107 protein-coding genes and 1 tRNA gene (1 of these 108 running past the window's edge) are annotated in these 110564 nt (G+C 63.8%); 58 read left to right on the top strand and 50 right to left on the bottom strand.

Annotated features, from left to right (window positions below):
• The 3 genes in view from LRP30_RS21080 to LRP30_RS21070 are tightly spaced (at most 31 nt apart) and all read right to left on the bottom strand, a layout consistent with a single transcriptional unit that may run on beyond the window.
• Positions 1–48: the start of a hypothetical protein gene (locus tag LRP30_RS21080; RefSeq protein WP_249761555.1), read on the bottom strand. Its footprint begins 867 nt before the window's first position; only the first 48 of its 915 coding nucleotides appear in the window; its start codon is at positions 46–48; its stop codon lies off the left edge, out of view.
• 31 nt (positions 49–79) lie between these two features.
• Complete coding sequence (locus tag LRP30_RS21075; protein WP_249761554.1) at positions 80–643, bottom strand: hypothetical protein; 564 nt, start codon at positions 641–643, stop codon at positions 80–82.
• A gap of 6 nt (positions 644–649) precedes the next feature.
• Complete coding sequence (locus tag LRP30_RS21070; RefSeq protein WP_249761553.1) at positions 650–940, bottom strand: hypothetical protein; 291 nt, start codon at positions 938–940, stop codon at positions 650–652.
• 96 nt (positions 941–1036) lie between these two features.
• Between LRP30_RS21070 and LRP30_RS21065 the strand changes: the two genes are divergently transcribed.
• On the top strand, positions 1037–1333 hold the full coding sequence (locus LRP30_RS21065) for a hypothetical protein (protein WP_249761552.1): 297 nt from the start codon (positions 1037–1039) through the stop codon (positions 1331–1333).
• Between the two features lie 384 nt (positions 1334–1717).
• Here the strand turns inward: LRP30_RS21065 and LRP30_RS21060 are convergent, their stop codons facing one another.
• Positions 1718–3124: a site-specific integrase gene (locus LRP30_RS21060; protein WP_249761551.1), complete on the bottom strand. Its 1407-nt coding sequence runs from the start codon at positions 3122–3124 to the stop codon at positions 1718–1720.
• 1482 nt (positions 3125–4606) lie between these two features.
• Between LRP30_RS21060 and ilvD the strand changes: the two genes are divergently transcribed.
• Together ilvD and LRP30_RS21050 are read left to right on the top strand one after the other, a co-directional pair.
• Complete coding sequence (gene ilvD / locus LRP30_RS21055; RefSeq protein ID WP_128933595.1) at positions 4607–6328, top strand: dihydroxy-acid dehydratase; 1722 nt, start codon at positions 4607–4609, stop codon at positions 6326–6328.
• Positions 6315–7139 carry a tetratricopeptide repeat protein gene (locus tag LRP30_RS21050; protein ID WP_091885564.1) on the top strand — a complete coding sequence of 275 codons (825 nt, stop codon included), beginning with the start codon at positions 6315–6317 and terminating at the stop codon, positions 7137–7139. Before ilvD ends, LRP30_RS21050 begins: the two co-directional genes overlap by 14 nt.
• Before the next feature lie 52 nt (positions 7140–7191).
• On the opposite strand, the gene xth is transcribed toward LRP30_RS21050, so the two are convergent.
• Complete coding sequence (xth, locus tag LRP30_RS21045) at positions 7192–7989, bottom strand: exodeoxyribonuclease III (RefSeq protein ID WP_249761550.1); 798 nt, start codon at positions 7987–7989, stop codon at positions 7192–7194.
• Between the two features lie 153 nt (positions 7990–8142).
• On the opposite strand from xth, the gene LRP30_RS21040 reads away from it, so the two are divergent.
• Positions 8143–10452, top strand: a complete 2310-nt coding sequence (locus LRP30_RS21040) for an ATP-binding protein (protein ID WP_249761549.1) — start codon at positions 8143–8145, stop codon at positions 10450–10452.
• A 4-nt stretch (positions 10453–10456) separates the two neighbouring features.
• On the opposite strand, the gene erpA is transcribed toward LRP30_RS21040, so the two are convergent.
• Positions 10457–10786 (bottom strand): iron-sulfur cluster insertion protein ErpA, encoded by a 330-nt coding sequence (gene erpA / locus LRP30_RS21035; protein WP_249761548.1) that lies wholly within the window; start codon positions 10784–10786, stop codon positions 10457–10459.
• Positions 10787–10909: 123 nt separating this feature from the next.
• On the opposite strand from erpA, the gene LRP30_RS21030 reads away from it, so the two are divergent.
• The 12 genes from LRP30_RS21030 to surE all read left to right on the top strand — a co-directional run bounded on the left by LRP30_RS21030 (position 10910) and on the right by surE (position 22966).
• Positions 10910–12118 (top strand): deoxyguanosinetriphosphate triphosphohydrolase, encoded by a 1209-nt coding sequence (locus LRP30_RS21030; RefSeq protein ID WP_249761547.1) that lies wholly within the window; start codon positions 10910–10912, stop codon positions 12116–12118.
• 9 nt (positions 12119–12127) lie between these two features.
• Entirely contained in the window at positions 12128–13918 is a 1791-nt protein-coding gene (argS, locus tag LRP30_RS21025; protein ID WP_249761546.1) for an arginine--tRNA ligase, read from the top strand.
• A 141-nt stretch (positions 13919–14059) separates the two neighbouring features.
• On the top strand, positions 14060–15628 hold the full coding sequence (locus tag LRP30_RS21020; protein ID WP_249761545.1) for an SPOR domain-containing protein: 1569 nt from the start codon (positions 14060–14062) through the stop codon (positions 15626–15628).
• A 46-nt stretch (positions 15629–15674) separates the two neighbouring features.
• Positions 15675–16703, top strand: a complete 1029-nt coding sequence (gene nagZ / locus LRP30_RS21015) for a beta-N-acetylhexosaminidase (protein ID WP_249761544.1) — start codon at positions 15675–15677, stop codon at positions 16701–16703.
• Positions 16700–17539 carry a ScpA family protein gene (locus LRP30_RS21010; RefSeq protein ID WP_128933604.1) on the top strand — a complete coding sequence of 280 codons (840 nt, stop codon included), beginning with the start codon at positions 16700–16702 and terminating at the stop codon, positions 17537–17539. Before nagZ ends, LRP30_RS21010 begins: the two co-directional genes overlap by 4 nt.
• 21 nt (positions 17540–17560) lie before the next feature.
• Positions 17561–18313 (top strand): SMC-Scp complex subunit ScpB, encoded by a 753-nt coding sequence (gene scpB, locus LRP30_RS21005; protein ID WP_249761543.1) that lies wholly within the window; start codon positions 17561–17563, stop codon positions 18311–18313.
• A 165-nt stretch (positions 18314–18478) separates the two neighbouring features.
• Complete coding sequence (locus LRP30_RS21000) at positions 18479–18715, top strand: twin-arginine translocase TatA/TatE family subunit (RefSeq protein ID WP_091885538.1); 237 nt, start codon at positions 18479–18481, stop codon at positions 18713–18715.
• 85 nt (positions 18716–18800) lie between these two features.
• Complete coding sequence (gene tatB, locus LRP30_RS20995; RefSeq protein ID WP_249761542.1) at positions 18801–19337, top strand: Sec-independent protein translocase protein TatB; 537 nt, start codon at positions 18801–18803, stop codon at positions 19335–19337.
• Positions 19334–20143, top strand: coding sequence for a twin-arginine translocase subunit TatC (gene tatC / locus LRP30_RS20990; RefSeq protein WP_091885532.1), 810 nt, complete (start codon positions 19334–19336; stop codon positions 20141–20143). The genes tatB and tatC overlap by 4 nt, the downstream gene beginning before the upstream one ends.
• Positions 20144–20335: 192 nt before the next feature.
• Positions 20336–21667, top strand: coding sequence for a serine--tRNA ligase (serS, locus tag LRP30_RS20985; protein ID WP_249761541.1), 1332 nt, complete (start codon positions 20336–20338; stop codon positions 21665–21667).
• A 59-nt stretch (positions 21668–21726) separates the two neighbouring features.
• Complete coding sequence (locus LRP30_RS20980; protein WP_091885518.1) at positions 21727–22089, top strand: hypothetical protein; 363 nt, start codon at positions 21727–21729, stop codon at positions 22087–22089.
• A gap of 109 nt (positions 22090–22198) precedes the next feature.
• Positions 22199–22966 (top strand): 5'/3'-nucleotidase SurE, encoded by a 768-nt coding sequence (gene surE / locus LRP30_RS20975; protein ID WP_128933608.1) that lies wholly within the window; start codon positions 22199–22201, stop codon positions 22964–22966.
• A 98-nt stretch (positions 22967–23064) separates the two neighbouring features.
• Here the strand turns inward: surE and LRP30_RS20970 are convergent, their stop codons facing one another.
• Positions 23065–23436, bottom strand: coding sequence for a response regulator (locus LRP30_RS20970; protein WP_091886060.1), 372 nt, complete (start codon positions 23434–23436; stop codon positions 23065–23067).
• Between the two features lie 41 nt (positions 23437–23477).
• On the opposite strand from LRP30_RS20970, the gene LRP30_RS20965 reads away from it, so the two are divergent.
• From LRP30_RS20965 to LRP30_RS20955, 3 genes are all read left to right on the top strand, one after another.
• Positions 23478–23666, top strand: coding sequence for a hypothetical protein (locus LRP30_RS20965; protein ID WP_128933609.1), 189 nt, complete (start codon positions 23478–23480; stop codon positions 23664–23666).
• Positions 23663–24313 carry a protein-L-isoaspartate(D-aspartate) O-methyltransferase gene (locus LRP30_RS20960; protein WP_249761540.1) on the top strand — a complete coding sequence of 217 codons (651 nt, stop codon included), beginning with the start codon at positions 23663–23665 and terminating at the stop codon, positions 24311–24313. The genes LRP30_RS20965 and LRP30_RS20960 overlap by 4 nt, the downstream gene beginning before the upstream one ends.
• A 109-nt stretch (positions 24314–24422) precedes the next feature.
• Positions 24423–25808, top strand: a complete 1386-nt coding sequence (locus LRP30_RS20955) for a LysM peptidoglycan-binding domain-containing M23 family metallopeptidase (protein ID WP_128945860.1) — start codon at positions 24423–24425, stop codon at positions 25806–25808.
• A gap of 165 nt (positions 25809–25973) precedes the next feature.
• Here LRP30_RS20955 and LRP30_RS20950 read toward each other — a convergent pair whose 3' ends face one another.
• Entirely contained in the window at positions 25974–26957 is a 984-nt protein-coding gene (locus tag LRP30_RS20950; protein WP_249761539.1) for an ATP-binding protein, read from the bottom strand.
• Between the two features lie 182 nt (positions 26958–27139).
• On the opposite strand from LRP30_RS20950, the gene yajC reads away from it, so the two are divergent.
• The 6 genes from yajC to LRP30_RS20920 all read left to right on the top strand — a co-directional run bounded on the left by yajC (position 27140) and on the right by LRP30_RS20920 (position 32795).
• The gene (gene yajC / locus LRP30_RS20945; protein WP_128933613.1) at positions 27140–27505 is read left to right on the top strand and encodes a preprotein translocase subunit YajC; all 366 of its coding nucleotides are present in this window, start codon (positions 27140–27142) and stop codon (positions 27503–27505) included.
• A 61-nt stretch (positions 27506–27566) separates the two neighbouring features.
• Positions 27567–29171 (top strand): protein translocase subunit SecD, encoded by a 1605-nt coding sequence (gene secD / locus LRP30_RS20940; protein WP_091885500.1) that lies wholly within the window; start codon positions 27567–27569, stop codon positions 29169–29171.
• 10 nt (positions 29172–29181) lie between these two features.
• Positions 29182–30201, top strand: a complete 1020-nt coding sequence (secF, locus tag LRP30_RS20935; protein WP_128933614.1) for a protein translocase subunit SecF — start codon at positions 29182–29184, stop codon at positions 30199–30201.
• Between the two features lie 60 nt (positions 30202–30261).
• Positions 30262–30645: an Mth938-like domain-containing protein gene (locus tag LRP30_RS20930; protein ID WP_128945858.1), complete on the top strand. Its 384-nt coding sequence runs from the start codon at positions 30262–30264 to the stop codon at positions 30643–30645.
• The gene (locus LRP30_RS20925; protein ID WP_249761538.1) at positions 30642–31505 is read left to right on the top strand and encodes a phytoene/squalene synthase family protein; all 864 of its coding nucleotides are present in this window, start codon (positions 30642–30644) and stop codon (positions 31503–31505) included. The genes LRP30_RS20930 and LRP30_RS20925 overlap by 4 nt, the downstream gene beginning before the upstream one ends.
• A 45-nt stretch (positions 31506–31550) precedes the next feature.
• Complete coding sequence (locus tag LRP30_RS20920; RefSeq protein WP_249761537.1) at positions 31551–32795, top strand: threonine ammonia-lyase; 1245 nt, start codon at positions 31551–31553, stop codon at positions 32793–32795.
• Between the two features lie 7 nt (positions 32796–32802).
• Here LRP30_RS20920 and LRP30_RS20915 read toward each other — a convergent pair whose 3' ends face one another.
• Entirely contained in the window at positions 32803–33981 is a 1179-nt protein-coding gene (locus LRP30_RS20915) for an aminotransferase class V-fold PLP-dependent enzyme (protein ID WP_249761536.1), read from the bottom strand.
• A 149-nt stretch (positions 33982–34130) separates the two neighbouring features.
• Here LRP30_RS20915 and LRP30_RS20910 point away from each other — a divergent pair, with 149 nt between their 5' ends.
• Positions 34131–34604 (top strand): VOC family protein, encoded by a 474-nt coding sequence (locus tag LRP30_RS20910; protein ID WP_249761535.1) that lies wholly within the window; start codon positions 34131–34133, stop codon positions 34602–34604.
• Positions 34605–34616: 12 nt separating this feature from the next.
• Here LRP30_RS20910 and LRP30_RS20905 read toward each other — a convergent pair whose 3' ends face one another.
• The 6 genes from LRP30_RS20905 to LRP30_RS20880 all read right to left on the bottom strand — a co-directional run bounded on the left by LRP30_RS20905 (position 34617) and on the right by LRP30_RS20880 (position 40328).
• Positions 34617–35165, bottom strand: a complete 549-nt coding sequence (locus tag LRP30_RS20905) for a CAP domain-containing protein (protein ID WP_249761803.1) — start codon at positions 35163–35165, stop codon at positions 34617–34619.
• A gap of 90 nt (positions 35166–35255) precedes the next feature.
• A complete protein-coding gene (locus tag LRP30_RS20900) occupies positions 35256–36350 on the bottom strand; it encodes a serine/threonine protein kinase (protein ID WP_164934910.1) in 1095 nt (364 codons plus the stop codon).
• Between the two features lie 7 nt (positions 36351–36357).
• Positions 36358–37785, bottom strand: a complete 1428-nt coding sequence (gene trmFO / locus LRP30_RS20895) for a methylenetetrahydrofolate--tRNA-(uracil(54)-C(5))-methyltransferase (FADH(2)-oxidizing) TrmFO (protein WP_249761534.1) — start codon at positions 37783–37785, stop codon at positions 36358–36360.
• Between the two features lie 126 nt (positions 37786–37911).
• Complete coding sequence (locus LRP30_RS20890; protein WP_007590701.1) at positions 37912–38064, bottom strand: DUF1127 domain-containing protein; 153 nt, start codon at positions 38062–38064, stop codon at positions 37912–37914.
• A gap of 404 nt (positions 38065–38468) precedes the next feature.
• The gene (locus LRP30_RS20885) at positions 38469–39293 is read right to left on the bottom strand and encodes a lytic murein transglycosylase (protein ID WP_091885472.1); all 825 of its coding nucleotides are present in this window, start codon (positions 39291–39293) and stop codon (positions 38469–38471) included.
• A gap of 126 nt (positions 39294–39419) precedes the next feature.
• On the bottom strand, positions 39420–40328 hold the full coding sequence (locus LRP30_RS20880) for a DUF2189 domain-containing protein (protein WP_249761533.1): 909 nt from the start codon (positions 40326–40328) through the stop codon (positions 39420–39422).
• Between the two features lie 323 nt (positions 40329–40651).
• On the opposite strand from LRP30_RS20880, the gene LRP30_RS20875 reads away from it, so the two are divergent.
• Entirely contained in the window at positions 40652–41038 is a 387-nt protein-coding gene (locus tag LRP30_RS20875; RefSeq protein WP_164934912.1) for a DUF3597 domain-containing protein, read from the top strand.
• Positions 41039–41091: 53 nt separating this feature from the next.
• Here LRP30_RS20875 and LRP30_RS20870 read toward each other — a convergent pair whose 3' ends face one another.
• Complete coding sequence (locus LRP30_RS20870) at positions 41092–41367, bottom strand: GNAT family N-acetyltransferase (RefSeq protein WP_249761532.1); 276 nt, start codon at positions 41365–41367, stop codon at positions 41092–41094.
• A gap of 318 nt (positions 41368–41685) precedes the next feature.
• Here LRP30_RS20870 and LRP30_RS20865 point away from each other — a divergent pair, with 318 nt between their 5' ends.
• Positions 41686–42081: an SPW repeat protein gene (locus tag LRP30_RS20865; protein ID WP_249761531.1), complete on the top strand. Its 396-nt coding sequence runs from the start codon at positions 41686–41688 to the stop codon at positions 42079–42081.
• Between the two features lie 109 nt (positions 42082–42190).
• Here the strand turns inward: LRP30_RS20865 and LRP30_RS20860 are convergent, their stop codons facing one another.
• Positions 42191–42550 carry a hypothetical protein gene (locus LRP30_RS20860; protein WP_249761530.1) on the bottom strand — a complete coding sequence of 120 codons (360 nt, stop codon included), beginning with the start codon at positions 42548–42550 and terminating at the stop codon, positions 42191–42193.
• A gap of 182 nt (positions 42551–42732) precedes the next feature.
• On the opposite strand from LRP30_RS20860, the gene LRP30_RS20855 reads away from it, so the two are divergent.
• The 6 genes from LRP30_RS20855 (at position 42733) to LRP30_RS20830 (ending at position 49253) form a co-directional block, all read left to right on the top strand.
• On the top strand, positions 42733–43137 hold the full coding sequence (locus LRP30_RS20855; protein ID WP_249761529.1) for a hypothetical protein: 405 nt from the start codon (positions 42733–42735) through the stop codon (positions 43135–43137).
• A gap of 105 nt (positions 43138–43242) precedes the next feature.
• Complete coding sequence (locus LRP30_RS20850) at positions 43243–44850, top strand: acyl-CoA synthetase (RefSeq protein WP_249761528.1); 1608 nt, start codon at positions 43243–43245, stop codon at positions 44848–44850.
• Positions 44851–44859: 9 nt separating this feature from the next.
• On the top strand, positions 44860–45720 hold the full coding sequence (locus LRP30_RS20845; protein WP_249761527.1) for a DUF296 domain-containing protein: 861 nt from the start codon (positions 44860–44862) through the stop codon (positions 45718–45720).
• A gap of 117 nt (positions 45721–45837) precedes the next feature.
• Positions 45838–46635: an AAA family ATPase gene (locus LRP30_RS20840; protein ID WP_249761526.1), complete on the top strand. Its 798-nt coding sequence runs from the start codon at positions 45838–45840 to the stop codon at positions 46633–46635.
• 1083 nt (positions 46636–47718) lie between these two features.
• On the top strand, positions 47719–48282 hold the full coding sequence (locus LRP30_RS20835; protein WP_249761525.1) for an SRPBCC family protein: 564 nt from the start codon (positions 47719–47721) through the stop codon (positions 48280–48282).
• A gap of 2 nt (positions 48283–48284) precedes the next feature.
• Positions 48285–49253: a YncE family protein gene (locus tag LRP30_RS20830; protein WP_249761524.1), complete on the top strand. Its 969-nt coding sequence runs from the start codon at positions 48285–48287 to the stop codon at positions 49251–49253.
• Between the two features lie 74 nt (positions 49254–49327).
• Here LRP30_RS20830 and LRP30_RS20825 read toward each other — a convergent pair whose 3' ends face one another.
• The 4 genes from LRP30_RS20825 to LRP30_RS20810 all read right to left on the bottom strand — a co-directional run bounded on the left by LRP30_RS20825 (position 49328) and on the right by LRP30_RS20810 (position 56241).
• A complete protein-coding gene (locus LRP30_RS20825) occupies positions 49328–49960 on the bottom strand; it encodes an HAD family hydrolase (RefSeq protein WP_249761802.1) in 633 nt (210 codons plus the stop codon).
• 1343 nt (positions 49961–51303) lie between these two features.
• Positions 51304–54279, bottom strand: a complete 2976-nt coding sequence (gene uvrA / locus LRP30_RS20820; protein ID WP_249761523.1) for an excinuclease ABC subunit UvrA — start codon at positions 54277–54279, stop codon at positions 51304–51306.
• 286 nt (positions 54280–54565) lie between these two features.
• Positions 54566–55237: an outer membrane protein gene (locus LRP30_RS20815; protein ID WP_091897853.1), complete on the bottom strand. Its 672-nt coding sequence runs from the start codon at positions 55235–55237 to the stop codon at positions 54566–54568.
• A gap of 233 nt (positions 55238–55470) precedes the next feature.
• Positions 55471–56241, bottom strand: a complete 771-nt coding sequence (locus LRP30_RS20810; protein ID WP_128947068.1) for an outer membrane beta-barrel protein — start codon at positions 56239–56241, stop codon at positions 55471–55473.
• A gap of 449 nt (positions 56242–56690) precedes the next feature.
• On the opposite strand from LRP30_RS20810, the gene LRP30_RS20805 reads away from it, so the two are divergent.
• Both LRP30_RS20805 and gyrA read left to right on the top strand, forming a co-directional pair.
• Positions 56691–57185: a single-stranded DNA-binding protein gene (locus tag LRP30_RS20805; protein ID WP_249761522.1), complete on the top strand. Its 495-nt coding sequence runs from the start codon at positions 56691–56693 to the stop codon at positions 57183–57185.
• Positions 57186–57544: 359 nt separating this feature from the next.
• Positions 57545–60289 carry a DNA gyrase subunit A gene (gene gyrA, locus LRP30_RS20800; protein ID WP_249761521.1) on the top strand — a complete coding sequence of 915 codons (2745 nt, stop codon included), beginning with the start codon at positions 57545–57547 and terminating at the stop codon, positions 60287–60289.
• Positions 60290–60370: 81 nt separating this feature from the next.
• On the opposite strand, the gene LRP30_RS20795 is transcribed toward gyrA, so the two are convergent.
• From LRP30_RS20795 to LRP30_RS20770, 6 genes are all read right to left on the bottom strand, one after another.
• Positions 60371–61306, bottom strand: a complete 936-nt coding sequence (locus tag LRP30_RS20795; RefSeq protein ID WP_164939743.1) for an alpha/beta hydrolase — start codon at positions 61304–61306, stop codon at positions 60371–60373.
• A 31-nt stretch (positions 61307–61337) separates the two neighbouring features.
• Positions 61338–62072 (bottom strand): ABC transporter ATP-binding protein, encoded by a 735-nt coding sequence (locus LRP30_RS20790; protein WP_128941131.1) that lies wholly within the window; start codon positions 62070–62072, stop codon positions 61338–61340.
• Positions 62069–63202: an ABC transporter permease gene (locus tag LRP30_RS20785; RefSeq protein WP_128933642.1), complete on the bottom strand. Its 1134-nt coding sequence runs from the start codon at positions 63200–63202 to the stop codon at positions 62069–62071. Before LRP30_RS20785 ends, LRP30_RS20790 begins: the two co-directional genes overlap by 4 nt.
• 10 nt (positions 63203–63212) lie before the next feature.
• The gene (locus LRP30_RS20780) at positions 63213–64436 is read right to left on the bottom strand and encodes an acyltransferase family protein (RefSeq protein ID WP_249761520.1); all 1224 of its coding nucleotides are present in this window, start codon (positions 64434–64436) and stop codon (positions 63213–63215) included.
• Between the two features lie 214 nt (positions 64437–64650).
• Entirely contained in the window at positions 64651–66504 is a 1854-nt protein-coding gene (locus LRP30_RS20775; RefSeq protein ID WP_249761801.1) for a KUP/HAK/KT family potassium transporter, read from the bottom strand.
• A 198-nt stretch (positions 66505–66702) separates the two neighbouring features.
• Entirely contained in the window at positions 66703–66960 is a 258-nt protein-coding gene (locus LRP30_RS20770; protein WP_128933644.1) for a hypothetical protein, read from the bottom strand.
• A 247-nt stretch (positions 66961–67207) separates the two neighbouring features.
• Here LRP30_RS20770 and coaD point away from each other — a divergent pair, with 247 nt between their 5' ends.
• The 5 genes from coaD (at position 67208) to queA (ending at position 70380) form a co-directional block, all read left to right on the top strand.
• Entirely contained in the window at positions 67208–67702 is a 495-nt protein-coding gene (coaD, locus tag LRP30_RS20765) for a pantetheine-phosphate adenylyltransferase (protein WP_091897761.1), read from the top strand.
• Between the two features lie 38 nt (positions 67703–67740).
• The gene (locus LRP30_RS20760) at positions 67741–68304 is read left to right on the top strand and encodes a peptidylprolyl isomerase (RefSeq protein WP_249761519.1); all 564 of its coding nucleotides are present in this window, start codon (positions 67741–67743) and stop codon (positions 68302–68304) included.
• Positions 68305–68313: 9 nt separating this feature from the next.
• Complete coding sequence (locus LRP30_RS20755; RefSeq protein WP_249761518.1) at positions 68314–68724, top strand: hypothetical protein; 411 nt, start codon at positions 68314–68316, stop codon at positions 68722–68724.
• Positions 68721–69185 (top strand): peptidylprolyl isomerase, encoded by a 465-nt coding sequence (locus tag LRP30_RS20750; RefSeq protein ID WP_008563933.1) that lies wholly within the window; start codon positions 68721–68723, stop codon positions 69183–69185. Before LRP30_RS20755 ends, LRP30_RS20750 begins: the two co-directional genes overlap by 4 nt.
• A gap of 121 nt (positions 69186–69306) precedes the next feature.
• Positions 69307–70380 carry a tRNA preQ1(34) S-adenosylmethionine ribosyltransferase-isomerase QueA gene (gene queA, locus LRP30_RS20745; RefSeq protein WP_249761517.1) on the top strand — a complete coding sequence of 358 codons (1074 nt, stop codon included), beginning with the start codon at positions 69307–69309 and terminating at the stop codon, positions 70378–70380.
• A gap of 103 nt (positions 70381–70483) precedes the next feature.
• Here the strand turns inward: queA and LRP30_RS20740 are convergent, their stop codons facing one another.
• The 4 genes from LRP30_RS20740 to LRP30_RS20725 form a co-directional block, all read right to left on the bottom strand.
• Positions 70484–71521 carry an aspartate-semialdehyde dehydrogenase gene (locus LRP30_RS20740; protein ID WP_128947060.1) on the bottom strand — a complete coding sequence of 346 codons (1038 nt, stop codon included), beginning with the start codon at positions 71519–71521 and terminating at the stop codon, positions 70484–70486.
• Between the two features lie 229 nt (positions 71522–71750).
• The gene (locus LRP30_RS20735) at positions 71751–72353 is read right to left on the bottom strand and encodes a PepSY domain-containing protein (RefSeq protein WP_249761516.1); all 603 of its coding nucleotides are present in this window, start codon (positions 72351–72353) and stop codon (positions 71751–71753) included.
• Between the two features lie 252 nt (positions 72354–72605).
• Entirely contained in the window at positions 72606–73349 is a 744-nt protein-coding gene (locus tag LRP30_RS20730; RefSeq protein WP_249761800.1) for a TetR/AcrR family transcriptional regulator, read from the bottom strand.
• Positions 73350–73484: 135 nt separating this feature from the next.
• The gene (locus tag LRP30_RS20725; protein WP_249761515.1) at positions 73485–74663 is read right to left on the bottom strand and encodes a patatin-like phospholipase family protein; all 1179 of its coding nucleotides are present in this window, start codon (positions 74661–74663) and stop codon (positions 73485–73487) included.
• 216 nt (positions 74664–74879) lie between these two features.
• On the opposite strand from LRP30_RS20725, the gene tgt reads away from it, so the two are divergent.
• Positions 74880–76025: a tRNA guanosine(34) transglycosylase Tgt gene (gene tgt, locus LRP30_RS20720; protein WP_128941139.1), complete on the top strand. Its 1146-nt coding sequence runs from the start codon at positions 74880–74882 to the stop codon at positions 76023–76025.
• A gap of 3 nt (positions 76026–76028) precedes the next feature.
• On the opposite strand, the gene LRP30_RS20715 is transcribed toward tgt, so the two are convergent.
• Positions 76029–76247, bottom strand: coding sequence for a hypothetical protein (locus tag LRP30_RS20715; RefSeq protein ID WP_128933652.1), 219 nt, complete (start codon positions 76245–76247; stop codon positions 76029–76031).
• 219 nt (positions 76248–76466) lie between these two features.
• On the opposite strand from LRP30_RS20715, the gene cysK reads away from it, so the two are divergent.
• Positions 76467–77444, top strand: coding sequence for a cysteine synthase A (gene cysK, locus LRP30_RS20710; protein ID WP_091897794.1), 978 nt, complete (start codon positions 76467–76469; stop codon positions 77442–77444).
• A gap of 3 nt (positions 77445–77447) precedes the next feature.
• Positions 77448–77690 carry a BrnA antitoxin family protein gene (locus LRP30_RS20705; RefSeq protein ID WP_249761514.1) on the top strand — a complete coding sequence of 81 codons (243 nt, stop codon included), beginning with the start codon at positions 77448–77450 and terminating at the stop codon, positions 77688–77690.
• A gap of 208 nt (positions 77691–77898) precedes the next feature.
• Here the strand turns inward: LRP30_RS20705 and LRP30_RS20700 are convergent, their stop codons facing one another.
• Both LRP30_RS20700 and LRP30_RS20695 read right to left on the bottom strand, forming a co-directional pair.
• Complete coding sequence (locus LRP30_RS20700; RefSeq protein ID WP_249761513.1) at positions 77899–79329, bottom strand: caspase family protein; 1431 nt, start codon at positions 79327–79329, stop codon at positions 77899–77901.
• Positions 79330–79531: 202 nt separating this feature from the next.
• Entirely contained in the window at positions 79532–80407 is an 876-nt protein-coding gene (locus tag LRP30_RS20695) for a DMT family transporter (protein ID WP_249761512.1), read from the bottom strand.
• Between the two features lie 149 nt (positions 80408–80556).
• On the opposite strand from LRP30_RS20695, the gene LRP30_RS20690 reads away from it, so the two are divergent.
• Positions 80557–80955 carry a RidA family protein gene (locus LRP30_RS20690; RefSeq protein ID WP_128933656.1) on the top strand — a complete coding sequence of 133 codons (399 nt, stop codon included), beginning with the start codon at positions 80557–80559 and terminating at the stop codon, positions 80953–80955.
• Positions 80956–81004: 49 nt separating this feature from the next.
• Here LRP30_RS20690 and LRP30_RS20685 read toward each other — a convergent pair whose 3' ends face one another.
• The 3 genes from LRP30_RS20685 to LRP30_RS20675 form a co-directional block, all read right to left on the bottom strand.
• Positions 81005–81550: a hypothetical protein gene (locus LRP30_RS20685; protein WP_249761511.1), complete on the bottom strand. Its 546-nt coding sequence runs from the start codon at positions 81548–81550 to the stop codon at positions 81005–81007.
• Positions 81495–81845 (bottom strand): hypothetical protein, encoded by a 351-nt coding sequence (locus LRP30_RS20680; RefSeq protein WP_091897812.1) that lies wholly within the window; start codon positions 81843–81845, stop codon positions 81495–81497. The genes LRP30_RS20685 and LRP30_RS20680 overlap by 56 nt, the downstream gene beginning before the upstream one ends.
• A gap of 172 nt (positions 81846–82017) precedes the next feature.
• The gene (locus LRP30_RS20675) at positions 82018–82605 is read right to left on the bottom strand and encodes a formyltransferase family protein (protein WP_249761510.1); all 588 of its coding nucleotides are present in this window, start codon (positions 82603–82605) and stop codon (positions 82018–82020) included.
• A gap of 250 nt (positions 82606–82855) precedes the next feature.
• Between LRP30_RS20675 and LRP30_RS20670 the strand changes: the two genes are divergently transcribed.
• A complete protein-coding gene (locus LRP30_RS20670) occupies positions 82856–83089 on the top strand; it encodes a hypothetical protein (protein WP_249761509.1) in 234 nt (77 codons plus the stop codon).
• Positions 83090–83094: 5 nt separating this feature from the next.
• On the opposite strand, the gene LRP30_RS20665 is transcribed toward LRP30_RS20670, so the two are convergent.
• Complete coding sequence (locus LRP30_RS20665; protein WP_027575377.1) at positions 83095–83397, bottom strand: hypothetical protein; 303 nt, start codon at positions 83395–83397, stop codon at positions 83095–83097.
• A gap of 189 nt (positions 83398–83586) precedes the next feature.
• Here LRP30_RS20665 and LRP30_RS20660 point away from each other — a divergent pair, with 189 nt between their 5' ends.
• Entirely contained in the window at positions 83587–83799 is a 213-nt protein-coding gene (locus tag LRP30_RS20660; RefSeq protein WP_128933661.1) for a hypothetical protein, read from the top strand.
• Positions 83800–83884: 85 nt separating this feature from the next.
• Here the strand turns inward: LRP30_RS20660 and LRP30_RS20655 are convergent, their stop codons facing one another.
• Both LRP30_RS20655 and LRP30_RS20650 read right to left on the bottom strand, forming a co-directional pair.
• On the bottom strand, positions 83885–84112 hold the full coding sequence (locus tag LRP30_RS20655; protein ID WP_128933662.1) for a hypothetical protein: 228 nt from the start codon (positions 84110–84112) through the stop codon (positions 83885–83887).
• An 82-nt stretch (positions 84113–84194) separates the two neighbouring features.
• Positions 84195–84419, bottom strand: coding sequence for a hypothetical protein (locus LRP30_RS20650; protein ID WP_128933663.1), 225 nt, complete (start codon positions 84417–84419; stop codon positions 84195–84197).
• A 150-nt stretch (positions 84420–84569) separates the two neighbouring features.
• On the opposite strand from LRP30_RS20650, the gene LRP30_RS20645 reads away from it, so the two are divergent.
• Both LRP30_RS20645 and LRP30_RS20640 read left to right on the top strand, forming a co-directional pair.
• Positions 84570–85649: an AI-2E family transporter gene (locus LRP30_RS20645; protein WP_249761508.1), complete on the top strand. Its 1080-nt coding sequence runs from the start codon at positions 84570–84572 to the stop codon at positions 85647–85649.
• Between the two features lie 146 nt (positions 85650–85795).
• Complete coding sequence (locus LRP30_RS20640) at positions 85796–86185, top strand: NUDIX hydrolase (RefSeq protein ID WP_128941148.1); 390 nt, start codon at positions 85796–85798, stop codon at positions 86183–86185.
• Between the two features lies 1 nt (position 86186).
• Here LRP30_RS20640 and LRP30_RS20635 read toward each other — a convergent pair whose 3' ends face one another.
• Entirely contained in the window at positions 86187–86432 is a 246-nt protein-coding gene (locus LRP30_RS20635; RefSeq protein ID WP_346016225.1) for a hypothetical protein, read from the bottom strand.
• Between the two features lie 772 nt (positions 86433–87204).
• Here LRP30_RS20635 and LRP30_RS20630 point away from each other — a divergent pair.
• The 3 genes from LRP30_RS20630 (at position 87205) to LRP30_RS20620 (ending at position 93190) form a co-directional block, all read left to right on the top strand.
• A complete protein-coding gene (locus LRP30_RS20630; RefSeq protein ID WP_249761507.1) occupies positions 87205–90312 on the top strand; it encodes a DEAD/DEAH box helicase in 3108 nt (1035 codons plus the stop codon).
• A gap of 1371 nt (positions 90313–91683) precedes the next feature.
• Positions 91684–92352, top strand: coding sequence for a hypothetical protein (locus LRP30_RS20625; protein WP_164939745.1), 669 nt, complete (start codon positions 91684–91686; stop codon positions 92350–92352).
• 598 nt (positions 92353–92950) lie between these two features.
• Positions 92951–93190: a hypothetical protein gene (locus LRP30_RS20620; protein WP_249761506.1), complete on the top strand. Its 240-nt coding sequence runs from the start codon at positions 92951–92953 to the stop codon at positions 93188–93190.
• Positions 93191–93375: 185 nt separating this feature from the next.
• Here the strand turns inward: LRP30_RS20620 and LRP30_RS20615 are convergent, their stop codons facing one another.
• On the bottom strand, positions 93376–93534 hold the full coding sequence (locus LRP30_RS20615; protein WP_164934919.1) for a hypothetical protein: 159 nt from the start codon (positions 93532–93534) through the stop codon (positions 93376–93378).
• A gap of 1116 nt (positions 93535–94650) precedes the next feature.
• Between LRP30_RS20615 and LRP30_RS20610 the strand changes: the two genes are divergently transcribed.
• Entirely contained in the window at positions 94651–94926 is a 276-nt protein-coding gene (locus LRP30_RS20610) for a hypothetical protein (RefSeq protein ID WP_128933669.1), read from the top strand.
• Between the two features lie 157 nt (positions 94927–95083).
• Here the strand turns inward: LRP30_RS20610 and LRP30_RS20605 are convergent, their stop codons facing one another.
• From LRP30_RS20605 to LRP30_RS20590, 4 genes are all read right to left on the bottom strand, one after another.
• Positions 95084–96214, bottom strand: a complete 1131-nt coding sequence (locus LRP30_RS20605) for an acyltransferase (RefSeq protein ID WP_249761505.1) — start codon at positions 96212–96214, stop codon at positions 95084–95086.
• A gap of 1373 nt (positions 96215–97587) precedes the next feature.
• A tRNA-Lys gene (locus LRP30_RS20600) sits at positions 97588–97663 on the bottom strand.
• A gap of 313 nt (positions 97664–97976) precedes the next feature.
• The gene (locus LRP30_RS20595; protein WP_249761504.1) at positions 97977–100637 is read right to left on the bottom strand and encodes a glycosyltransferase; all 2661 of its coding nucleotides are present in this window, start codon (positions 100635–100637) and stop codon (positions 97977–97979) included.
• 215 nt (positions 100638–100852) lie between these two features.
• Entirely contained in the window at positions 100853–101440 is a 588-nt protein-coding gene (locus tag LRP30_RS20590) for a beta-1-3, beta-1-6-glucan biosynthesis protein (protein WP_128937403.1), read from the bottom strand.
• A gap of 329 nt (positions 101441–101769) precedes the next feature.
• Here LRP30_RS20590 and LRP30_RS20585 point away from each other — a divergent pair, with 329 nt between their 5' ends.
• On the top strand, positions 101770–103329 hold the full coding sequence (locus LRP30_RS20585) for a beta-(1-6) glucans synthase (RefSeq protein ID WP_164934921.1): 1560 nt from the start codon (positions 101770–101772) through the stop codon (positions 103327–103329).
• Here LRP30_RS20585 and LRP30_RS20580 read toward each other — a convergent pair.
• Positions 103289–103669 carry a hypothetical protein gene (locus LRP30_RS20580; RefSeq protein WP_091894442.1) on the bottom strand — a complete coding sequence of 127 codons (381 nt, stop codon included), beginning with the start codon at positions 103667–103669 and terminating at the stop codon, positions 103289–103291. The two genes, LRP30_RS20585 and LRP30_RS20580, sit on opposite strands and share 41 nt — an antisense overlap.
• Positions 103670–103823: 154 nt before the next feature.
• On the opposite strand from LRP30_RS20580, the gene LRP30_RS20575 reads away from it, so the two are divergent.
• A complete protein-coding gene (locus LRP30_RS20575; protein WP_249761503.1) occupies positions 103824–103970 on the top strand; it encodes a hypothetical protein in 147 nt (48 codons plus the stop codon).
• A 127-nt stretch (positions 103971–104097) separates the two neighbouring features.
• On the opposite strand, the gene LRP30_RS20570 is transcribed toward LRP30_RS20575, so the two are convergent.
• The gene (locus tag LRP30_RS20570; RefSeq protein WP_091894444.1) at positions 104098–104355 is read right to left on the bottom strand and encodes a hypothetical protein; all 258 of its coding nucleotides are present in this window, start codon (positions 104353–104355) and stop codon (positions 104098–104100) included.
• 180 nt (positions 104356–104535) lie between these two features.
• On the bottom strand, positions 104536–105897 hold the full coding sequence (locus LRP30_RS20565; protein ID WP_249761502.1) for a hypothetical protein: 1362 nt from the start codon (positions 105895–105897) through the stop codon (positions 104536–104538).
• A gap of 172 nt (positions 105898–106069) precedes the next feature.
• On the opposite strand from LRP30_RS20565, the gene glmU reads away from it, so the two are divergent.
• Entirely contained in the window at positions 106070–107437 is a 1368-nt protein-coding gene (gene glmU, locus LRP30_RS20560) for a bifunctional UDP-N-acetylglucosamine diphosphorylase/glucosamine-1-phosphate N-acetyltransferase GlmU (RefSeq protein ID WP_128941159.1), read from the top strand.
• Positions 107438–107443: 6 nt separating this feature from the next.
• Here glmU and LRP30_RS20555 read toward each other — a convergent pair whose 3' ends face one another.
• Positions 107444–107659 carry a hypothetical protein gene (locus LRP30_RS20555; RefSeq protein WP_249761501.1) on the bottom strand — a complete coding sequence of 72 codons (216 nt, stop codon included), beginning with the start codon at positions 107657–107659 and terminating at the stop codon, positions 107444–107446.
• Between the two features lie 218 nt (positions 107660–107877).
• On the opposite strand from LRP30_RS20555, the gene glmS reads away from it, so the two are divergent.
• Positions 107878–109704, top strand: a complete 1827-nt coding sequence (gene glmS, locus LRP30_RS20550) for a glutamine--fructose-6-phosphate transaminase (isomerizing) (protein ID WP_128941161.1) — start codon at positions 107878–107880, stop codon at positions 109702–109704.
• 84 nt (positions 109705–109788) lie between these two features.
• Positions 109789–110562, top strand: a complete 774-nt coding sequence (locus tag LRP30_RS20545; protein WP_249761500.1) for a DUF502 domain-containing protein — start codon at positions 109789–109791, stop codon at positions 110560–110562.
• The last annotated feature ends 2 nt before the right edge of the window (positions 110563–110564 follow it).

Genomic DNA, 110564 nt, shown 5'->3' with positions numbered 1-110564 from the left:
ATCGAGTAACACATACCAAAGACGAAGCGGGTTGAGCTTGTTGTTCATGGTGCCGCTGGATTTCTAGTTTCCTGACAATTCAGCGGTCGCCTCGCTGAATGATGTGTAGTCTCTCAGATACTGGCCCAAGAAAAGAGCAAGCGATCTGAACTAGGGTGCGCAGCGCTAAAATTGTCACTGGGTCCTGCTCAGTTTGGACCAGCAAGATGGTTTCAGATTCGGTGATCGGTTGCGATGGGATCGAAAATAATTCCTCCTCAGTCTTGGCGACGAGGAGATGAAAGTCATAAGAGGAGCGGAGAATAGAAACCGTATGGGAATGGATGATCCGGCTAAGAACTTGATAGAGCGAAAGTGTCTCGCCGGAGTCCACGAAGTAAGGCGGTTGTGGTGGCACTATGAGCTTGCAGGTAGGAACCCTCAATTGTCGTATTTCCTGCACAGCCTTGGCAGACTCGGCGAAGTTCCGAAGAGACGCGGAGAAGGTGAGCAAATCGCGCTTGGCCAACAAGTCTGCAACGCTGTCCACGTCGTCCTGAACATCTCCAGCGTCGCCTAGGTCACGCCTCTTGCTGGAGCGAAATCCATGCAGTCGAACGATATGCTCGATTGCTTGGTCGTACAGGAAGATAACGTCATCCATTTTCTTTCAATCTTTCGGCTTTTCGTACAGATCGATATCGTTGATCGCGTCTTGGATCAGATCGCGAAGCGCGATCAGCGTGTCCCGAGCGCGGAGTGCCGAGCGGCCAGCCATGTAGGGGCCTGCTGGCGGCAGGTCTTCTGCTGGCGACGCCGTGATGCTGTTGCCAGTCTGCCCCGTGCTGATTTCAGCGATGCGGCCACCGTTGATGCTGAAATACGCGGCGATATCGTGCTGCCGATCTCCGCGAAGCAGCATGCCTTTAACAATCGCGATCTCACCTTCGTTCAGTGCCATGCGTATGTCCTTCTGACGAATCGGGAAACACGAAGATGCCACAATGCAGGGTAGTGTGGAGCCGGAGGATTACGGAGGCGGCTGTGGATAAGGCGGATGAAGTGCCGACCGGCGGCCCGGATCATCGCAATGAGCTGGGGGGACTTCCAGCCGCAAGCGTCGGGCCTAACGCTCCAACTCTGTCAACAGCCGGTCGCGATCATGAAGGTGCAGCCGCTGTGTCGCGCGTATGGTGGCAAGGAGCTTCAGAGCATCAGCCGTATCGTGGCCATCGCGGTCGGGCTCCGCGATCAGAGCTTCTTGCTTCGACAGGTGCTTCTCACCAAGATCGACGTGTCGCTCGGCCATCACGAGATGCTGTTGCAGCATCGCGCGGTCCATCTGCCCGTATAGAACGCCGCCGGAACGGCCGGTTGATCTACCTCACAGCGAAAGCAAATCAGGCCCGGCAGTCGCAACCCTACGACCACCGGGCCTGAGCGCCAGCCAATAACATTACGGTATGAAACACTGTCAGTGTCGCTGACACTGCGGGCGCGGGTCTGTCCGCTTCCCGACTTTTGGCCTATCCGGGAAAATACGGGGCTTCCCGCGAGGCCATCACTCTTCGAAAAATTCCTTGGAAACAGCACCTTCCCGAGATCGCGACACAACGGTGGACACAAGCCCGCTTATGCATTGATTTTATTGCTCTATTTTCGCCTTTACACTCCCTGCGCAGTGAAATGCCGAGACGCCAGCGCGATATGCGCTGGGCTGACTGGTCCGGGTCGGCCGTCAGGCTGGAAGCTGAGATTGGGCCTGTTCGATGGCTTGCGTAGGAACATTCTCGATGATGCGCCGCAGCTCGGCCGCAACACCATCCAACACCGCGCGCTTCTCCTTCATGCGTTTGCTGTGATTGTAGACCTTGCCAGTGACTGTCGGCACGATCTGCTCGCCCTTCTTGCTTGCTGCGTGATCAAGGCACTTCGCGATCCAAGCGTCGTCAAAGCCGAGATCGCCCGCCAGGGTTGCCGCCGTCCGCCGCAGGTCGTGCGGCGTGAATGGCTTGAGGCCGATCAACTCGCACAGGCCGGCGGTCTTGGTCTTGTCCTTGTTCTTCTCGTACTTGGTCCCGCGCAGCGCGTCGGCCATCGCCTTGCGGTGGATCGGCTGGCCCTTGTACATCGGGCTCTCGAACACAAACTGCTGATCCTCGGAGGTCAGCGCCTCCTTGATGATCTCGATCGCCAGATCTGACAGCGGCTGCTGGATCACCCGCCGCTTCTTGACCCGCTTGAGGGGGACGTCGAAGCGGGGATGCGCGCCGTCGAGGTCGAACAACTCATCCCGGCGCGCGCCGAGCAGTTCGCGTGAGCGCAGCATCGTGACCAACTCGAACTTGAGAGCCAGCCGCGTCCGGCGGTCATAGGGGAGGTCGTCGCGGTCCAGGCCATGCCAGAAGGTCCTGATCTCGTCCTCGGAGAGGACGCGGGTGCGGGGATGCTCCGGGTCCAGCTTGGGCAGATTGACGCAAGGGCTGGCAGTCACGTAGTCGCGGCCCGCCTCCGCCGCCCAGTTGAACAGGCCGGAGGCGGCCTTGCGCATATGGCGCGCGTTGCTGACCGAGGGCTTGCCGAACTTGCCTGCGACGATGTCGTTCGAGAGCGTTGCGATGTCGTGCTTGGTGACCTCCATGGCCAGTTTCTTGCCGAGGCAGGGGCGGATGAAGCGGTTGAGGTGGCTTGCCGTGTTCTCCCAGCTTTCCAGCCGAGGCCGCATCTCGCCATCCGGCTTCTTGACCGGCGTCTTCATCCAGGTGATTCGCTCGTCGATGATCTCGCCGACGGTCTTGCCGCGCTTCGCTTTTGTGGCCTGCTGGTCGCGGAAGGTCTCGGTGAGCGTCTCGCCGCCCATGGCCTTGAGGCCGTAGACCTTGCTGCGGGCGTCCTCGACCGTGAAGGTCTCGGGGTTGTAAACGCCGAGCCAGCCGGTGCGCTGCTTGCCAGTCTGCCGGTCGGTGAACTTAAAGGAGAAGGTCGCGACGCCCGCCGTGGTGATGCTGACGTAGAGGCCCGGGCATTTGCGGTCGTAAAACTTGGTCCGCTTGGCGACCCGTTTCTCACACAGCCGGTCGGTCAGGATGACGCTGCTGTTGCGGCCCCGCTTGCCGGCGAGGGAGGGGATAATGGTATCATTCATGTGGTTTCGGCTCCTGAGGCTTGGGACCAAAGGGCTCGGCTTTGGGGCTTTCAGTTTGTCGTGCGGACGCTGAAAGGCTTAGGGCCGGGCCCTTATTTTGGTGAAGCCCGCTGAAACAGCCCGCATCAGCGTAGTCGAAAAGTGCTTGTTTTAAAGGATTTTGTTAGTTTCGGCGTGTTTCACCGAATGCCAAAATATAGACGTGTGGTCCTGGCCGTCGTTGCTACGGTCAAGCCTTGGCGGATGCGGCATTGGCGTCAACCGGCGCGGGTGCCGTGACTTCTACGAGGGCGAGGGAGGCCAGAAGGAATTCGGCTCCCAGGAGAGCGCGGCATAAGCCGTCAAACCACTGCGCAGGGAAGGCCGTGTGTTGGGCTTCACCTGTATGCTGCTGTGCGGTCTTCTCTGCGTGTGCTTTTCGCGCAGCGGACCGCGGGTGCCGCCGGCACCCGGCCTTCCCTGCGCCCTCTTGGATAAGAGGGTGGAGTGACGAAGCAAAGCTCGGGCGAAACGCGCCGCGAGAATGAGAAGGCGTGTCTGCGACGCAGATGCGAATTGGAGAGCGACGCCATTGCCCCTTGCTCCGTCATTGCGAGGAGCCCTTGCGACGAAGCAATCCAGAGTCTTGCCGCGGAAAGACTCTGGATTGCTTCGCTGCGCTCGCAATGACGAGATTGGGGCGAGCGCTAACCACACACTCGCTGTCATCGCCCGGCTCGACCGGGCGATCCAGTACTCCGAGACACTTGTGATTGAACCGAGAGGCCGCGGCGTACTGGATTCCCCGCCTTCGCGGGGAATGACAGTGGCAGTTGGAGGACGACAGCAGTGCCCCTTGCTCCGTCATTGCGAGGAGCCCTTGCGACGAAGCAATCCAGAGTCTTTCCGCGGACTGATTCTGGATTGCTTCGCTGCGCTCGCAATGACGATGTGGAGGCGGCGTGCGCCACACTGCGCTCTCGTGCCCCGGACGCAGCGCAGCGTCACCCTGGCGATGCGAAGCATCATCCAGCGACGATGCGCTGCAGAGCCGGGGCCCATGTCGCTGCGTCGTACCGTGTGGCCCTGGATCCCGGCTCTGCGCCGCAACCGCTGCGCGTCCGGGACATGAGAGGGGCTCGGTGGTGCAGCAGGGCGGCGCCGACTCAGCCGAGCTGCCTCATCGTCAAACGGGGAGCGCTGCCCGTGCTGTGAAATCGGAAGTTGTGGACCATCATCCCTGCGGGGGTATCTTGGTAGGACAATCCGTGTCTTCCACGCCACGATTGTTGTGTTCAAGCAACAGTGATTGGTGTTTTAACCCCCATCACCGGCCGTTCGCATCAGCGCCGCTTTTTGGCCACACCCGAACATGAATAAAATCACTCTAATGATTTAAGGGCAGCGGCAGTCTTCGACGGCGACGGGAAATCCCAAGGTCGATTCAAATCTTGGCTCTGATTTTTCGGGTCTGAAAGGGTTGACCGGGGAAACTGGTTTGCGATGAGCGCGAAGATTGACAAGCAGAGGCTGCCGAGCCGTCACGTGACGGAAGGCCCTGCGCGCGCGCCGCATCGGTCCTACTTCTACGCCATGGGTCTGACCACCGAGCAGATCCACCAGCCGTTCGTCGGCGTCGCCTCGTGCTGGAATGAGGCCGCCCCCTGCAACATCGCCCTGATGCGCCAGGCGCAGGCGGTGAAGAAAGGTGTGGCGTCGGCCGGCGGGACCCCCCGCGAATTCTGCACCATCACCGTCACCGACGGCATCGCCATGGGCCATGACGGCATGCGCTCCTCGCTGCCGTCGCGCGAATGCATCGCCGACTCGGTCGAGCTGACGGTCCGCGGTCACGCCTACGACGCCCTGGTCGGCCTGGCCGGCTGCGACAAGTCGCTGCCGGGCATGATGATGGCGATGGTCCGTCTCAACGTGCCGTCGATTTTCATTTACGGCGGCTCGATCCTGCCCGGCAATTTCCGCGGGCAACAGGTCACCGTGCAGGACATGTTCGAGGCGGTCGGCAAGCATTCGGTCGGCGCCATGTCGGACGAGGATCTCGACGAGATCGAGCGCGTGGCCTGCCCCTCGGCGGGCGCCTGCGGCGCGCAGTTCACCGCCAACACCATGGCGACCGTCTCCGAGGCGATCGGCCTTGCGCTGCCTTACTCGGCCGGTGCCCCCGCACCTTATGAAATCCGCGACGCCTTCTGCATGACCGCGGGCGAGAAGGTGATGGACCTGATCGCCTCCAACATCCGGCCGCGCGACATCGTCACCCGCAAGGCGTTGGAGAATGCCGCTGCCGTGGTCGCCGCATCCGGCGGCTCGACCAATGCTGCACTGCACCTGCCGGCGATCGCGCACGAGGCGGGCATTAAGTTTGACTTATTCGACGTCGCCGAAATCTTCAAAAAGACACCATATATCGCTGATTTGAAGCCGGGCGGCCGTTATGTCGCCAAAGACATGTTTGAAGTAGGTGGCATACCGCTTCTGATGAAGACGCTGCTCGACAACGGCTTCCTGCACGGTGATTGCATTACCGTCACGGGCCGCACGATCGCCGAAAACCTCAAGAGCGTGAAGTGGAATCCGCACCAAGACGTGGTGCACCCGGCAGACAAACCCATCACCGTCACGGGCGGTGTGGTCGGTCTGAAGGGCAATTTGGCGCCAGAAGGTGCGATCGTGAAAGTCGCGGGAATGTCCAACCTCAGGTTTACCGGTCCGGCCAGGTGCTTTGACCGTGAGGAGGACGCTTTCGAGGCGGTTCAGAAGCGCACCTACCGCGAAGGCGAAGTCATCGTGATCCGCTACGAGGGGCCGAAGGGCGGCCCGGGCATGCGGGAGATGCTCCAGACCACCGCGGCGCTGACCGGCCAGGGCATGGGCGGCAAGATCGCGCTCATCACCGACGGCCGCTTCTCCGGCGCCACCCGCGGCTTCTGCATCGGCCATGTCGGGCCCGAGGCCGCCATTGGCGGCCCGATCGGGCTGCTCGAGGACGGCGACATCATCGAGATCGACGCCGTCGCCGGTACCCTTAACGTGAAATTGAGCGACCAGGAGCTCGCCCAGCGCAAGACCAAATGGGCGGCTCGCGCGACTAACCACACGTCGGGTGCGCTCTGGAAGTATGCTCAGCAGGTTGGACCAGCGCTCGGGGGGGCGGTGACCCATCCGGGCGGCGCGCACGAGAAACAGTGCTATGCGGACATCTAGGCGTGCGATAGTTGCGTTTATGTTGGGGGCTGCTGCGCTGGCCGCGCCGGCGCTCGCCTTTGACGGCGCGCCGGTCAACAAGGATGCGACCATCCCGGTCGTGACCACCTTGCCAGGGGCTGCGAATACGGTTCGCACCAGAGTTCCGCCGGCGGTCGCATCCCAGGAAACCTCGCTCAGCGCCCTGCAATATGCCGCCGAGGGCGGTCACCCCATCGCGCAGTGGAAGCTCGGCCGCATGTACGCCAATGGCGACGGCGTCGCCCAGGACGATCTGCGCGCCTTCGAATATTTCAGCCGCATCGCCAACGCGCATGCCGAGGACAGCCCCTCGGCGCCGCAAGCGCAGATCGTGGCCAACGCCTTCGTCGCGCTCGGCCGCTACTATCTCAGCGGCATCCCGAACTCGAAGATCAAGTCGGATCCGGAGCGGGCGCGGGAGATGTTCTCCTATGCCGCGTCCTATTTCGGCAACGCGGACGCGCAGTACGATCTGGCCCGCCTGTACCTGAAGACGCCGGACGCCTCGCGCGAGGATTTCCGTTATGGCGCGCGCTGGCTCGGCCTCGCCGCTCAGAAGGGCCAGCATCAGGCCCAGGCGCTGCTCGGCCAGATGCTGTTCAACGGCGACCGCCTGCCGCGACAGGCCGCGCGCGGCCTGATGTGGCTGACGCTGGCCCGGGACAGCGCCGGGGCCGAGGAGACCTGGATCAAGGAAAGCTACAACCGCGCCTTCGCCAAGGCCTCCGACGACGACCGCGCCATGTGCCTGCAAATGCTGGAGCAGTGGGTGCAGGGCCGCCGGGAATAGCTCGGTCCCGTAGGGTGGGCAAAGCACAGCGTGCCCACCACCTGATCGGCGCTTACGCCGCCTCGAGATCGAGATCCGCCCACACCGGTACATGGTCCGACGGCTTCTCCCAGCCGCGCACATAGCTGTCGATACCGACATTGGCGAGCCGGTCACTGGCCTGCGGCGACAGCAGCAAATGGTCGATGCGCAGGCCCTGGTTCTTCTGCCAGGCTCCGGCCTGATAGTCCCAGAAGGTATAGAGCCCTCCCTCATCCGTGACCGCCCGCAAGGCGTCGGTCAGGCCGATCCCGAGCAGGGACTGAAAGCTCTCCCGCGTCTCGGCCTTGAACAGGGCGTCCTCGGTCCAGGCGGCGGGATTGTGCACGTCGCGCCCATGCGGGATGACGTTGAAATCGCCGGCGAGGATCAGCGGGACCTCCTCCTTGAGGCGCTCCTTCGAATACTCAAGAAGCCGCGACATCCATTTGAGCTTGTAGGGATATTTGTCGGTGCCGACCGGATTGCCGTTGGGTAGATAGAGGCAGGCAATGCGCAACACCCCCTGCTTGAGCGTCACCACGCCTTCGAGGAAGCGAGCATGCACATCCTCGTCGTCGCCGGCGAGGCCCGACTTGGTCTCGTCGAACCGGAGCTTGGAGAGCAGGGCGACGCCGTTGAACGTCTTCTGTCCGTGCGTGACCACGTTGTAGCCGAGCGCCTCGATCTCCAGCCGCGGGAAGGATTCGTCGACGCACTTGATCTCCTGAAGGCAGACGATGTCCGGCTGGCACTCCTTCAGCCAGGTCAGTAGCAGGTCGATGCGCTGCCTGACCGAGTTCACGTTCCAGGTGGCTACTCTGATGGGCATTGGAGGGCTCCAGGCGGGAGCTACCGTTAGAACAAAATGCAAACGCGCCCGTCAAGGCGGCCGCAGAATCTCCCACAAAATTAACCCGGCTTAAGCGCGCGTCGGGTCATTGATGCCCAAAAGGTTCCTCTGACGGGATGGCCGGACAAATCCATGAAGCGAACTGAGCCGCGCGATGGCGTGATGGGCGCGTTCCTGTACTGGCTCGGCGGCTTCGAGATCGAGGACGGCCTGACCGCCGATCTCAGCGAGCGGGCGCTGCGGCGCATCCGCGCCAAGCAGATCGACGCGGTGACGCGGCTGATCCCGGTGACGATGGCCGTGACCATGCTCAACGTCGCCATCGTGCTGATCCTGTTCTGGGGCAGGGGCTGGAACGATTTCCTCGCGATCTGGGGCATGGCGTTCGCCGCTACCGCCTTGCTCGCGGTGCGTTCGTGGCGGCGGTCGCATCGAAATCCGCTGCAGGAGGCCTCAAGCCGCGCCGCGCGGCAGGTGCTGCGACAGGCGTTCTTCCTCGCCGCGATCTGGGGCATGCTGCCGCTGGCGCTGTTCAGCCGCATCGGACCAACCAGCCAGCTCATCCTGGCCTGCCTGATGGTCGGCATGATGTCGGGCGGAGCGTTCACGCTGTCGACCTTCCCTCGTGCCGGCCTCGTCTATCTCGCCACCATGACGATCGCCTGCGTCGGCGCGCTGCTCTTGTGCGGCACCGGGCCGTATCTGGTGACAGCGGTATTCCTGCTGCTGTTCGCATTCTTCATGGCGCGCAACATCGTCTCCCAGGGCAACCTGTTCCTCGGCAATCTCAAGGCCCAGCTCGAGCTCGAGCGTCAGACTGAAATCATCTCGCTGCTGCTGAAGGACTTTCAGGAGAACGCCAGCGACTGGCTGTGGCAGACCGACGCCGAGGGGCATCTGGTCGACGTGCCCCAGCGCTTCGCCGACGTCGCGCAGCTGCCGCTTCCGCTGCTGAAGGGATCGCACTTCGCCGACGTGCTCAACATGCTCTGCCCCGAGGACAAGAGCGCGGCCTACAACATCGTCGGCCTGATGGAGCAGGCCGAGCCGCTGCATGAGATGAATATCAAGGTCGTCGCCGGCGGGGAGGCGCGGCTGTGGTCGCTGACGGCGAAGCCGGCCTACGATCGCGACGGCCAGTTCCTCGGCTATCGCGGCTTCGGCCGCGACGTGACCGAGCGCTGGCGCGCGGAAAAGGCTGAGGCCGAGAGCCGCGCCAAGTCCGACTTCCTCGCGGTGATGAGCCACGAGATCCGCACGCCCATGAACGGCGTGCTCGGGCTCGCCAGCATGCTGCTGGAGACAAAACTCGATCCGGAGCAGCGCGAGGCCGTCACCACCATCCAGGAGTCCGGAGACAATCTCCAGCGCATCCTCAACGACATTCTCGACCTGTCCAAGCTCGAGGCCGGCCGCTTCCAGTTCGAGGTGATCGACTTCGCCCCGCAGGCGCTGGTCGAGACGGTTGCGACCGTGGTGCGCGCGAGTGGCAAGGGAAAGGGGCTATCCGTCAAGGTCGAGCTCGATCCGATCCTGCCGCCGACGCTGCGCGGCGACGTCGCGCGCATCCGCCAGGTGTTGCTCAACCTCGCGTCCAATGCGGTGAAGTTCACCGACGAAGGCGAGGTGACGATATCAGTCATCTGCCGGGCGCGCCGCGACCTGCTCGCGACCGTCGAATGGACCGTGACCGACAGCGGCATCGGCATCGCCCCGGAAAAGCTCGGGCTGCTGTTCAGCGACTTTGCCCAAGCCGATGCCTCGATCAGCCGCCGCTTCGGCGGCACTGGCCTCGGGCTTGCGATCAGCAGGCGCATCATCGAGCAGATGGGCGGCACCATCGGCGTCACCTCGACGCCGGGCGAGGGCTCGACCTTCCGCTTCACGCTGGTGCTGCCCTGGAGCCAGGCCCAAGTCTCCGATGCGACGGCTGAGCGCGATGAGGCAGAGGAGCTGAAGGCCCGCATCGCCGGCCTCGATCGGCCGCTGAGGGTGCTGGTCGCCGAGGACGACGCAGTCAACCGCATGGTCGTGAGCAAGATGCTCGGTGGATTCGATGTCGAGCTGCGCGTCGTCGCCGACGGCGTCGACGCCGTCGCGGCAGCCTCTGAAGGCGACTACGATGTCGTGCTGATGGACGTGCGCATGCCCGACATGGACGGGCTTGCCGCGACCCGCGCGATCCGCGCGCAAGGCGGCCGCTTCGAGGCCTTGCCGATCGTCGCGCTCACCGCCAACGCGTTCCCCGAAGACGTCAAGATCTGCCGCGAGGCGGGCATGTCGGATTTCCTCGCCAAGCCGCTGCGCAAGCCTATGCTCGTCGCGGCCTTGCTACGAGCACTGGACGGCCAGGTCATGTCGGAGGACGCGCCGCTTCAGCCAGAGCTGATGCCGGTCGAGGTGGAGTGGACGGACGAGGAAAGGCAGATCACCGGCGCGTAAGCGCTCAGACCGAGAAGCTGGTCCCGCAGCCGCACGAGGCGGTGGCGTTGGGATTGTTGACGCGGAACGAGGCGCCGATCAGATCGTCGACGAAATCGACCTGCGAGCCCGCAAGGAAGGGCTGCGAGGCAGAATCGACCAGCACCACCGCATTGTCCCGCTCGATCACGAGATCGTCGTCGCTGCGGGCACGGTCGATGTCGAACTTGTACTGGAAGCCGGAGCAGCCGCCGCCCTCGACCGAGATGCGCAGCATCGCGCCAAAACCTTCGCCCTTGAGGATCTCCCCAATCCGGCGTGCGGCCCGGTCGCTGATGGTCACGGCAGTCGTCATCACTCGTCTCCGATAGTCCCGCGGTCATACCAAATTCATTTGCCCAATTCATTTGGTATCCCGCGTCCGACATAGTTAAGTGCCACCATACGCAGAATCAAATGGATAGGGACTAAATTCGCCGTGTCCGTCGGAATGGCTGCCCCCCGCGCGCCCTATGCCTGCGACCCCGATCGCAGCCGTGGCCGGCTAGTCGCCGAGCCGCCGAGCCGGACCCGCAGCCCGTTCCGGCGGGATTGCGACCGGGTGATCCATTCGACCGCGTTCCGCCGCCTGAAGTACAAGACCCAGGTGTTCGTGTTCCACGAGGGCGACCATTACCGCACCCGCCTGACCCATTCGCTGGAGGTGGCGCAGATCGCCCGGGCGCTGGCCCGGCAGCTCGGGCTGGACGAAGACCTCACCGAGACCCTGGCACTCGCCCACGATCTCGGGCATCCACCGTTCGGGCATGCCGGCGAGCGGGCCTTGGACGCCTGCCTGAAGGAATTCGGCGGCTTCGACCACAATGCCCAGACGCTCCGCGTCGTGACTTCGCTCGAGCACCGCTATCCCGAGTTCGACGGACTCAACCTGACCTGGGAATCGCTGGAGGGCATCGTCAAGCATAACGGCCCGCTGACCGACCGCAGCGGCGCCCCGATCGGGCGCTACCGCGAGCACGGCGTTCCCGTGGGGATTGCCGACTACGTGAAGACCTATGACCTCGAATTGTGGAGCTTTGCCTCGCTGGAAGCGCAGGTCGCCGCGATCGCCGACGACATCGCCTATGACGCCCACGACATCGATGATGGCCTGCGCGCCGGCCTGTTCCACCTCGACGATCTCAAGGTGATGCCGCTGACCGCGGAGATCATCGCCGAGACCGCGGCGCATTATCCCGATCTGGAAGACGTCCGGCGCGGCGCCGAGCTGGTGCGCGAGCTGATCTCGCACCTGATCGGGGCGGTGTTTGCGGAGACGCAGAAGAACCTCGCCGCGGTCAAGCCGCAATCCGCCCAGGACGTCCGCCAGCAGAGCCGGGCGCTGATCGCGTTTCCGGTCGAGGTCGCGGAGGAAGAAGCTGCCATCAAGCGCTTCCTGTACCAGCATATGTACCGCCACGAGCGGGTGATGCGGGTGATGGGGGAGGCGGAGCAGATCCTGTTCGACCTGTTCGCAAAATACCTGAAATCCCCTGCCGAGCTGCCGCCGGAATGGCTGCTGGGGTCGGAGTCCGACAATGAGGGCGACCGGGCTCGCCGGATCGGCAATTTCATTGCCGGAATGACCGACCGTTTCGCCCTGACCGAGCACCAGCGGCTTTTTGACTCGACCCCGGATTTGCGTTAGGCGGCGGCCATGCCCGAAACATCCTCATCCCTGCACCTGTTCGCCGACGTGCTCGCGCGTGTGCACGCCGCCTGCCGTACGCTGGCCGTGGACGCCAACTGGCCTGAGGGCATCGATTTCTCGCGTGTGGTGGTTGAGCCGCCGCGCGATGCCTCCCATGGCGACATGGCGACCAACGCCGCCATGGTGCTTGCGAAAGAGGCAAAGGCAAAGCCCCGCGATCTCGCCGAGCAGATCGCCGAGCGGCTGCGCACGGATGTGCTGATCGCCAAGGTCGATGTCGCCGGCCCCGGCTTCATCAACCTGACGCTGAAGCCGGCGGCCTGGGCGGAGGCGCTGCGCACGGTGCTGCGCGAGGGCGCCGATTACGGTCGCGTCCGCGGCGGCTCCAAGGTCAATGTCGAATACGTCTCGGCCAATCCGACCGGGCCGATGCATGTCGGTCACTGTCGCGGCGCCGTGTTCGGCGACGCGTTGGCAAGCCTACTTCAGTTCGCGGGCCACGACGTCACGCGCGAATACTACATCAACGATGCCGGCGCCCAGGTCGACGTGCTCGCGCGCTCCGCCTTCCTCAGGTATCGCGAGGCGCTCGGCGAGGACATCGGCGCGATTCCGGAAGGACTCTATCCCGGTGACTACCTCAAGCCCGTCGGCGCGGCGCTGGCCAAGGAGCATGGCGACAAGCTCCGCGGGGTGAGCGAGGCCGAGTGGCTGCCGACGGTGCGCGCCAAAGCGATCGCGATGATGATGGACGAGATCAAGGACGATCTCGCCGCCCTCAACATTCGCCACGACGTGTTCTTCTCCGAGCGCTCGCTGATCGAGAACGGCAACAACAAGGTTGCCGAGACCATCGATTTCCTACAGGCCAAAGGCGACATCTACGAGGGTCGCCTGCCGCCGCCAAAGGGCGCGCCGGTCGAGGATTGGGAAGACCGCGAGCAGCTGCTGTTCAAGGCGACCGCTTACGGCGACGACGTTGATCGACCGCTGATCAAGTCGGACAATTCTTACACCTACTTCGCCTCCGACATCGCCTACCACAAGAACAAGTACGACCGTGGTTTTGCGGAGATGATCGACGTCTGGGGCGCCGACCATGGCGGCTACATCAAGCGCATGCAGGCGGCGGTAAAGGCGACGACATCAGGTAAGGGCGCTCTCGACGTCAAGATCGTCCAGCTCGTGAAGTTGCTGCGCAATGGCGAGCCGGTGAAAATGTCGAAGCGGAGCGGGGACTTCGTCACCTTGCGTGAGGTGGTGGATGAGGTCGGCCAGGACGCCGTCCGCTTCATGATGCTCTATCGCAAGAACGATGCGGTGCTCGATTTCGACCTCGCCAAGGTCGTGGAGCAGTCGCGCGACAACCCGGTGTTCTACGTCCAGTATGGTCACGCCCGCGGTCACTCGATCTTCCGCAACGCGCGGGCCGAGGTATTCCCGGAACTGCCCCGGGATACCGCCGAGCGGATCGCCTGGCTGATTGAGTCGGCCATGGAACGGCTGTCAGACCCGGTCGAACTCGATCTTCTCAAGCGCCTCGCAATTTATCCGCGGGTGATGGAAGCTGCCGCCGCGGCGCACGAGCCGCACCGAATTGCCTTTTATCTCTATGATTTAGCCAGCGAATTTCATGCGCTTTGGACGAAAGGGCGCGATTTGCCCTATTTACGCTTCATTATCAATAATGATGCAGATCTTACAAAAGCGCGACTGGCCATGGTCCAGGGCGTCGTCTCTGTCCTGGCATCGGGCCTCGCCATCCTCGGCGTCCATGCCCCGGACGAGATGCGGTAGTTTGGGGCGAACTACCTAATGGGAATTCGGGGGGTAACCGGCAGAAGCCGGATCGCTTAGACTTGGTTGAAAGCCTTGTGGGTCGAAAGCCGTGCCTTGGTCGAGGGGCGCGCGGCTTTCCCGAAGGGACGCATCATCACGATGGCCGAACGATATCAGGACAGACCGTTTCCCTCCGATGACTATGGTCGCGGTAGCGATCAGCATGGGAAGGCGGAAAATGATCCCTTGGCCGAGCTCGCCCGTCTGATCGGACAGACCGATCCGTTCGCAGCGCAGTCGCGGCCGACTGTGCGCCCGAAAGCGGCGCCTGCCCAGAGCTATCGGGAAGATGACTATCGCCAGGACGATGATCAGCAGGATTATGCCGAGCAGCCTCCGCCGCCGCCTGGGCCGCCCTCATGGATGCGGCGCGCCAACGTGCAGCCGCAGCCGGCGCCCGCGCCAGAGCCTGACTATCCCGTCTCCGTAAACCCGGTTCATCCGTTGCATCGCTATTCGGCCCAGCCGACTGCGCCTGCCCCAGAGCCGGATTTTCATCAGCCGCAGACGCATCAGGATCACGCTTATCAAGCTCAAGCGTATCAGGATCAGGCCTATCAGCAGCACGGACAGGCTTATCAGGAGCAGGCCTATCAGGAGCCGTACGCGCAGCCCGATCCGTCGCGCTACGATGATGCGCTCTATGGCCGGCTCGAGGCAGGCGAGCAGGACTATCAGCGCGATCCGGCCTATCCCGACGATCCCTACGCGTACCAGAACGACTATCCCGAGGCCGAACTTGACGAGCCGAAGAAGCGGCGCGGCGGCATGATGACGGTCGCGGCGATCCTGGCGCTTGCCGTGGTCGGGACTGGCGCTGCCTTTGCCTACAAGACCTATGTGGGCTCGCCCCGCAGCGGCGAGCCGCCGATCATCAAGGCCGACAACTCGCCGACCAAGATCGTGCCGGCGCCGACGGACTCCTCGGCTAAGGTACCGGATCGCATGGTGAGCGGTGACGGCACCGAGAAGATCGTGCCGCGCGAGGAGGCGCCTGTCGACGTCAACGCCAGGGCGGGTGGACCCCGCGTGGTGTTCCCACCGCTGAACCAGAATGCGAACCCGCCGTCGGTGGCGAGTGTGTCGCCGTCGATGGTGCCGCCGCCGAGCGCAGGGCCGACTCCGAGCAACGGCACACTGCCGAACAATTCGCCGCGTTCGATCAGGACGGTGGCCGTGAAGGGCGATCAGACCGATAGCGCCACACCGCAATCCGCCGCTGCGAAGCCGGCAGCTGCGCCAAAGCCTGTTGTCGCGCCGCCTGCACCAATCGCGTCGCGCAATCCGCCGACCTCGGCCAATGCCAGCGCCAACCAGCCTATGTCGCTCGCGCCGCAATCGGGACCGACGGCCGAGCCTCCGCAGCGGATGGCTGCGACCAATCCGACGCAACTCGCCCCCACCAGCAGCGGCGGCTACATCGTGCAGGTCTCCTCGCAGCAGAGCGAGGACAGCGCCGCCGCATCCTATCGGGTGCTTCAGAGCAAGTATGGCAGCGTGCTCGGATCGCGCTCGCCGGTGATCAAGCGCGTCGACCTCACCGACAAGGGCAAGGGCATCGTCTACCGCGCCTTCGCCGGTCCCTATGGTTCGGCAGAGGAGGCGACGCAGGCATGCAACAGCCTCAAGTCCGCAGGTCTGTCTGCCTGCTTCGTCCAGAGGAATTAACGGCCGTTTCCTTGACCCCCTCGCGGGGCAGGGTTAATCGGCCGTTATGAGCACGCGGGCCTTCATTACCGGCGTATCCGGAACGGAACTGACCGCCGCCGAGCGGGAGTTTATCCGTGCCGAACGCCCATGGGGCTTCATCCTGTTCAAGCGCAATGTCGCGACACCGGCGCAAGTTGCTGCATTGGTTGCGGAATTGCGGACGGTTGCGAATGCTGCCGAGGCACCGGTCCTGATTGATCAAGAGGGTGGGCGGGTGCAGCGGCTGGGGCCGCCGCACTGGCCGGTCTATCCGCCGGGGGCCGTATTCGCGACTTTGTACGACACTGATTCGGTGCTCGGGCTCACTGCGGCGCGCCTGAGTGCCCGCCTGATCGCGGCCGATCTCGCCGATCTCGGCATTACCGTGGATTGCCTGCCGCTCGCTGACGTGCCGGTGCCGGGTGCCGATGCCGTCATCGGCAACCGGGCCTACGGCACGGAGCCGGGCAAGGTCGCGGCGATTGCCTGTGCGATCACCGAAGGCCTGGAGCAGGGCGGCGTGTTGCCGGTCCTCAAGCACATTCCTGGTCATGGCCGGGCCACCGCCGACACCCATTTCAAGCTGCCGACGGTCGATACGCCCCGGGACGAGCTGGAGCGGACCGATTTCGCCGCGTTCAAGCCGCTTTCGAACCTGCCGATGGCCATGACTGCACATGTTGTGTTTAGCGCGGTCGACCCCGCCCATCCGGCGACGACATCTGCGACAATGATTGCTGACGTGATTCGCGGCGCAATCGGGTTCCAGGGTTTGTTAATGAGTGATGACGTGTCGATGAAGGCGCTGTCGGGGAATATCGCCGAGCGGACCCGCGCTATCTTTGCGGCCGGTTGCGACGTGGCCCTGCATTGCAACGGCAACATCGAGGAGATGCGCGACGTCGCCGCTCAGACACCCGAACTGTCTGGCAGGGCACTGGAGCGGGCGAAAGCCGCGCTCGCCGCACGCAAGCCGCCGCAGCCGTTCGACCGGGCGGCCACACGCGCGGAACTAGACGCATTGATCGCACGGGCAAACACGGCATCGGCATGACCGCAGAAATCCTATCGTTCGAAACCGGGCGGCCCGCAGAGCTCGCCGAGGGCGAGCCGGCGTTGGTCGTGGACGTCGAGGGCTATGAGGGCCCGCTCGACCTGTTGCTCGCGCTGGCACGGCAGCAGAAGGTCGACCTTGCCAAGATTTCGATCCTGGCGCTGGCGGACCAGTATCTCCACTTCATCGAAGCTGCGCGGAAGATCCGGCTGGAGCTCGCTGCTGATTATCTCGTGATGGCGGCCTGGCTCGCCTTCCTGAAGTCGCGCCTGCTGCTGCCGGAGCCGCCGAGTGCGGAAGGCCCGAGCGCCGAGCAGATGGCGACTGCGCTCGCCAACCGGCTGCGCCGGCTGGAGGCCATTCGTGAAGCCGCCAATCGGCTGATGAACAGGCCGCAATTGCAGCGCGACATCTTCCCGCGCGGCGAGCCCGAGCAGATCGCCGAGATCAAGCATCCGAAATACACGGCGACGCTGTACGACCTGCTCACCGCCTATGCTGCTCAGCGCCAGTCGCGCGTGCTGGCGAGCGTGCATCTGGCCAAGCGCACGGTGTGGTCGCTCGCCGAGGCGCGCGCCACGCTGGAGCGGCTGGTCGGCAGCATCAGTGAACAGGACGACTGGGGCGTTCTCGACGACTTCCTGATCCGGCACGTCGCCGATCCGACGCAGCGCGCGACGGTGTTCGCCTCTAGCTTTGCCGCCGCGCTCGAACTGGTGCGCGAAGGCCAGCTCGAGCTGAACCAGAAAGAGGCGTTTGCGCCCATCTATTTCCGGAAGGGGCGTCCTAAACCGGTTCCGGACGCAGCTCCTGCGCCCGATGCGCCGGTCGGTTAAGTGCAAGAAGGAGAATCTGCCATGGCAAGCCTGGCTGAAGTGCGGGTAGAAGAGGCCGAGCCGATGGACAACGAATCCCAGGCACGTCCCGAGGAATTGCGGCTGCTGGAAGCGCTGCTGTTCGCTTCGAGTGAACCGCTGGATACCGCGACGCTGGCCAAGCGGATGCCGGATGGCGTCGACGTCAAGGCGGCGCTCGAGCAGCTGCAGGCCGATTATGCCTCGCGCGGCGTGAACCTCGTGCGCGTCGCCAACAAATGGACCTTCCGCACCGCCGGCGATCTCGCCTGGCTGATGACGCGGGAGAGTACCGAGACCCGCCGCCTGTCGCGTGCCGCGATCGAGGTGCTGGCGATCATCGCCTATCACCAGCCGGTGACGCGCGCCGAGATCGAGGAGATCCGCGGCGTCGTCACCTCGAAGGGCACACTGGACGTGCTGCTGGAGACCGGCTGGATCAAGCCGCGCGGACGCCGCAAGACGCCCGGGCGCCCATTGACCTTCGGAACCACCGAGGACTTCCTGTCGCAGTTCACCCTGGAACAGCTCGGCGACCTGCCGGGCCTCGAAGAGCTGAAGGGCACGGGCCTGTTGGATTCGCGCCTGCCGACCGGATTCACCGTGCCGACGCCGTCAGATGACCCGGCGCTGCGTGAAGACGAGGATCCGTTGGAACCGGGCGAAGACCTCGATCTGTCGCTGGCGCCCGCAGTCGAGCCCGAGGCGCCGGAAGGCGGCAATGAGGGTGGCAGCGAAGGCGGCACTGAAGAGTGACGCCGGTCCGTTCACGGGCCCCTGCGACCAGTTAACACTAGCAAGATTGCGTAGTGCCAACAGCGAATTGGCGCTGCCTTGGTCCTTGTTTTTGAGACCCGCCAAGCCTAGGTTTCGGTAAAGATCGGCCGGGTCCCCGGCCATGCGCGTTTGGAGGGTTGCAGGATGGGTTCACTCAGCATTTGGCACTGGATCTTGGTGATCGCAGTGGTCCTGCTGCTGTTCGGCCGCGGCAAGATTTCGGATCTGATGGGCGACGTGGCGCAGGGCATCAAGGCGTTCAAGAAGGGCATGCAGGACGACGACAAGCCCGCTGAAAAGCCCGAGCCGAACAAGTCCATCGAGCACAACAACGCCGCGCCGACCGCGGCACGGTCCGACGTCGGCAGCAAGGCCGTCTGAGCCAGAGAGCATGCGAGACGCGGGTAGCCCCGATCCTGTGCGCGAGGGATTGGGCCGGTTGCGGCTGGCGTGAACGGAAGACCTCATGTTCGACATCGGCTGGAGTGAACTGGTCCTCATCGGGGTCGTGGCCCTCATCGCCATCGGCCCGAAGGAGCTGCCGGGCGTGCTGCGCATGGTCGGGCAGTGGATGGGCAAGGCCCGCAAGATGGCCGCCGAATTCCAGGGCCAGTTCCAGGAAGCGATGCGCGAGGCCGAGATGGCCGACCTCAAGAAGAGCTTTGACGAGGTCAAGGAAGCCGCGACCGGCTTCAATCCGCTGACCTCGCTTCAGAAGGACGTGAGCGACGCGCTCCGCGTCGATGCGCTCGACAAGCCGGCCGAGACGCCAGCCATCAGCGCCGTCGAACCGCCGGCGACTTCAAGCGAAGCACCGGCGACTTCAAATGAAGCGCCGGTAACGCCAACGACGCCGGAAGCGCCGACCCCCGCGACCTTCATGGAAGCCGAGGCGCATGCGGCAGCGAACGAGCCGCTCGCGATCACACGTGAGGTCGAGCAGGCCCACGTCACGCAAGACACCGCGCCATCCGAAGCGATCAAGGACGTCAAAGCGTCATGACCGACGCCGATATCGAGGCCAGCAAAGCCCCCTTGATGGACCATTTGATCGAGCTGCGGTCGCGGCTGATCAAGGCGCTGCTCGGCTTTGGCGTCGCCTTCATCTTCTGCTTCTTTTTCGCCAAGCAGATCTACAACGTGCTGGTCTGGCCGTTCGTGTGGGTCGCGGGTCCTGAGAATTCCAAGTTCATCTACACGGCGCTGCTGGAATATTTCATCACCCAGCTGAAGCTCGCGCTGTTCGGCGCCGGCTTCATCTCGTTCCCGATCGTCGCGACGCAAATCTACAAGTTCGTGGCGCCCGGTCTCTACAAGCACGAGAAGCAGGCCTTCCTGCCGTACCTGGTCGCGACCCCGTTCTTCTTCGTGCTGGGCGCGGCGCTGGTTTATTTCGTCGTGCTGCCGATGCTGGTCCGCTTCTCGCTCGGCATGCAGCAGGCTGGCAGCGACGAGACCGCGCAGATCCAGCTATTGCCCAAGGTCGGCGAATATCTGTCGCTGATGATGTCGCTGATCTTCGCCTTCGGCATCGCCTTCCAGCTTCCGGTGATCCTGACGCTGCTCGGGCGGATCGGCATCATCACATCGAAGATGCTGCGCGAGAAGCGCCGCTATTTCATCGTCATCGCCTTCGTCATCGCGGCCGTGCTGACGCCACCTGACGTGCTTAGCCAGTGCTCCCTGGCGATTCCCTTGCTGGCGCTCTACGAGGGTTCGATCATCGCGGTGGCGATGGTGGAGAAGAAGGCGGCGGCCTCGCAGGCCACCGGTACCGACGTGTCGACGCCGGCCAAGCCTGCGGAGTAGAGGGCGGGCCAAATCCTCAGTGTCATTCCCCGCGAAGGCGGGGAATCCAGTACGCTGGGGCCTATCAGGGACGTCTCTGGAATACTGGATCATCCGCCTTCGCGGATGATGACAGCCGTGCTAGGAGACGCGCTAATGTAAACGGGCAACGTTCGATGTTGCATGTTTACGCGCTGCTCCAGGACCACAGCCATGCACGACATCAAATCGATCCGCGACAATCCGCAAGCCTTCGACGCCGGCCTCGCGCGGCGCGGCCTGAAGCCGATGTCGGCCTCGCTGCTCGCGATCGACGAGAAGCGGCGTGCGGCGATTCTGGCCTCCGAGCAGGCGCAGGCGCGGCGCAATGCGGCATCGAAAGAAATCGGCGATGCCAAGAAGGCCAAGGACGAGGCACGCGCCGCCAAGCTGATGGCCGAGGTCGCCGAATTGAAGACCACGATGCCGCAGCTCGAAGCTGCCGCGAAGGCCGCCGACGAGGAGTTGACGAAAGAGCTGTCCGCGATCCCAAACATTCCGTTCGACGAAGTGCCCGACGGCGTCGACGAGCACGGTAATGTGCAGCACCACGTGTTCGGCAACAAGCGCAACTACAGCTTTGCGCCGAAGTTGCATGACGATCTCGGCACCGCGCTCGGCTACATGGATTTCGAGGCGGCGGCAAAGCTCTCCGGTGCTCGCTTTGTCGTGCTGAAGAAGGGGCTGGCGCGGCTCGAGCGCGCCATCGGTCAGTTCATGCTCGACCTGCACACCACCGAGCACGGCTACACCGAAATCAATCCGCCGCTGCTCGTACGCAACGAGGTGATGTTCGGTACGGGGCAGTTGCCGAAATTCGAGGACGACCAGTTCTGGGCGATCAAGGGCGAGCTGCTGGCTGCGCCCGACCATGAGCGGCTGAAGACCGAGCGCCTCGGTCTGATCCCGACCGCAGAAGTGTCGCTCACCAACCTCGCACGCGAATCCATTCTCGACGAGAAGCAATTGCCGATGCGCCTTACCGCGCTGACGCCGTGCTTCCGCGCCGAGGCCGGCGCCGCGGGCCGCGACACCCGCGGCATGATCCGTCAGCACCAGTTCACCAAGGTCGAGCTGGTCTCGATCACGACGCCAGAAGCGAGCAAGGACGAGCTGGAGCGGATGCTGTCCTGCGCCGAGCAGGTGCTTCAGAAGCTCGACCTGCACTACCGCGTGATGACGCTCTGCGCAGGGGATATGGGTTTCTCGTCGCAAAAAACCTACGACATCGAGGTGTGGATGCCCGGACAGGGTGACGGCGGCATGTTCCGCGAGATCTCGAGCTGCTCGGTCTGCGGCGACTTTCAGGCGCGGCGCATGGATGCGCGCTCGCGCGGGCCGGACGGCAAGCCGCGCTTCGTGCACACGCTGAACGGCTCCGGCACCGCGGTCGGCCGCGCGCTCATCGCGGTGATGGAGACCTACCAGCAGGAGGACGGCTCGATCGCGGTCCCCAGCGTGCTCCAGCCCTATATGGGCGGGCTGAAGGTGATCGCGCGCGAGTAGGGTTGCGAAGATCGGGCGGCAGGCTATCCTGCCGGCCCCTCAACGCGAACCTACCATTCATGGCCTTGCACCGCGACATCTTCTGGGTCGGCCGACAATGGGCGGTGACGGGTGCCGGCATCCAGGCCGTCGATCAGCGCCTGCGCGGCGTGCTCGACATCGAGATTGCGCGGCTCTGGGACGATGATCTCGTGCGGAGCCGGCGGGCAAAGCCCGGAGTCAATGCAGCGGATTTCGACAAGGCGCTGACGGTCGCGCGCGAACGCTTCCCGCAGGCGCCGGTGTCCGACCCGTTCGTCGCGCAGCTGGAGGCCCTCGGCGTGATCGAAAATCCCGTCGAGAGTCCGGTCGTGCCGGCGATGCAACTGCATGCCGAGGGTCGGCTGGCGCGCTTCCTGCCGCAATGGCGCATCCGCCGGTAGTAGGATCCAGGCCGGGAACCTGGCCGCCGCGACCCAATCGGCCGGTTTGCCTGATTGGGCAGAGCCGGATAAGACGGCTCAGACCCGCTTTCTGGAATCGACCTTTCGCATGCGTATTCTCTGCACCAATGACGACGGCATCCACGCCCCCGGCCTCAAGGTCGTGGAGGAGATCGCGCGCGCCTTGTCCGACGACGTCTGGGTGGTGGCGCCGGAGCTCGACCAGTCCGGCGTGTCGCATTCGCTGTCGCTGAACGATCCGTTGCGCCTGCGCGAGGTCGGCCCGCGGCACTTCGCCGTGCGCGGCACGCCGACCGACTGCGTCATCATGGGCGCGCGCCACATCCTCGGGCCCAAGCTGCCTGATGTCGTGCTGTCCGGCGTCAACAAGGGGCGCAACGTCGCCGAGGACGTGGTCTATTCCGGCACCATCGCTGGCGCGCTGGAAGGCACCATCCTGGGGCTGCCGTCGTTCGCGCTGTCGCAGGAGTTCAGCGTCGAGACCCGCGAGCGGCCGCCGTGGGACACCGCGCGCAAGTTTGGGCCTGACATCCTGCGCAAGGTGATCGCCGCCGGCGTCCCGAAAGACACGGTGATCAACATCAACTTCCCGTCGTGTGCGCCGGAGGATGTGCTCGGCATCCGCGTCACGCGCCAAGGCAAGCGCAATCTCGGCTTCCTCAGGATCGACGAGCGCAGGGACGGCCGCGGCAATCCCTATTTCTGGATCGGGTTCGAGCGCACGGCGATGATGGACACGCCCACCGACGGCACCGATCTCGCGGCGCTTCGCGAGCGCTATGTCTCGGTGACGCCGCTCAGGCTCGACCGCACCAATGAAGCGTTTTCAGAAGAATTGAGCGCGACGCTGAAGTAGCGCCTAGAGCATTATCGGTTCTGATTGAATCAGAACCGAAGCCTTGTTTTGACGCGTTTTCTTCACGCGAACCGGTATCCACTTCGCTCGAAAACGCTCTAGCCGCTGCGAAGCGCGGCTTCGATGGTCTTGCCGAGTGCGTCGAGCTGGAACGGCTTCTGGAGCGCCGGCCGATCGCGGTACTGTTCGGGCAGGCCGGAGGAGCCGTAGCCGGTGGCGAAGATGAAGGGGCAGCCTTTCGCCCTGATGACATCGGCCACCGGCGAGATGACCTTGCCGTTGACGTTGACGTCGAGAATGGCGATGTCGAACTCGGTCGCCTGGGCGAGCCGCATGGCCTCGGTGATGTCGCCGGCCTCGGCAGCGACCTTGTAGCCGAGCTCTTCGAGCATGTCCGCAACCATCATTCTGATCATCACCTCGTCTTCGACGAGGAATACAGAGCGGCCGGAAAGCCCCGTCGCGGTCATGGTCGAGTCCTTGCCCATTCCCAAAAACGTTCGCAGATAACATGAATCGACGCAATGCGCGTTTTGACGAACGGCTGCCTGAAAATGGCGATCACGACTGGCCCGTTGCACGCCAATCTGTGCTCAAATATCCAGCCGAATGGTATCATGGGTTCCCGACCAAGGAACAAGATTCTCGCGCCCGGGTTGGCGACTTAACGGGCCTGACAACACAGCATTGGCAGCAATGACCTCCCATCAATCCCCGCCCGAAAAGATGATGTTTCAGCTCACGCTGAGGCGCCGGGGCATTAGCGATCAGGCCGTGCTGCGGACGATGGAGGAGGTGCCGCGCGAGCTGTTCGTCGACGACGCCAACCGCGACGGCGCCTATCGCGACAGTGCGCTGCCGATCGCCTGCGGGCAGACCATCAGCCAGCCCTTCGTCGTCGCCTACATGACCGAGCAGCTCCAGCTCCAGAAGCGGCACCGCGTGCTCGAGATCGGCACCGGCTCCGGTTATCAGGCCGCCGTGCTGTCGCGGCTCGCAGGGCAGGTGCTCACGGTCGAGCGCTACCGCAAGCTCGCGGACACCGCACGCGCCAGGCTCGAAGAGCTCGGCTGCCACAATGTCGAGGTGATGCTGGGCGATGGCCTCAATCTGCCGGCCAATATCGGCCCGTTCGACCGCATCATCGTTACTGCCGCGATGGAGCAGATTCCAGAGAACCTGATCGAACGGCTCGAGATAGGGGGCATCCTGATCGCACCGGTCGGCCCGCATCAGGGCGTGCAGACGCTCACCCGCCTCAACCGCACCGAGGCGGGAATCGAGCGCAAGGAACTCGTCGACGTCCGCTTCGTGCCGGCGCTGCCTGGGGTGGCGCGGGAGCTGTAGAATTCCGGATCGGCTGTGCCGCCAACATCTTATTGGGAGGGTTAAGCCGTTATTTACTCGGCGCGTGTTTACTTAAAACACCAGTTCTGTTGCGTACGAGTGAGTAACCATGTCCGCTGTCGCCGAGTTGCTTTACTCGCGCCGCGTGCCGCAAGTCGCGGTGCTGGCGCTGATCTCCTTCAGTTTTGCGGGGTGCAGCGCCGACATGTCGTCGCGACTGTCCCAGTCGAATTTCTCCAATCCCTTCGCCTCGGAATCCACCGGTTCGGTGCAGCAGGCGCCACCGCCGCAGCGTGAGCTGCCGCAATATGCGCGGCCGCAGACGCAGCCTGGTTCCTATCAGTCCCAGCCCCTGCCTCCGCCCGCGGTGTCCACCCCGCAATCCTATCCCGTTGCCTCTGGCGGCGGAGTGTCCGGTGGTGGGCGCGGCGTCGGCTCCTACGCGCCCCCGGCGCAGCCGCACCTCGAGACCACGGCGACCGTACCGCCGCGCTCGGTTGCTGCAGCCCAGCCAGCCGGCGGCACCAAGATCATCGTCGGCACCAGCGACACGCTCGACGTGCTCGCCAAGCGCTATCATGTCACGCCGCAGGCGATCCTAGCCGCCAACGGCTACAAGGGCCCGCGCACGCTCTCGCCCGGCCAGCAGCTCATCATCCCGCATCCTGCCACGGCCGCTGCGCCCGCGCCGGCGATGGCTCCCGTCGCGGCTGTGCCTGCGGCGAAGCCGGTTGCAGCCGTCGCTGCGCCGCCGAGCACGCACTTCGTCAACCGTGGCGACACGCTCGCCAGCATCGCGCGCAAGAACCACATCTCGGCGGCCGAGCTGGCCCGTGCCAATGGCCTCGCCCCCTCAGCCAAGCTCAAGCTCGGCACTAAGCTGACCGTGCCCGGTGCCAAGACCGCCGCCGTCGCGGTGCCGGTTGCTCCGGCTCCGGTCGCGGCTGCTCCGGTTGTGGGAACGCTCCAGCCCGTGGCGGCCGCTCCGGCGCCTGCTACCAAGATGGCCGCTGCTGCCGCGCCGGTGCAGAGCGCGCGTCTGGCCCAAGCCACGGCCAATGTCGAAGAGAAGCCCGCCGAGACGCCGGCGAAGGCCGCGGAGGCCACTGGCGCGCTGCCGACCTTCCGCTGGCCGGTGCGCGGCAAGGTGGTCACGAGCTACGGCGCCAAGACCAACGGCAAGTCCAATGACGGCATCAATCTCGCGGTGCCCGAGGGGACGCCGGTCAAGGCGGCTGAAGACGGCGTCGTCGCCTATTCCGGCAACGAGCTGAAAGGTTACGGCAATCTGGTCCTGGTTCGGCACTCCAACGGCTACGTCACCGCATATGCCCATGCGAGTGAGCTGTTGGTGAAGCGCGGCGATACTATCAAGCGCGGTCAGGTCATTGCCAAGTCGGGTCAATCCGGGGAAGTGGCGTCGCCGCAGCTCCACTTCGAGATCCGTAAGGGATCGAGCCCGGTTGACCCGCTTCAATTCCTGAACGGAGCGTGAGGCGGACGCTTCAGCCGGGTTCACACCGCGCGCTCACTGTCATCGTCCGCGAAGGCGGACGATCCAGTATTCCAGAGACAGCAATTGTTCAGCCGATAGGCCGCGGCGTACTGGATTCCCCGCCTGCGCGGGGAATGACAGGTGTAGGTGAGGCGAAACTGCCCGCTACATCATCGTCAGCTTCACACCCAGCCGTCCCGCCAGCTCCTGCACGAACTGCCAGGCGACGCGGCCTGAGCGGGAGCCGCGCGTGGTCGACCATTCCAGCGCCTCGCGCTCCAGCGCCTCGTCGTCGATCTTGATGCCGAAATGGCTGCAATAGCCGCGCACCATGGCGAGATACTCATCCTGGCTGCAGCGGTGGAAGCCGAGCCAGAGGCCGAAGCGATCCGACAGTGAGACCTTCTCCTCGACCGCTTCGCCGGGATTGATCGCGGTCGAACGCTCGTTCTCGATCATCTCGCGCGCGAGCAGATGGCGGCGGTTGGAGGTGGCGTAGAGGATGACGTTCTCGGGCCGGCCTTCGATGCCGCCTTCGAGCACGGCCTTGAGCGACTTGTAGGACGCATCATTGCCGTCGAAGGAGAGATCGTCGCAGAACACGATGAAGCGGAAGGAGGAGGCGCGCAAACACTCCATCAGCGCGGGCAGGCTTTCGATGTCCTCGCGATGGATCTCGATCAGCTTCAGCTTGTCGGTCGGGTTGCGCTTCGCGTTGAGGCTGGCATGCGCCGCCTTCACCAGCGATGACTTGCCCATGCCACGCGCGCCCCAGAGCAGGGCGTTGTTGGCCGGCAGGCCATTGGCGAAGCGCTCGGTGTTCTCCATCAGGATGTCGCGCATCCGGTCGACGCCCTTCAGTAGGAATAGCTCGACGCGGCTGACCCGCGGCACTGCCGCAAGGCGGCCGTCCGGGTGCCAGACGAACGCGTCCGCCCGTTCGAACGACTCGGGTTCGAGGGTCGGGTTGCCCTGGGCCGAGAGGTGCGCTGCAATGGTCTCCAGCGCGCGGACGATGCGCTCTTGGGAGGGATCGACCGGGGCTGCCTTAGCGGCGCCCTTGGGACGTTTTGCCGCGACGCCGGCGGGCTTCTTGGCAGGGGTATTGGGGCCTTTGCCGGCCGGGCTTTTGCTGGGTTTTTTGGGCATGTCCGAAGTTCCTGAGAACGCAGCCTTATCGGGCCTGAGGACGCGCCGCAAGGTGGGCCAAAAGGGCGGTCTGGCAGCGTTGCAATTGGGGCAATGGCCGCTATAGTCCGCGCGAATTTGACCGAACCGGTCGCCTTTGAGGGCCTGACCGGCTTTCCCCCGTTGTCACGAGGATCGTCCGAATGCTGATTACCCCTGCGTATGCCCAGGCCGCGGGCGCCGGCGACACCAACAGCATGTTGATGTCGCTGCTGCCGTTCGCCCTGATCTTTGTGATCATGTACTTCCTGATTCTGCGTCCGCAGCAGAAGAAGGTCCGCGATCATGCCGACCTCGTGAAGAACATCCGCCGCGGCGACACGGTGGTGACTTCGGGCGGCCTCGTCGGCAAGGTCACCAAGGTCGTCGACGACGACCAGATCGAGTTCGAGATATCCGACGGTGTGCGCGTGCGGCAGATGCGCCAGATGATCTCAGGCGTGCGCGCCAAGGGCGAACCGGCCAAAGAATCCAAGGAAAGCGCCAAGGACGACACCGCGGCGAAGTGAGTGCTTCCCCGCGAGTCACTATAAGTCTCCTGCAAGTCTCCTGATCTGACAGGTCTAGTCGATGTTGTATTTCACGCGGTGGAGGGCGCTGGGGATTATCCTGACGGCGCTGATCGTGTGCCTCTGCGCGGTCCCCAACTTCTTCCCCGAGGCGCAGGTCAAGACCTGGCCGGCCTGGGCGCAGCGCCGGCTCGTGCTCGGCCTCGACCTGCAGGGCGGATCCTACCTGCTGCTTGAGGTCGATTCCGCCTATGTCAGGAAGGAGAGGCTCGACCAGATCCGCGACGACGTTCGCCGGACGCTGCGCGATGCCAAGATCGGTTTCACCGGTGGCGTTACCGTGCGCAACGACGCGGTCGAAGTTCGCATCAGCAAGGAATCCGATGCGCAGGCCGCACTCGCCAAGCTGCGCGAGCTGTCGCAGCCGCTGGGCGGCCTCATGGGATCTGGCGGTCAGCGCGACCTTGAAGTCACCGATGCCGGTGGCGGTGTGATCCGCCTGAGCATCCCGCAGGCCGCGATGCTCGACCGCATGCGCAAGACCATCGAGCAGTCGATCCAGATCGTCGAACGCCGCGTCAACGAGCTCGGCACCGTCGAGCCCGTGATTCAGCGCCAGGGCAACGACCGCATCCTGGTGCAGGTCCCCGGCCTCCAGGACCCGACGCGCCTGAAGGAACTCCTGGGCAAGACCGCGAAGATGGAATTCCGCATGGTCGATACCTCCGTGCCGCCGGATCAGGCTCAGCAGGGCAGGTTGCCGCCGGAATCCGAACTCTTGATGAGCGCCTCGCCGCCGCCGACACCTTACGTGGTCAAGAAGCAGGTGCTGGTTGCCGGCGGCGATCTGACCGATGCCCAGGCGAGCTTCGACCAGCGCACGGGTGAGCCGGTCGTCAGCTTCAAGTTCAATACGTCGGGCGCGCGCAAATTCTCGCAGGCGACGCAAGAGAATGTGGGACTGCCGTTCGCGATCGTGCTCGACAACAAGGTGATCTCGGCGCCCGTCATCCGCGAGCCGATCACCGGCGGCCAAGGCCAGATCTCTGGGAATTTCACCGTGCAATCGGCCAACGATCTCGCGATCCTCCTGCGCGCCGGCGCGCTGCCGGCGCCGCTCACGGTGGTCGAGGAACGCACCGTCGGTCCGGGTCTCGGCCAGGATTCGATCGAGAAGGGCGAGCTTGCGGCCTATGTCGGCTCGATCCTCGTCATCGTGTTCATGCTCGCGACCTACCGGCTGTTCGGCGTGTTCGCGAACGTCGCGGTGGCGATCAACGTCGCGATGATCTTCGGCCTGTTGTCGCTGCTCAACGCCACGCTGACGCTGCCCGGCATCGCCGGCATCGTGCTCACCGTTGGCATCGCGGTCGATTCCAACGTGCTGATCTACGAGCGCATCCGCGAGGAGCTGCGCGGCGGCCGCAACGCGATCTCGGCGATCGACGCCGGCTTCAAGCGGGCGCTGGCGACGATCCTCGATTCCAACATCACCACCTTCATTGCTGCCGCTGTGCTGTTCTACATCGGCACCGGCCCGGTGCGCGGCTTTGCCGTGACGCTCGGCATCGGCATCATCACCACGGTGTTCACCGCCTTCACCCTGACGCGGCTGATCGTCGCCGGGTGGGTGCGGTGGAAGCGGCCGCAGAGCGTGCCGATCTAGGAGCCTGATCGTGACTCACACCGTTCTCATCGGGCTCGGCGTCCTCATCGCCATTCTCACCGTGGTCGCGGCCCTCGGCCTCTTGCCGTCGCTGCGTATCGTCCCGGACAATACGCATTTCGACTTCACGCGCTTTCGCCGCATCAGCTTCCCGATCTCGGCGGCGCTGTCGATCGTCGCGATCACGCTGTTCTTCACCCACGGGCTGAATTTCGGCATCGACTTCCGCGGCGGCACCTTGCTCGAGGTGCAGGCCAAGTCCGGCACCGCCGACATCGCGGCGATGCGCACGACGCTGGATTCCCTGCGACTCGGCGAAGTCCAGCTCCAGCAGTTCGGTGGTCCCGCTGACGTCCTGATCCGCGTTGCGGAGCAGCCCGGCGGCGACGCCGCGCAGCAGGAGGCCGTGCAGAAGGTCCGCGCAGCGCTTGGCGATTCCGTCGAATATCGCCGTGTCGAGGTGGTCGGCCCGCGCGTCTCCGGTGAGCTCTTGGCCTACGGCATGCTCGGCCTGATGCTCGCGATCGTGGCGATCCTGATCTATCTCTGGTTCCGCTTCGAATGGCAGTTCGCGCTCGGCGCCATGATCGCCAACGTGCACGACATCGTGCTCACGATCGGCTTCATGTCGATCAGCCAGGTCGATTTCGACCTGACCAGCATCGCCGCGCTGCTGACCATTCTCGGCTATTCGCTCAACGACACCGTCGTCATTTACGACCGTATCCGCGAAATGCTGCGGCGCTACAAGAAGATGCCGATGCCGCAGCTGCTCAACGAGTCCATCAACTCGACGCTGTCGCGCTCCATCATCACCCACGTCACGGTGACGCTGGCACTGCTCGCGCTGCTGCTGTTCGGCGGACACGCCATCCACAGCTTCACCGCAGTGATGATGTTCGGCGTGGTGCTGGTCGGCACCTACACCTCGATCTTCATCGCGGCGCCGATCCTGATCTATCTCGGCGTCGGCGAGCATCGCGAAGATGCGCCGGATACGGCTACGCCGGCGAAGAAAAACAAGGCATGATCCGAACCGCATACCCCCGCATGCGTTTGCGGGGGTAGTAAGCTCATTCGGACCTGGCTCATGGCTGGCGACCCCAACGCACCCCATTTCCCGCGCTCGGCGCCGATCGAAGCCTATGGCAAGGGCGGCTTCGCCTTCGCTGGCATGTCGCATCGAGGATCGTTGCTGTGCCTGCCCGACGCGATCTGGGCCTGGGACGTGACGGACCCCACCAAGATCGACCGCTACTCGCTCGATCGCGTGTTCACGGCCGCCAACAGCATCGACACGCTTCTGGTCGGCACTGGAACCGGGATTTGGCTTCCGCCGCCGGAACTGCGCCAGGCCTTGAAGGCGGTGAGAGTAGTGCTGGACACGATGCAGACCGGCCCCGCCGTGCGCACCTACAACATCATGATCGGCGAGCGACGCCGCGTCGCGGCCGCGCTGATCGCGGTGCCATGAGCAGCACCGCGCCGCCACCCGATTCGGCTACCTTCTGCGCCGATCTCGTGCGCAGCCACGACTTTCCGCGTTACGTCACGACGCTGTTCGTACCCGCCGCAGAGCGCCGCGCGCTGCTGGCGCTCTATGCCTTCAATGCAGAGATCGTGCGCATCCGCGACCAGGTGAGCCAGCCCTTGCCCGGCGAGATTCGCCTGCAATGGTGGACCGACATGCTGTCAGGCCATGTCCATGGCAGCGCCGAGGGCAATCCGGTGGCGGCGGAGCTGCTCCGCGCGATCCGCGATTACGACCTGCCGGTCGAGCCGCTGCCGCTGCTCGCCGACGAGCACCAGTTCGATCTCTACAACGATCCGATGCCGACCATGGCGGCACTGGAAGGCTATCTGGCGGCCACCTCATCGGCGTTGTTTGCCCTTGCAGCCCGGATCATGGCGCCGCCGTCGGAGGCGGCCGAGCATCTCGCCCGTCATGCTGGGCTTGCCCAGGGAATCGTCCAGGTCATTGCCAACCTGCCGCGTGATGCGGCGCACCGGCAATTGTTCCTGCCGCAGCAAGTGCTGGCGAGCCACAACTGCAATACGGAGGATGTGTTCGCCGGCAAGGAGACGCCGAGCCTGCGCGCCGTACTGGACCAGCTCGCGGGCGAAGCGCGGCAGCATCTGACCACGGCCTCCTCGCTGCTTCCGCAGGTACCGCCATCCGTGCGGCCTGCGTTTCTGCTGCTGAGCCAGACCCGGGCCGATCTGAAGCGCCTGTCGAAACCTGGCCGCAATCCGTTCGCGCCGCAGCCGGCCTCGCGGCTGCGCACGCTGTGGATGCTGTGGCGGGCTTCACGCTCCAGAGAATTTACCAAATAGGGGTCGGCTTATCGCCTGAGGCGGCCAAATGCTCTATGCTGGCCTATGGCCGACTTGTCCCAAAGCGCGACCTCCGATCTCGGCGACTTCCCGGTCGCACCAAGCGACATCCATGCGGCCGCCGAGACCATCCGGGGTGCCGTCGTCGAAACGCCTTGTAGCTACAGCCGGACGCTGAGCAGCATCTGCGGTTGCGACATCTGGCTGAAATTCGAGAACCTCCAGTTCACCTCCTCGTTCAAGGAGCGCGGCGCCCTCAATAGGCTGACCGCGCTGACGCCGGAGGAGCGTGCGCGCGGCGTCATCGCGATGTCGGCGGGTAACCACGCACAGGGCGTCGCCTATCACGCGAGAAGGCTCAACATTCCCGCCACCATCGTCATGCCGGTCGGCACGCCCATGGTGAAGATCGAGAACACCAGGCATCACGGCGCGGAGGTGGTGGTTACGGGCGCGACGCTGGAGGAGGCGGCCGCGTTCGCGCAGAGCCACGGTGAGGCTCGCGGCATGATCTTCGTCCATCCCTATGACGATCCGCTGGTGATCGCCGGGCAGGGTACCGTCGGACTGGAGATGCTGAAGGCGGTGCCGGAGCTCGATACGTTGGTCGTCCCGATCGGCGGCGGCGGGCTGATCAGCGGCATCGCCATTGCCGCCAAGTCGATCAAACCGTCGCTACGGATGCTCGGCGTCGAGGCCTGGCTCTATCCCTCGATGTACAATGCCATCCATGACGGGAATCTGCCGGCGCGCGGTGACACGCTCGCCGAAGGCATCGCGGTCAAATCGCCCGGCAAGATCACCACCGAAATCGTCCGCCGCCTCGTCGATGACATCGCGCTCGTGAACGAAGCCGAGCTCGAGCGTGCGGTTGCGACCCTGATCTCGATCGAGAAGACGGTGGTCGAGGGCGCCGGTGCCGCCGGCCTTGCCGCGCTGATGTCCGATCCATCTCGCTTCGCCGGCCAGAAAGTGGGCCTGGTGCTGAGCGGCGGCAACATCGATACGAGACTGATCGCCTCGGTCCTGACCCGCGAGCTGGCACGCGAGGGGCGACTGACCCAACTCTCGCTCGATATTCCTGACCGCCCCGGGCAATTGGCCGCGGTCGCGGCGCTTTTGGCCGAAGCCGGCGCCAACATCATCGAGGTCTCGCACCAGCGGACCTTCTCCGACCTGCCGGCCAAGGCGACGCTGCTGCAACTGGTCATCGAGACCCGCGACAGCGCCCATCTCGACGAGGTGATGGCAAGGCTCAGTGCATCCGGGTTGACGGCGCGCTGCACGTGAGCGCGTCCTATCGCGGTGTTAAACCCGCGAGGTGACCGATCAGCCGATCGATCTCGGCTTCCGTATTGTAGTAGTGCGGCGAGGCGCGCACGACTGGCGGTAGCGCGCGAAGTTCTGCATCGATGCGGGTGCTCGACGGATCCGAAGCGCCGATGGTGATGCCCGCCGCAGCGGCACTGCTGACAATGGCGTTCGCGTCATATCCGTCCACCGTGAAGCTGACAATCGCGCCCGGCGCGCGGCCGAGGTCGCGTATTTGGATTCCGCGAATGGAGGCGAGGCCGCTGCGAAGGCGGTCCGCAAGCAAGCGGCAGCGCTGCTCAATAGGACCAAGGCCGATCGCGAGGGCATAATCGACGGCAGCCCCCAATCCAAGCCGGGCGGCGTAGTTGTTCTCCCAAGTCTCGAAACGGCGCGCATCATCGCGGAGCTGATACTCATCGCGCGAGACCCAGGGCGCGGCGAAATGGTCGATCATCGGCGGCTCGAGCCGCTGCAGCATCGCTCGGCGGACGTAGAGAAAGCCGGTACCGCGCGGCCCGCGCAGGAATTTGCGCCCCGTGGCGGACAGCATGTCACAGCCGATGGTTTCGACATCGACCACCATCTGGCCGACCGCCTGGCAGGCATCGAGCAAATAGGGAATGCCGTGCGCTCGCGCGATCCTGCCGATCGCCGCCGCGGGATTGACCAGCCCGCCATTGGTCGGAACCCAGGTGATGGCGATGAGCTTCACGCGGTCATCGATCATGCGTTCGAGCGCAGCGACATCGAGTTCGCCCGTCGAGTCGCTCGGCACGACGTCGATGATCGCGCCTGTACGCTTGGCCACCTGAAGAAACGCGACATAGTTGGCGGCGTACTCTGCCTCGGCGGTCAGGATGCGATCGCCCTGGGCAAACGGAAGCGAATAAAACGCCATCTGCCAGGCAACCGTCGCGTTCTCCATGAGGGCAATCTCGTCGGGCGCGGCATTCAGTAGCCGCGCCACCGAACCGTAGACCGTGTCGAGCCGGACGGACTCGCGATCAGCGGCGGCATAACCTCCGATCTCGCTTTCGAAGTCGATGTGTCGCTTCATCGCTGTGGCAACGGGCGTTGGCATGAGGGCAGCACCCGCATTGTGGAGATACGCAAGCCGGGAGGCGGCAGGTGTGTCGGTGCGTATCCGGTCGATGTCGATCAAGTGTGAGCCTCTGCGTTAGGGTTCCCTGAGTTTGACACACTGACGCACGCGAGCAAGATCGGACAATGGATGCCGCGGCTGGAGCATGCCGATCCGGATGCTATGATGATAGAGAGCGTGATTTGGTGGTGATTTTGAAAGGACCCGCGATGGCGAAGAACACGATTTGCCTCTGGTACGACAAGGACGCCGAGGCGGCGGCCCGCTTCTACGCCGAGACGTTCCCCGATAGCTTCGTAAGTGCCGTTCACCGCGCGCCCAGCGATTACCCGTCCGGCAAGGCCGGCGATGTGCTGACGGTCGAATTCACCGTGGCTGGCGTTGCTTGTCTCGGACTTAACGGCGGGCCCATGTTCAAACACAACGAGGCCTTCTCGTTTCAGATCGCTACCGACGATCAGGGGGAGACAGACCGTTATTGGAACGCCATCGTCGGCAATGGCGGGCAGGAAAGCGCCTGCGGTTGGTGCAAGGACAGATGGGGCGTTTCCTGGCAGATTACGCCGCGCGTATTGATCGAGGCGCTGGCGGCCGGCGGCCCTGAAGCCAAGCGCGCCTTCGACGCGATGATGGGCATGACCAAGATCGACGTGGCCGCAATCGAGGCGGCGCGGCGCGGCTGAAATTGTCAGGCCTCAGATGCAGAGGCTGAGCAGCTTGATGTGGCAGCCGCTGGATTTGGGCTTGCTCGTGGGCACGGCCTCGCGCTTCACGGCAACCAGCGGCTCCTTGTCCATCTTTCTCTTGCCCTTCGGCTCATAGTCGCCGGCGATCACCATCGCCCAATAGGTGCGCTTGCCGCTGGCATTCTTGGCGCTCGCGATGCCGACGCGGGAGGCGTTGTGCAGCAACAGGTTCTTGCGGTGTCCGGAGGAGTCGATCCACTGTCCCAGGGTCTTCTCGAAATTGTCGTAGCCGTAGGCGATGTTCTCGGCGGCACGGCCCGCGCCGGCTGGCGCCACACGGCGGGTGAACGGGCCGAGTGCGTCGTGGCTGAGATCGTCCTTGGCCGCCATCGCGCGGGCCTGGTCCATGGCGATGCGGTCAAGGGTTGAATCGCGGACGACACGGACTTCGCCGTGCTTGAGGCGGAAGCTCGAGATCAGCTCGGCGGGGGACTCGGCCATTGCGGGTGTGATGGCCAAAAGCAAGCCGGCGATCAGGCCGCCAACCACACGATGCATCATCGTCCCCCGAATGCCCATAACCCGCCAAGCCCGAATGATCCGACGCTTCTCTATCGCCAATGTGGACGCTTCAAGGCGCGTCAGGCCCTAGCTCGTTGGCAGATCCGCCTCGAAATTGAAGCGATCGCGCAGGTTCTTGCGCTGCTCGAGGATGTCCTTGAGGAAGGCGCGATCCTGATCGTTCTTCATCATCGGCTCGATCAGGTCGAGCTGGTTCATGGCGACCAGTTGCAGGATCTCGGTGCGCGGTTTGCCGCTAGTGTCGCGGGGCAGGGCGTGGACGACCTGGATGTGCTCCGGCGGCTTCGGACCCTTGGCGGCCGCAAGCTCGTTGCGCAGCTCGCCTTCGAGCACGGCCCGGTCCGCTTCGACGAAGGCATAGAGACCGACGCCGGAGCGGCGGTCGGCAAAGGCGACGATGGCGGTGTCGCGCACGGCCGGGTTCTTGCGGATCAGTGCCGCCAGCACCGGCGCGTCGTTGACGAGCCGGCGGCCGCCACCCTCGCGGTCAGTGAAGTTGAACAGGCCGCGGGTGATGGCGCGATAGACCTTCTTGCCGGTGACAAGCCACAGGCTCGCGGCAAACGATTTTTTCGCGAGGATTTTCCGCTCGCGCGGCGTCAGTGCGTCCGGCGCATAGGAGCGCTTGTGCTTGAGCAGATGCCGGAGGTCTTCATAGGCGAGGATGCGGTAGAGCCGGCCGCGCCGCGCAAAGCAGGCGGCGAGCTGGAAGTCGGTAACGTAGGCGCGGCCGTCGCGGCCGACCAGCCAGTTCTGCTCCTTGGCGAGATCGTTGTGGCAGATGCCGGCGCGGCGAAGCCGCCGCAGCGCGGCCTTGGCCGAGCGGAAATAAGCGAGGTCGCCGTGCGGCTTGGCCAGATGCAGCGCGACGCCATCAACGAAGCCGCGCACGAGCGCGCGGCGTCCAGCCCACAGCAGCTTCGGACCGACGTTGAGGCCTTTGGCGAGCGCCAGCGCGCGTTTCTCGCGGGCGAACAGGTGGCGTGCCAGCAGGAACGACCACCACGGCACCTCGTCGAGCCGGCGCAGCACCGCGTCGACCTCGCCGTTCTCGCTGCGGAAGCGGCCGCGCTCGACGGTTGAGAACACGTCGCGCTTGAGCAGCACGCCCTCGGTCCAGCGCGCCGAGAGTGCCGCGGCGTCGTCTTGGGGGAGGCTCATCGAAAACTCACGCCGCGGCGGCAATGCGCAGGTGATCGGCGATCCAGCGATCGAGATCGGCGAGCGCGCGTGCGCTCGTCGCCTGCTTCTTGGCCACCGTCTTCTCGTTGCCGCGCAGCCGCGTGCCGTCGGGCTTCTTGGTCGGCACGGTCGCGAGCGGCGGGAATAGGCCGAAATTGATGTTCATCGGCTGGAACGAGCGCGAGCCGGGCTCGATGGTTTCGATATGGCCGCCGGTGATGTGGCCGAGCAGCGATCCCAGCGCCGTCGTGCCCGGCGGACCCGCGAGCGTCTCGCCGCGCGCATCGGCGGCCGCATAGAGGCCGGCGATCAGGCCGACGCTGGCGGATTCCACATAGCCTTCGCAGCCCGTCATCTGGCCGGCAAAGCGCAGCCGCGGCTGCGCGCGCAGGCGCAACTGGCCATCGAGCAGTTTTGGCGAATTGAGGAAGGTGTTGCGATGCAGGCCGCCGAGGCGGGCGAACTCGGCCTTCTCCAATCCCGGAATGGTGCGGAAGATGCGCTGCTGCTCGCCGTATTTCAGCTTCGTCTGGAAGCCGACGATGTTGTAGAGCGTGCCGAGCTTGTTGTCCTGGCGCAGCTGCACGATCGCGTAAGGCTTTGTGGTCGGATCGTTCGGATTGGTGAGGCCGACCGGCTTCATCGGACCGTGGCGCAGCGTCTCGAGGCCGCGTTCCGCCATGACCTCGATCGGCAGGCAACCGTCGAAATAGGGCGTGTTGGTCTCCCACGCCTTGAACTCGGTCTTCTCGCCGGCGATCAGTGCCGCGACGAACCCATCATACTGCTCCTTCGTCATCGGGCAGTTGATGTAGTCGGCGCCGTTGCCGCCAGGACCGACCTTGTCGTAGCGCGACTGGAACCAGGCCACTGACATGTCGATAGACTCGCGATGCACGATCGGCGCGATCGCATCGAAGAAGGCGAGCGCATTCTCGTCCGTCAGCTCGCGGATGGCATCAGCCAGTGGCGCAGAGGTGAGGGGGCCGGTCGCAACGATGACGTTGCTCCAGTCGGCCGGCGGCAGGCCGGCGACCTCGCCGCGGGCGATCTCGATCAGGGGATGGTCGTTCAGCGCCTTGGTGACGGCCGCGGAGAAGCCGTCGCGGTCGACGGCCAGGGCGCCGCCGGCGGGTACCTGGTTGGCATCGGCGGCGCGCATGATTAGCGAGTCGAGCCGGCGCATCTCCGCATGCAGCAGGCCGACGGCGTTGTTGGCGGCGTCGTCCGAGCGAAACGAGTTGGAGCAGACGAGCTCGGCGAGCCCGTCGGTGCGGTGCGCCTCGGTCATGCGGGTCGGCCGCATTTCGTGCAGCACCACGGCCACGCCGGATTTGGCCACCTGCCAAGCGGCTTCGGAACCGGCAAGGCCGGCGCCGATCACGTGCACGATGTTGGATTGGGATCCTGTCATGGGGCGGACAGGTAGCGCTTTTCAGCGTCCAGTGGAATCGCCGAGATCGAGTTTTCTGCCACCAGATACGACAACGCCCGCACGAGGCGGGCGCTATCGGTTCGTCCGGTGAAGGGCTGAACGATATCAGCCCTGATACTGGCCGGCGGCAACGCGCGGGATGTCCGAGCGATCGAGGCCGATATCGGCCAGTTCGCGATCGCTGAGCTGGGACAGCTCGGCAACATTGCGCTGATAATCCCGGAAAGCCTGGATCATGCGGATGAGCGAGAGCAGCATTGGTAGTCTCCTGTAGTTCGATTCAGCCCTTGCCCGGGCCTCATCGTTGAAATGAATATAGGTGAGAGTGGTGCAGTGCGAAAGTTCCGATGTTGCGATGCAGCTAGGCGATGAACGCATAGCACTGGTAACGAGCGATTAACCCGACGGCATTCCCGCTCAAGCCGCGGGCAAGACAAGCAATTTGGTGCCATAAATTCCCGTGAATTCACGGGGTTATTGCGGATCATGCAGTTTAATACATGATGGAGTTCCTCGTACCTGCAAGGAGTCCATCCAGCGTCTGGGCCCGAGTTAGATATGCACGAATCGCATGCACGGCTTGGCATAAAAATGAATATTAATTCATAAATAAGATCTGCCGATTCGCTTCGGAAATTGGCTGAACGACAAAACGAGGGGTCTTAGGGCGCGCGGGCGAGCTGGGTGGCGAAATAGGCGACGGTCTTGGAATAGACCTCGCTCTTGTTCCACTGCTGGAGCACCGCGAAGTTCGGACCGCCCGGCTGCCAATCCTTGCCGCGCTGCCAGCCATAGCCGGCGAGATAATTGGCAGTGGAGGCCAGCACATCCGGCGCGTTGTGCAGGAGATCGCGCTTGCCGTTGCCGTCGAAATCGACCGCGTATTTCATCCAGGATGACGGCATGAACTGGGTTTGGCCAAGCTCGCCGGCCCAGGCGCCCTTCATGTCGGCGGGTGCGAGATCGCCGCGCTGGACGATGCGCAATGCGTCCATCAGCTCGCCGCGAAACTGCTCGGCGCGCCGACAGTCATAGGCCAGTGTCGCCAGTGAACGGATGGTGGCGAACTTGCCGGTGTTGACGCCGAAATCGGTCTCGAGCCCCCAGATCGCGACCAGCACCTCGCCGGGGACGCCATAGGCCTGCTCGATGCGCGACAGCACCGAGCCATATTGCTTCATCATGTTGGAGCCGCGCTGCAGGCGCGGCGGCACCATGCGGCCGGAAAACTCCTCGAAGGTCTGGGTGAAGACCTTTTGCGACCGGTCGCGGTTGAGCACGCCCTGATCGAGCGTCACACCGGCGAGCCCCGATGCAATGGCCTGTTGCGAGATGCCCTTGGCCGCAGCGTCGGTTTTGAAATCCGCAAGCCAGGCGTCGAAATTGCCCGAGCCGCAGGCAACAGCGGCGAGCGCTGGCTGGACTGACAGGATGGACGCGGAGAGGGCGAGGGCTGCAAGAGCGAGACGAGAAATCGTCGTGGTCATCAGATGAAATGGATTCCGTGAAGTGATCTGACCGGCGAGCATAATCTCGGTTGTAACCGCGGCCAAAGCAAGGCTGTGACAGCGCGACCCTGCCCGAGCCGGGCAGGATCGCATGTCACGATATCGTCAGGCGTCCGTGTTGTTCCTCCAGGGGAAGAGGTTGGCGGGGAAGTCGGCGGCCGGCTTGCGCGGACGATGCGGCGGAGGCGGCACTGGACGTGCACCTGGATCGGACACGATCACCTTGCGGTAGAGGTGCCAGGTGGCATGGCCGAGCAGGGGGATCACCACGGCGAGGCCGAGGAACGCCGGGATCGTGCCGAGCGCCAGCAGCACCGCCACGATCAGGCCCCAGGCCGCCATCGGCGCCGGGTTCTTTGCGACGACGCGCAGCGAGGTGACCATCGCCTCGAACGCACCGGCATGGCGGTCCAGCATCAAGGGGAACGACACGGCACTGATGCAGAGCGCGGCGAGCGCGAACAGGAAGCCGGTGCCGCAGCCGACCACGATAAGCCACCAGCCCTGCTGCGTCGTCAGCACGCGTGTGATGAAATCTGAGATACCGGTCACGCCCTCGTAGCCGAACGCCGCAACATAGATCGCCTGTGCGGTCGCGACCCAGGTCACGAACAGAGCGAGCAGCAGCGTGCCTAGGCCGAGCATCGCACCGAAGGAGGGCGAGCGGAGCACCTCCATGGCGTCCCAGGCGGTGGCCTCTTCATGGCGTTCGCGCCGGCTGGAAAGCTCGTAGAGACCGAGCGCGGCGAAGGGCCCGATCAACGCGAAGCCGGCGGCCAGCGGAAACAGCAGCGGCAGCACCGAATAGCCCATCAGCACGCGGGCGAGCACGAGGCCGAGCACCGGATAGATCACGCAGAGGATGATGGCGTGGCTCGGAACGGCCTTGAAGTCCTCCCAGCCGCGCTTCAGCGCGTCGTGGAGGTCGGACAGTTGGATGGTTCGGATCACCGGTCCGGCCGCTTCCGCGGTCCGGGCCATGCTGGGGACATTGCCCTGGTAGAGTGTGGCCATGGTCGGTTGCTCCCTTGCCATGCGGTCGATCTCGCGCCGGCAACGGCGCAAGTGGTCGCCTTCGCGATTCCGACCAGACGCGAATTCCGGATGGCATCGCGAGCTGAACCGCAAGCGTACTCCCAATTCCGAGTCCTGTCCCTCACGCCTGGGGCGAATTTCGATGACGCAGTGCAAACCTCGCCGATGTCATTCGGTCGTCATTTCGCCGCAGATAAGCTCATGCTGCGTGCTGCTTCGCAGAACTTCGCGGGCGTAACGCACGAACATCGTCTATAGTGCCACTCAAGGCCCTTCCAACGGATCCTTTTCGGGGAGCAGACATGAGCATTTTCGGGAAAATCATGAGCGCGATCTTCGGCAGCCATCCGGCTGCCGTCGCGCCTGGCGGCAGCGCGCCCGCAGGGGCCGCGCCGGGCACATCGGCGCCGGCTGCCGCGCCCATGGCAGCCGTCGACGTCGCGGCGATCGTCGATAAGGCGGTGGCTGCGCACAAGGGCGAGAAGCTGGAATGGCGCACCTCCATCGTCGATCTCATGAAGGCGCTCGACATCGATTCCAGCCTTGCTGCGCGCAAGGATCTCGCCAAGGAACTGGGCTACACCGGCGATATGAACGACTCGGCGAGCATGAACGTCTGGCTGCACAAGCAGGTGATGTCCAAGCTTGCCGCCAATGGCGGCAAGCTGCCGCCTGAGATCAAGCACTGACCGATCGCTCGGTCGTAGCGCAAGGGCCCGCGATCTCGCGGGCCCTTTTGCGTTCAGGCGAGGAGATCCGCATCTTCCGGATGCCTGTCGAGATAGTCGACGACGAAGCCGCAGCCCGCGATCACCTTCTTGCCGTCGCGGCGGATCAAGTCCAGCGCGCCCTTGACCAGTTCGGACCCAATACCGCGGCCGCGCAGGGCGCGCGGGGTTTCGGTATGGGTGATGATCACGGCCGACGGCGTCAGCCGGTAATTGGCGAGGGCGATGCCGCCGCCGACATCGAGCTCGAAGCGGCTCCTGTCCTTGTTGTCGCGTACCGAAGCCGCCATGCGGGATCCTTCCGAAGTGCAGATTGCGTCCTGATCTAGGAGGCTGAGCCTGCCCTTGCCAAGGTGAGACCAAGGGAGATTGCCGCAGGAGAGATATCCGCAAACGCGCGTCCCTGCGGCCGCAGTGCAGTATGGAGGTCTCGCTCTGCGAGCATGACGCCGCGACCGCAAATAATCCCCGATATTGCCCTTGCAAGGTCCGCGACGGTTCCCACGTCCTTGAGAGGACATACGCCCGAATGCGGCCGGCAGGGTCGCTAGACATTCGGAGTGTCATGATTGCCAGCCGCAGACGTATGCCTCTTGTAGGAGGGTACGATGTCGGATTTTGGTTTCTTGGGTACTCATCGAACATGGGAAGACTGGTGCGGGATGCTGCTCGGCGCGCTGATCGTGGCTTCGCCGTGGTTTCCCATCCAGGATCAGACGGTCACCGGACACGAAACGATGATCCTGAATGCCGTCGCGGTCGGTCTGGTCGTGTTTGGCATCAGCCAGCTCGAATATGTTGCCTTGCAGCGCTGGCAAGAGGTGACGACGATCCTGGTCGGACTGTGGCTCATCGCCTCGCCTTACGTGATCGGCTATTCCGGTGAAGGCTTTCTCCGCATCTACCACACGAGCCTCGGTGCGGTGGTGGTGCTGCTCGGCGTACTGCAGTTGTGGCAGGACTGGGATCTGAATGACCAGGACATGCTCAGGCACGGACAATAGGCCGTAGATATCGGCAGGCCCGCCGGCCGCGGGTGGCGGGCCTGTGTCCTTAGCGCGTGACGAGGTCTGAGTAGCCCTGGCGCCGCTCGATCCGCGACGGCGGTTCGGTTCAATCGGTGGCGTTGGCGAGCCTGGAATCTTCGGGCTGCGGCTGCGGGCGGAGGCAACCCTGACAGATGACCAGGGAGCGATTGACCCTGGCGTCCTGCTCGGCGTCGGTGCCGTCCTGCGCCTGCCACCATTCCTTCGAAGAGATCTGAAGTTCGCCGTGCGATCGGTTGTGCTCGGATCGGGCTGCGGTGCGCGCAGGTCCGGACGCTGCGTGCGACCGGTTGGGATCTTCGCCGGCGCCGTCCCAGGCATAGCGCGCGGGCTTGAAGGCGGGATCTGAGGCCAGATGCGCTTGCGGGGCCACGGCACATCCGGCAAGCGCCAGCGTAAGCAGGAGGACGGCGGGCGCTTTGACCATGATGTGACACTCTGAACGCAAGAACTGAGCGAGGTTGCGCCGGTCATGTTTAAAATTCCCTGAACGATTGCGTCCGCGCCAGCGACAGAGGCGTACGCGCTATCTGATCCTCCTGCTCGCTCTCTTCGCTTCCGCCGCGAGCGCCGAAGGCGCAAGACCCTTCAATCCGTCCGACTATCGGCGTGCAGAAGGCGCTGCGCTACACCAATGAGGAATGCGACAGCCAGGACGGTGGCACCGTGACCTTCGCGCCGGACACTGTGCGCAAGATCGACCTGACCGGCGACGGCCGTGACGACTACATCGTCGATTTCAGCGGCACCAAATGCGGCGAGCGCGAGACCATCTATTGCGGAACCGGCGGCTGCACCATGAACATCCTGGTGGCGTTGCCGGGTGGGGATGTGCGTCTCGTCTTCGACGGTCGTGCCCGCAGCTACGGGATCAAGCCGAAATCGACCAGGCACGGCGCTTCGCGCGTCATCCGCTTCGATCTGCATGGCAGCTATTGCGGCGGCTTTGGTGCGCAGACCTGCGTCAAGGAGAGGGCCATCACGAAGAAGCCGTTTGCCTTCAGGGAGCCGTAGGGCAGGTACGCGGCCGGCGGCCTTGCGGGGGCGCGTTCGGTCGCGATAAATGGACTGCAATGAGCGGGTGGCTCGCGTGCCGTCCGCCGTCGAAGAGGAAGCCCGATGCAGCCCCTGCGCATGTCCCGCCGCGTCATGAATCTCGCCTACATGCTCACCCAGAATACGCGGCGGCATGGATCGCGAGCTGGCTTTGTCTGGGGTGACAAGTCCTGGACCTGGCGCGAGATCGATGCGCAGGTCTCGGCGCTGGCGGCCGCGCTCGCCGCACGCGGCATCGCGAAGGGCGACCGCATCCTCGTCCATTCCAAGAACGGCGACGAGATGTTCTTTTCGATGTTCGCCGCGTTCCGGCTCGGTGCGGTCTGGGTCCCCACCAATTTCCGCCTGATGCCGGATGAGGTCAGCTATCTCGCGCAGGCCTCCGGTGCCAAGGCGTTTCTGTGCCACATCGATTTTCCCGAGCACGCTGCGGCGGTGAAGGGCGGCGCACTGGAATTCACCTGGAGCATCGAAGGCAAGGCCGCGTTCGGCGAGCGCTCGGTGGCTGACGCGGTCGCCTCGCAAACCGGTGCTGCCGTGGAGAACGTCGCGGTCGAGCACGATGATCCCTGCTGGTTCTTCTTCACCTCTGGCACCACCGGCCGCTCCAAGGCCGCCGTGCTGACCCACGGCCAGATGGGATTCGTCGTCACCAATCATCTCGCCGATCTGACGCCCGGCACGACGGAGCAGGATGCCTCGCTGGTGGTGGCGCCGTTGTCGCACGGTGCCGGCGTGCATCAGCTGATGCAAACCGCGCGCGGTGCGCGCACCGTGCTGCTGCCGACCGAAAAGTTCGACATCAACGAAGCGTTCCGCCTGATCGAGGCGCATCGCGTCAGCAATCTCTTCACGGTGCCGACCATTTTGAAGATGATGGTCGAGCATCCCGCCGCCGACAAATACGATCATTCCTCGCTGCGCCACGTCATCTATGCCGGCGCGCCGATGTATCGCGAGGACCAGAAGGCGGCGCTGAAGAAGCTCGGCAAGGTGATCGTGCAGTATTTTGGCCTTGGCGAGGTCACCGGCAACATCACCGTGCTGCCGGCCGCGCTGCACGATCCCGAGGACGGCCCGCATGCGAAGATCGGCACGTGCGGCTTCGAGCGCACCGGCATGCAGGTCTCGATTCAGGACGACGACGGCCGCGAGCTTGCCGCCAACCAGAGCGGCGAGATCTGCGTGATCGGGCCCGCGGTGTTCGCCGGCTACTACGACAACCCTGAAGCCAATGCGAAGGCGTTTCGCAACGGCTGGTTCCGCACCGGTGATCTCGGTCACATGGACGAGGAGGGTTTTGTCTACATCACGGGACGGGCTTCCGACATGTACATCTCCGGCGGCTCCAACATCTATCCGCGCGAGATCGAGGAGAAGATCTTGACGCATCCGGCCGTCGGCGAGGTTGCCGTGCTCGGCGTGCCCGATGCGACCTGGGGTGAGGTCGGCGTTGCCGTCTGCGTCGCGCGCGAGGGCGCGACGCCGGTGAGTGAAGCGGAGATGGCGGCGTTCCTCGCGCCGAAGGTGCCGCGCTACAAGATGCCGAAGCGCTTCTTCTTCTGGGAGGCGCTGCCGAAATCCGGCTACGGCAAGATTCCAAAGCGCATGGTGCGTGATGAGCTCGAGGCGCGAGGCCTGCTCGATCTCGACAAGACGAAGGCAGGCTGAGCGGGCGTCATGCGCAGCATCAAGCAGCCGGGCGCACCTGGCGCAGAACGCATCCAATGGGTGGAGGCGAGGGGACGCGCCTTCGCGTTCACGCTTGAAGCCGGCCTGCCGCTGCTGGAAGCCGCGCGCCGCGGTTTTGCCGCGGAGGGTTTTGCCGGCGGCGTGCTCAATTTTGGTGCTGGCGCGCTGGGGCCGTTCGCCTATGTGATGCCGGCGCTGTCGAAGACTGGCGAGAACGCTGCGTTCTACAGCGATACGTTCCAGCCAAAGGGCGTGACGCGCACGAAGCTCGGCAGCATGACGCTGGGCATGCGTGACGGCGCGCCGTTCTTTCATTGCCACGGGCTGTGGACCGAGGCCGATGGCCGCGCCAGCGGCGGCCACATGCTGCCGGACGAGACTGTTGTCGCCGAGCCGTTTGCCGTCGAAGCGTTCGGTCTCGATGGTGCGATGTTCACGGCCGAGCCTGATCCGGAGACCAATTTCAAGCTGTTCGGACCGGTGGCGGCGGCGAGCACCGGTGCGCAGGCGACGAGCCGAGCGTTTGCGATGCGGCTGCGGCCGAACCAGGATTTTGCCGGTTGCCTCGAAGCATTCTGTCGCGCGCACGGCATTGCCCGGGCCAAGCTCCACGGCGGCGTCGGCTCGACCATCGGCGCGCGCTTCACCCATGGCGGCGCGACCGAACCGTTCGCCACTGAGCTGGCAATAACGTCCGGCGTGATCGAGGCCGGTTCGTCCGGCGCGCTCGAAGCCGCACTCGACGTCGCCCTGATCGACTACACCGGCGGCCTCGCCGAGGGCCGCCTGGTGCGCGGCGACAATCCCGTGCTGATGACCATGGAGCTGGTGCTGGTGCCCATGGGCTAATCCTTGGGCTAAGGGACGACCGAAGCTTGCGACCTTCCGCAGATGCCACTTCCATGCAGTTTGCGTTCCTGATATGTTCCTTCGAAGGTTTCGGCGGGGACGGAGCGGGGCGGGGGCATGAGCCGGACACGACGTCGACAGACCACACTGCGCGCGCCCTATCTCAGGCGTGTCTGGCTCGATCGCTCGCGGGTCGAGGACTGGGAGGCTTATCCGTTCTGCCTTCCCGTCTTCAGGGATGAGTTCGATCACAGCTTCGAGTCCGCGGTCACGATCATCGTCGGCGAGAACGGAACCGGGAAGTCGACCATTCTCGAAGGCATCGCGGGGATGGCCGGCTTTGCCAGCACCGGCGGCCGCAAGGGCTTTCAGGAGATCGACGGCGGCGGCATCGAAATCACTGGCGAAGAGCTGTCGTCTGCCTTGCGGGCCGCGTGGGTCCCGAAGGTGACCGACGGCTGGTTCTTCCGGGCGGAGACATTCTTTTCGGTTGCGCGCTATCTCGACCGCTCGGCCGTGAGCGCCGCGCAAGCCATGGAGGGCGTGTTTGGTGCAAGCGTTCAGGAGGCGCCAGACTATCTCTCCTTTTCCCATGGCGAGGGCTTTCTGGTCTTCTTCGAGGAGCGCTGCCAGAAGCAGGGCATCTACATCTTCGACGAGCCGGAATCGGCGCTGTCGCCGGCGCGCCAGATGGACTTCCTCAAGCTCCTGCATCGCATGGATCTCTCCGGCAATTGCCAGGTGATCATGGCGACCCACGCGCCTCTGCTGATGGCCTATCCCAATGCGCAGCTGCTGCGGCTGCGAAAATATGGCCTGGAGCCTGTTACGGTGGAGCAGACCGATCATTATCGGGTGATGCGCGAATTCTGCGACGATCCGCGCGGATTCGTGGAGGCGACGCTGGGGGAGTGATTGAGGGATGCGGCAGACGCCGTTCTCTCCGTCGTCATTGCGAGGAGCGCTTGCGACGAAGCAATCCAGAGTCTCTCCACGGTGGCAGTCTGGATTGCTTCGCGGAGCCTGTCATCGGGCCGCGCTTCGCGCGGAGCCGTTGGCTCGCAATGACGGCGTGGAAGGCAACAGCGCACCTACTCTCGTGTCCCGGACAAGCTGCAACGCGTGAGCGTTGCGGCGCGGAGCCGGGCCCCAGGAGGCCGCGCGGTGCGCTGCTGCATGGGCCCCGGCTCTGCAGCGCATCGCCAAGGGGGGCGCTGCGCTGCGTCCGGGGCACGAGAGACGAATCCATTTCGCATTCCTATCCAGATCTCACACACGGTTTCCCGTTCTCGCGGCACATCTGCCCGAGCTTTGCTTCGATCATCGCCCTCGAAGATGCCGAGGGCGCAGGGAAGGCCGGGCGCCGGCTGGCACCCGCGGTCCGCTGTGCGCAAATACGCTGGAAACAAATGCACAGCGGCATACAGGGCAGCCTGGACATCCTGGCCTTCCCTGCGCAGTGGTTTTACGGCTTATGTCGTGATCTCCCCGGGGAGCGATGCACTATTGCCCCCGTCGCCTTGCGGATGACTGATGTTGCGGGCCCGGTCGGGCCGCATGCATCACCGCAACACTTGGCGCACAGACCCCGGGCGCCAGGACCACACGATTTTGCCGTACGCAGGCTGCACCCGTCGTGTGCGCGCGGCGTTTGCTCACGGAGTGACCCGCCCTGCAAACCGACCCGCGCGCGGCACTGCCCGCGTCCACCACATCCCATCCCGCGTTCGTGACGATCGCGATCCGCCCCTCGGCCCGGGTTGGGGTGACCGAAACATGCGATAATTCCGAATTCGAGTAAAGCGAATTGTTTTGATCTGGACACATTGACCCTGGCCTCGTGTGTTTTGCCCGTCGGGCAACGCAAGGGATGGTGTGGATACGGGCACCGACCCTTGCCACAGCCGCGCCACGAACAGGTCTCCCCATGGTCCAAATATGCGTTACGATGACTTCAGCGCGCCTCAAGTCGCGCAGATTGATGAATGAGGAAACGGTATGAGGATGACGATGGGAACGGCGATCGCCGGGGTGGCGGCGCTGGCGGTGGTGGGGACGGCTCTGACGGCGGCTTTTGAGCCGGTCTGGGCCCATGGGCCGACCCGGCAGAAGGTGCGGGAATCGATCGAGATCAGCGCGCCACCGGCCAAGGTCTGGGCCGCGATCGGCAATTTCCAGGACATGAGCTGGCTCCCGCCCGTCACCAAGACCGAGGGCCAGAAGGCCAACGAGATCGGCGCGACGCGGACGCTGACCCTGACGGGCGGCCCGACGATCGAGGAGGAGCTCTACAAATACGAGCCCGAGATGCTGAGCTATTCGTACCGGATCACCAAGGTCGATGTGAAGGTGCTGCCGGTGACCAATTACTCCTCGACCTTGACGGTGTCGCCCGCGCCTGATGGCAAGGCGAAGCTCGAATGGGCCGGCGCGTTCTATCGTGGTTATCCCAACAACGATCCGCCACCGGAGCTGAGCGACGAGGCCGCGGTGAAGGCGGTGAGCGGGCTGTACAAGGCCGGGCTCGAGGCGCTCAAGAAGAAGATCGAGAGCGGTAGCTGATCGTGCGAGCGCTGGTCCTGGCGGCCTTGGCCGCCAGCCTTTGCGGTGCCAGTCTCGGTATGGCGGGGCCTGGCAGCGCGTACGCCGAAGAGGCGTTCGTCACCAACCAGCTCAGCGACGATCTGATGGTCGTGGACCTCGCCATTGCGCGCAGCGTTGCGACCATCCCGATCGGCGGCAAGCCGGCGGGCGTCGCCGTCAGCGCGGACGGGCGCTTTGCCTATGTGACGAGCCCGGACGCCAAGGCGGTGACGGTGGTGGACGCGGCCGCGCGGCAGGTTGCGGGGCGGATCGAGGTCGGCGGCGGGCCGCTCGGCATTGCCGTCGCGCCCGATGGCCGCACCGTCTATGTCGCCGACTGGTATGCCGCCGCGGTGCGGGCGATCGATACGGCCTCGCGCAGCGTCACGGCCAGCATCGCGGTCGGCGCTTCGCCATCGGGCCTTTCGGTGACGCCGGACGGCAAGCTGCTGCTCTCGGCCGACCGCGACGACGACAGCGTCTCGGTGGTGGACACCGCGACGCGTCAGCGCAAAGCAATGATCAAGGTCGGCACCCGTCCGTTCGGCGTCACCATCGATGCCGACGGCAAGCGCGCCTACACCGCCAATGTCGGCTCCGACGATGTCTCCGTGATCGATATCGCCGAAGGCCGCGAGATCGGCCGCGTGCCGGTCGGGATGCGGCCCTATGCGGTGGCGTTGACGCAGGGGCGCGGCTTCGTCACCGATCAGTATGGCGGCACCGTCAGCGTGTTCGATCTGGCGACGCTGAAGCCAATCAAGCGCATCAATGTCGGCGACTATCCCGAAGGCATCGCGGCGACCGCCGACGGCAAGCGCGTCATCGTCGCATGTTGGGAGAGCAACACGCTTAGCATCATCGATGCGGCCGAGCTGAAGGTGATCGGCGAGATCAAGACCGGCGACGGTCCGCGCGCGTTCGGGGCCTTCTTGCGCAGGACGGAGTAGGGCGATCGTAGCCCGCATGGAGCGAAGCGGAATGCGGGGACGCTTTCCCGGATTACGCTGACGCTCCATCCGGGCTACGGCACCGGTGAAAACGTCGACGCAATCTCATCCATCCGCTCGAACACATGATCCGGCCCCAGCGCCCGCAGTGCCGCCGGCGCGGCGTAGCCCCAGCACACCGCACCGCAGGCAATCCCGACAGCCCGCGCCGCCTCGATGTCGCGGACCTCGTCGCCGATCGAGATGACTTTGTCCGGCTCCACGCCCGCGCGCCGGATGACGCGACGAAATCTCGCGGGCTTGCCGAACAGCGATGCCGCGCAGTCGAAATGCGAAAACAGTGCTGCAGTCTCGCCAAGCTTCTCGCGCGCATTGGCTTCGCTGTCGGAGGTCACCAGCGCCAGCTGCACGCCGTTCTCGGCCAGCGTCCGCAGCATCGTCTCGACGCCCGCAAACAGCGAAATCTCCGCAGCAGCCTCCGCCTTCAGCCGCCGCGCATGCCGCGCGATCGCCGGCAGCTTCCACAAGGGCACCTCGAGCCGGCTGAGGATCTCGCGGCTCGAGGCATGCCGCAGCCCCTCGATGTCCTCGTCCGCGACGCGGCGAAAGCCGAAGCGGTCGGCGACATCGTTGATGGTGCGCAGGAACCAGGGGAAGCTGTCGGCGAGGGTGCCGTCGAGGTCGAAGATGGCGAGGGAGTAGGGCACAACAGAGGAAGAAGTGTTACCAACCGAGATCGTGAAGTGGCTCTGGGGCCGAGACACCCTCTATCGAAAGAAAGCGCTTTTTTGCATCGTCGAGATTTCCGATTACGTCCGCGCCAAAGATGTCCGTGTATAGGTTCAGCTGGACATTTTTCATCGTGCGCTCAAGGTCGGACAACAGGCGTACGTAATTCCTGATCTATGGCGGATGCCCTGACGTGCCGCTCGTGCCTGAACATCGGGAGTTCCTTTGATCTCACAGTCGATCGCTTTGCAGATTAATGGAACTAAGCTGTGATCGCGAAGTGCCGTTTCGACTCTCTCCTTGAGAAGGGGCCGCGGAATCTGGTCGAAGAAGCTCTCGATGTCAGTCTTGAGACACCATTCATAAACAGATCTGAGTTCTACGGCCTTTGCGATCGCGTCCGAAGTACCCAGCCCCCTTATGAAGCCGAACGATGACGAATTGCGGATCGGAATCTTTCGGGACGACGCGAGATACTCGACGATTGTTCTCTGGACCAACCTATCTCTGACCGTGGGGATGCAGATCACCCGCTCTTTGTTGGAGCCGGGCTTATCGATAAATACGGGCCTGAGCCCCGAGAATCCGTAGCTTCCCCCGTGGAGGCGTTTGACGACTTCGTCGAGATTGGAATCTAGGTTGGCTGCAAATTGCTTAGCGGACTCACTATCGATACCGGCTGCTCCCGCGCGTTTGCTCGAATCGCGAGACTCGTTCCAAACATGGCGAAGCCGAACCTTCGAAAGAATCCTGAGTGGCCTGCTCGGTCTGGCACTACCCACAGGCTTAGGTTCGAGCATGGGTGCAGCCTAAGCCTGATGGAAGTGGCGACACGATTGCGTCGATGACGCACCTGTTGTGTCGGCGACGTTAGCAGCCGGCACGCTTGCGCGCGTCGATCGCAACGTCAGGTTCATTCCCGCAGTAAGAGACAGACTTGCATCCGGCTCGAAAGCGGCCTGCCCAACGTAAGTCCAAAACACGCACAGCGCGAGAAGAACAGATCGTGAACAAGTGGTGTTGTGATACCGTTCCCCGACCCGAGCGGCGCCGTTACAAATGCGCTTAGCCCGCTTCGACTTCTGCACCCCAGGCATGGGCACCTCCGTTTGCTCCTGGCGACACGATTGCGTCGATGACGCACCTGTTGTGTCGGCGACGTTAGCAGCCGGCACGCTTGCGCGCGTCGATCGCAACGTTCCAAGAACAGACGTTTGTGAGGGACGTCCCCGAGAGAGAAACAATAACCCAACGAAGCGAACATATGTCGAACTGTCGCCGAGCGCCAGTGTTTACGCCGCAAAATCCACAGCAGTTAGCCTTACTCCGCCGCCTCGCTCGTGCTCCTTCGCTTCGGCTTGCGCGCCTTCTTCAGCACCGGTTCCAGGAATTTGCCCGTATAGCTCCGCGGCGCTTTCGCAATGTCTTCCGGTGGGCCCCAGGCGACGATCTCGCCGCCGCCGTCGCCGCCTTCGGGGCCGAGGTCGATGACCCAGTCGGCGGTCTTGATGACTTCGAGGTTGTGCTCGATGACGACGACGGTGTTGCCCTGCGCGACTAGTTCGTGCAGCACCTCCAGCAGCTTCTTGACGTCGTGGAAGTGCAGGCCGGTGGTCGGCTCGTCCAGGATGTAGAGCGTGCGGCCGGTGGCGCGCTTGGACAGCTCCTTGGCCAGCTTGACGCGCTGGGCTTCGCCGCCCGAGAGGGTCGTCGCCTGCTGGCCGACATGGATGTAGTCGAGGCCGACGCGGTGCAGGGTCTGGAACGTCTCGCGCACGCGCGGCACCGCCTTGAAGAACTCGGCGGCCTCCTCGACGGTCATGTCGAGCACGTCGGCGATGCTCTTGCCCTTGAACAGCACCTCCAGCGTCTCGCGGTTGTAGCGCTTGCCCTTGCAGACGTCGCAGGTGACGTAGACGTCGGGCAGAAAGTGCATCTCGATCTTGATGACGCCGTCGCCCTGGCAGGCCTCGCAGCGTCCGCCCTTGACGTTGAAGGAGAAGCGGCCGGGCTCGTAGCCGCGCGCCTTGGCTTCGGGCAAGCCCGCAAACCATTCGCGGATCGGCGTGAAGGCGCCGGTATAGGTCGCAGGATTCGAGCGCGGGGTGCGGCCGATCGGCGACTGGTCGATGTCGATGATCTTGTCGATGTGCTCAAGGCCCTCGATGCGGTCGTGCGGCGCGGCGCCCTCGCTGGCATTGTTCAGCTTGCGGGCGATGGCGCGGTAGAGCGTGTCGATCAGCAGCGTCGACTTGCCGCCGCCGGAGACGCCGGTGACGCAGGTGAACAGGCCGAGCGGAATCTCCGCCGTGACGTTCTTGAGGTTATTGCCGCGCGCGTTCACCACCTTGATGGTGCGGCGGTGGTTCGGCGGACGCCGCTCCGGCACCTCGACCTCGAGCTCGCCGGTGAGATACTTGCCGGTGAGCGATTTCGGATTGCGCATGATGTCGGCGGGCGTGCCTTCGGCGACGATGTTGCCGCCATGCATGCCGGCGCCGGGACCGATGTCGAGCACGTAGTCGGCGAGGCGAATGGCGTCCTCGTCGTGCTCGACCACGACCACGGTGTTGCCGAGGTCGCGCAGCCGCTTCAGCGTATCGAGCAGGCGGGCGTTGTCGCGCTGATGCAGGCCGATCGAGGGCTCGTCGAGCACATAGAGCACGCCCGTGAGCCCTGAGCCGATCTGCGAGGCCAGGCGGATGCGCTGGCTCTCGCCGCCGGATAGCGTGCCGGAGGAGCGCGACAGCGTGAGATAGTTGAGGCCGACGTCGAGCAGGAAGGTGAGGCGCTCGCGAATCTCTTTCAGGATGCGGCCGGCGATCTCGTTCTGCTGCTTGTTCAGCGCCTCGGGCACGCCCGCGAACCACTCGCCGGCCTTCTTCACCGACAGCTCCGAGATCTCGCCGATATGCTTGCCGCCGACCTTGACGCAAAGCGCCTCGGGCTTCAGGCGGAAGCCATTACAGCCCTCGCAGGGCACGTCATGGAAGTACTTCGCCAGCTCCTCGCGGGCCCACTCGCTTTCGGTCTCGCGATAGCGGCGGTTGATGTTGGTGATGACACCCTCGAACGGCTTCTTGGTGTCGTAGGAGCGCACGCCGTCCTCATAGGAGAACTTGATCTCGTCGTCACCGGACCCGTAGAGGATCGCGTTTTGCGTCTTCTTCGGCAGATCTTTCCACTTGGTGTCGAGTGTGAACTTGTAGTGCTTGCCGAGCGCGGTCAGCGTCTGCACGTAATAGGGCGATGACGATTTGGCCCAGGGCGCGATCGCGCCCTTGCGCAGCGTCAGATCCTTCTCGGGGATGACGAGATCCTCATCGACATGCTGCTCGACGCCGAGACCGCCGCAGGCGGGGCAGGCGCCATAGGGATTGTTGAAGGAGAACAGGCGCGGCTCGATCTCGGGGATGGTGAAGCCGGAGACCGGGCAGGCGAACTTTTCCGAGAACAGGATGCGCTCGGGTCCGCTCTTGTCGTGGATTTTTGCGGTCTTCTTCTTTTCCTCGGCGGGCGCAGCCGCGGGTGCGTCGGCGAACTCGACGACGGCGAGGCCTTCGGCGAGCTTCAGCGCGGTCTCAAAACTCTCGGCGAGGCGCTGGCCGATGTCGGGGCGCACCACGATGCGGTCGACCACGACGTCGATGTCGTGCGGGAATTTCTTGTCGAGGCTTGGGGCTTCCGCCAGCTCGTAGAAGCTGCCGTCGATCTTGACGCGCTGAAAGCCCTTCTTGAGCCATTCGGCGAGCTCTTTGCGGTACTCGCCCTTGCGGCCGCGCACGACCGGAGCGAGCAGATAGAGGCGGGTGCCTTCCGGCAGCGCCAGCACGCGGTCGACCATCTGCGAGACGGTCTGGCTCTCGATCGGCAGGCCCGTGGCCGGTGAATAGGGCACGCCGACGCGGGCCCAGAGCAGGCGCATATAGTCGTAGATCTCGGTAACGGTGCCGACGGTGGAGCGCGGGTTCTTCGAGGTCGTCTTCTGCTCGATCGAGATGGCCGGCGATAGCCCGTCGATCTGGTCGACGTCAGGCTTTTGCATCATCTCCAGGAATTGCCGCGCATAGGCCGACAGCGATTCGACGTAGCGGCGCTGGCCCTCGGCATAGATGGTGTCGAAGGCGAGGGAGGATTTGCCGGAGCCTGACAGGCCCGTGAACACCACCAGCTTGTCGCGGGGAATCTCGACGTCGATGTTCTTGAGGTTGTGCTCGCGCGCGCCACGGATCGTAATTGCGCGCAGGCTTGAGCCCGCGTTCTGTAGTTGGCGCTTGGCCTTGATCACTTCGTCCATCCCGGTGGTCCTCAAGGAATCCAAAGACGCGCGATCGCGCCAATGCAAAAGGCGCGCTTCGCCCGGAACCGGGACCGGCGCCGCTGGGTATGGCAGCGAACGTAGGAAGAACGGGCGCGGATTTCCAGTGGCACGTGCGAATCGTCAACGGATTGTTGGTGCGCTGGCGGCATCTGGCAGCAGGAGCGGCGGAACTGCGGGGAACGGCTCCTACAAACAAAAAGGCCGGCGCGAGGCCGGCCTTTCGTGACGATGTGACGTCGGTCGCGAAGATCAGTACTTCAGATCAGTACTTGGCGACGACCGGGCCGCCGAAGTGATAGTTCACGCCAACCTGCACGGTGTGGAAGTTGATCGTGCCGGACGCCAGCGGAGTGCCGAGGTTGGAGAAGTAGTTCTCGCTGCCGAGGCTGCGATAGAGGTACTCGCCCTTGACCGACCACTGCGGAGCGAAGAACGCTTCGACGCCCGCACCGACGGTCCAGCCGGAGTGCCACTTGCTGTCGGAGACGCTCACGCCCAGCGCGCTGAGGGTGATCTTGTTGTCGATCCAGGCGTAACCACCGGTCCCGTAGAACAGGAAGTTATTGACGGCCCAACCGATACGGCCACGCACGGTGCCCAGCGCATCGGTCTTGGAAGCCACGGTGATGCCAAGCGCGGTCGCCGAAGCGTTGACGTCAGCCCAGGCGCCATCCGCCTCGATGCCGAACACGACGTTGCCGGTCTGCCAGTTGTAGCCGGCGGTGCCGCCGACGAAGCCGCCCTGCATCTTCGGGTCGGTCGAAGTAGCTTCCCAAGCGCCGCCGCCGACGACACCGAGATAGAAGCCGGTCCAGTTGTAAACAGCAACCGGAGCGATCGGCGCCTTGGTGTAGGGGCGGGCTGCGAGATCAGCGGCCGAAGCCGGAGCAGCGAGAGCGAACAAACAGGCCGAAGCCAACAAAACCTTCTTCATCTTCAATCTAATCCCAGTCCCAGTTTCTGTTGTTGCCTTCCATGCCGGAAGGGCAGCGGACTCAACGGCCCAACTAATGCCGTGCTTACACCACTAAAGCCGCAAGTTGTGTCTCCGAAAAGCCACAACAGCCCCCAAAACGTGGCAAGTGCCGACCTATTGTTCCGGAGAGCACGCAAGCAAAAGGCCGGCGCGAGGCCGGCCTTCAATCTCTCAGTGATATCAGGTAGATATCAGTATTTTGCGATGAGCGGACCGCCCCAACGGTAGTTCACGCGGATCAAGCCGATATCGACATCCTGGCTGATGCGCTCGGAGCGTGTGACGACACCGAGCGGGGCAGTGACAAAATTGCCGGACCCGGTGAAGTTGATCGTGCGGTTGCCGAGGAAGATGTGATCGTACTCGAAGCCGACCGACCAGTTCGGCGCGAATCCGAACTCGATGCCCGCGCCCACCGTGCCGCCCCAACGGGTCTCGTTGGCCCGGTCGAACTCGAGGCCTGTCGCCAAATCGTAGGTCCGATAGCGATCACCGACAACGGCGCCGCCGCCCTTCACGTAGAGCAGCACGTTGTTCCAGGCGTAGCCGACCTGGCCGGTGATCAAACCGAACGAGTCGATCTTCGAGCGGTTGCGAAGGGCGAACAGTGCGCTGACATTGTCGCCAGAAAAGTCGGCCCAGTTGCCCTGGCCCTCGACGCCGAACACCCAATTGGCCGACTGCCAGCGATAGCCAACTTGGCCACCGACCGTGCCGCCCGTCGCGTTGTGGCAGCCTTCGCCGACCAGAGTGCCGGTCACAGGCGTCACGAAGTCCCAGCACTTGTGGCTGGTGCCGCCGCCGCCGTTGATACCGATGTAGAAGCCGCTCCAGTCGTAGATGGCGGCGACCATCGGCGGCGGAGCTTTGGTGTAGGGACGCGCAGCGAGATCTGCCGCACTTGCAGGAGCCGACAGGCCCAACGCGATTGCACCGATTGCACCAAACAGAAGCTTATTCATTGCAGTCTCCCCAGTTTCGTCCGCTTCTCGAACTCCCCGAAGCGGTTGATCAGGCGCGACGCCCATATGAACTAAGTCCGACTCAACCGTAGCCTAGGGAGTGGGCAAAGTCCGTCTCCGAAATGCCACACTCGCAAACCGATTGAACCAAGTGCAACTTGATGAATGTTAAGTAGTTTTTACCGTTTCTCGGGAACCCAAAAAGTTCCATCGGGAGGCTGCCTTTTTCATCGCCAATCGTGACCGGACTCGGCCCGATGTCCGCCCGATTGCCACAAAGAACAAATCTGGAACGAAGCGGATGGCGATGCTATATGTGGGGATAACCCTGGGGGTGATGGGCTGAGCGGCGTCCGTAAGCGTATAGGTCGCCTCAACAGGGCGGCGGAGGAACGCGGGGAGCGGACTTTCGCCTTTGAAATTCAGTGGCATTGGAGTGGAGAGCGGCGATGGCGGGAAGCGTCAACAAGGTCATTCTGGTTGGAAATCTCGGCAAGGATCCCGAGATCCGCCGCACCCAGGACGGGCGGCCGATCGCGAATTTGAGCATCGCCACCTCGGATACCTGGCGCGACAAGAATACCGGCGAGCGCAAGGAAAAGACCGAGTGGCATCGCGTCGTGATCTTCAATGAAGGGCTGTGCAAGGTCGCCGAGCAGTACCTGAAGAAGGGCGCCAAGGTTTACATCGAGGGCGCGCTCCAGACCCGCAAATGGACCGACCAGAGCGGCGTCGAGAAATATTCGACCGAGGTCGTGCTCCAGGGCTTCAACTCGACGCTGACGATGCTCGACGGCCGCGGTGGCGGCGGAGGAGGCGCCAGCTTCGGTGATGAGCCGGGCGGCGATTTCGGCTCCTCCGGTCCCGTCAGCAGCGCACCGCGCCGTCCTGTTGCGGCCGGCGGCGGTCGCAACAGCGACATGGACGACGATATCCCGTTCTGAGAACACGGATCGCGCGGCCAAGGCGCATTACCTGATCGGGCCGCGCAGGGTGTGTCGTGTCAGCAATTTCTACTAATCGGCGGGGCGGGCTCGGATTTTCCGGGCCCGCTTCATGTTCGACGTGAGCTCGGACTTCACATGGGCAAACCGTCTGACGGGGCCCGCTCGCGGCGCGCTTTTCCAGGCGCGTGAGGTCATTTTGGAGGGGCGATTCCGGGCCTCTCGGAAGCAGTGCTCGAAAGGGCTTAAGTTGTTGGAAAAATAGGCGGAAAAATCGCTTGCCAGGGCCTTCGCGAGGGTGGTTATCCGACCCCCGATGCGCTATATGATTCCCAGATAAAACCTCACCGGATTTCCCCTTGGCTGACGACGACAACAAGCCCGGCGACCAGCCGGCGCAACCCTCGGACATTCGCCCCGTCTCCATCCTCGACGAGATGAAGAAGTCCTATCTCGATTACGCCATGAGCGTGATCGTGTCGCGCGCGCTGCCCGATGCGCGCGACGGCCTGAAGCCGGTGCATCGCCGCATCCTGTTCTCGATGAACGAGGAAGGCTACACGCCGGACAAGAAGCACAAGAAGTCGGCCGGTATCGTCGGCGACGTCATGGGCCAATACCATCCGCATGGCGACCAGGCGATCTACGACGCGCTGGTGCGCATGGCGCAGCCTTTCTCGATGCGCGAACTGCTGGTGGACGGGCAGGGCAATTTCGGCTCGGTCGACGGCGATCCGCCGGCGGCGATGCGCTACACCGAGTCGCGCCTGACCAAGATCGCGCTGAAGCTGCTCGACGACATCGACAACGAAACCGTCGACTTCCAGGACAATTACGACGGCTCGACCAAGGAACCGGTGGTCCTGCCGGCGCGGTTCCCGAACCTGCTGGTCAACGGCGCCGGCGGCATCGCGGTCGGCATGGCCACCAACATCCCGCCGCACAATCTCGGCGAGGTCATCGATGCCTGCCTCGCGTTGATCGACAATCCGTCGCTGACCATCGACGAGCTCAACAACATCATCCCGGGCCCGGATTTCCCGACCGGCGGCATCATCCTGGGCCGCCAGGGCATCCGCAGCGCCTACCATCTCGGCCGCGGCTCCATCGTGATGCGCGGCAAGGTCACGTTCGAGACGATCCGCAAGGAGCGCGAGGCGATCGTCATCACCGAGATCCCGTATCAGGTGAACAAGGCGACGATGGTCGAGCGCATCGCCGAACTCTACAAGGAAAAGAAGATCGAGGGCATCTCCGATCTGCGTGACGAGTCCGACCGCGAGGGCTATCGCGTCGTCGTCGAGCTCAAGCGCGATGCCGTGCCCGACGTGGTGCTGAATCAGCTCTACAAGTTCACGCCGCTGCAGACGAGCTTCGGCGTCAACGCCGTCGCGCTCGATTCCGGCCGTCCGCAGACGATGAATCTGAAGGATATGCTGACGATCTTCGTCGGCTTCCGCGAGCAGGTCGTCACGCGCCGGACCAAGTACAAGCTGCGCAAGGCGCGCGAGCGCGCGCATGAGCAGGTCGGCCTCGCCATCGCGGTCGCCAACATCGACGAGATCATCAAGGTGATCCGCACTTCGCCGACGCCGGCGGCTGCGCGCGACACCCTGATGACGCGCGACTGGCCGGCGCGCGACGTCGAGGACATCATCACGCTGATCGACGATCCGCGCCACCGCATCAACGCGGACGGCACCATCCGCCTGTCGCTGGATCAGGCCAAGGCCATCCTGGAACTGCGCCTGGCACGTCTCACTGCACTCGGCCGCGACGAGATCGGCGACGAGCTGTCAAAACTCGCCGGCGAGATCGGCGACTATCTCGATATCCTGCGCTCGCGCGCCCGCATTCTCGAGATTATCAAGACCGAGCTCGCCGAGGTGAAGGCCGAGTTCGCCACGCCGCGCCGCACCGTGATCATGGAGCAGGAAGGCGAGGTCGAGGACGAGGACCTGATCCAGCGCGAGGATATGGTCGTCACCGTCTCCCACGCCGGCTACGTCAAGCGCGTGCCGCTGTCGGCCTACCGGGCGCAGCGCCGCGGCGGCAAGGGCCGCGCCGGCATGCAGACGCGCGACGAGGATTTCGTCAGCCGCCTGTTCGTGGCCTCCACGCACACGCCGGTGCTGTTCTTCTCCTCGCGCGGCCAGGTCTACAAGGAAAAGGTCTGGCGCTTGCCGATGGCTGCGCCGAACGCGCGCGGCAAGGCGCTGATCAACATCCTGCCGCTGGAGCAGGGCGAGCGCATCACCACCATCATGCCGCTGCCCGAGGATGAATCGACCTGGGGCAACCTCGACGTGATGTTCGCCACGACAGGCGGTAACGTGCGGCGCAACAAGCTGTCCGACTTCGTCGACGTCCGCCGTTCCGGCATCATCGCGATGAAGCTCGACGACAACGAGGCGATCGTCGACGTGCAGATCTGCACCGAGCGCGACGACGTGCTGCTGACCGCTGCCGGCGGCCAGTGCATTCGCTTCCCCGTCACCGACGTGCGCGTGTTCACCGGGCGCACCTCGATGGGCGTGCGCGGCATCGCGCTTGGCGAGGGCGACAAGGTGATTTCGCTGGCGATCCTGCGCCATGTCGAGACCACCTCGGACGAGCGCTCGGCCTACCTGAAGATGCGCCGTGCGGTCGCCGGCGAAGCTGCGACTGAGGAGACCGCCGCGGACGGCGAGGCCGAGGAGGCCTCCGGCAGCTTCCAGCTGGCCCAGGAGCGTTACGCCGAGATGTCGGCGCAGGAGCAGGTCGTGCTCACCGTGTCGGTCAACGGCTATGGCAAGCGCACCTCGTCCTACGAGTACCGCACCACGGGCCGCGGCGGCAAAGGTATCGTCGCCATGAGCGTCAACAACCGCAACGGCAACCTCGTGGCCTCATTCCCGGTGGAAGATGCCGACCAGATCATGCTGGTCACCGACAAGGGCCAGCTGATCCGCTGCCCGGTCGAAGGCATCCGCATCGCCGGCCGCTCGACGCAGGGCGTGATCGTGTTCGACACCGCTGAGGACGAGCACGTCGTCTCGGTCGAGCACATCACGGAAGAGGCCGAGAGCGGGAATGGAGAGAACGGCAACGGCGGTGGAGCCTAGCGCATGATCCGGAAAGGCGCGCAGCGGTTTTCCGAAAAGATTATGCTCAAACAATAAGCGCGATGACGATTCATCCTGATCTCATCGCGCTTCGGCTGGTGCGGGAGCCGACGAAGCCGTATCGCAACGCAGGTTGGAGATGAATTCTCCGATCTGAGCGATGGCCGCATGGGCTTCCGGCAGCACCGGAACGAAGAGCTGGAAGACGTGCGGCATGCGCGACCAGACCTCCAGGCGGCTCCGCGGATTACCTTGTTTCAGCTTGTCGGCCATGCGGACCGCGTCATCCCGCAGGATCTCGTCGCTGCCGACATGGATCAGCACCGGCGGAAGGCCGAACGCATCGCCATAGAGCGGCGAGGCATGGGGGTTATACGGGTCGGCGCCTGCCAGATAGCAACGCACGAATTCCGGAACATCGTGCACGTTCAACATCGGATCTGATGCGGCATTCTCGATCAACGAGGGCGCGGTGAGCGCGAGATCGGTCCAGGGTGACATGGCAACGGCGGCCGCAGGAAGCGGCTTGCGTTCGTCACGCAGCCTCATGAGAAGGCACAGGGCCAATCCTCCACCGGCTGAATCACCCATCACGAAGAGTTCGCCTGGATCGCCTGTCTCGCCGGCGAGCCAGAGAAAACCCGCTACGGCGTCGTCCAGTGCGGCCGGAAACGGATGTTCAGGTGCGAGACGATATTCAAGGGCCCAGACCGTCGATTTGGTCACATTGGCAATGCGCCAGGTGAAATGCCGGTAGTAGATCGGCGCGCCCGAGACATAGGCGCCGCCATGAAGATATAGCACGTTGCGTCCCGGGTGCGACGCCGGGGTGGCGATCCGGTGCAGTCTGAGGTGACTGGCCTGCACGACGCTTGTCTTTGTGCTGCGTGGCGGACGAGGCACCCATCGCTCCATGCGATGCATGTTGGCCCGCCACGTCCCGACATCGAATGGCTGACGGTGCCGTTTCAGGAACATGCGGATGCCGAGACGCAGCATTTCCGCGCGCAAGCTCATGGTGCGTCCTCTTGCTTCATTCGCTTGGGTCTTACGGCCTGAATGCGGCCGCCTTTGGCAGGTGCAGCCGCTCGGGTTCGCCGGATCCGGTGTCGACCAGCAGGCCATCCTCGATCTCGACGATGCGATCCGCAAAGGGAATGACCCGCGGATCATGCGTCACGACGAGCACGGCGCGCTCGCGCTGATGGGCTGCATCGGCGAGAATCCGCATGATGCTTCGCCCGTTATTGCCGTCGAGCGCGGCAGTTGGCTCGTCGGCGAGAATGACCGAGGGATTGGCGACAAAGGCTCGCGCGATCGCGACCCTCTGCTGCTCACCGCCGCTGAGCTCGCCCGGCAAGGTATCGGCCTTCTGCTCCAGACCAACCAGGTTCAGTGCTTCCTGCGCCCGTTTCCTGGCCTTGCCTCCACGTTCATGACGGATGTCGAGGGCGAGTTGCACGTTCTGTGCAGCGGTGAGCGTCGGAAACAGATGATAGGACTGGAACACAAAGCCGATATGGTCGCGCCTGATTCTGGCCAGTCCCTCCTTGTCGACGCCCGACGTGGGCGTACCGCACACGGTGAGCGCGCCCGAACTTGGTGCCAGCATGCATCCGAGCACGAGCAGCAGCGTCGTCTTGCCGCTGCCCGACGGCCCCATCAGCAGTGTGAACTCGCCGCGTCGCAGCGTGAGGTCGATCCCGCGCAGCGCCTTCACCTCGCCAGCGCCCCGCCCAAGCGTTTTCTTGATCGCGGTGGCCTCAATGATGATTTCGTTCATCGCATGAATACCGTTGCTGGATCGATCCGCACCACACGCACGATTGCGCCGATCGCCGACGCTACGCACATCACGACCGTCAGCACGAACAGAGCTGCAATCAGCCACGGCGTGATGACGATGGGCAACGCGCTCTTGGCAGTCATCTCCACAACGACAGCGCCGATCGCGGTCGCAATGATGAAGCCGATGATCGCGTTGAGGAGCGCCTGGTAGATGATGACCCTGTAGATATATCCATTCGACGAACCCATTGCCCGCAGGGTGGCGAATTCACTGAGGTGATCCTTGGTGCTCGAATAGAGTGTTTGCGCGACGATGACGGTGCCGACGATCACTCCCAGCAATGCGCCGGCAAACAGCGCAGCGCCGGCGCCGGTCCCGAACAGCCAGAACGAGCGGCTACGGCTGCGGAATTCATCCGTCGTAAGCACCTCGTGTTCACCAACCTGAGCTCGAACGGCCTTAAGAACCGTGTCGCGGTCGGCGTCGGGCTTGAGGCGAACCAGGAGGTTGCTGGCGCGATCGGGAAAGGCTCCGGTGTAGGTGCGAGCGTTTTTCAGGTCGACGAAGACATAGGGCGTCGTGGTGAATGAGCGGATGCCATCGGTCAAGGCCACGACCTTCACGCGGCGGCCGCGGATCTCGGCCGTTGATCCGATTTTTGAGACGCCGAGGCGATCGTAGTAGGAGCGGTCGACGACCACGGCTCCATTTTGCGACAGCGCGCGAACGTCACCCTCGACCACGTTCCATGGTCTCAGGCTTCCATCACGCAAATCGGCGCCGACAACAAAGATGGGTGTCAACTCGCCGCTCTCGAGGCGCCAGTCCGAGAAGCCGATGACCAGCGGGACCACCGAGGCGACGCCATCGACGGATGCGACCTTGTCGCGCAGCTTCGCATCAAGCAGCGAAGGATCCTCAAAGCATTTCGCTCCCTTCGGCAGCACCCAGAGATCGGCTGACGTATGGTCGATCATCGTTGTCACCATGCGACCGAAGCCCAGGAACAGGCCCATCTGGATCATCACCAGGACGACCGAAAATACGATGCCTACGAGTGTCGCGGCAAAACGCAGGCGATCGTGGAAGAGATTGCGGGCCGCGAGCGTCGGGACCAGTGACATGGACGTTCCGTCATCGAGGTTGATCTGAGATAGCGCCCTTGCCTGGGAGTCCGGAATGCCGGTGCACCAGCAGTCTGACACCTGCGGCGAGGAATCCGCTCGCGGCCCAGCTCAGAGCCAGTGCCACGATGAGGACGAACGCGGCTTTGGCGACGGCATTCAGTCTCGTGCCGAGCAGCGCATATTGCAGCCACAGCACGAACGGGTAATGCGTGAGGTAAATGCCGTAGGCATTGGTCGAAAGACTATCGGCGAGCGCCGAGCGGCGACGCAACAATGCCAGCGAACTGGCCACGAAAGCGATCACGCCTGTTGCGCATGCAGGGGGAAAGGCGAAAGCCGCGGCGAGACGGTATGCGGGCGGGCTGGCATTCCAATCCGGCATCGTCAGCGAGGTCAGCCCGCCCCACAGTGCAAAGCAGGCACATGCTGCGGCAACCCAGGTGGGCCAGTGGCGCGCGAGTGGGCCGTCGATGCGGAAGATACTGCGATCACAGCCGTAGCTGCCGATGGCAAATCCCGCGGAGAAATAGAGGAGATAGTGCAGCGGGCGGCTTAGCTGGAAAGACAATGGGCCGAAAAAGGTCCATTCCCAGGGCGTAAAGATCATCGCAAGCGGGACATAGGCCAGTGCCGACAGAATTGTGAGGCCTGCAAAGAACAGCAGCGGACGATCGTCGCACCGGGCGACGATCAGGCTCGCAGCCCGCGGCCATGATGGCATCAGTTCATGCAGTGCAGCAGCCAGGCCGCTGAGCAACAGAAGCTGCCACAAGAACCATTGCGGGCCCGCGGGCCACATCGGCAAAGCGCGCCAGTGCTGCCAAAATGCCGCAGGCGATGGGTCGGTCGCGGTCGTCAGATATGAGGCGTAGTACGCCACCGGACTGAGAAGGGCGACCGCCAGGACGAAGGGCAATCCAATTCGCCACCACCGCTCCGCGAGATAGGCGGCAGCGCCCTTGCGGATGAGGCCGTGCGGGGTGAACAGGCCCGCCAAAAGGAACATCAGGGACATCAAGCTGACGTCCTGCCATGCGCAGAACAGGTCCAGCCCGAACCAGCGCTCGCGGTCGATGATCGGAAACGCGATCCACCGATAGGGCGGCGCGTCGAAGGCGAACGGATGCGGCGGCTGAGAGGCGAGGTAGGGAAGGGCCGAATGGAAGGCGACCACGATCAGGATGACGACAGCGCGCAAGTTGCTGAATGTGACGTTGGCGCCAGGGTTCATGGGGGAGCACCGGCCCAGGATTGATCTCGCCGGAACCAACCGAAGGCGATCCACCTGGTTCCAATTCGCCGGGCAGCGGACGCTGTTTTGCTGAAGCCAACGCCTCCAGCGCCCGGCGCGCCGGCATGCTCGTCAGCGCGGGTCTTGTCGCAGCCAGTGCCGGTGGGGGCATCGCTGCGCGCATTCTCGCCACGCGATGCGCGCAGCGAGTCGGCTAAATCTCGAGCTCCGTGCCGAACTCGACGACCTGCTTGGTCGGCACGCCGAAGAACGCGGCGGAGCGTTCTGCGTTGCGCTGGAGGAAGGCGAACACGCCTTCGCGCCAGACCCACATGCCCGGAATGTCCTCGCTCGGGATAATGGTCTCGCGGCCGACGTAGTAGGTAATGTCGGAGAGGTCGATGCCGGGCAGCTTGCCCTGGCGGCAAGTAAGCTTCAGTCCCTCATAGATCGTGGGGTTCTGCATGAAGCCATAATGCAGGATCACGCGGGTGATGCCGGGGATGATGTCGATGATCTCGGCGCGTTCGTCGTCGGGAATGTGCGGAGACTCCTCGATCAGCACGGTGACCAGCAGCACGCGTTCGTGCAGCACGCGGTTGTGCTTGACGAACTGGGTCAACGCCAGCGGCACGCCGCGCTGCGCGGAGGCCAGGAACACGGCGGTCCCGGGCAGCCTGGCGCGGCATTTGTTGATGGCGGTCTCGATCAGGTCCTCCTCGGGCTGGCGTAGCCGCGCGCGGGCCGCCTCGACCAGCTTCACGCCGGCGCGCCAAGTCAGCATCAGGAACGCGACGAGGCCGGCGAGCAGCAGCGGAAACCAGCCGCCCTCGAACAACTTGATCGAATTGGCCGAGAAGAAGATCACGTCGATCACGAAGAAGGCGCCGTTCACCGCCACCACGAGCCAGGGCGAATAGCCCCATTGGATCGCCACCAGAGCTGCGAGCAGCGTGGTGATCGCCATCAGCAGCGACACCGCGATGCCGTAGGCGCCGGCGAGCGCGTCGGACGTGCCGAAGCTCAGGACCGCTCCCAGCGTCGCGGCGGCGAGCAGCCAATTCACCAGCGGCACATAGATCTGTCCGATCGCAGCGCTCGTGGTGTGACGGATCAGCATGCGCGGCAGGAAGCCGAGCTGGATCGATTGCTGGGTCAACGAGAACACGCCGGAGATGATCGCCTGCGAAGCGATCACGGTGGCGACCGCCGAGAAGGCGACGAGCGGATAGTGCAGGGCGTCGGGGCAGAGCTGGAAGAACGGGTTCTCGATCATGGCGGGATCGGTGATCAAGAGCGCGGCCTGGCCGAAATAGTTCAGCACCAGCGCGGGCAGGCACACCGCGAACCAGGCGAGCCGGATCGGGAAACGGCCGAAATGTCCCATGTCGGCATACATGGCTTCGCCCCCGGTCACCGCCAGGAAGGCCGCGCCGAGAATTCCGAAGGAGACATGGAAATCCTGGTGGATCAGGAAGTCGAAGGCATAGAACGGGCTCAGCGCCGCCAGCACCGCCGGAGCCTTGACGATGCCGTGGATGCCAAGCGCGGCAAGCACGACGAACCAGGTCAGCATCACCGGGCCGAAGATGCGGCCGATGAAGCCGGTGCCCTGCTTCTGCATCATGAACAGGCCGATCAGGATGGCGATGGTCACGGGTACGACCGCGGGCGCAAGCGAGGGGGCGTCGACCTTGAGGCCCTCGATGGCGCTGAGCACGGAGATCGCGGGCGTGATGGCGCCGTCACCGTAGAGCAGGGCGGCGCCGACGAGGCCGACGACCAGCAGATGCGCCCGCCAGGTGCCGGGCTGGGCGTTGCGGGCATGCAGCAGCGCCAGCAGCGCGACGATGCCGCCTTCGCCGCGGTTGTCCGCGCGCAGGATCAGCAGCGCGTATTTCAGCGAGATGATCAGCAGCAGCGCCCAGAGGATCAGCGAGGCAACCCCCAGGACAGCATCGTGACTTAATGTGCTGCCATGGGCAGCCGCCTTGGCGGCTTCCTTCAGGGCATAGAGGGGGCTGGTGCCGATATCGCCATAGACCACCCCGAGGGCGCCCATGGTCATGGCAAGTGGCAGCGGATCGGGATGGTGGCCGGAAGCGACTGCGGGCGTACTGGACAATGGCGACCCCGATGGAAACGCGCCCGGCGGGCCATTCCGACGGGCGCGAGCGTCATGCAGTCTGCGACGAGACGTCGCAAATATCCATGGGGTTGTGTTGGGTCTATAGCGGACTAGCTGACGTGAAACTGACAGATCCGACTACGGGGTCCGATCGGCGGTCACGAGGCGCGCCTCACGGACATCGGCCTTGGTGCCGGCACGGCGCAGGCATGAGGCTTCGAAGTTCGGCCAGGCCTGCTGCGAGCAGTCCTTGCCGATGCTGCGGATGTCGAGCCGGTCGCTCTTGGCCAGCGGCTGCGGCACGCTGGCTTCGACCGTCGGGGCGAAGCCGGGCAGCAGGGTGAGGGCGGCAGCAACACATGCAGAGATGGCGATCGCCGAAAGAGCCTTGATCATTGACAGTCCCCTGTGATGCGGCCGCTGCGCCTTGTGTGCGGCCCGTCATTCGTTGGCTGGATAAGTAACCATGGCCAGTTTCCAGACGTCTTCGCCGGAGCGGGAAATGGTTTCGTTGCTGCGCCGTTTGTTTCGTGGCCGCCCCCAGGACGAAACAATTCGGGGGATTCCGACATGGTTTTGCGGAAAAACCGCCAGGGAACCCGCCCGGCTTGCCGGCCCGGGCCGGGCGCGGTAGGAGGAGGTCATGCCGCGCATCGCCTTCTATCCCGGTTCCTTCGACCCCATCACCAACGGCCATCTGGACGTGGTCCGGCACAGCGTTTCGCTGTGCGACAGGCTGGTTGTCGCGATCGGGGTCCACCCCGGCAAGAAGCCGCTGTTCTCGACCGAGGAGCGGCTGAAGATGCTGCACGACGTCTGCGGGCCGGTGGCGGCCCAGGCCGGTTGCGTGTTCGAAGCGGTGACCTTTGACGATCTGTCGGTCACCTCGGCGCGCAAGCACGGCGCGACCATCATGATCCGGGGCCTGCGCGACGGCAGCGACCTCGATTACGAGATGCAGCTTGCCGGCATGAACGAGGCCATGGCGCCGGAGGTGCATACGGTCTTCCTGCCGGCCTCTCCCATGGTTCGCCCGATCACCGCCACTTTGGTGCGCCAGATCGCCGGCATGGGCGGAGACGTCTCGGCCTTCGTCCCGCCGCTGGTTGCGGCACAGCTCAAGGCAAAATTCGCCTGATAACCGCGCGCTTCCTCCCTCATCTGACCGGAGTTGTCATGATCCGAATTCTCGCAGTTCTTGCCGCGCTTGTGTTCGCGGTGCCGGCGGTGGCGCAGCAATTGCCGGCGAACCTCGACAAGGCCAACGCCATCGTCATCGACAGCACCAAGGGCCGCATCGTCATCAAGCTCAGGACCGACATCGCGCCCCAGCACGCCGAGCGCATCAAGCAGCTCGCACGTGAGGGCTTCTACAACAACGTGCCGTTTCACCGCGTGATGGACGGCTTCATGGCGCAGACCGGCGACGGCCAGAACGGCAACGGCACCGGCGGCTCGAAATATCCGAACCTGAAGCAGGAATTCTCCAAGGTGCATTTTGCACGCGGCATCGTCGGGATGGCGCGGCGCGGTGACAGCGTCGACAGCGCCAACTCGCAGTTCTTCATCATGTTCGCCGACGGCGGCAGCCTCGATAACCAGTACACGGTGATTGGCGAGGTCGTGCAGGGCATGGACGTCGTCGACAAGCTGAAGAAGGCACCGCCCGGCTCGGCCGGCGGCACCGTCACCGATCCCGACAAGATGGTGAAGGTGCAAGTCGCATCCGACATCAAGTAGGAGAGGACGATGGCGCGCCGCGGTGGCAAGCTTGTGCTGGTTGCCGCGATGCTGCTGCTCGTCATCCCCAGTGCGGCCGCCGAAAACGCGCAGGTCAACACCATCCAGGACATTTTCCGGCATCTGCGCACCTGCTGGAAGCCGCCGCCGCCGGCCAAGGCGCGCCCACTCGACATTACCGTCGTCGTGAGCTTTAACCGGGCCGGAAACATTCTGGGCCATCCGCGGATTACCTACGAATCCGCGGAGGCCTCCGACAATGACCGGCTGCAATACCGGATCGCGGTGATGGAAACGTTGCAACGCTGCACGCCGGTGCCATTTACCGATGCAATGGCTGGCGCCGCCGCGGGGCGTCCATTCGCGATCCAGTTCCGCACCCGGAAGACTTCACCCCCAACGCAAGAGAGACGAGTATGAGCGTCACCGAAAACACCCTGATCCTCGAGACCACGCAGGGCCCCGTCACCATCGAGATGCGGCCTGATCTCGCGCCCGGTCATGTCGCGCGCATCAAGGAGCTGGTCCGCGAGGGCTTTTACGACGGCATCGTGTTCCATCGCGTGATCGACGGCTTCATGGCGCAGACCGGCTGCCCGCAGGGCACCGGCACCGGCGGCTCCGGCAAGAAGTTGAAGGCCGAGTTCAACAAGGAGCCGCATGTGCGCGGCACCGCCTCGATGGCGCGCGCCGCCAACCCCGACTCCGGCGACAGCCAGTTCTTCATCTGCTTCGACGACGCCCGCTTCCTCGACAACCAGTACACGGTGTGGGGCAAGGTCACCGAGGGCATGGAGAACGTCGACAAGATCAAGCGCGGCGAGCCCGTGCAGAACCCCGACAAGATCGTCAAGGCGCGGATGGCGGCGGATAAGGAGTAAGCGGATTTGTCGGTGTCATGCCCCGCGCAGGCGGGGCATCCAGTAATCACCAGCGGCGATTACGGCTACGATCGGGGGTACTGGATCGCCCGCCTGCGCGGGCGATGACAAGTTCTGAGACATGCGCACCGACCTCTTCGATTTCGACCTGCCGCCCGAGCGCATCGCGTTGCGCCCGGCGAGCCCGCGCGACTCCGCGAAGATGCTGGTCGTCGAGAATGGCGCGTTGCGCGATCAGACCATTTCCGACCTGCCGCAATGGCTGAAGCCAGGCGACCAGCTCGTCGTCAACGACACCAAGGTGATCGCGGCGCAGCTGAGGGGCCGTCGCATCGGGCGTGAGACCGAGCCGAGGATCGAGGCGACACTGATCAAGCGCCTCGACGGCTCGCGCTGGCAGGCGCTGGTGAAGCCGGCGAAGAAGCTCACAGCCGGCGACCGCATCCGCTTCGGCAATGAAGGCAAGGTCTGCCTGCTCGGCCATCTCGACGCCGAGGTCGAAGCCAAGGGCAGTGAAGGCGAGGTGACGCTATCGTTCTCGTTCCACGGGCCCGCGCTCGACCAGGCCATCGCCGATCTCGGCAGCCCGCCGCTGCCGCCCTATATCGCCTCCAAGCGCACGCCTGACGACCAGGATCTCACCGACTACCAGACTATGTTCGCGGCGAACGAAGGCGCCGTCGCCGCGCCGACGGCTGGGCTGCATTTCACCCCGGCGCTGGAGCAGGCGCTGCGCGACCACGGCGTCGGCATCAACCGGCTCACGCTGCATGTCGGGGCAGGGACCTTCCTGCCGGTCAAGGTGGACGATACCGAAGGCCACAAGATGCACCCCGAGTGGGGCACGATCTCGGCCGAGACGGCAGAGCGGCTCAACACCGCGCGCAAGAATGGCGGCCGCATCATCGCCGTCGGCACCACGTCACTGCGGCTGCTGGAAAGCGCCGCCGCGGAGGACGGCAGCATCCAGCCGTTTGCGGCGGACACGGCGATCTTCATCACCCCCGGCTATCGCTTCCGCGCGGTCGATATCCTGCTGACCAATTTCCATTTGCCGCGGTCGACGCTGTTTATGCTGGTGTCGGCGTTCTCGGGCCTGGAGACGATGAAGCGAGCGTATGCGCACGCCATCGCGACTGGCTACCGGTTTTATTCGTACGGGGATGCATGCTTGTTGTTTCGGGCAGAGCCGTAGCGGTAGGGTGGGCAAAGCGAAGCGTGCCCACCATCTTTCCTGATTGCGCGAGGGAAGTGGTGGGCACGGCGCTTGCGCGCCTTTGCCCACCCTACGATACCGGTTACGCCATCACCCGCTGCGGCAAGAGCTCGGCGATCTGCACCGCGTTGAGTGCCGCGCCCTTCAGGAGCTGATCAGCCGCAACGAACATCGAGATCGAATGGCCGCTGGCGTCGCTGAGATCCTTGCGGATGCGGCCGACCAAGACGTCGTCCTGGCCCGAAGCATCGATCGGCATCGGGAAGTAGTTCTTGGCGCGGTCGTCGACGACCTTGACGCCGGGCGCCTGCGCCATGATGGCGCGGACTTGGTCCTCGGTGATCGGCTTCTCGCATTCGAAGGTGATGGCCTCGCAATGAGCGCGCAGCACCGGCACGCGCACGCAGGTGACGCCGACTGCAATGGTTTCGTCCTCGAAAATCTTGCGGGTCTCCTTGATGACCTTGGTCTCTTCGTCGTTGTAGCCGGTGTCAGGGTCGACCGCCGTGTTGTGGTTGAAGAGGTTGAAGGCGTAGGGGTGCGGCATCACCTTGGGCGTATAGACCTGCCCATTGAGATTGGCGCGGGTGGATTCGACCAGCTCCTCCATCGCCGCAGCCCCGGCGCCGCTGGCCGCCTGGTAGGTCGCGATGATGACGCGCTTGATGCGGTTCTTCTGGTGGATCGGCCACAGCGGCACCAGCGCGGTGATCGCGGCGCAGTTCGGGTTGGCGATGATGCCCTTGTGATCGCGGATGCGGTTCGCGTTGATCTCGGGGATCACCAGCGGCACGTTCGGGTCCATGCGGAAGGCGGAAGAGTTGTCGACCACGACCGCGCCGGCCTTGACCGCGATCGGTGCGAACTTCTTGGAGATGCTGCCGCCGGCGGAGAACAGGGCGATGTCGACGCCCTCGAAGGAACGCTCGGTCAATTCCTCGATGACGACCTGTTGCCCGCGGAACGACACCGTCTTGCCGGCCGAGCGGGCGCTGGCCAGCGCCTTGAGCTTACCGACGCGAAAGCCGCGCTTGTCCATGGTGGCGATGAATTCGGCGCCCACCGCACCGGTGACGCCGACAATCGCGACGACGGGATCGTTACTCACTTTGTCCTCCATTTGCATTGAGAATTTAGACAACAAAAAAGCCCCGGACCATCGAGGGCGGGGCTTCGGTAGAGCTGATGCGTTTAAGTCGACGACCTACGCGCGCACGCCTCCCCGGGCCCCTGAGGCCGTGGTGGTTTTGGTCGTGCGTTTGGTGGTCGTGAACATGGCGGCGACTTATGCGGGAGAGTCTTGCAGCCGTCAATGGCTTTTCGCCTCCGGTCGATGCCGGGGCCCGTCGCTATTTGGCCCGTGCGCCCGGCGGCTCCAGGATGACTTCCTTGAGGTCGTCGCCACTGATCACGACAATCGCGAAATTGAGCCGGCCGCGTTCGCGCACCAGCCCGCCGCTGATCGCCTTGCCCGAGGCCGCGCGTTCGGCGACGCGCACGGCATCCGCGAGGCGGTGCCTGATCGCACCGAGCGCTGCGAGGTTGCTGCGGTCCTCAAGGTCGAGCTCGGCGAGGGGGAGGGCGGCTTCGCCGCCGACGAGCTCGCCGGTCGAAGCATTGATGGTGTGGCGCCAGATCCGGTCATTGTGCAGGGTCTTCACGCGGTAGACCGGCACACCGGAGGCTCCGTCAAAACTCACATCCGCCGTCGTGGCGCCGGCGTGCCGGCCTTCCGCGATTGCCATGGCCTGGCTGATCGAGATCGACGAGCTGCGGAAGCGCTCGATCTCGCGGCTGACCGCCTGGCGGTCCGCTTCGGCATCACTATCTGTGTCGCTGTGAAGCGCGGTCGGCGTGCCTGCGGTCACAATCGCCTGTGCCGGTGCGGCGAGGAGCAGCGCGGGCAAGGCGATCGCAAGCAGTTGCGAGGTCCATCGTTTGGCTGTCGTCATGCTCGAAACCCTCGGCCAGCGAGTGTGCCGGATGATCGTAAAGAATTCGCGGCCGACCTTGGGCATCGGTCGGCCGCGGAACGCCGCACCGGGCTGTACCCGGCACGACGATCGAAGCGGGACGGACCTCTTTGGGGCTGGTGAAAAAAGCGGTCCGCCTCACCTTGTAACTAAACCATACCGTATCGTTTTATTTTGGTCAATGGCGAGGCCGTGTTTCCCCGGGGGATAGATCGCGCGCTCACGGAATTGTCAGCGGGACGGGCGCCGCTGCGTGCTCTTTGCGGCGCTCTGGATGCGGTCGGCAGGTCCCAGAGCGCCGGCCAGGAACAGCTTGATCGCCGCCCGCATCCGCTTTTCCGCGGCCTTCATCTCCAGCGCCGTTCCGAACGTCGCCATGCGGTGGGTGTGACCGACGACGACGTCGAGAAACACCTCGGCTGCAATGGTGGTGTCTTCGACATCGAGTGCGCCTTGTGCCACCAGGTGGTCGAAGAAGCGCGCCGTGGTGGCGACGGCCTTGAGCCAGCCCTCCTCCTTGCCGAGCTTGGCGACGTCGGGGAAGTTGATGGCCTGTGACGTCATCATGCGGCTGAAGGCGACGGCGTCGGGACCGCAGGTGAATGTGAGCATCTCGCGTCCGATCTCGACCAGACGCTGCTCCACCGAGATGTTCGCGGGGCTGGAGAGCTGCGTCTCCGCGGCCGCCGACAGCGGCGCGAGCCAGCGCGCGATCTCGCGCCTCAGCACGGCCGCAAACAAGCCGCGCTTGTCGCCATAGCGGGAATAAACGGTGGGCTTGCTCACCCGGGCCGCTTCCGCGACGGCGTCGAGCGAGGTTGCATCGAAGCCGCGATCCAGGAACAGGCGGGTAGCGACCTCGATCAGCCGCTGGTCGCGCTCGATCGCGGCGGTTTTCGTCGGCCGGCCGCCGCGCGATTTCGGCACCTCGCGCCGTGGCGAGGCGGTTCTTGTCTTGGTCGCAGTCAATCCCATGCCCAATGATTCCTGCGCGGTCGTGATATCAGTCATTCGCTCTATATCGCGCGGGAGCGGGGGCGTCATCGCGAATCTGGCCGAATTGGCCGTATCGTCAACGGTTTCCGTATGGCCTCGTTCCGTCACGAGGAATCACGGAAGCGTCGATGTCCAGGCCTGGCCGGACGCCGCCTTGTCATATCCGTACTGATACAGCGCCCGCATATAGGCAGTATCGAACCCTTCCGAGGGCGCCGCCGGATAGTCGCGCGCGATGTAGGAGAGATGGAAGCCCAGGCGGTTGCGCTTGGCGAAATCATAGGTCGAGAAGATGATCGAGCGCGTCTGCGACTGGGTGATCGACGACAGGCTGCGCGAGGCGACGTCGATGGTACTGTTGGAGACCAGCTCGAAATTGCGTTCGATCTTCTTGTTGACGAGGATGTAGATGTCCATCCTCGCGTTGCCCGGCAGGCGGCTGCCCTGGAAGATCAGGGCTTCCGGCAGCGTCAGCACCGGCGCCGTCACGCCGCCATCGACATGCATCTCCTGAAACCTGCGGCCCTGGCCTTCGGCGTCGATCATGATCGGCGGAAACACCAGGGGAATGCTGGCGGAAGCCGCCATCACGTCGCGAAACAGTTTTAGCGCCTCGGGCGTTCCGACCGCGGCGATCTTGCCCATGTCCCAGATCGCGGTCCGCTGGGTGTCGAGATCGGTCGTCACCACCAATAGCTTCCGGCCCTTGGCATTTTCGCGCGCGACTTGCGCCATGATCTCGGGCCCGACATAGCGGGCGACGAGCTCGCGCAGCCGCGTGTTGCCGAACAGGCCGGATCCGAACAGCACCCGCATGATGCTGGGATCGTTCAGCAGACTCTCCGCGATGCCGCTGGTGTAGACCTCCCTCAGCGTGTCGTCATATTGCGAGCCGAGGAACGCAAACGGCGCGATCAGGCCGCCTGTGCTGACACCCGAGACGACCGAGAAGGTGGGACGGGTTCTGGCTGCGGTCCAGCCGTTCAGCACGCCGACGCCATAGGCGCCGTCGGCACCGCCGCCGGATAGCGCCAGATAGGTTTTGGTCGCGGTGTCCTTCTCGAAGCTGAATTTCGTGACGGGCTCGTTGGCGTAGCGCCGGAGGCCGTCGATATCGAGCACACGCGATGTGCTGGCTTCAGCGGCCGTATAGGGCGTGCGGGGCAGGGACGTGCAGGCACCGAGCGCCAGGCTGCACGTCAGGACCAGGACTCCGGCCAGGCGGGCGCCTATCCGCCTTATCCAGCCCTGCGAGAGGCCGGGAATATCGGTCGAACTTGAAGGGAGGGGCATCGTCGGTGGCTGGCGATCACGCTTATACCGCCGCCGGCAAATTCGCCGCGGCAATCTCGTCCAGCCCCCAAGATAAAACTACACGGTATCGTTTTGTTTAACAAGAGCAAGGGCACCAATATCCGCTCCAATTGTGTCCCAGTCTGAGGCACAAGCCAGCCTTGGCGTGGTTCGCGCGGGTTGATCGGCCTTCTCCGACACGCAATAAGCACCGCCATGAATCCCGACAATGATCTTCCAAATCACTTTGAATTGCTCGCCACCGATGGCGCCGCGCGCACCGGGCGCCTGACCACGCCGCATGGCGTGGTCAGGACGCCGGCGTTCATGCCGGTCGGCACCGCGGGCGCCATGAAGGGCATGCACTGGCGCGAGGTGCGCGACGCCGGCGCCGATATCGTGCTCGGCAACACCTACCATCTGATGCTGCGCCCCGGGGCCGAGCGGATTGCGGCGCTTGGTGGCTTGCAGACATTCACCGGTTGGAACGGGCCGATGCTGACGGATTCCGGCGGCTTCCAGGTGATGTCGCTGGCGGATCTGCGCAAGGTCAGCGAGCACGCCGTCACCTTCCGCTCGCATATCGACGGCGCCAAGGTCGAGCTGTCGCCGGAGCGCTCGATCGAGGTGCAGCGCTTCCTCGGCTCCGATATCGCCATGCAGATGGACGAATGCGTGCGGCTACCGGCTGAGCGTGACGACATCGAGCGGGCGATGCACCTGTCGCTGCGTTGGGCCGAGCGCAGCAAGCGGGCCTTCGCGAGCGCGCCCGCCGGTTACATGCTGTTCGGCATCGTGCAGGGTGGCGACGTACCGCAGCTTCGCCATGCCAGCGCGCAAGGGCTGGTCGAGATCGGCTTCCACGGCTATGCGATCGGCGGCCTTGCCGTCGGCGAGCCGCAGGCGGTGATGCTGGCGATGATTGACGAGACCGCACCATTGCTGCCGAGAGAGCGGCCGCGTTACCTCATGGGCGTCGGCACGCCCGACGACATCCTCGAGGCAGTCAAGCGCGGCGTCGACATGTTCGATTGCGTGATGCCAACCCGCAATGGCCGTCACGGCGTCGCCTTCACGCGCTTCGGCCAGGTCAATTTGCGCAACGCGCGCCACGCCGACGATCCGCGTCCGCTCGATGAAGAGAGCTCATGGCCGTCGACGCGGAGCTGCGCGCGCGCCTATCTGCATCATCTCGTCAAGGCGGGCGAGACGCTGGGGGCGATGCTGCTGTCCGAGATCAATGTCGCCTATTACCAATCCCTGATGCAGGGCATCAGGGACGCGGTCGCACAGGGAAGGTTCGAGGAGTTCTATCAGCGTACGCGCGAGGACTGGACGAGGGGCGACATAGCCCCGCGCTAGATATTAATTGCAGACGAAGCGCTGCTTGACGGCATGCTTGGTCACGAAGCCATAGCCGCAATTGTCACAGGTCCAGAGATAGCTGATCACGTGGTCGGAGATGTAGGCAGATGCTTCGGCGGCGACCATGGAGTCGGCGCAGACCGGACAGGTAGGCAACTCGCTGCAACGCGGATAGCGGTTCAGCGCGACGGTCGACAACACTTCAGCAACTGCTGACATCGTGGTGACCTCCCTGCTTTGAGACCTAAGTCTAACATAAGGAGAATCAGTTGACGAGGTCGCAACACAAATGCGTTGGTTTTCTGATATTTGCAGCTCATGCGATTTTGCGATGCAGCGTATTTAACATGTGCCGCATTGTCGCTTGCGTGTCGCTGCAAGCTGTCCGTAACTGCGCGAGACTGTGAAAGCGCAGATTGTTGCCACAGGGAGTTCATCATGGACGCGTCGTCCAAGACGGGTGCAGCGCACCAACCCGGCCGCGGCCGGATCTATGACTCGATCGTCGAGGCTTTTGGCGACACGCCGATCGTGCGGTTGCAACGACTGCCCGGCATGCACGGCGTGAACGCGACCATTTTGGCAAAACTTGAATATTTCAATCCGGCCGCGAGCGTGAAAGACCGCATCGGTGCGGCCATGATCATCGCCATGGAGAAGGCGGGCATCATCAAACCCGACACCGTGCTGATCGAGCCGACCTCCGGCAATACCGGAATCGCGCTTGCCTTCGTCGCGGCCTCGCGCGGCTACCGGCTCAAACTGGTGATGCCGGAGTCGATGTCGATCGAGCGGCGCAAGATGTTGGCCTTTCTCGGTGCGGAACTGGTGCTGACGCCGGCAGCCCAAGGCATGAACGGCGCCATTGCCGCCGCGGAAGAACTGTTGAAGACGACGCCGAACTCGGTGATGCCGCAGCAGTTCAAGAATCTCGCCAACCCCGAGGTGCACCGCCGCACCACGGCGGAAGAGATCTGGAATGACACGGCCGGCAACATCGATGTCTTCGTCGCCGGTGTCGGCACCGGAGGCACCATCACAGGTGTCGGCCAGGTGCTGAAGCCGCGCAAACCTTCCTTGCGGGTGGTGGCGGTCGAGCCGGAGGAGAGCCCGGTGCTCTCGGGCGGCCAGCACACCCCGCACAAGATCCAGGGCATCGGCGCCGGCTTCGTTCCCGACATCCTCGATCGCTCCGTGATCGACGAGATCGTGAAGATCAATTCGACGACGGCAATCGAGGCCTCGCGCGCGCTGGCGCGGCATGAGGGCATTCCGGGCGGCATCTCTTCGGGCGCCGCGATCGCGGCCGCGCTTCAGATCGGCAAGCGCCCCGAAGCTGCGGGAAAAACCATCCTGGCGGTGGTGCCGTCCTTCTCCGAGCGGTATCTTTCCACGGCTCTATTTGAGGGAATCTAGGACATGGCGGATCAACCGAGGCGGCCGCGTACGCTGGGCGATGCCAGAACGGAAGCCGAGGCGGCATTCAAGAAGGTGACGGCCAAGGTCGCCGTGGCGCCGCCCAAGCAAACCGCCATTCCCGGCATCAAGGAGCAGGTCACGCTGCGTATCGACCAGGACGTGCTGGAATTCTTCCAGGAGGGCGGGCCGGGTTGGCAGGACCGCATCAACGAAGCGCTGCGGAAGGCTGCGGGGAAGTCGTAGCCAACGTCGTCATTGCGAGCCAACGGGTCCGCGCGAAGCGCGGCCCGATGACAGGCTCCGCGACGCGATCCAGAATCTTTCCACGGTGACAGCCTGGATTGCTTCGTCGCAAGGGCTCCTCGCAATGACGGAGCATGCTGCGACACCGTCGTGCCAAAGAAAAAGCCCGGCGCGAGCCGGGCTTTTGTTTTGAAACTGCGGTCCTGCCTCAGCGGCGGAACATGCCGCCCATCATACCGCCGACGACGCCACCCACGAAGGCCGCGCCGGCAGCATCGCCGGGGTTGCTACGCTGGGGAGCCGGTGCTGGCGCGCTGCTGGGTGGCGGGGCGCTGGCGCGCCGAGCCGCTTTCTGGCCGTTATCGCTGGCGGTCGGCGGTGCGGCCACGATCTCCGAGAGCAGGGCCTTGTGCTGGTGCTTATTAAGGTAGCCGGACGAAGGATAGCCGCGCGCTGCTTGCCAGCGCTTGAGCACGGAGCGGGTCTCGTCGCTGAACACGCCGGTCTGCTTGGTGTCGAAGCCGAGGCCGGTGAGGCGACGCTGCACGTCGCGGCGCTGGTTCTTGTCGAGGCCGATCTGGTCTTCGGTGAGCTGAGTGGCCTCGTCGGTAAAGGTCGCGGGATCGATACCAGCGTTGAGCGTACGGGTCGCGGTCGAGGGGCCGCTCTTGATCGCGGCAAGGCGTGCCAGCGCCAGCGCCTTGAACTGACCGTTCGGATAGGCGGCGAGATAGGCGTTAAGCTCTTCCGGCTTGTTGGACTCCTTCACCGAGCGCCAATATTCGAGCTCGACACCGTCCGAACCGCCGCCGGTTGCCGCCGGCACGGTGCCGGCCGCGGTCGGCGCCGCGATGGCAACTTGCGTTGCCGGGGCCTGGTTGAGGTAGACCGAGCCGGTCAGGTTGGTGTGACCCCACGGCAGTTGGCCCTTGCGGGTCTCTTCATTGACCTGGGCGCGCACCGACGTCATCGCCTGCTGAATCTCGACGCCGGGCTTGGTGATGTTGTCGATCAGCGCACGGGTGAACGGGCTGTTGTTGCCCTCCTGACCGTCGAGCGCGGTCTGGCCAGGGCCGGTGGCGAACGCGATCAGCGTGCCTTCGCCGGACTTCATCTCGGCGAGACCGCTTTGGACGTTGACGCTGCGGGTCGCCGAGTTCGACTTGATCTTGGCGGCGAACGGATTGTCGCGGCAGGCATCGAGGAAGACGAGCTTGACCTTGGCGTCGCCCATGGTCTGCTCGAGCGTCAGGTCGATGTTGATGGCGGCCCCCAGCTTGACGTCCATCTCCGACTTGATGTCGGCGTCGACAGGCAGGAGATAGTTGGTCCCGCTGACGGCAATGCCGTGGCCGGCATAATAGAACAGCGCGATGTCGGAGCCCTGCGCCTTGCGGCCGAAATCGAGCAGCTTCTCCGTCATCTGGTCGCGGCTGAGATTGGACCCTTCGATCACCTCGAAGCCGACATTGCGCAGCGTCGCCGCCATCGCCTTGGCGTCGATCGGCGGGTTCGGCAATTGCGCGACGTTCTTGTAGGAGCCGTTGCCGACGACGAAGGCGACGCGGCGGTCAGCCTTCGCAGCACTGATCGACAGTGCCATGCACATCAGCGAAGCGAGGAGGGTGAGATAGCGCATTCTGAAATCCCCCAGAATCGAATTGCAGGCAGCAACAAATTAGCAACGAACCTACACGAAGTGCCCGACTTCGCGCCACCAAAACGGCGGTCCGCTGCGTTCAACCCGCTGCTGTGTGGCCGAATGTGCACGATGGAATCCTTCTCCAACGTGATCCAAATCACACGGCCACTTCGTTTTGTCGCGCGAGGCGGCGCGAGGTTCACCGCGCGCGGGCTGGAACCAGTGATGGCGGCCTTAAATTGAGGAGATTACCGCACAGGATCAGCGCCGCGCCCAGTACGGTCAAGGTGTCGAGACGCTCCGAATACAACAGCCAGCCGACGGTTGCCGTGAGCGGAACCCGCAGGAAGTCCATCGGCACCACGATGGTCGCATCCGCGTACCGGAGCGCGCTGGCGAGGCAGTAGTGCGAAAATGTGCCGCAGACCCCGATGACGAAGAGCCAACCCCACATGGAGGCCGACGGCCAAGTCCAGACGTAGAGCGTAGGTAGCAGGCCGACGACCATCTGTACGACGATCATCCAGAACAGGATCGACAATGCGCTTTCGGTCCGGGTCAGCGACTTCGCCAATATCATGGAGATGCTGAAGCCAATCGCGGCCCCAAGCGCGATCAGCTGGCCCGGATTGATCTCGCCGGTGGCGGGCCGCACGATCATGACGACGCCGACGATGCCGAGTACGACGGCGGCGATCTTCCAGACGGTCATGCGCTCGGACAGGAAAGTTGCGGCCAGCAGTGCCGTCCAGATCGGCATGGTGAATTCGATTGCGACGACCTGGCCGATACCGATCAGCGCCAGCGCGTAGAACCAGCCGAGCTGCGCGAAATAGTGGACTCCGTTGCGCGCGAGGTGCTGCGGCAGGCGTTTGGTCGCGACGGCCTTGAAGCCGCCGGCGCGGTAGATGATCGGCAGAAGCAGAAACAACCCGATCACAGATCGCACTTCCATGATTTGGAAGACGTTTAGCTCGCTCGTGGTCTCGCGGCCGGCAACCGCCATGACCAGCATCAGCGCTAGCCAGCCGGCCATCCAAAGTGCAGCCATCGATTTGGACGGTGTCGCGGTCATAGGTGTGAGTGCGGGAAATCGTACGTGAGGGGAAAGCCGGTATCAGCGACATCGCTGCCGTTTGCAACGGTCAAATCTGCGGATGCAGCGATGCAGCTCGGTGTGCTAAGGCGTCAGCGAACAACGAGAAAATCGGGAGGTCTTCGCTCATGCGCATCTTGCAGCCGGCCGAGTGGAAAAAACCGCGCGGCTTTTCCCATGGCGTGGTGGTCGACGGGCCGGGGCGTTGGGTGGTGCTGGCCGGGCAGACCGGCGGCGACGAGAGCGGCAACTATGCGCCCGACATGGCGGCGCAAGTTGCGACCGCGCTGAAGCGGATCATCAAGCTTCTGGGCGAGGCCGGCGCGGGCCCCGAGCACATCGTCCGCCTGACCTGGTACCTGACCAGCCGCAGCGAGTATGAGGCCGCCGGGGCCGGCATCGGCGCGGCCTGGAAGGAAACGCTGGGACGCAATTTCCCGCCCTCGACGCTGCTCTACATCGGCGGTCTCGTGGACGAGCGGGCCAAGGTCGAGATCGAGGTCACGGCGTTCGTGCCGAATGCATAAAAAAGACCCGGCGAGGTCGCCGGGTCGATGGTCTTGAAACTGATCTGGCTCAGCGCGTCATCGAGATGTTGGCGCCGCGGAATTGGCTGTCGGCGCGCAGCGTGACGGTCTGCTTGTTGCCGCTCGTCCTCAACGCGATATTGGCGTTGAAGCCGGCGGCGGAGGCGACCACCTCGAAATTTCCGCCACCGCCGCGGCCCTGGAGCGAGCCGCTAATATTGCGGCTGGCCTCGGACCAGTTGCCGGTGATGGCGCTGCCCTCTGCCTTGACGCTGGCCCCGAGATTGAACTTGTAGGCGTCGCTGGCGCAGGTCAGCGACATTTCCATGGTCGGACCGATCGGGGCGTATTTGGCCCGGCAGCGGATCCGCTCGGTCGAGCCGTCATCGAGGATGACAGTACCGCCGCCGCTCCAGCTGCCTGCCATCGGGGCAAACGGGCCGGCCTGGGCTTTGCTTTCAGTGTGGGCAATAGCCGCCGCAAACAAAACGGCGGCCGCGATCAGCAGCCGCCGGCCTCTAGCGCGAGCCTCAGTTGGTTTATTGGCGCGATGCTTCCCACCGCCCGCTGCATGGTATGCCTGCAGATGCTCCATTCCACTTCCCCGATCCGGCGTTGCCGTTGAGTTGACCGTTGGCATATGCACCATTGATCGAAACTTTCACAAGTCCCTCACGGCCGATGGTGCCGGAAACGTTAGCGCCGGGCGCGGTGATCTTGCCGTCGGCAACCGTCAGCATGGAGCTTGCGGTCGGTTCGCAGGAGCCGCTCTTGGTCACGATCGTGACCTGCCAATTGCCGTCATAGGGACCCTGGGCGAAGGCGGGAGCGGCGAGGGTGCCGGCGAAAACTGAGGCGGCACAGAACACCGCAATGCGACCAAAACGCATGAATTCCGTCCTTGAACTTGTCTGATATGCTGACGTTTATTCGGACGAAATGTGACGGAAATTTGTTGCAATGCCAAATCGAAAATTGTTCCTGTGGGAACAATGGTTTATTTGGGTTCTTGGCTCCGATTTTCGAAGCAGAATCAACGCGGGTTCACGTTAAGGGTAAACGTCAGGAGAGACTCGGCGCCGAGGTCGCGAACTGCTCGTCCTGAACTTTGGCCGGCAGCGCCTTGTGAACCTTGATGTAGTCGATCACGTCGGCCAGCAGCTTAAGGCCGAGAGGCGCCAACGCGCGCTCCCAGAGCTCCCGCGCCGTCTCGCCCTTCTTGACGAAGCACCAGTCCTGGGCGGCGATGGCGCCCGCGTCCATGCGGTCGGCGAGGTGGTAGATCGTGCCGCCGGCGACCGGATCGCCTTCCTTGATGGTCCATTCCACGGCCGCCTTGCCGCGGTGGCGCGGCAATAGCGAAGGGTGATAGCCGATCCCGCCATACTTGGCGGCGGCGAGCGCGTCCTTGCCGATCCGGGCGTGGCTATGCGCCGTGATGATCAGATCCGTATCGAGGCCAATCTCGGAGGCCACCACCAGCTTTGGATTGGCCTGGACCACCGCCTCGATGCCGGCCGCCCTGGCGGCCGCTGCAAGGCGATCCTCGGCATCCGCCACCACGACCCGCACGATCGAGACACTGTGCTCCCGGAGCATGTTCAGGGTGGTCACGCCGAAATGGCGGGAGCCGACGAGGGTAATGCGCATGGATGTCCGATCTGTCTCGCAGCTGCGTCATCCCCCGATATCACGTCCGGACGTCCTGTCACCACCCGCGCTGCGTTTGCGCGGGTTATCAACAATGCACAGCGCATCACGAAATCATCTGATGGTAATACGTTCTCAACCAGCCTGGCGTATCGACGAATCCGTCGCGGATTTGTATTGCGTACCGCGACCTGAGAATGTCCCGCCGGCGTGGGTGCGCCGCGCGGGCCTTTTGGCCGGGACCGATTTCATGCCCAGCGCGATTGAGCAGATCGTCGACACCTATGTCCGACTGAAGAACCGGCGTGGCCTCGACGAGCTGATGATGCACCGGCAGCGGCTCACCGTCGATCTGAAGAGCAGGTCGGGCTATGATTTCAGCCTGCCCATCGGCCAGATCGACGAGGAGATCGCGATCATCGAGGCAGGCCTCAGCCGGCTGAAGGCCGAAAGCGCGGGTCTCGGTCTATCTTCTCCTGTCTGAACCGTTCAGTCGCGCCTGCCACCGTCAATGACCGTGAACAGCGGCCGCGCCGGGGTCGGCTCGACCAGGAGCTCTTCCACCAGTGCGGTTGCCGCATCGACATATTTGCGCGTCGGCTTGTCGAGCGGACGCTTGGCCTCGTCGTCGAGCGCGACTTTCGCGGCCTCGACCAGCTTGCGCATGCGCGCCGCGTGATCATCGCCTGCCGTCAGCGTCGCGCGTGCCAGCGAGCGCAGCACGAACAGCTCGCCCTCGAGGCGGAGCAGACGGTCGTTGAGCCTGGTGAGGACGGCGTTGAGGTCGGCCATGGCTGATGTTCGGCGCGGAGGATCCGCCCTGATCTAGCGGCGATCGGTGAACGGAGTCCAAACGCCTGCGGCGCAATTGGGCGGATTTTCCGGCGATCTCGCCGATGTGACCGGTTGTGACGCGCAGATGAATGGTGCGAGCAGGTTCTGCTGACCACATGATCGGCGGGGACGTCAGGAGCCCGTGCCATGCGCTCTGTCTTGGCTTTACTTGTTCTGATGTCAGCGTGCGCCTCGGCTGCCGCAGCGCCGAGGCATTACGCGCGTCCGCGGCACCATGTCGTGGTCCGCCCCGACACGCGCGCGGTCGTGCCGCCCGGCTGGTACAGGTTTCCCGGTCATCCGCCGATCCCGCCGTCGGAGAACAGGAATCTCGATCCCTCCAATTTCGGCGGCGGCTGATCGCGGCTCACAATGCGGTCGATGGGCGAGGGGATACCCGGCTTTCGCTGGGCAACGACGGCGAGCGCGAACCGATGCCTCGGCCCTACCATCCAACGCCCGCCCAGCGCCGTCCGAACACGGGCGGCTTGGTCTTCACTGCTTCCCAGCCGAAGAAGTGATGCTTGCCGGACCAGCTATGCACCACACTGCTACAGATGCTGCACTTGAAGCTGCCGGAATGCGCTTCGGCATGTTCCTCCCTTGTCGCGGTGTAGCTCATGCTGCAACCCGGGCAGGTGAATTCTTCGATCGTCCAGATGCTGTTGGCCATTGCACAGAATGTTTTTTGGGGACCTCAACCCACGGTAGCCACGGGCCTTTGCAGTGGCGTAAACTGGCCCAGAGAAATCCACTTAACGGGCGTTAGCCAAGCCAGGCCGCAAGTCCCGGTCAATGCGCATCTGCACGCGCCTGATGGCGAGCAGCGGGAGCTTGCCTTGCACCCGCCCGGAGCGGACCCTGTCGCCGATCGCATAGGCATAGCGCCAGTAGCCCGGCGCGGCATTCCTCTTCAGCGAATAGTGGACGCCGCGGTGAATCCCCGCATGTGCATCAAGGTCTCTGGGTTCGGCCGTCATCGTCCTCAAAATGCCGATTGGTCCGATGCGTTCCTAGTCGGCGGATCTTGCGGGAACCGGTCGCCTTGACGCCCGGCTTGTTGCTGGCAATAACGGCTAGGCCTCGCAAGCGCCGGAAGTTGCGTTCATGTCGCAAGGAAAGCTGTAGCCGTGAAAAGTCTCCGTCAGCTCTTGACGGGTGAGGATATCATCCAGCTCGTGATCCGGCTCGGCCTGCTCGGCCTGCTGATCATCTGGACCTTCCTGATCATCCGCCCCTTCGTGCCGATCCTGGCCTGGAGCGGCGTGCTCGCGGTCGCGTTCTATCCGGCCTTCAGCTGGGTCGCCAAAATCCTCGGCGGCCGGCCGAAGACCGCGGCAGCGATCCTGACCCTGATCACGCTTGGCATCGTCATCGGTCCTGCGACCTGGCTCGGCCTCAGCGCCGTCGACGGTGTGCGAGAGCTGGCGCACCAGCTTAGCACCGGCGACCTCGCGCTGCAGTCGGCACCGGAGCAGCTCAAATCGTGGCCAGTGGTCGGCCCCTGGCTCTATGATCTCTGGGACCAGGCCTACACCAATATCCGCGCGGTGCTGCGCGAGGTGGCGCCGTATCTCCAGCCGCTGGCGGGACCGCTGCTGTCGCTCGCGGGCGATGCCGGTCTCGGAACGGTCCAGTTCCTGCTGTCCGTGTTCGTCGCCGGCTTCCTGTTTCCGCACGGGCCGCGGCTGGTTGCGGCCGGCCGCAGCTTCCTGTTCCGGATCGTGCCCGAGCAGAGCGAGCATTTCCTGGAGCTTGCGGGCGCGACCATCCGCGCCGTGGCGCAAGGCGTGATCGGCGTCGCGGTGGTGCAGGCGCTGCTCGCCGGCTTCGGCTTCAAGCTCGCGGCGGTGCCGAGCGCAGGCCTTCTCGCCTTCATCGTGCTGCTGCTCTCGATCGTGCAGATCGGCGCCTTCCTCGTGCTGCTGCCGGTGATCATCTGGATCTGGACCGCCAAGGACGTCACCACGGCGTTGCCGCTCACGGTGTTTCTCGTCCTGGTCGGCTTCATCGACACCATGCTGAAGCCGCTCGTCATGGGGCGCGGCCTGACCACGCCGACCATCGTGATCTTCGTCGGCGTGATCGGCGGCACGCTCGCCCATGGCATCGTCGGCCTGTTCATCGGGCCGATCATCCTGTCGGTGGCCTGGGAGATGATGATGGCCTGGATCAGGACGGAGGACCGGCCGAAGGTGAGCGAGGGCTGATCTCGCGCCTCGACGGCGCGTTCGGTCCGCCATGTCGCACCAGGAGCGCGCGGCTCCGTGGCCTGCGATCAAAATGCGCCCCGAACTTGTCTGTTCGACTAGACAAGTTACGATCTGGACGATTCTGGTCTTGATCTACGGCAGTAATGGCGAAGTCTTCCAAACTGGTTGCCGCGAGACGCGGCAAGGTATTGTTGGTCAGACGCCGGTCGGACGGCCTCTGGATGTTCCCAGGCGGCCGCAAGCGAGCGCGCGAATCCGCGAAGGACTGCCTGCGGCGGGAGATCAAGGAAGAGCTGCCCAAGCTGAAGCTCGGCCGGTTTAGTCTCTGGAAGGAAGTGAAGGCGAGGAACAAGCGCTCCGGCCGCAAGATGAGCGATGCGATCTTCATCGCCAAGGGCGCCAAGGGCAGGCTGGCGATCGGCGACAAGAAGGAGATCGACCGCGCCGCCTGGCAGAAGCCCCGCGGCATCCGCCTGACGCCGACCTCGCGCTACATCCGCGACCGCCTGTTTCCACGAAAGCCGCGGCGGTGAGCTAATCCTCTCGCCGCGCCGATCGCGTCCGCCCGGCGAATGCCCTCGACCGGGCCGCGCGCGGCTCCGGCGCAGCGAGCCGGACGGCCTCGACCTTGCGCTGCTCCTTGCGGGCCGTGCGCGCATTGCGCATCGCGCGTTTGATGAAGGGGTGTTGGGAATCCTCTGCGAAGAACAGCACCACTTCGCAGCTCGGATATTGCCTGGAATAGCCGTCCTGCAACCGGCCGGCGCGATCGCGAAACACGCCCTTGCAGCGCGTGCACGGAATCTGGACGAAACTTATGAGAGAAATCCTAGCGCGCGGCGCGTGGGCGCTCAAACCGGAAGGATGCGGTACCCAGTTCCGGCAGGTCGGACCATCAGTGCGCCGACCGCGCCGGCAGACATCTGGCCCACTTTCTTGGAACGACTTCGCTCGGCGCGCGTAGATTCTAGGCTCACGGCCCATCCCCAACCCCAAAAGCCCCCGGGCCGCGAGAAAACCTTCCCCACAAAGGTTGGCGACCTCAGCGCCTTCGCACTGAGGTCGTTTTGGCGCAAATCGTGTGAACCAGTTCACAAATGCTCGGCGAGATCGCTGCTATGAAGACGTCATTGCTTAACCGCTTCATTTTAAACGAACGCCCCAGCGTGGCTCCAAGCGCTGGGGCTTTTTCGTGCCTGCCAGTGAGTAGGGCGTCTCGATTGTATTGACTTTCGCGTCGAGAGCATGGACCGCATTTCACGCGTCGGAACGGAGCCAGTTCCGATCTGCTGGGCGATCAACGGCCAAACTGCCGGGATCGCGATGGCGTCCCGGACGTTGCCCACGAGCGTGCGTTCGCCGGGCAAATCCCATATGCATGGCGCCGAGCAGCCGAATCAGGATGAGAGCGGCTCGCGTTCAGTTGCCGGCGGTTTACGACCAGAGACGGATTCAAGTGAGGCTTTCCAAAAACGCGCGGGCCACCAAGAAGTCGCCCAAGAAGAGCAAGGGGTCGCAGCGCGCAACGATCTCATCTTCGTCGCCCCTCGGAATGATGGCTCTCCATCTGCTTGCACAATGGAAGCAGTCCGGACGCAGCGGTCTGGTTTTTCTTGCCGAGAGTGAGAACAGGGCCGAGCGGCTGGGCAGTGTCATTCACGCGTTCGACCCTTCCTGCGAGGTCTTGGTGTTTCCGCGATTGAACACCTTGCCGTTCGATCAGCTGGAGCCATCCCACGAACTCGCGGGGCGCCGAGCCTCGGTCCTGAGACGCCTCGCAAGATCCAAGAAGCCGCTCTTTCTCGTTTCGACGGCGGAAGCCGTGATGGAGCGCCTGCCGCCGCCTGCGAGCCTGTCGCGCCTGAGCGTGAGCTTGAAGGTGGGCGGCGCGTTCTCCGAGCGGGACCTCGAGGCACGCCTCGAAGCTCTCGGATATGATCTCGACGACGAGCCGGACTATCCGGGCGGGGCGCTGTTTCATGGCCAGACCTTCGAGATATTTCCCGCAGGCGCGCTGGGGCCGTTCCGGATCGAGCATTCGGATCGCGCGATAAGACGGATCGTGGCGTTCGATCCGAAAGAGCACGACATCATCTTCGAGACCAGCGAGCTTCTGGTCGATCCCATGTCCGAGCGGCTTGCCTTTGCCGGCAAACGCGGCAAGCGCGCGAGCCTGTTCGATTATTGCGGGCGCGCCAAATGGATCGCCGATGCAGGCGTGCCGTTGCACGCCGACGCGTGGCTGAGCACGATCGAGGAAGCCGCGCCCCGTGCCGAGCGGGAGCGCGAATATCTCGGGCGGGCTGACTGGAAACGGCTCGCCAAGGGAATGAAGGCGTTGCCGCGGACGGCGCCGCTCCAGACCACGCCGGAATTTTCGAAGCTGACATCCGCAAGGAAGGCGCTCCGGGCCTTCGTCGAGGAGACGCGACGGGCCGGTTCGCGCCTGATCCTCGTCGCAGCGCAGGAGGATGATCTGCGCGTGATGGAGCGGATGAGCGGCGTCAGGGCGCAGCGCTGCGAAGACTGGGACGAGGTGACGAGCGGGCGGAACGGCGAGGCGGCGCTGCTGGCCGATCTCGATGCGGGCTTCGTTCTGCCGGGGAAAAAGCCTCTTGCCATCGTCACGGCGTCCGACGTGCTCGGCAGCCGGGCGCATCATCCTCAGCCGATGGCGCGCGCCTGGAGTGCGGCTTTCGATCATGCCGACGTGCCCGAGCAGGGCACGGTGGTCGTCCATCTCCAGCGCGGCCTTGGCGTGCTCGACGGCTTGCAAACGGTGAACACTGGCGGCGGCGCGCTACGCGAGATGATCCGCCTGAAGTTCGCAGGCGACAACGCGGTGCTGGTGCCGCCGCCCGATCTCGCTTTGATGTGGCCTTACTCAGCCGAGCTCGGCAAGCTCGCGCTCGACAAGGCGGACGGCAGCACCTGGTGGGGTCGCCGCACCTCGGCCGAGCGCGAGATCCAGATCGCGGGCAAGGTGCTGGCCAAGCACATCAGCCAGCGCCGCCGGCGGCGCGCCGAAAAGCTGGTTCCGCCGGGATCGGCCTACGAGAAGTTCGTGGCGCGCTTCCCTTATTTCACGACGAGCGACCAGGCCAAGGCGATCGCCGACGTGCTGGATGATCTCGCGTCCGGTCACCCCATGGACCGGGTGATCTGCGGCGACGTCGGCTTTGGCAAGACCGAGGTGGCGCTGCGCGCGGCGGCCGCCGTGGTGCTGTCGGGCAAGCAGGTGGCGGTCGCGGTGCCGACGACGGTCTTGGCACGGCAGCATGTCGCAACGTTTCAGAAGCGCTTCGCTCCGTTCGGCATCGAGGTGGGCAACCTGTCGCGGGCAACATCCGGCGCGGAGCTGCGCGAGACCAAGGAGGGATTGCGCAGCGGCTGGATCAAGGTCGTGATCGGCACGCAGGCGCTCACCGGCAAGGACGTCAAGTTCGACGATCTCGGCCTCGTCATCATTGACGAGGAGCAGCATTTTGGCGCGGCCGAAAAGGCCAAGCTCTCCGGGCTCGCCAAGAACGTCCACGTGCTGATGATGAGCGCGACGCCGATCCCGCGGACGCTCGCCGCCGGCCTTGCCGGCTTCCGCGACCTCAGCGTGATCGCTTCGCCGCCGGTGCACCGGCTTCCAGTCGCAACCCGGATCGCACCGCTGTCGGACGCCGCCATCGCCTCCGCGCTGCTGCGCGAACAGCGGCGGCACGGCCAGAGCTTTCTGATCTGTCCGCGCATCCAGGATCTCGATCCCATGCTGGCGCGGGTGCAGGCGGTGGCTCCCGACCTGCGCATCGTTTGTCTGCACGGGAGACTGGCGGCCGACGAAATCGACGACCGCATGATGAGCTTCGTCGAGGGTAGGGCCGACGTCCTGCTCGCGACCAACATCGTGGAGAGCGGCCTCGACATTCCCCGTGCCAACACCATCGTGGTCTGTTGGCCCGAAAAGTTCGGCCTCGCCCAGCTGCACCAGCTCCGCGGGCGGGTCGGCCGTGGCGGCATCCGCGCCTTCGCCCATCTGCTGACCGAGACGGAGTCCGGGCAGTCCGAGAAGCGGCTGGCGGTGCTCGAGGAGTTCAGCCGGCCCGGCGCCGGCTTTGCCATCAGCGAGCGCGATCTCGATCTCAGAGGCGCGGGAGACCTGTTCTCGGAGCAGCAATCCGGTCACGTCCAGGTGTTCGGGCCCGTGCTCTACAGTCACCTCTTAAAAATGGCCTCGGAGAAGGTCGACGAGGGCCGGGCCGCAGTGTGGGTGCCAGACCTCAATCTGCCGGTCGGGGACATGCTGCCCGATACCTATGTGCAGTCCGAGCCCGTGCGGCTCGAACTATATGCGCGTGCAGCACGATGCAATGATGAAGACGACCTCGACGACCTCGAGGAAGAAACCTCCCGCCGCTTCGGCCCGCTGCCGAAAGTGGCGCGCGACTTCTTCGCCGCAGCTTGGCTCAGGATCGAATGCAAGCGTAGGGGCATCATCCGCCTCGACGTCGGCCCCGGAGCGGTCGCCGCGACGTTCCTGCCGGGACGCTTGCGGAAGTCGCGGGGCAAGTCGCTGCAACGCGACGGCGATCGCGTCGTCTATCACAGCCCGATGCGAGATGCGCCGTTCGAGCGGGTGGAGGAGTTGTTCGAGCTGCTGGATGAGGGGTAGGGCGCTCGCGCCTTCGTCAGCAGCTTGACGTCATTTCCAACGCGGATCACGCGTCCGCGCAGCCGTCGTATTTGATTTCGTGGTCCAGTCGGGCCGGACGGCAGGGCTTTCGCCTCCCTCGGTTGGCCGAACCAGAACTGTCTCAGCGGCCGGCTTCTTCAATTGGGAGTTCGTCGCGGGAACCCGGTTCCACCGTTATAGTTAATGGGATTGGCAAATGGAGATTGTCCGATGTCCCATGCCATCCCTCCGGTCATTGTCGCGATTGTCGCAAGCTCATGTCTGTTGGTCCTGGCGCAAGTAGGCGGCGCAAATGCAGGGTCCGCGGGAGCGGGCATGGGGACGGGGGCGGTTAGCGCCGGCGGGTCGGCACCTTCTGGAATGGGGACGAGTGCGGGTAACGCGGGTGGCTCGGCGCCCCCAGGGATGGGGACGAAAGACACCGCCCCCCGCGGAAATCTGGACACCAACAGCCAATCGACAAATCCGAACGTTCAGCCCGCCACGCCTGCGAAGTCGCGCTCGGCAGCCCAGGCCGCGAGAAATGCCGGGGTTGGTCATGCCCAAAACGGTCTGCCGATCGGCGCGATTGGGAGCGGCACGAGCAATGAGGATCAAATGACCACTGGCCTGGCGTCCTCCCGAAACAGATCGGCAACACAGGCTCAAGGTGGTTCAGAAGGTCAGCCAGGGAGAAGCACGAGCCTTTCGGATCAGATCAGCCGGCCGCGAGCCGCACGAGCTGGCGACAAGGTGCTGGACGCCAACGCGCAGGTCGAGCGACGAACAACTGTGTCGCCCAGACGCGTTCCGAGCCCGACAGGGCCAGGTTTGTAGTCCGCGAGCGAAGCGGCGAAGAGACACGATCGGCGCAATGTATCATCTCGCCCCGGTCCCGTTTCGCCATGGGGCCAAATTGGCTGCGCACAACAGTTGAATCTGTCTCAGCGGAGTCTGGAATCCGCCGCCTAACCGATCGGCCACTGCGGATTGATTGGTGAAGGAGTTTGGTACCCGAGCTCATCTCTCGATTGAGCGACTAGCCAAAAACGTAAAAACAACCCCATGCACAGTAGCTAAGTGCTGCTGATACAATGTCTTCTGCATTCGTCGCGAAATCCGGTTGACGCGTCGGGCAAAACAGTGGCATTCTGCCATTCTTCGGAAAATCCGCTGCGGAGAAAACTGCTGCTGGCCATGTTAACCCCCGTAATTGGCCGGAGTCGCTGAGCCCGTCAGCCGGCCAGGCCGCTAACGTGGAATTAATCCAAAAAGCCCACAATTTTAGACAGTTGTGTATGGGTGCTGCGTAAAGGAGTCGTCGTGAGGACGTTCCAGGGGCGGCTTCCTTTTGCTCGCTCATTGGGGTCAATGCACGTGACCACGACTTTCGAAACGGAAGGCTTCGCCGAAGAGCTCGACCCTGCAGCACTTGCAGCCGCCGCAGCAGCACACGAACCCGCAGCCGCGGAAGCTCCAGTGCCGATCAAGCGGTCCAGCCGGAAATCGGTCCTGGCCCTGTCCGTGTGTGCCTTGGCCATCAATGGCTCGGCGGCGATCTATACGTTGCCGTCTGGTTTTCCATCGTTGAATGTCGGCAACTTGGCTGAACTGCTTCCGCGCCAAAAGGCTTCCGCGCCAAAACCGGATCCGGTCGTCGCTGCCTTGAAGGACATTCAGTCGGCCCAGCAGCGACAGACTGCCTTGCTGAAGGAGAACAATGATTCAGCGCAGCAGAATGCAGCTCTGCTGCAGCAGGATTCATTGGTGCTGCTTTCCCTGCGACAGAGCATCACGGATGAACGGGTCGACGTGAGGAAGATATCTTCGCAGCTGTCGACGCTGATCGCGAAGGTCGACACGCTGCAAAGTGCATTGATGTCGGACGTCACGTCCTCCATTCGAAGGGCGCAGGCTCGCTATGGACTGTCCGCAGCGATGCGCAAACGGATCGCTCGGGAATCGAAACCTGTGGGGCCCGTTTCGGTTGGAGGAGCGCCGCTGAGCATGCCCGCTACAGTTTCAGCCCCGGAAAGCTGAACGCACGTCAAGCGGATCATTTGGGGCCATCTTCGCGCGAACCCAGTAAGCGAACGGGCCTATGCTCGTACGCTGGCGACTGATCGCCGCCGGCATCAAGTCCATGACCGCATGCCTCATGGACGGTCAGGAGGACCGGTCCCGGTCTTCCGCTCAAGCATCGCCATTTCAACTTGGTCAGCCAGGACTGTGAGGTGGCTCGCAAGCCGGTCGAACAGTTCGCGCTTGGCGGGTTCGGTTTGCCAGATCGCGGATCAGGGCGCATTTGGCCGCATCTTTCTGGAGTTTCTCGAGCTGGGCCGGATAGTCCTTCATTTGCAGTGACTCCGTTCCCCGTAATGGAACGGTACAGGCAATGTACGAAAGCGAACAGACGTGGTTGCCGCTTTTTCCTAGTGTTCGGTGGGCTTTGGCCTTCCCCAAAGGTCCAAGCACCTCTAGCGGTCCCGGCCTCGACCCACCCAAAAGCCCCCCACGGCCGGGGCCGTCACTACCGTGCAGCACTTTCAATAGGAACCGTCGCCTCGCCACCGCATTTGTTGATTGCATAATTGTCCCGGTTGTCCGGTCGGGTCTTAGGGTGTCGTGGGGGCGTTTAATGGGCGCTTGTGATCGCACCGCTGTTCTGAAGCAGCGTGTCGACGAGCTTGTTTCCGGGCTTTCCGAGTTAGAAAATTTGCGATCCCGCGTCATCGCAGCCGAGCACATGCAACAGGGGCATACCGTGGACCGCAAACCGGCCGCAGCAACTCGCCTGAGTGCTAAACCCAAATCATCATCGGCAAAACCCGATCGCCCAAAGAAGCGCATGGCGCGGCCGCCCAGCGTCGAGCAATGACGTCGGACGCTGGCTTCCGGCAATGCCAATGCCGGTCAGACATAGGCAAGCCGACATCAGCATTCCAGCGCAGCCGAGACGAAATGGCTCATGCGCGCCTACCAGCGTCTGAAACTACGACGAGAGCGAACACGAGTTGCCGGAAAATACAGATGTGTTGATCTGAAGCCTGTTTCCACGTCCAGTCACATGGGGCCAAAGGCGCTTACGAGCCCGATGGTGATCGGGACCAGCGCAACGATTGTCCATAGGGCAGGCGAACTGGAGGACAGGCCGGCGAAAAAGATCAAGACACCGAAGCCGACGAGAGCCACCGAGATGGCGTATGCGAGCGCTTTTTCCATCGCTTGATCCACGAGGAACACTGGATGGATTGCGCCTGTAAGATTCCCTGCCGGTCGAAACGTTCCTATGCCGAATATCCGGCACCAGACTGCCTTGCTGAAGGAGAGCAATGATTCAGCGCAGCAAAATGCAGCGCTACCGCAGCAGGATTCAATGGTGCTCCTTTCCCTGCGACGGAGCATCACGGACGAGCGGGTCGACGTGAAGAATTCGGCTCGCCTGTTGGGCGATTAAGGGAAGCCTCCTGCTGGCCAAGCTCTATGGCGTGTGGAGGCTCGCTGGTTCACGCCGGCGGGCCTCTGTGCTACAATCCACAAGCGATCGGGAGCCGCCACCATCGCGTCGATCGCCGACAATTGAGCTGGCTATCGACAAACGTAAGTACCCTGGCGCCGTGGTGCCGAGCGTCCGCCACTTTTGCATTACTGGCTCCGGCGCGAAGCATCCCGATCTTTTCCTTGCAATGATTAGATCATCCTTCATGTAGGGAGTTGTTTAATGATTAGGCTGATTTCAATTGCTTCCCTCACTCTGGCTCTGACCACCGGCGCTGGACAGGCGCAGCAGAGCACGCCTCGCGGAGGCTCCCCCCAAAGTTGGAAAGATGCAAGCAACTCGCTAGCGAACGTGGTTTCTCGAGCGCGGGTGGGATCATGAAAGGACAAGGTCGCGCAAAGCGAGAGTTTGTGATCAATTGCATGCGCGGAAAGCAAATCTAGGCAAATCGAACGGGACATCTTCGGACGGTTCGCCGGTTCACGCTGGCGGCTGTCCCACTCGTCCTAAAACAAGACGCTGCCGGGCTCGAAATACATGTCCCGGCAGCGTTTCATTCTCAAACTGAGCACTGAAATCCCAGTTGGCTTCGACTGTGCAACGACCATGCCACAGGTGTGTGACACGGCCCGCCAGCTACGGGCGGGCCTTTGTTCTGGTCCATCGTATAGTTCTCATGCGCGGTCGGCTGCCGTCCGTATCTAACCCTCAGTGTCCTAACTTGATTTTGGGAGTGTCCTAATTCATTCTCAGTACTGACAACATTCACAAGCTCTGTTCACGCACGACGATTGGGGAGGGGCGCTCCAGGACCGTGACCCTTCGCCCGCGATGATGTCATGAAAGGCATGCAAGCCCACTTAGAACTACTTCGCGGGCAAATCGCAGAATGCGAGCGCATGCAGAAGGCCGCAAAGAGTCAGCTCCAGCGCAACGTGTTCGCAACGCTGCTCGCGCGCTACAGGGCTATCGCGGTCGAACTGGAAGAAGCGATAGCAAAGATGCCTCCTCCAAACACTTTCCGAGATCGCACCAAGCAAGCGCGGCAAGCTGCCAAAGAGTACGGCGACGACCAAAGGAAGCTAGCCAAGAAGCTCCGCCGCAAGATGAATTAAGGCCGCCTCAGTTGGCGGCCTCACTCTTTATCCTCGGTCCAAGATCCTCGGTCCAAGTCTGTTCGCCGCACTCGCACTTGAACATGCGAACCGCTCCAAATTACGGTGACAGCACTGTCACCGTAATATGGTCGCAAGTGCTTCCACAGTATCGCGCTCATTGGGCATCGCGGATCCGGATGCCTGGCTCGCCGCGGACAAAGAACTGAATACGCGAGATCCTACGCTGGAGCCATTGCGCAAGCTGCTTGTGCCGGCTTTCGGTGTACGTGGCAACGACTGCAGCGACAACGTTCGCTACCAAGACGGCTGGGATAAAGATCAGCCATCCGCCATCTTTCCAGAGCAGGAAGGCCGGATACATCAGGGTGTGATGAATGAGATAGAGAGTGAAGGAATACCCGGCGAAAAACCGGACGATCTTTGCAGGCCACGGAGAGGCGACGATCCGTCCTGGCTGCGTTGCCACAACGACTCCTAGAACAAAGAGCACGAGGAAGGGGTAGGTTATGGGCTTGTATTCGAGATATGCGCGGGTCGTCGCCACATAGGCGACGATCGAGCCGACGGCGAGCAGGGCGCCCAGCGTCCTGCTTTGCAAGGCAACGGATCTCAGGACGACATAACTGTAAGCGCCTGCCAGCCACAGGGTAAAAAGCGATCGACCGAGACCGTTGTCCTCTTGGAGAGCCCCAAACATGTAGTGGAGGGGGATCTGACCGAAAATGATGGCTATCGGTATCAGGACAGTCGCCCGGGCAGGCGTCGCCCCAATGAAAAACAGCGCGCCAACGAACAGATAGATGTGCCACTCGATCACCAGTGTCCAGAGCGGGCTGGCAGAACCAATGATCGGCCATCGTAGCAGGCTCAGGTGCTCAAGCGGACCGCGGTAGGTTTCGATCATCAGCAAATTGGCGAGAAAGATCGTCGGACTTCGACTACCCTCCAGGACGCGATCGCCAATGAGCCAAATGGTCCCCGTGTCGACGAGGACCACAAGCAGAAGGCATGGCACAAGGGCAGAGTAGATGCGGGCGGCTCTATCAATGAAGAACTGCAAGAAAGTGTAGCTGGGGTTTCTCGATTTCTCGAGCAGCGTATAACTAATCAGGAATCCAGAAAGCACGAAGAACAGTAACACGCCGACATTCTGGGGCAGAGGGAGCCCGGACTGGCGGAGTTCTGGCAGGAAGAACGAGATGCCATGACCGATGCAGACCATCTGGGCTGCGATGGCGCGCAGTGCATCCAGGGCTAACGACGTGTCGTTCTTTGATCCATCCAACGTAAACTGACTACAGCTCAATTCTTGTCTCGCGATCAGTTCAGATGCATATGGCGTCAATCTCGACGATTAGTTGAACTATTGCAATATGTGTCTATGTGTTTCCAAGTTCTACGACGGCGCAGTCGGCCTGGGCAGCAGAATGATTGGAACTGGCAAGTGAGCACGCTGCCCCAGTTCAATCGTGATGGCTTGGTCTCCGTCACGAACAGAATCGTCGAGCGAGCCCGAGATCGCCGCAGCCGATGGTCGATTTGCCAGCACAATGCCCACGAGCTTTGCTGGTTGGCCATTCGCGACGTTATTGGAGCTGATTGGTGAGCGCGCTGGGGCTCGAACTTACGGTGACAGAACTTACGGTGACAGTGCACTTAACAAGGGGCACCCGTTCCGTGGCACATTAGGTGCACTGTCACCGTAATGGGCCTGACCTCAGCTCTGCGGCTACCGCATTCGCGCAGACGAAACGCGGCTCGATATCAGACAAGTGAACATCGTCAGGCCAACGATCGGCGTTCAGAGCCACGTGATGGCTGCAATGACCGCTCAAGATCACCTTCGGCCAGATGCGCGAGATGGGCTTGCGCGGAGTCCTGGTCTACTGCGGCCGGCCGTCGGCGTGCGTAGGAGTGTGGCGGCGTGCAGGGCGAGGCATGCCGCGATCAAAGCGGCATTGTAAGTACCTCGCAAATTATCAATCCCTTGGGGCTCATCCGTCGCGCGAGCGACTGCGCGTTCGGGGTGGGGAAAAGCTCCGAGGGGCGACGGTTCTATATGGAGGGGCCAACGGATCCGCAGGGCTCACGGGTTATGAGCACGTGCCCGTGCCGCCAATTTTTGAGCACGTGCCCGTTCCAACATTGATGGTGCTTTTGGGCGAAGCCAATCGAGGCCATGATAATTAAGGCCACGACGACACACACGGCTACGAGGTTATGCGTCATTGTGCCACTCCACGGTAAACTGTGACTGGCTACTCGGGCATCATACTGAGCGGTGGCGGCCGATCAAAAACACAATATCCACCGCGTGAAGGCCTCACGGGTGGTGGTCAGATCGGCGCCGTGTCCGGTAATAGGGGAATACGTCAGGCAGCCGACGGGACGGGCGCCGGCGGTTCACCCTGGCCGCTGCATTTAGGAGCGACCGCTCGCTATAGCCGCCACCCCCACAAACACGACTACCAGAATGCGACACCGCATCCATAACCAGTCCCTCTGCCAACCCAGGGCAGGATGGAATTGGCGGGCTCGCGGTGTCGTTGAGTCAAATTGACTCACCCGCGCTGAGCGCAGCAGTCGATTTGCCAACACAGTGCCCACAGAGCACTTTTTAGGTAGGCTCGTATTCCGGGCTACGTATTTGATTTGGCTTGGTGAGCGCGCTGGGGCTCGAACCCAGGACCCCGTGATTAAAAGTCACGTGCTCTACCGGCTGAGCTACGCGCTCCCATGGCCGCTGATGGCTTGAATTCGGACGCCACCGTGTTCGGTCATTTCGAGAAGCATGTCTTGCCGCCACGCTCGACTTGCGTTGCGGGGAAACCGGCTGTTTCCGGATCATGCTTCCGCGCTGTGTAGGGGGAGTGGCTGCGGAGGTCAATAGTGCGGGTGGCTGCCGAAGTTCTTGGCAGGGGCGGGGATTCCACCGGTATTCCCACGGCTTAGCTTGGGATTTTCAACCTGATTGGCGGGCGGTCATCCACGCCGAAGAGCACGTGACTTTTAATCACGGGGTCGGGGCGCCCGGGTTGGGGCGCCCGTCAGTTCGCCTCGCGCCGGACCTCATTCGGCACCGGCTGCGGCGTACCGGGGTTCGGCAGGGCGACCGGGCGGAGGCCGATCAGCTCGGCGGAGCGGATCGCGCTGTCGCGCCAGAACTGGAACGAGTTGATGCGGCTGAGCTCGAGGATCGCGATCGCGACCGCGGCCAGGAACGGCAGGCTTTGCAACACCAGGACGCCGGCGAAGACGTAGATCTCGGTGATCTGCCGGAAGCTGTTGCTGGCGATCAGCACGCCGGCACCGATCACCAGCAGCGCGCCGATCACGGCCTCCCAGAAGGCCTGGAACTCGATCGACATCCTGCTAAGGCCGCCCTTGGAGGTGCGGGCGAAGGCGATGTGCTCGGTGATGAGGCCCTGCGCGACCGCGCGCGACACCGTCCATTGCACGCTCATCGCCGCGATCATGGCGCCCAGCATCTGGCCGGGCTTGATCGCGACGCGGGCGCGATACATCGACAGGAAGTGCACCAGCGACACGATGAAGGCGCCGATGATCGGCAGCGTCAGGATCTTGTCGGGGATGGCGATGTCGGCGAAGGCGACGATCGGCACCCAGACGAGGTTGAGCAGCGCCACGACCACGCCGAGGCTTTCGGCGCCCAGCCAGTTCAGCCAGCCGAGGCCATATTCGCGCTTCTGGTCGGGCGTCAGCCGGCTCCGGCCGGGCAGGAATTGCCGCCAGTGCTTCTTCACGATCTGGAGGCCGCCATAGGCCCAGCGGTGACGCTGCTTCTTGAAGGCTTCGTAGGTGTCAGGGAGCAGGCCCTGGCCGTAGCGGTGGTTGGTGTAATGGGTGGTCCAGCCGAGCTCCTGGATCGCAAGGCCGAGATCAGAGTCCTCGCAGATCGTATCCGACGACCAGCCGCCGGCCATGTCCATCGCGGCGCGGCGGATCAGGCACATCGTGCCGTGCACGATCACGGCGTTGAGCTCATTGCGCTGGACCATGCCGATGTCGAAGAAGCCGGCATATTCGCCGTTCATGATGTAGTGCATGATCGACAGGCCACCATCGCGATGCTCCTGCGGCGCCTGCACCAGGCCGACGCGCGGATCGGCGAACGCCGGCACGAGGTCCTTCAGCCAGTCGGGATCGACGACATAATCGGCATCGAGGATGCCGATGATCTCGGCATCCGCCGCGGTGCGGTCCATCGCGATGCGCAGCGCGCCGGCCTTGAAGCCCTGCACCTTCTCGGCGTTGATGAACTTGAAGCGTTCACCGAGCGCGCGGCAATGGTCCTGGATCGGTTGCCAGAAGGCGGGATCCGGCGTGTTGTTGATGATGACCACGCATTCGTAGTTCGGATAGTTCAGCCGCGACAGCGCATCGAGCGTCTGCTTGAGCATCTCGACCGGCTCGAAGTACGCCGGGATGTGGATCGAGACCTTCGGGTAGTAATTCTCCGGCACGTTCTCGACCGGCTTGCCCTTCGTGATCAGCCGCTGCGGCGGCCGGCCAAAAGCGACCGCGGCGATCTCGTCGATGCGCGCCATCGCGATGAGTACGAGCGGAACGAGCAGGATCATGCCAAGCGTCAGCGCGAAGGCCGAGCCGAACAGGAAGTAGTGGCCGTTCCAATAGGCGAACACGGTCGCAGCCCAGGCGCCGACGCCGTTGGCGGTGACCGAGAGCAGGAATGCCTGCGCGGCAGTCGGCTGCGATAGCCGCATGATCGGCAATGACAGCAGGATGCCGACCAGCAGCGCGATGCCCATCAGCTTCCAATAGTCGGAATTCTCGACCGGACCGGTCCAGGCGAATTTCGGCTCGCGATTGGCGTTGAGAATGCCCCAGTAAGGACCGACGCCGCCTTCGAAGAATTTCCAGGGCTGATCGATCGCCTCGACGATGTTGTATTCCATGCCGAGAGCTTCGGCGCGGCTGACGAAGTTGCGCAGGATCAGCGCCTGCTGGAACGGGCCCGGATCGGCGTTGCGCAAATTGTAGCCGGCACTCGGCCAGCCGAACTCGGCGATCACGATGCGCTTGCCGGGAAAGAGATTGCGCAGGAGGTTGTAGCGGTCGACGGCCTGGTCGACCGCCTGGTCCGATCGGAAGTTTTCCCAATAGGGCAGCACGTGCGCGGCGATGAAATCGACGCTGGAGGCAAGGTCCGGAAAATCGCGCCAGATGTTCCAGATCTCGCCCGTCGTGACGGGAACGCGGACCGATCCCTTGACCTTCTTGATCTTGTTGATGAGGTCTTCGACCTTCTGCTCGCCGCGGAAGATCACCTCGTTGCCGACCACGATGCCGATCACGTTGCTGTTCTTGCGGGCGAGCTCGATCGCCGCTTTGATCTCGCGCTCGTTGCGATCCTCGTCCTTGTCGATCCAGGCGCCGACCGTGACCTTGAGGCCGAACTCGGCGGCGATCGGCGGCACCAGTTCGTTGCCTTCCGTCGCGGAGTAGGACCGGATCGCTCGCGTGAGGGTCGAGAGCTTCTTCATGTCCGCGCGAATCTTGTCGGGGTCGACGTTGATGTCGACGACGTGTCCCGGTTCGAACGGCGTATAAGACAGACTCGGGAACAGGCCCTTGAAATCAGGCGCGGGTTCCTTGTCGCGCAGGATTCCCCAGAGGCCGGCGTGGAGCGCGGACACAAGCAACAGAACGGCGGCGACAACGCGCATCGCGGCTAAACCAAAAGGGGCTGAGGTGGCAGGGCAGCGGATCCGACCCCGAGATCCGACCGAGTCCGCGGCAAAGGGAGCATACCTCTGCCGCGCGGTTTCACAACTGTCATGGCCTCATGTCCTTATGAGGGCATGGCCTTTTCGAACGACGCGTGGCAGTGCCAACCGTGTCTATGGCCGATCGTTCCTGAACGACAGCTGAAACGATCGCGCTATTTCTGGGGCGCGGGCGTTGGGCTTGGCGCAGGCGAGGGGCTGGCGGCCGGCTGGGGAGCTTGCGAAGTGCCCGAAGCCGGCGCTGCGGCTTGCGAGGCGCTCGCCTGCTGCGGCTGGGAGGCCGGGTTGATCCAGCAAGCGTGCACGCGGCTGTCCAGGGTCTCGGCGACCTTGGGGTCGATCTGCCCGCCGAAGCGGGTCAGGCAGCGGAAGGCGGCCTGGATGTGGCCGCCGGGGCAGCCGAAACGGTCGTAGAGGTCGAGATGGCGGAACGCGGTATCGAGATCATCCCGCCACATCAGCCGTACCACGCGCCGGCCGAGCCAGACGCATTCGGGATTGCCGGCGGGGCCGTTGATGACCTGGGCCGCTTCCGCGAATTCGTCGGTGCGGCGCTGGTTCTGGGCGGCGTCCTTGGCGGCGTCGGCGGGTTGGGCGGCGGCCTTGCTCTGGTCGGGGGCGGGCGAGCCGCTCTGGGCGTAGGCGCCGCCGAGACCGGCGAGAACGAGAAGGCAGGAGACTGCCAAGGTGGCGGCGAACTGCCGCAGGACCGCATTTCGTAACTCGAACACCCGTTGCCGCATGAATTCCCCAATATGTCCGCTGACCGTCCGCATCCCGACCTCGCGGACGCGCCGGTGATGGCGTCCAAATGGGTCTCCAATGCGGCGGAAAAGTCCTTGGGAGTCCATGACCTGTATTTGGAATTTTGTCCAGCAAAGTCACGATGCTAGGCCCCGGTCGAACGGCCGCAGCCAAAATCCGCGGGGGGAGGAACTGATCCACACCCGGGCACCCCCTTGGCAGACGGCGTGCAAGCAGGTAATCGACGGGCCCTTCGCGGAGGACGGAACCGATTTCTCTTCGTACGCCACTGGCGCTTCTGCTCGTTTCACTGGGTGCGATTGCTGCCGTGTGGTGGTGGTTGGCGACGCCGATCACGCTCGCGCGCGCCCCGATCGATCCCGCCGAGAAGGTCCAATGCGTCTCCTACGCACCGTTCCGCGGCGAGCAGTCGCCGCTGGATGCGTGGACGCATATCGACGCCGACCAGATCGAGCAGGACCTGCGCCAGCTCAAGCAGATCACCGATTGCGTCCGCACCTATTCGATGGAGAACGGGCTCGACCAGGTGCCGGCGATCGCCGCCAAGGTCGGCGGGCTGAAAGTGCTCCAGGGCATCTGGCTCTCCAGCAACCGCGCCAAGAATTTCGAGCAGGCCGCGCTCGCGGTTCGCCTCACCAAGGAATTCCCGTCCATCATCACCGCGTTGATCGTCGGCAACGAGGTGCTGCTCCGCGGCGAGATGACCACGGCCGACCTCGTCTCCATCATCCGCTCGGTCAAGGCGCAGGTCAGTGTGCCCGTCACCTATGCCGACGTCTGGGAGTACTGGCTGAAGAATCGCGAGGTCTATGACGCCATCGACTTCGTCACGATCCATATCCTGCCCTATTGGGAGGATTTCCCGGTGCGGGCGAAATTCGCAGCAAGCCATGTCGAGGCGATCCGCGAGCGCATGGCGGTGGCATTTCCGGGCAAGGAGATCCTGATCGGCGAAACCGGCTGGCCGAGCGAGGGGCGCATGCGCGACGGCGCGCTGCCGTCGCGCACCAACCAGGCGCGCGTCGTCTCGGAAATCCTGAGCCTTGCGAAGGCGCAGAAGTTCCGGGTCAACCTGATCGAGTCCTATGACCAGCCGTGGAAGCGCAAGCTGGAAGGCACCGTCGGCGGCTATTGGGGTCTGTATGACTCGGTGCGCCGAAGCCTGAAATACCCGCCGGGTGAGCCGATCAGCAATTTCCCGTACTGGAAATGGTACATGGGCGCCGGCATGGGCCTCAGCGTGCTGGTGTTCGCGGTTGCCGGTCTCACGCTGCGCCGGCGGCCCTGGACGCCGCGCTTCTCGGCCTGGCTCGGCGTCGGCATCTCGGCGACGACGGCGGGCATCCTGCTCGGGATCGGCGCCGACAAGATGTATTACGAGAGCTACGGCATCGGTGGCTGGCTGCTCTGGGGCGCGCTGTTGCTCGCCGGCATCCTGTCGCCGATCTTCTGCGCGCAGGCGATGGTGATCGGCCGCAGCCTCCCGACCTTCCTCGATCTGCTCGGCCCGCGCGAGGGCCGGAAATGGTCGAAGCTCACCGCCGTGCTCGGCCTGACGCTGGCCGTGACCGCGGTGATCGCGGCGCAGACCGCGCTCGGTTTCGTGTTCGACCCGCGCTACAAGGATTTTCCTTACGCCGCGCTGACGATGGCGGTGGTGCCGTTCGCGCTCTTGATGTTGAACCGGCCGCAGATCGGCCAGCGTCCGATCGCGGAGGCGGTATTCGCGGGCGTGCTGGCGCTGTCGGCCGTCTTTGTGCTCTTCAACGAGGGCCGCGAGAATTGGCAGTCGCTGTGGACCTGCGCGATCTACCTCTTGTTTGCGCTCACGCTGTGGCGGGCGCGGGCCGAGCAAATCCAAGAATGAACAGGCCGATCGCAAGGCCCGACAGCACAACATTGTAGAGCACGATGCCGAGGCCGGCGGCGATGACGCCGACGGTGAGCAGCACGATCGACGGCCGCATCAGGTTAAGCGTCGCAACCACCAGCGCGACGATGCCGAACACCGAATTCTTGAACAGCACGGTCGAGACCGAGCGCGCCTTGCAGATCAGCGTCTGAAGTCCGGCATCGCAGGCGAGCGCGACTTGCGACAGCTCGATCGCGAGGTAGCGCAGATAGAGCGCATAGCCGACGGAAACGAAGCCGACGACGATCAGGAACTGCACCTGGTAGGGCGTGAGGCGGAAGGGCTTTTTTCTCATAGGGGCAATATGGTCGGGATGGCGCGGGCAGGCAACAGGCCAGGCGATATTTCTGTTGGTTTGGCTCGCCCAGGCAGCCTTTGGGAACACGCGAGGGGCGGGCTGAGTTCTGAATGTTATGACGTCCAACGCATGTTGCCTTCAAGGAGTGAGCATGGACAAGCCAACTCAGGAGCAGCTGAACGAGCTCAAGAGGTTGAGCAAGGTGGCGCGGGTGGAGGATTGGTCGGAAATCGTCCAGTCCAGGGATGAAGCGGAGATGCGCATTCGGGATCTGAAGGAAAAGGCGCGCATCGAGTAAATCATTGCGTGCGCAAAGAGCCATCAAATTCGACCTTACGTCTTCCGGCTCTGTTTCCAAATGCAGACCGGCGCCTGATCCTTTGATCAGGCGCCGGTTATCGAAGTTACAAAGGCGAGGCGCAGCCTCACTTCTTCTTGGTGCTCGAGCCCGTCGTGTTCTGCATCTTCTGTCCGGGCGCGCTTTCCGAGTGGCCCGGTCCCGCGGTGGTATTGGTCTGGTGACCGGGCGCGTATTCGGAAGCGCCGGGAGCTGTCGAAGGCTTCGTCGTGTTCTGCATCTGCTGACCGGGCGCGTTGCTCGAAGCGCCCGGCGATTTCGTCGTTTGCGCGAGCGCCGAGGATGCCGCCAGAACGACGGCCGTCGCGATGATCAATTTCTTCACGTGTACTTCTTGGTCATGGACGCGGGCACGAGCGATGTCGCGCGTCGGCCGCTCCGGTTCAGGACCGGGACAACTTGGCAGTCGGTGGCTGGTTTCGGTGCGGACCGAAATTTAAGTCCATCTCCGCGCGCAGGAACACGACGGCATTCACCGCGCGTTCAGGTGGAAGCAGATTCTGACCTACCGCCGGAAGAACGACGACAGCGTCGATCCCGCAGACGCTGATGCCGTCTCCGGCTTCGCCGGTGCCGGCTGGGCCGCGGGTGCAGGCGCGGGCTCCTCATGCTTTGACGAGCGCTTCGAGGAGTAGCTGCGGCGGCGCTGCGGCTTCTCGGGCTTGGCGCTGGGCGCGGCTTCGGCTTGCGGTACCGCGTCCTGGTTGTTCTCGGAGCTCTTCTCCTGAACCCTGTCCTGAGTCTTTTCTTGTCTCTTGTCTTGCGCCTTCTCTTGCGCCTTTTCTTGGCCGCCGCGCATCGACAGGCGCTGGCCATCGAACACGGTGGTCTCGCAATGGCGATCGTTCTCGGTAAGGCCGGCGCAGAGTTTTGCGGCGGCGGCGTTGATCAGGGGACCGGCACCCAAGCGGAGCTGCATGCCGAGGCCGGTGGCGCCCTCCTTGATCATGATGATCGGCCGCAGTGCGCCAACTTCCGGATTGGATTTGGTCACGCCGCGCCAGAGTGCGCGCAGGCCGTCGATCGAGTTGGCGCCGCCGAGGTCGATTGCAAAGCGCGTCTGCTGGACTGCGATCGCGGGGGCTTCGGTCTCGGCTGCCTCCAGCGGCTTCGTTGCTGCCGCGACGACCTCGGTTGGAGCTGCAGCCGGCTCGGCCTTCTTCTCGGCGGCCTTCTCAGCTACCTCGGGCTGAATCAGTTTGGACGCGGCCGGATCCGGCGGCGCCATGATCGACTTGGACGGCACCAGCGGAATGGTCGGCGACTGCTGCACGAGCGAGGCGGCAGCCGCGGTCTGCGGCGGTGGGCTCGAGGGCTCCTTCACAGGCTCCTTGTGAGTATCCTTCTGATTATCCTTGGCGGCTTCAGTGCGCGGCTTCTCGCTCGCCGGAGCTGGCGTCGAGGCGACCGGCGCGACGCTGGGAGCTGCGGTCGCTGGCGCGACATCCTGCGGCTTGGCGCCTTGCGGCGGCGCGACGCTCTGCTTGGCGATGGCACCGGTGACGGAATCGAGGCCCTGCTCCAGCACCGTGACGCGCGAATAGAGCCGGTCGCGATCGCCGTTCAGCGTCTCGATGGCGGCGGCGAGCCGGCGAGCCTCGTTCTGGCTCTCCTTGGTCAGCATCTGGAGCCGGTCGGCCTCGCGCGCGAGATCGGCGGAGGCGACCTGGTCGCGCCGCCAGCTGAGCTGGGCCTGATTGGCCATCACGGCGATGACGACGGCCCCCACGGCCGCGACGCCCCACGAGCCCAGCCGCCACATCATGCGCCGGTCGAATGCGCTTTCCTCGGCCAAAAGTCCGGAGAACAGCCCGCCGGTCTCCTTGGTGCCGAAGGCATCCGCCAGTGGGTCGGAATCCTTTGCCATGAACGTTAAGTGCCCAGCCCTGTCCGGCTTCCCCGAATCAATCAGGGAACATTAACAGGAAATACGCCCCGCACTTGAATTCCGGGCGTTTGCGGGGGTAGCAAGGCGATGGCATCAGGGCGGCCTGCCGTCCGCCGCACCAATTGATTCGGCCGTATCTGACAGGATTTCGATGACCGCCCGTTCCAGCCTCACGATCGTGCTCGCCGCCGGCGAAGGCACGCGCATGCGATCGAGCCTGCCGAAAGTGCTGCATCCCGTCGCACATCAGACGCTGCTCGCCCATGTGCTTGCCGCCGCGCCAAAGGGAACCGGCACGTCGCTCGCAGTCGTGATCGGTCCCCATCATCAGGCGGTCGCGGAGGAAGCGAGGCGCAGCCGCCCCGATGCGCTCACCTTCGTGCAAGCCGAGCGGCTCGGCACCGCGCATGCGGTGCTGGCGGCGCGCGAGGCGATTGCACGGGGCGTCGACGATCTCTTGATCGCATTCGGCGACACGCCGCTGATCTCGGCCGAAACCTTCGCGCGGCTGCGCGAACCGCTCGCCAGGGGCGCCGCGATCGCCGGGCTCGGTTTTCGCGCCGCCGATCCTTCGGGCTATGGCCGCTTCATCGTCGAGGGTGACCGCCTGGTCGCGATTCGCGAAGAGGCCGATGCCAGTGAAGCGGAGCGCAAGATTGATCTGTGCAACGCCGGCCTGATGGCGATCGACGGTCGCCGCGCGCTCGAAATTCTCGGGCAGATCGGCAATGCCAATTCCAAGAGCGAATATTATCTGACGGACGCAGTCGGCATCGTCCGCGAAAAGGGATGGGAGTCGGTCGTGATCGAGACCAGTGAAGACGAAGTGCGTGGCATCAACACCAAGGCGCAACTCGCCGAAGCGGAAAGCGTGATGCAGGCGCGCTTACGCAAAGCGGCGATGGAGGCCGGCGTCACGCTGGTCGCGCCGGAGACGGTGTTCCTGTCCGCCGATACCGTGTTCGGCAAGGATGTGACCATCGAGCCGTTCGTGGTCATCGGCCCGGGCATCTCGATCGCCGACGGCGCGGTGATCCATTCCTTTTCGCACATCGTGCAGAGTTCGATTGGCAAGAACGCATCTGTCGGTCCGTTCTCGCGCATGAGGCCGGGCAGCTCGCTCGGCGAAGGTGCCAAGATCGGCAACTTCGTGGAGACCAAGGCCGCGACGCTCGAGGCGGGAGCGAAGGCTAATCATCTCGCCTACATCGGTGATGCGATCGTCGGCGCCAAGTCCAACATCGGTGCAGGCACCATCACCTGCAACTACGACGGCTTTGGGAAGCACAAGACGGTGATCGGGCAGGGTGCGTTCGTGGGCACCAACTCCTCGCTGGTCGCCCCCGTCAAAATCGGCAACGGCGCCTATATCGGCTCCGGCTCGGTGATCACCCGCGATGTGCCCGACGATGCGATGGCGCTGGAGCGCAACCAGCAGACCATCCGGGAAGGCGGTGCTGCGCGCTATCGCGAGCTGAAGACGGGCGGCAAGACTCTCGAAAAGAAGCCGGAGAAGTGAGCGAGGCTATTCGTCCGCGAATTCGGAGAAGATCGCGCGGGTCAGGCGCCAGCCGCGCGGCTTGGCGCGCTTGGCCGGCTCGCCTTCGGGATGCTTGATGAAGAGGGGCTTGTTTTCCTTGCCCCGCAGGGGCGGCGGCCAATGCGCAAGGTGCGTGCCCGAGGTCTCGTTGGCGCGCAGATACATCGACGACAGGCCTTTGCGGTCGGATGAGCTTCTCATGGCCGTCTCTCCTGGGCGGGAATCGTTGGCCAAACATGTTGACAGTGAGTTAACGTGCGGGGTTAAAGGCCGGCCAAATCGACGCAGGCGAGGCTCGGTGTGATCTGGCGCTGTCTCAATCAGCAATAATTATTGAGTATCTGGTTCCGTAGGAGTTTCGCTAAAACCGACCGCGTCGTTTAGGCGATTTTTCGGCGATTTGGGGGATAGTGATCCGCATGTGCGGGATTGTCGGCATTCTCGGGCGCGAGCCGGTTGCAGAGCAATTGGTGGATTCGCTCAAACGTCTCGAATATCGCGGCTACGATTCCGCGGGCGTCGCCACACTCGAGGGCAAGCATCTGGAGCGCCGCCGCGCCGAGGGCAAGCTGAAGAACCTGGAGAAGCGGCTCGAGGCGGAGCCGTTGAAGGGCACCACCGGCATCGGTCACACCCGCTGGGCCACCCACGGCAAGCCGACCGTCAACAACGCCCATCCGCACGCGACCGAGCGCGTCGCCGTGGTCCACAACGGCATCATCGAGAATTTCCGCGAGCTGCGCGAGGAACTCGAGACGAAGGGCACGGTGTTCCACACCGAGACCGACACCGAGATCGTGGTGCACCTCGTCGACGATCTGCTCGCGCGCGGCAACAAGCCGGTCGAGGCCGTCAAGCTGACGCTGGCGCGCTTACGCGGCGCCTTCGCCCTCGGCTTCATCTTCGCCGGCGACGACGACCTCATGATCGGCGCCCGCAACGGCCCGCCGCTCGCGATCGGCTATGGCGACGGCGAGATGTATCTCGGCTCCGACGCCATCGCGCTCGGCCCGTTCACCGAGACGATCAGCTATCTCGAGGACGGCGACTGGGTCGTGCTCACCCGCAACAGCGCAACGATCTTCGACAAGGACGGCCACGCCGTCCAGCGCGACAAGATCAGGCACGCGGCCTCGACCTCGCTGGTCGACAAGGCCAACTACCGCCACTTCATGGCGAAGGAGATCCACGAGCAGCCGGAAGTGGTCGGTCACACGCTCGCGCGTTATGTCGATATGGCGACCGAGCGCGTCTCCCTGCCGGTCAAGCTGCCATTCGATTTCAAGACCATCCAGCGCATCAACATCACGGCCTGCGGCACGGCGAGCTATGCCGGCTTCGTTGCAAAGTACTGGTTCGAGCGTTTTGCGCGTGTGCCGGTCGAGGTCGATGTCGCCTCCGAATTCCGCTACCGCGAAGCGCCCCTGCGCAAGGGTGATCTCGCCATCTTCATCTCGCAGTCCGGCGAGACCGCAGACACGCTGGCGGCGCTGCGCTATGCCAAGGCCGGGGGCGTGCACACGGTCGCCGTCGTCAACGTGGCGACCTCGACGATCGCGCGCGAAAGCGAGACCGTGCTGCAAACGCTGGCGGGACCCGAGATCGGTGTCGCCTCGACCAAGGCCTTCACCTGCCAGCTGATGGTGCTCGCAAATCTTGCAATTGCGGCCGGCAAGGCCCGCGGCGAATTGTCAGACGAGGATGAGACCAGGCTCGTCCATGGCCTCGTCGAGATCCCGCGCTTGATGTCGGATGCGCTCACCACCGAGGTTGAGATCGAGCGTTTGGCGCGCGAGATCGCAAAGTCGCGCGACGTGCTCTATCTTGGCCGCGGCACCAGTTTTCCACTGGCGCTCGAAGGCGCGCTGAAGCTGAAGGAGATATCCTACATCCACGCCGAAGGGTACGCTGCCGGCGAGCTGAAGCACGGACCCATCGCGCTGATCGACGAGACCATGCCCGTCGTCGTCATTGCGCCCTATGACCGGGTGTTCGAAAAGACCGTCTCGAACATGCAGGAGGTCGCCGCCCGCGGCGGCAAAATCATTCTGATGACCGATGCCAAGGGCGCGGAGGAGGCGACGGTCGATTCTCTCGTCACCATCGTGATGCCCGACATGGCGGGGGCGTTCACGCCGATGGTCTACGCCGTTCCCGTGCAGCTGCTCGCCTATCACACAGCCGTGGTGATGGGCACCGACGTGGACCAGCCGCGCAACCTCGCGAAATCGGTGACCGTGGAATAGGCACAAGGGATATCGGTTGGTCGCAGTCTTCCAAAACCTGCTAGAAGACCCTAGCTTGTGTGCTGCGACCGATCTGGAACCCGAATGACCCCCCGCGACGACGCGCCTGCGCCTCTTGATCCCGTCCCGGAACCGCATACCGGCCTAGTGGGTCGTTTTCGCAATTATTTCCTGACCGGCCTCGTCGTGACCGGGCCGATCGCGATCACGCTTTATCTGGTCTGGTGGTTCGTCACCTGGGTCGACGGCGTGGTGCGACCGTTCGTGCCGCTGGCCTATCGACCCGAAACCTATCTTCCCTATGGTGTTCCCGGCTGGGGACTGCTTGTCGCATTCTTCACGCTGACGCTGGTCGGCTTCCTCGCGGCCAACCTGATCGGCCGGACGCTGGTCGACGTCGGCGAGACCTTTCTCGGCCGGATTCCGGCGGTGCGCGCGATCTATCGCGGCCTCAAGCAGGTGTTCGAGACGTTGTTCTCGGGCAAGGGCTCGAGCTTCCGGAAAGTGGGCCTGGTCGAGTTTCCCTCGCCCGGCATGTGGTCGATCGTGCTGATCTCGCAATCGCCGAACGAGGACATTGCGCGCAACCTGCCGGGACAGGAGGAGCACGTCTCGGTGTTCCTGCCGTGCTCGCCGAACCCGACCACCGGTTTCTTCTTCTATGTCCCGAAGAGCAAGATCATCGAGGTCGACCTCAGTGCCGAGGATGCAGCGACGTTGATCATGTCGGCCGGCGTGGTGCAGCCGGGCTCGGCGCCAGATCCGAAGAAGGCCGCCGCGCTCGCGGGCGTGGCGAACGCCGCACGCATCGCCAACGCGTCTGCGCTCCAACCCCAGCAGCCTGCGAAAGTGGAGTAGGG

It is taken from the genome of Bradyrhizobium sp. C-145 (assembly GCF_023375135.1).
GTDB classification, from domain to species: domain Bacteria; phylum Pseudomonadota; class Alphaproteobacteria; order Rhizobiales; family Xanthobacteraceae; genus Bradyrhizobium; species Bradyrhizobium zhanjiangense.
This window is presented reverse-complemented; position numbering and strand designations above follow the sequence as displayed.

Excerpts from the sequence above, each read along its gene's own strand:
- LRP30_RS20850 (WP_249761528.1), top strand. The coding sequence starts at position 43,243 with ATGCAGCCCCTGCGCATGTCCCGCCGCGTCATGAATCTCGCCTACATG.
- ilvD (WP_128933595.1), top strand. The coding sequence starts at position 4,607 with ATGAGCGCGAAGATTGACAAGCAGAGGCTGCCGAGCCGTCACGTGACG.
- LRP30_RS20870 (WP_249761532.1), bottom strand. The coding sequence starts at position 41,367 with ATGGCGGCTTCGGTACGCGACAACAAGGACAGGAGCCGCTTCGAGCTC.
- LRP30_RS20590 (WP_128937403.1), bottom strand. The coding sequence starts at position 101,440 with ATGCGGCAACGGGTGTTCGAGTTACGAAATGCGGTCCTGCGGCAGTTC.
- serS (WP_249761541.1), top strand. The coding sequence starts at position 20,336 with ATGCACGACATCAAATCGATCCGCGACAATCCGCAAGCCTTCGACGCC.
- LRP30_RS21010 (WP_128933604.1), top strand. The coding sequence starts at position 16,700 with ATGACCGCAGAAATCCTATCGTTCGAAACCGGGCGGCCCGCAGAGCTC.
- LRP30_RS20660 (WP_128933661.1), top strand. The coding sequence starts at position 83,587 with ATGCGCTCTGTCTTGGCTTTACTTGTTCTGATGTCAGCGTGCGCCTCG.
- LRP30_RS20685 (WP_249761511.1), bottom strand. The coding sequence starts at position 81,550 with ATGGAGCATCTGCAGGCATACCATGCAGCGGGCGGTGGGAAGCATCGC.
- LRP30_RS20885 (WP_091885472.1), bottom strand. The coding sequence starts at position 39,293 with ATGACCACGACGATTTCTCGTCTCGCTCTTGCAGCCCTCGCCCTCTCC.
- LRP30_RS20835 (WP_249761525.1), top strand. The coding sequence starts at position 47,719 with ATGAGGATGACGATGGGAACGGCGATCGCCGGGGTGGCGGCGCTGGCG.
- tatB (WP_249761542.1), top strand. The coding sequence starts at position 18,801 with ATGTTCGACATCGGCTGGAGTGAACTGGTCCTCATCGGGGTCGTGGCC.
- LRP30_RS21050 (WP_091885564.1), top strand. The coding sequence starts at position 6,315 with ATGCGGACATCTAGGCGTGCGATAGTTGCGTTTATGTTGGGGGCTGCT.
- LRP30_RS20715 (WP_128933652.1), bottom strand. The coding sequence starts at position 76,247 with ATGTCAGCAGTTGCTGAAGTGTTGTCGACCGTCGCGCTGAACCGCTAT.
- LRP30_RS20565 (WP_249761502.1), bottom strand. The coding sequence starts at position 105,897 with ATGGCAAAGGATTCCGACCCACTGGCGGATGCCTTCGGCACCAAGGAG.
- LRP30_RS20620 (WP_249761506.1), top strand. The coding sequence starts at position 92,951 with ATGGGCGCTTGTGATCGCACCGCTGTTCTGAAGCAGCGTGTCGACGAG.
- LRP30_RS20785 (WP_128933642.1), bottom strand. The coding sequence starts at position 63,202 with ATGTCACTGGTCCCGACGCTCGCGGCCCGCAATCTCTTCCACGATCGC.
- LRP30_RS20675 (WP_249761510.1), bottom strand. The coding sequence starts at position 82,605 with ATGCGCATTACCCTCGTCGGCTCCCGCCATTTCGGCGTGACCACCCTG.
- LRP30_RS20625 (WP_164939745.1), top strand. The coding sequence starts at position 91,684 with ATGCACGTGACCACGACTTTCGAAACGGAAGGCTTCGCCGAAGAGCTC.
- LRP30_RS21060 (WP_249761551.1), bottom strand. The coding sequence starts at position 3,124 with ATGAATGATACCATTATCCCCTCCCTCGCCGGCAAGCGGGGCCGCAAC.
- LRP30_RS20875 (WP_164934912.1), top strand. The coding sequence starts at position 40,652 with ATGAGCATTTTCGGGAAAATCATGAGCGCGATCTTCGGCAGCCATCCG.
- LRP30_RS20910 (WP_249761535.1), top strand. The coding sequence starts at position 34,131 with ATGGCGAAGAACACGATTTGCCTCTGGTACGACAAGGACGCCGAGGCG.
- LRP30_RS20965 (WP_128933609.1), top strand. The coding sequence starts at position 23,478 with ATGAATCGACGCAATGCGCGTTTTGACGAACGGCTGCCTGAAAATGGC.
- LRP30_RS20705 (WP_249761514.1), top strand. The coding sequence starts at position 77,448 with ATGGCGGATCAACCGAGGCGGCCGCGTACGCTGGGCGATGCCAGAACG.
- LRP30_RS20740 (WP_128947060.1), bottom strand. The coding sequence starts at position 71,521 with ATGGAGGACAAAGTGAGTAACGATCCCGTCGTCGCGATTGTCGGCGTC.
- LRP30_RS20880 (WP_249761533.1), bottom strand. The coding sequence starts at position 40,328 with ATGGCCACACTCTACCAGGGCAATGTCCCCAGCATGGCCCGGACCGCG.
- LRP30_RS20700 (WP_249761513.1), bottom strand. The coding sequence starts at position 79,329 with ATGCGCTATCTCACCCTCCTCGCTTCGCTGATGTGCATGGCACTGTCG.
- LRP30_RS20930 (WP_128945858.1), top strand. The coding sequence starts at position 30,262 with ATGGCTGGCGACCCCAACGCACCCCATTTCCCGCGCTCGGCGCCGATC.
- tgt (WP_128941139.1), top strand. The coding sequence starts at position 74,880 with ATGAATCCCGACAATGATCTTCCAAATCACTTTGAATTGCTCGCCACC.
- LRP30_RS20950 (WP_249761539.1), bottom strand. The coding sequence starts at position 26,957 with ATGCCCAAAAAACCCAGCAAAAGCCCGGCCGGCAAAGGCCCCAATACC.
- LRP30_RS21065 (WP_249761552.1), top strand. The coding sequence starts at position 1,037 with ATGAAGTGCCGACCGGCGGCCCGGATCATCGCAATGAGCTGGGGGGAC.
- LRP30_RS20580 (WP_091894442.1), bottom strand. The coding sequence starts at position 103,669 with ATGAGAAAAAAGCCCTTCCGCCTCACGCCCTACCAGGTGCAGTTCCTG.
- uvrA (WP_249761523.1), bottom strand. The coding sequence starts at position 54,279 with ATGGACGAAGTGATCAAGGCCAAGCGCCAACTACAGAACGCGGGCTCA.
- LRP30_RS20680 (WP_091897812.1), bottom strand. The coding sequence starts at position 81,845 with ATGCGTTTTGGTCGCATTGCGGTGTTCTGTGCCGCCTCAGTTTTCGCC.
- coaD (WP_091897761.1), top strand. The coding sequence starts at position 67,208 with ATGCCGCGCATCGCCTTCTATCCCGGTTCCTTCGACCCCATCACCAAC.
- LRP30_RS20955 (WP_128945860.1), top strand. The coding sequence starts at position 24,423 with ATGTCCGCTGTCGCCGAGTTGCTTTACTCGCGCCGCGTGCCGCAAGTC.
- LRP30_RS20610 (WP_128933669.1), top strand. The coding sequence starts at position 94,651 with ATGAAAGGCATGCAAGCCCACTTAGAACTACTTCGCGGGCAAATCGCA.
- LRP30_RS21040 (WP_249761549.1), top strand. The coding sequence starts at position 8,143 with ATGAAGCGAACTGAGCCGCGCGATGGCGTGATGGGCGCGTTCCTGTAC.
- glmS (WP_128941161.1), top strand. The coding sequence starts at position 107,878 with ATGTGCGGGATTGTCGGCATTCTCGGGCGCGAGCCGGTTGCAGAGCAA.
- glmU (WP_128941159.1), top strand. The coding sequence starts at position 106,070 with ATGACCGCCCGTTCCAGCCTCACGATCGTGCTCGCCGCCGGCGAAGGC.
- nagZ (WP_249761544.1), top strand. The coding sequence starts at position 15,675 with ATGAGCACGCGGGCCTTCATTACCGGCGTATCCGGAACGGAACTGACC.
- LRP30_RS20690 (WP_128933656.1), top strand. The coding sequence starts at position 80,557 with ATGCGCATCTTGCAGCCGGCCGAGTGGAAAAAACCGCGCGGCTTTTCC.
- secD (WP_091885500.1), top strand. The coding sequence starts at position 27,567 with ATGTTGTATTTCACGCGGTGGAGGGCGCTGGGGATTATCCTGACGGCG.
- LRP30_RS21070 (WP_249761553.1), bottom strand. The coding sequence starts at position 940 with ATGGCACTGAACGAAGGTGAGATCGCGATTGTTAAAGGCATGCTGCTT.
- LRP30_RS20655 (WP_128933662.1), bottom strand. The coding sequence starts at position 84,112 with ATGGCCAACAGCATCTGGACGATCGAAGAATTCACCTGCCCGGGTTGC.
- surE (WP_128933608.1), top strand. The coding sequence starts at position 22,199 with ATGCGTATTCTCTGCACCAATGACGACGGCATCCACGCCCCCGGCCTC.
- LRP30_RS20790 (WP_128941131.1), bottom strand. The coding sequence starts at position 62,072 with ATGAACGAAATCATCATTGAGGCCACCGCGATCAAGAAAACGCTTGGG.
- LRP30_RS20970 (WP_091886060.1), bottom strand. The coding sequence starts at position 23,436 with ATGACCGCGACGGGGCTTTCCGGCCGCTCTGTATTCCTCGTCGAAGAC.
- LRP30_RS20810 (WP_128947068.1), bottom strand. The coding sequence starts at position 56,241 with ATGAATAAGCTTCTGTTTGGTGCAATCGGTGCAATCGCGTTGGGCCTG.
- LRP30_RS20630 (WP_249761507.1), top strand. The coding sequence starts at position 87,205 with ATGATGGCTCTCCATCTGCTTGCACAATGGAAGCAGTCCGGACGCAGC.
- LRP30_RS21000 (WP_091885538.1), top strand. The coding sequence starts at position 18,479 with ATGGGTTCACTCAGCATTTGGCACTGGATCTTGGTGATCGCAGTGGTC.
- LRP30_RS21020 (WP_249761545.1), top strand. The coding sequence starts at position 14,060 with ATGGCCGAACGATATCAGGACAGACCGTTTCCCTCCGATGACTATGGT.
- erpA (WP_249761548.1), bottom strand. The coding sequence starts at position 10,786 with ATGACGACTGCCGTGACCATCAGCGACCGGGCCGCACGCCGGATTGGG.
- LRP30_RS20980 (WP_091885518.1), top strand. The coding sequence starts at position 21,727 with ATGGCCTTGCACCGCGACATCTTCTGGGTCGGCCGACAATGGGCGGTG.
- xth (WP_249761550.1), bottom strand. The coding sequence starts at position 7,989 with ATGCCCATCAGAGTAGCCACCTGGAACGTGAACTCGGTCAGGCAGCGC.
- LRP30_RS20575 (WP_249761503.1), top strand. The coding sequence starts at position 103,824 with ATGGACAAGCCAACTCAGGAGCAGCTGAACGAGCTCAAGAGGTTGAGC.
- LRP30_RS20865 (WP_249761531.1), top strand. The coding sequence starts at position 41,686 with ATGTCGGATTTTGGTTTCTTGGGTACTCATCGAACATGGGAAGACTGG.
- LRP30_RS20805 (WP_249761522.1), top strand. The coding sequence starts at position 56,691 with ATGGCGGGAAGCGTCAACAAGGTCATTCTGGTTGGAAATCTCGGCAAG.
- LRP30_RS20545 (WP_249761500.1), top strand. The coding sequence starts at position 109,789 with ATGACCCCCCGCGACGACGCGCCTGCGCCTCTTGATCCCGTCCCGGAA.
- LRP30_RS20615 (WP_164934919.1), bottom strand. The coding sequence starts at position 93,534 with ATGGAAAAAGCGCTCGCATACGCCATCTCGGTGGCTCTCGTCGGCTTC.
- LRP30_RS20840 (WP_249761526.1), top strand. The coding sequence starts at position 45,838 with ATGAGCCGGACACGACGTCGACAGACCACACTGCGCGCGCCCTATCTC.
- LRP30_RS21075 (WP_249761554.1), bottom strand. The coding sequence starts at position 643 with ATGGATGACGTTATCTTCCTGTACGACCAAGCAATCGAGCATATCGTT.
- argS (WP_249761546.1), top strand. The coding sequence starts at position 12,128 with ATGCCCGAAACATCCTCATCCCTGCACCTGTTCGCCGACGTGCTCGCG.
- yajC (WP_128933613.1), top strand. The coding sequence starts at position 27,140 with ATGCTGATTACCCCTGCGTATGCCCAGGCCGCGGGCGCCGGCGACACC.
- LRP30_RS20650 (WP_128933663.1), bottom strand. The coding sequence starts at position 84,419 with ATGACGGCCGAACCCAGAGACCTTGATGCACATGCGGGGATTCACCGC.
- LRP30_RS20795 (WP_164939743.1), bottom strand. The coding sequence starts at position 61,306 with ATGAGCTTGCGCGCGGAAATGCTGCGTCTCGGCATCCGCATGTTCCTG.
- trmFO (WP_249761534.1), bottom strand. The coding sequence starts at position 37,785 with ATGACAGGATCCCAATCCAACATCGTGCACGTGATCGGCGCCGGCCTT.
- LRP30_RS20860 (WP_249761530.1), bottom strand. The coding sequence starts at position 42,550 with ATGGTCAAAGCGCCCGCCGTCCTCCTGCTTACGCTGGCGCTTGCCGGA.
- LRP30_RS20760 (WP_249761519.1), top strand. The coding sequence starts at position 67,741 with ATGATCCGAATTCTCGCAGTTCTTGCCGCGCTTGTGTTCGCGGTGCCG.
- LRP30_RS20780 (WP_249761520.1), bottom strand. The coding sequence starts at position 64,436 with ATGAACCCTGGCGCCAACGTCACATTCAGCAACTTGCGCGCTGTCGTC.
- LRP30_RS20665 (WP_027575377.1), bottom strand. The coding sequence starts at position 83,397 with ATGGCCGACCTCAACGCCGTCCTCACCAGGCTCAACGACCGTCTGCTC.
- LRP30_RS20695 (WP_249761512.1), bottom strand. The coding sequence starts at position 80,407 with ATGACCGCGACACCGTCCAAATCGATGGCTGCACTTTGGATGGCCGGC.
- LRP30_RS20735 (WP_249761516.1), bottom strand. The coding sequence starts at position 72,353 with ATGACGACAGCCAAACGATGGACCTCGCAACTGCTTGCGATCGCCTTG.
- LRP30_RS20925 (WP_249761538.1), top strand. The coding sequence starts at position 30,642 with ATGAGCAGCACCGCGCCGCCACCCGATTCGGCTACCTTCTGCGCCGAT.
- LRP30_RS20750 (WP_008563933.1), top strand. The coding sequence starts at position 68,721 with ATGAGCGTCACCGAAAACACCCTGATCCTCGAGACCACGCAGGGCCCC.
- LRP30_RS20775 (WP_249761801.1), bottom strand. The coding sequence starts at position 66,504 with ATGACCATGGGCGCCCTCGGGGTGGTCTATGGCGATATCGGCACCAGC.
- LRP30_RS20555 (WP_249761501.1), bottom strand. The coding sequence starts at position 107,659 with ATGAGAAGCTCATCCGACCGCAAAGGCCTGTCGTCGATGTATCTGCGC.
- LRP30_RS20670 (WP_249761509.1), top strand. The coding sequence starts at position 82,856 with ATGCCCAGCGCGATTGAGCAGATCGTCGACACCTATGTCCGACTGAAG.
- LRP30_RS20770 (WP_128933644.1), bottom strand. The coding sequence starts at position 66,960 with ATGATCAAGGCTCTTTCGGCGATCGCCATCTCTGCATGTGTTGCTGCC.
- LRP30_RS20845 (WP_249761527.1), top strand. The coding sequence starts at position 44,860 with ATGCGCAGCATCAAGCAGCCGGGCGCACCTGGCGCAGAACGCATCCAA.
- LRP30_RS20920 (WP_249761537.1), top strand. The coding sequence starts at position 31,551 with ATGGCCGACTTGTCCCAAAGCGCGACCTCCGATCTCGGCGACTTCCCG.
- LRP30_RS20640 (WP_128941148.1), top strand. The coding sequence starts at position 85,796 with ATGGCGAAGTCTTCCAAACTGGTTGCCGCGAGACGCGGCAAGGTATTG.
- scpB (WP_249761543.1), top strand. The coding sequence starts at position 17,561 with ATGGCAAGCCTGGCTGAAGTGCGGGTAGAAGAGGCCGAGCCGATGGAC.
- LRP30_RS20730 (WP_249761800.1), bottom strand. The coding sequence starts at position 73,349 with ATGGGATTGACTGCGACCAAGACAAGAACCGCCTCGCCACGGCGCGAG.
- queA (WP_249761517.1), top strand. The coding sequence starts at position 69,307 with ATGCGCACCGACCTCTTCGATTTCGACCTGCCGCCCGAGCGCATCGCG.
- LRP30_RS20815 (WP_091897853.1), bottom strand. The coding sequence starts at position 55,237 with ATGAAGAAGGTTTTGTTGGCTTCGGCCTGTTTGTTCGCTCTCGCTGCT.
- tatC (WP_091885532.1), top strand. The coding sequence starts at position 19,334 with ATGACCGACGCCGATATCGAGGCCAGCAAAGCCCCCTTGATGGACCAT.
- LRP30_RS20595 (WP_249761504.1), bottom strand. The coding sequence starts at position 100,637 with ATGCGCGTTGTCGCCGCCGTTCTGTTGCTTGTGTCCGCGCTCCACGCC.
- LRP30_RS20900 (WP_164934910.1), bottom strand. The coding sequence starts at position 36,350 with ATGAGCCTCCCCCAAGACGACGCCGCGGCACTCTCGGCGCGCTGGACC.
- LRP30_RS20905 (WP_249761803.1), bottom strand. The coding sequence starts at position 35,165 with ATGCATCGTGTGGTTGGCGGCCTGATCGCCGGCTTGCTTTTGGCCATC.
- LRP30_RS20725 (WP_249761515.1), bottom strand. The coding sequence starts at position 74,663 with ATGCCCCTCCCTTCAAGTTCGACCGATATTCCCGGCCTCTCGCAGGGC.
- LRP30_RS20890 (WP_007590701.1), bottom strand. The coding sequence starts at position 38,064 with ATGCTGCTCTCGCTCATCCGCATGATCCAGGCTTTCCGGGATTATCAG.
- cysK (WP_091897794.1), top strand. The coding sequence starts at position 76,467 with ATGGACGCGTCGTCCAAGACGGGTGCAGCGCACCAACCCGGCCGCGGC.
- LRP30_RS20960 (WP_249761540.1), top strand. The coding sequence starts at position 23,663 with ATGACCTCCCATCAATCCCCGCCCGAAAAGATGATGTTTCAGCTCACG.
- LRP30_RS20755 (WP_249761518.1), top strand. The coding sequence starts at position 68,314 with ATGGCGCGCCGCGGTGGCAAGCTTGTGCTGGTTGCCGCGATGCTGCTG.